Origin of the sequence: Halorussus marinus (assembly GCF_004521895.1) — an archaeon.
GTDB classification, from domain to species: domain Archaea; phylum Halobacteriota; class Halobacteria; order Halobacteriales; family Haladaptataceae; genus Halorussus; species Halorussus marinus.
Window position 1 is genome coordinate 282,564 of sequence record NZ_SBIR01000001.1, and the last position, 107,939, is coordinate 390,502.

A 107,939-nucleotide genomic window follows, 5' to 3' on the forward strand; every position below is an offset into this window, starting at 1 on the left:
TCGGCGTAGTAGGCCATCTCGGTGATCGAGTCGAGGCTGATCCGGCGCTTGCCGTCGGTCGACTCGAGGAACTCGCGGGCGATCTCGAGGATGCCCTCGAGGTCGTCGGGCGACGAGACGTAGTGGACGTTGTCGGTGCTCCGTCGGGAGTAGCCCCGCTCGATGCTCAGGGTGTCGAGGATCTCGGCGCGCTCCTCGTCGACGTCGTAGTGGTCGAGTTTCTGTTTGACCTCCCGGGCGGTCGTGCGGGTCGAGATGACGAGAAAGTGATCGGTGTCGGTCTTGAGAAAGTCGGTGTCGATTCGGTCGGTTTCGCCGGTACTCGGGTGCAGAAGGAGGATCCCCGTGCCACCGGGAATCGATTCGGGGGCGTTTTCGACGGCGAGTCGATAGTCCATACCGACCGATAATACGGGGCGAGGACTTAAGACTGCGGGTGCGCCGCCGGGGAGTTCGCGGTCAGAAGACGCTGTCGGCGGTGGCCGCCCCGACCACGCTGAACACCGCGCCGACGCTGATCGCCTTGAGGGTCGTGGCGACCGTCTCCATCGACGGCCCGGCGTCGTAGGTCGGTTCGAGGAAGGTGCCGGGCGCGCCGAACGACAGCGAGAGGATCGCGACCGACCCGTACGAGACCAGCATGAGCGAGACGAAACGGGTGGGGACGCCCGCGACCTCCGCCTCTCGGTCGGGATCGCGGTCGTCGTCGGCCTTGTAGAGGGCGCCGTAGCCGATCAGAAAGACGATCAGCACCGTCGACAGCGACTGGAGGACCGTCATGTCGCCGGCGAGCGACCAGACCTCCTCGGTGACGACGAACGGCCCCGCGAGCAGGAATCCGCCGACCAGTTGCTGTGCGGAGTCCGCGAGCGCGAACCGCTTTTTCGAGCCGACCATACCGCCAGCGACACACCCCATAAGTAAAAGGGACGCGCTCGGCGGCGTCTCCCGGCCAGCGCGCTCGGCCCGAATCGCCGCCGGCCGTCACTCGGCGGTGGCGGCCGCTTCGAGGTCGTAGCTCACGCCGGTCAGTTCCTCGGAGACCGACCAGAGGCGCTCGGCGCGCCGACGGTCGTACGAGCGGTCGCTCGACTGCTGGACGGTCGGCGCACCCCGCATGTCGAACAGTCCGCCGGGGCCGACGTACTCACCGCCCTCAATCGCCGGGGCGGTCGCGGCGTACAGCATCGGGAGCGCGCCCGCCTCGGCCGGCTGGGCGAACGCCGCGTTCGCGGCCTTCATCGCCACCAACCGGAGCCGCGAGCCCGCCATCTCGGGGCCGCGGCGCTGGAGGTCCGTGTCGGCGTACCCCGGATGACACGCGACGCTCGCGACGTCCGCGCCCGCCCGGTCGAGCCGGCGCTGAAGCTCGTAGGCGAACAGCACGTTCGCGAGCTTGCTCTGGGCGTAGGCGTCCCACTCGTCGTAATCGTCCTCGCCCTGCAGGTCCGCGAAGTCGATCTCGCCGCGCTCGTGGACGCCCGAGCTCTGGGTGACGACGCGGGCCTCGCCGTCGGCCGCCCGCAGGCTATCGAGGAGCAGTCCCGTCAGCGCGAAGTGGCCGAGGTGGTTGACGCCGAACTGAGTCTCGAAGCCGTCTGCGGTCTCGCGTCGAGGGATCGCCATCACGCCCGCGTTGTTACAGAGGACGTCGAGTCCGTCGTGGGTCGCCCCGAACTCATCGGCGAACGACCGGACGGAGTCGAGGTCCGCGAGGTCGAGCGCCGCCACGTCGAGCGACCCCCGGAGGTCGCCGTCCCGGAGTTCGCGTCTCGCCGCCTCGCCGCGGTCGGTGCTCCGACACGCCATGACGACGTCGGCGCCCTTCCGGGCGAAGACGCGGGTCGCCTCGTAGCCGAGCCCGGTGTTCGCGCCGGTGACGACCACGGTTCGGTCGTCCAGTTCCGGAACGTCGTCCGCCGTCCACGCCGAGTCGCTCGTGGTGACCATACGTAGCGTCCCGTCGGCAGACAGTTAGGGCTACTGCCGGCCGGTCGCGTCGGACTCGACCACGTACCCTCGACAGTCGGGACAGAGGACGGGCGCCGCCTCGTCGAACGTCTCGCCACAGAGCGTACAGACGTACCCGCCGCTCGATTCGCCTCGGAACCGCACCCGAAGTCTGTCGAAGATCCCCATTCTCGTCCGACCGAGGACGGCGACCGACATAGCGGTTGGTGACCGTCGCGCGGGTAATCCCGGATTCCGCGACCGGACCGGGCGTAACGGCTCCATAACCCCCGCGCCACCGATCGAGAGAGCCCCGACGCGACCCACGGCTTTTTGCGTTCGGCACCCGAGGCTTCGAGCGATGACCGAAGACGGAGGCGGCCCCCCGACCGACCGCGAGTCGCCGGTGGGCCAGCCGGTAGTCAGGGGCGACGAGAGCGTCACGGGCCAGCGCGCCGACCGGGCCAAGGCGTTCGACCCGGACGAGGAGGCGAGCCTCGCGGAGGCCGCCGACACCGCGCGGCGCTTCGCCCAGAACACCGCGGGCGGCGAGGACAACGTCTTCATGCTCCGGGGCGCGGCCGCCTGCGCCGCGCTGGTCCGGGGTGTCGGTTCGTACAAGGGCGCCGCCGACCGCGCGGGCGGGGAGGTCACGGTCGCGTTCGTCCGGAAGTGGGCCAGAGTCCACGACCTCCCCCGGTCGATCCGGCGGTACGTCGCGATGGGCCACGTCGCACCCACCGCCGCCAAGCACATCGCGCGGGTCGACGGCGAGGATCGGTTCCTGCTCGCGTGGGCCGTGCTCGACGGCGATCTCACGGTCCGGGAGGTCCGGGCGATCGCGAGCGAGATCAACCGCGGGACGCCGGTCGCCGACGCGCTCGCGGACCGCGACGTGACCCTCGGCGAACTCACGCTGGCGCTCCCGGCCGACACCTACCGGGAGCTCCGGCGGGCGGCCGCGCTGAACGACGCGGAGCCGGCCGACGTGGTCGCGAGCGCGCTCGACGAGTACCTCTCCTGAGGCCCGCAGTCTCTACCGTAAGAACTCCCGGGCGGCCGCGACCAGCACGTCGCCGGCGGTCAGCACCTCCGCCCACTCGATGTGTTCGTCGGGGAAGTGGGCCTGCTCGACGGTGCCCGGTCCGAACATCACCGCGGGCACGCCGGCCTCGATGTAGTGGCGGGCGTCCGCGCCGTAGGTCGCGCCCCGGGGCTCGGCGTCCCCGAGCCCGTGGGCGTCCATCGCGCGCTGGACCGCCCGGACGACGGGCTCGTCGGGCGAGATCTCGGAGGGCTCGAACTGGACCGAGAACCGCTCGAACGTCGGCGGGTGTTCGACCAGCCACTCGTCGTCGGCGACGACCGACGCGAGGCGCTCCTCGAACTGGGCTTCGACCTCGCGTACCGTCTCGCCGGGCGCCACGCCCAGTCGCATCTCGGCGGTGAGCTCCGCGGGCACCGAGGAGGCCCAGCTCCCGGCGTCGACGGTGCCGACGACGACCGGCCACGGGACCGGGAAGTCCTCGTAGAGCGGGTGGGTCACCGACTCGCCGCGCTCGGCTTCGAGGTCGGCGAACGCCCGCCGGATCGCCTCGAACTTCGGGAGCACGTCGACGCCCTCCCACCGCGAGGCCGCGTGGGCCGACCGCCCGGTGAGGCAGAGCCGTTTCATCACCGACCCCTCGGAGGCCACGATGGGTCGCAGTTCGGTCGGCTCGGCGATGATCGCGGCGTCGCGCTCGAACGGATAGGGGTTCGAGTGCGCGGCCGCGGCCGCCCCGATACCGCCCTCCTCCTCGCCCACGACGCTCTCGACGACGACCCGGCCGTCGAGGTCGGTCGCCGTCTCGCCGAGATGTTTCGCGACGAACACGCAGGTCGCGAGCCCGGTCTTCATGTCCGCGGCCCCACGCGCGACGAGCCGCTCGTCGCCGTCCGAGCCGCGCCAGACCGGCTCGAAGGGGTCGCTCGACCACGACTCGCGGGCCGCCGGCACCACGTCGACGTGCCCGTTCAACACGAGCGTGGGGCCCGCCTCGGGATCGCCGAGCTCCAGCACGCCGCCGACGCTGGGTCGGTCTTCGACCGGAATCGCGTCGGGATCGTCCGGGAACGACTGGTGGCCGGCCAGCGCCTCGGCGTCGGCGGTCCACTCGTAGGTCTCGAAGCCCAGTTCGTCGAGTCGGTCGCGGACCCACCGCTGGGCGGGCGCTTCGGCCCCGCCGGTCGTGTCGAATCGGAGGAGTCGTTCAGTGAAGGCTCGGAGTTCGGCGTCGCGTTCCTCGGCGAAGTCGCTCATGGGTGGGATAACCAAGGTAGGGGGTGTAAAGCTTCCGGGAAGAGTAAGCTTCTCTTGGTACGAACTATCGCATTGGATAGCACTGCGTGGCTAACGAAAGTAAACGTTTAACCCGTATCGCCCGCAAGCGAGTAATGTGGGCTGGTAGCTCAGTTAGGCAGAGCGTCTGGCTTTTAACCAGACGGTCAGGGGTTCAAATCCCTTCCAGCCCGCTTTTACGACCAACGAACGCGGGTAGCGACGCGACTCGGAGAGTACTGAATCGGCGTCGGAAGCGAAGCCGAATGACCGTGGTTCAGATCCCCCTTGACTCGTCTTCTCGCCCGTCGGAAACGCTACGAGCGAATACGTTCGGCCTCTCGGTCCCTACTCCTCGCCGCCGGCCACCCACTTGTCGGCGTAGGCGGTCCCGCACTCGCAGTACGCGTAGGCGTGGATCACGTCGCCCTCGCCGTAGAGGCCGCCGACGTCCTCGTTTTGCGCCTCGGCGAACGCGAAGATGAACGTCGGGTCGGCGTCGCACTCGGGGCAGTCCCCGCCCGCGAGGTCGCGGTCGACGTCGCCGTCGGTGCCCATCGCTCGCTTGGCGAACCCCATCGCGTCCATGTCGGTCGCGGTCTTGAACACGCTCCGGCCCCGGTCGCCCTCGACGACGAGGACGGTTCCCCGTTCGACGGTCTCGCCGTGGTCGGCCAGTCCGCCGTCGCCCGAGACGAACGAGTCGGCGAGGTAGAGCGCCACGTCCTCGGGGCGCTCGCCCGCTAGGAACTGCTCGCGCTTGCTCATACCTCCCGTAGCGAGGTGAGCGGGAAAAGGCTCGCGTTCTCGGGCGGCGACGGCGCTCGCGAACGTGGGGTCGGCAGGAATGGTGGACGGCGGTCGACGGTCGTCGCGGTCTCGCAGTCCGAGCAAGGCGACGAGAGCCGATAGTGGCGGGTCGACGACCGGACGCCGATGTCACAGACGAGCACTCGATCGTTCGAAGGCGGTACGACAGTCGGCGACGCGCCGACACGTCTTCGTATGCCGGGGAGCGACATAACCGGGACTCTTCGCGCAATATTCTCGACGGACGGGCTGGAAGCTGTTCGTTTGCACAACGATCGGACGATACTCGCCACAAAGAGTGTCGGAGATACAGGAGAATAGCGAACTTCGTGTCCGAACTTCAACTTCGGACGTTCTCGCCGACGGGGTCGCCGAACGTCCCCGAATCGTACACCACGTTCCCGCGGACCATCGTGAGTTCGGGGAACACGCCGGCCATCCCCTCGAAGGGGGTCCACCCGCACTTCGAGTGGAGGTCCTCGCCGCGGATCTCCCGGTTCTCGTCGGGGTCGACGAGCACGAGGTCGGCCATCAGGCCCTCCTCGATGCGTCCTTTCCGAGTGAGCCCCAGCACGTCGGCGGGGTTCGCCGCGGTCAGGTCCCGGACGCGCTCGTAGCTCAGCCGCCCCGCTCGGGCCTGCTCTAACAGGAGCGGGAGCATCGTCTCGACGCCCGGCACGCCGCTCGGCGCGTCCCACACGCCGGCGTCTTTCTCCTCGCGGGTGTGGGGCGCGTGGTCGGTCGCCACGATGTCGACCGTCCCGTCGGCGACGCGCTCGAAGAGTGCCTCCCGGCGGTCCTCGCTCCGGAGCGGCGGGTTCATCCGGCCGAACGCCTCGAGATCGTCGTAGTCGTCTCGCGAGAGCAACAGGTGGTGGGGCGTCACCTCGCAGGTCGCGTCCCGCTCTTTGGCGGCGTCGACGCCCTCGGGCGTGCTGGTGTGGGCGATGTGGATGCGTGCGTCGGCCTCGGCGCCGATCTCGCAGGCGCGCTCGACCGCGGCGGCCTCCGCCTCGGGAGTGCGGTAGGCGCTCCACGCGTCGTAGTCGTCCGCGTCGCGCTCGGTCGCGTCGGCCGAGAACAGGTCGGCGTCCTCGGCGTGGACGGTCACCACGCGGTACTCGTCGGTCGCGCGCTCGACCGCCTCGGCGAACAGCGCCTCGTCGATCCCCATCTCGCCGGTCGAATCCGCCAGAAACACCTCGCCGAGCGCGAGGAGGGGCCGATCGAACAGCGCGTCGGGGTCCCAGTCGGGGGTGACCCCGCCGTTGATGCCGTAGTCGACGTACGACTTCGCGGCGAGGTCGGCCTTCTCGTCGTAGCTCGGGCCGTCGACGGTCGGCGGGTCGGTGTTGGGCTGGTCGACGACGGTCGTCACCCCGCCCGCGGCCGCGGACTTGCTCCCGGTCTCCCACGTCTCCTTGTGGGAGAACCCGGGCTCGCGGAAGTGGACGTGGGCGTCGATCGCGCCCGGCAGGAGGAGCTTCCCGTCGGCGTCGATCACCTCGCCCGCCTCGGTGAGCGTCGAGCCGACGGCGGCGATGCGCCCCGCCGACGTGTCGATTCGGACGTCGCACTCGCGGCCGTCGGCGAGCGTCGCGTTCCGGATAGTGAGCATTCTCGGTCTGAGCATCCCGGGCGAGCGCCCTAAGCTTCCCGATTTGGGCTCCCGACGGACGGTGTCTGTGTCTCTGGTGCCCCGAAGTGCCAGCGTCGTCTGCTCGGCGCCCGACGGCCGGCCGTGCCGGCGAGCGAAGGGGCGGGTCGAACGCCCGGCTCAGGCGCTGGCGGCGTCCTCGCGCTCGCCCACGCGGACCACCTCCGTCTCCCGGTCGCCAACCAGTAACGCCTCGATCGTCCGGGCCACCTCGTCGGGATCGCCGGTGCCGCCGGCGTCGGCGACGCTCCCGACCGAGTCGGGGTCGAAGGGAACGCCGAGCGCGGCGTAGACCGGATCGAGCACGTCAGCGATCTCCTCGCGGTCCCGGACGACGACGACCCCCGAGACCAGCGCGGCGTTCTTCCGGACGCGCTGGGCGATGCCGACGAGCTTGCCCTCACACTGCAGCGAGTAGTCGCCCGCACAGAAGCTCGCCTCGGGCTCGCCGCGCCGCGCCGGGACGCCGAGCTTCCAGAGGGCGCGCTGGATCGCCCGGGTCGCCTCGTCGTAGCGTTCGTCCATCCCGACCCGCATGTCCGCCAGCGGGACCGCCGTCGCGAACGCGACCGTGTTGCCGGTGTAGGCGACCGCCCGGCCGCCGACCGACCGCTCGACCGGATCGAACTCACAACCGCGGGCGACCCGCTTTGCGACGTCGTAGTCGTCGCTCCGCGAGTCGCGGCGACCGAACGCGATCTGGCGGTGGGGTCGCCACGCCCGGACCGCGGGGTCGCCCGACTCGGCGGTGCGTTCGAGCATCGCGGCGGTGGCGTCGCGGTCGGCGACCGGCGAGTCGGCCCGTCCGCGGAGTACGCGCATGGCGGGGGGTTGCATCCGGAGTACCTAAATCCTCCGGGCTTCGAGACACGAACGATGGTCACGCTTCCCGCGGCGACCCTCGAACTGTTCCCGCGGTTCTCGCTGTACAACTCGCCGTACGTCGCCCACGAAGAGGGGTGTGCGATCGACCTCTACCCCCAGTCGGACGACCGACCGGGCGACGACGCTCCGAGCCCGGTCGCGGGCGAGGTCGTCGCCACCCGGACGGTCTCGGCGCCGCCCAAGCCGTACGCGGTCGAGCACGACTACCTCGTGGTGATAGACACCGGCACCCACCTCGCCCGGATCCTCCACGTCGAGCCGGCGGTCGAACCGGGCGAGGCGGTGGCGGTCGGCGACTCGCTCGGCGAGATGGTGCGGTCTGGCTTTTTCGCGCCGTGGGTCGACAACCACGTCCACCTCGGCTTCCGCGAGCGCGACGCGAACCCCCACCGGGCCTCGGGGTCGCTCTCGGTCGACGCGGCGGTCGACCCGGTCGCCGTCGCGTGGGACGGGACCGGTCGGGTCGCCGAGCGCGCCGACACCTACGTGGTCCTCGACGCCCCCGACCACCCCGCGCCGGGCGAGCGGTTCGCGGGGATCGGGGGGTGCGTCGCGGCGAGCGAGGCGGATGGAGGCTCCTCGGGCGGGGACCCCGAGCCCGACGGCGTCCTCGACGGCGGCCTCCCTCACTACGACGGCGGCGGGCTCCTCGGCGACGCCTCGGGTCCCGTCTCGCTCGCGGGCCGGCCCGTGGGCGTCGCCGACGGCCGGACGGTCGCGTGGGACGACGTGACCGTGCTGGCGAACGGGACGCCGATCACGGGCGTCTCGCTGTTCTGCTCGCGCCGGGCGTCGTTCGGCGCGAAGCTGGTGTGTCCCGACGCCGACTTCGAGGTCGGCGAGCGCGTCGCGGTGACCGTGACGCGCGGTCGGTAGCCGGCGCCCGCGTCAGAACGGCCCCGACTCGGTCGTCGGCCGGGTGTACCACAGCGCCCAGAGAATCAACACCCCCTGCAGTGGGAGCCGTCCCCAGCGGACGAGCTCCGAGGGGTCGCCGCCGCCCGGCATCCCCTCGACGACGACACCGTGGGTCGCCATGTAGACGTTCGCCGGAAAGACGGCGACGAGGAGCGCGACGGTTCCCCACGCCGCGAGCCGCCGGGTCCGGGGGATCGCGAGCCCGACCCCGACGGCTATCTCCGCGAGCCCGGAGAGATAGACGAGCGCGAGCGCCGCCGGGAACACCGGCGGCACGATCTGGACGTACAACTCCGGGACGACGAAGTGTAGCACGCCCGCGAGGACGTACGCCGACGCCATCAGGTACAACAGCGGGCGCTTGAGCCGTTGGAGAAGTCGGTTCACCGTCGGCGGTTGCGCTCACAGCGGTGAAACAGTTTCGCTCTCTCGCCGGGGTCGGACACGCTACGTGGCGACCCGGACGCGCTCGAAGCCGTGGTGGGACGGCGGGGGTCTCGCTCGACGACGAATATTATTGAAAAATTTTATGTTGCGTTGCGAACGCCGAGTAACCGTACCATGTCACGGACGGTGAGCGTAGTCTCCGGACTGTACGACGCGGTACTCAGACCGGCGGCGCTCGTCGAGGCGCGCACCGTCCGACAGCGACAGGGGTCGCTGTTGACCCAACTAGGTCAGCTCCGGCGGCTGTTGGTGGTCTACGTGATCAACCTCGCGGCGTACGCCGGACCGTTGACCCTCGCGGGCTTCGGGCGCCAGAACGTTCCCGCGATGCCCGCGTGGTTCGGCGGCTCGCTCGGCGGCGTCGGCGGTCCCGAGACGTGGCAACTCCTGTTCGGGTTCGCCCAGAACTCGCTGTTCCTGCTGGCCGCGACTGGACTCACACTGCTGAGCGTCCACGTCTCGATGGTGGTCACGCTCCAGTCGAACGGCTTCCTCCGGACCGCGTACGCGGTCATCTACTCCACGAGCGCGTACCTCGCCGGTATCTTCACCGTCGTCTGGTACCTCTCGACCGCCGAGGGCGTGGCCGCCGCTCGCACCCTCGTCGTCGATTTCCAGAAGGCGTTCATCTACGCGGTCATCGACTGGTTCGGCGCGGGCCTGGGGCTCCCGGGCGGTCGTCCCGGCGCGCTCGAACTCGGGCAGTTGTCCCCGCACGGCCAGTCGGTGCTCGCGGTCCTCGTCGTCCTCGTCGCGTACTACCTCTACTCGCTGTATCTCGGCGCGCGCCTCAACCACGGGGCCGACCGCATCAAGGGCCTGCTGGTGGTCCTCGCGGTGGTCGCCTCGCCGGTCCTCTACATCTCCGCGTCGATACTCGCGTACACCACGCCGGCCATCCCGACGCTGTAACTCTTCCATTCACGCACAATGAGTGTACAATCATCCGATACGCCCGACGAAGCCGCACCGACCGACGCGGGGAGCGATGCGACGACCTCGACGTCGAACCGAACGACGGTCGAGACGCCGATACGGACTCACCCGACGCTCCGGCCCACGACGATCTGGCTCGTCTCCGTGACGGTTCTGGGCGTCGGACTGATCGCGGCGATCCGGTCGGCCCCCGGAGTCCTCGGCGGTGCGGGGGCCGCGACCGTCGCGATGCGGGCGGTGGCGCTTCTGACCGGGCTTGGGGTCCTGCGCTTCCTCGCTCGGCTCTACGTGCTCAGACAGACCGAGTACGTCGTCGACGAGGACACCATCACTCGCCAGTACGAACTGTTCTTCCGGACGTGGCAGCGCACGGTCCCTGTCTCTAAGGTCCGGAGCCACGAACTCCGCCAGAGCAGGGTCCAGAAGCTGCTGGGGTACGGTACCATCTCGATGAATCAGGGACTCGGCGCGATCGAACTGGAGAACGTCACGAGCCCCCACGCGCTGTACGACAGCGTCAGCACGCTGGTCGAGCGATGAATCGGGACGAGGCCCCCGACCACGACTCGCCCGAGTCCCGTCGTCGCGGCGTCCTCGCGGCGCTCGGCTCGCTGGCGGTGTCGGGCTGTCTCCGGCTGACCGCGACCGGCGACGGGACGACTACCGCGTCCGAGACGCAGGGCGGCACCACGAACGACCGAGTGCCGGACACCGAGATCACCGAGAACCCGGCGACCACCACCGAGACGACCTCCGACTGGGACGTCGAGTTAGCGCCTCAGTGGAGTCGCCACCTCGGCCCGGGCGAACACGTCCTCGACGGCGACACGCTGTACGTCGCCGACCGCGACCAGACCACCGACCTCGGCCTGCTCGCGCTGGACGTCGCGGACGGCTCGCGGCGCTGGACCGTCTCGTCCCCGTACCGGACGCGATCGCTCGCACTGGCCGACGACGGAACCCTCTACGCCGGCGTGGGACAACTCACCGAAACCGACGGGTCGCTGTACGCCGTCGACGCCGAATCGGGGTCGGCCGAGGTCGTCTTCGACGCCGACCAGTCGCCGACGCGGGGCTCGCCGCTGATCGGGTCCGACTTCGTGGTGTTCGGAACGACGTTCCACGAAGACGGCGAGGACAAGCTCTACGGCCTCTCTCGGGACGGCCACGATGTCCGGTGGTCGGCGAGCGTCGAGGACGGCAGCTACACCGGCGGCGTCCTCGCCGACGGCACGGCCTACGTCGGCGGATTCGACTACCGGTTCGGAGCGCTCGATCCCGCGACCGGCCAGTGGGCGTGGCGCGAGGACTGGCAACTCGCCCCCGACACCGACCCGGTTGTCAAGGACGGGTCGTTGTTGTTCGTTGACGCCGACCGTGGGCTCGAACTGCTCGACCCCGCGACCGGCGAGGAGGTGTGGCGTCACGCGGTCGAGCGGGAGACGAACGTCCTCTCGCACGTCTCGGGGCCGGTGTTCGACGGCGACGTCGCCTTCTTCACGGTCGGTCCGAACGTCCACGCGGCCGGAATCGGCGGCGACGAACTGTGGTCGGTCGAACTCCCCAATCCGGTACGGTACTCGCCCGCCGTCGTCGGGGACGTGGTCTGGGTCGCCACGCAGGACACCGACGTTCTCCACGGCCTCGACGTCGAGACCGGCGAGACGGTGTTCCGAACGCAACTCCCCGCCAACACTGAGCGGACCGCGGCCGCGGGCGACCGCCTGTTCGCGTTCCTCGACGACCGCGTGCTGGCGTTCACCGTGACTCGACCGTGAACGCCTCGACGCCCGCGTCGTGTTCGACGTAGAGGCGGTCGCCCGAGCCGGCAAGCCACTGCCCGCGCCCGTCGAGTTGCGTCTCGAACCTCGCCTGCTCGCGGGTCGGCTCGACCGCGAGCAGTCGCTCGTCGACCGTGAGAATCCAGACGTGGCCCGCGTGGAACGCCGGCGGGGTCGTGACGTACGTCTCCTCGCCGCCGGTGTCGAGTACCTTCCGTCCGTTCGAGCCGTCGCGTCCGACCGCGTAGAGGCCGTCCCAGCCGCCGACGTACAGCGTCTCGTCTACCAGCGTCGGCGCCGTATGGATCTTCTCGTTCTCGAACGACCACTGTTCTAGCCCGCTGGCGACGTCGAGCGCCCGGAGACCGCCGTGTGTCGTGAGGTAGGCGACGCCGTCGACCACTAGCGGGCTCCCGGAGACCCCCCAGTCGGTCGTCATACCGACCGAGCCGTCGTCGAGCGAGTAGGTCGCGAAGTTGTTGAGATAGCCGACGAGTACCGTCCCCTCGGTCACCGAGACGCCGCCAACTGCGTCGGTGGCGAACTGGCTTGCGGTCCACCGCTCGTCGAGGCCCCGACGAGCGAGCGCGAACAGCGTCGGCCCCTCGCGCTCGGAAGTGGTGTTGGAGTAGCCCGCGAACACCGTCTCGTCGGTGACCCCGAACAGGTCGACCGTGCGTGCCACCTCGGTCTGGTTCTCGACATCACCGTCCGGACTCAGAGTGGCGACGGTCCCCGACTCCGTCGTCTCTTCGTCTTCGTCTACGCCGCCCGAGACGACGACGCCCTCGTCGGTCGCCGCGACCGAGTGAATCTGGAAGTCGGTCGCTTCGGTCCACAGTTCGTCGCCCGATTCGGGGTCGAGCGCGGTCACGCTATCGCTCCGGCCGACGTAGAGCGCGTCGTCACCGAACGTGGTGGCCGCCGGCCGTTTTCTCCACAGCCACCCCGAATCGAGCGTGAGTGATTCCGGTCCCGACTCGGTCGTCGAGGCGCCTTCCGGCGCGTCGTCGTCGGTAGTCGATCCGGCCGTCGCCGCGCCGTCGGCCGTCTCGGTCCTCGTTTCCTCGGTGGCGGTCAGCCTGAGACAGCCCCCGAGCGCCGACAGTCCGGTCACCGCGAGCAGACGCCTCCGACGCATTTTCGCGGGGGTTTCGGCCGTCAGAAATTATATCTACTGGTTCCCGAAACCCCGGGCCGAGCGGTCGGACCGCCGGAACCAGACGCGGGCGCTACGCGAAACCGATCTCGTCTCTCGTCGTCACCTCGCCGAACAGGAAGTCGGCGTGGTCGACCGCGTACTCCCTGTGGGCCTCCTCGATGTACCCCACCGCGTCCTCGACCAGCACGGGGCGGTAGTCCCGGAGCCCGGCGCTCCCGGCGGTGTGGAGCACGCAGACGTTCGCGAGCGTCCCGCAGATGACCAGATCGTCGATCCCGTGGGCGTCGAGATACCCCTCGAGGTCGGTCCGGTAGAAGGCGTCGTAGGTGTGTTTGTCGACGACGTGGTCGTCCTCGCGCACGTCGAGGTCGTCGTGGAACTCGGCGTCCCAGGTGTCTTCGAGGACGTGTTCGCCCCATCGCTCGAACTCGTCGTAGTAGTGGTTCCCGTCGAACTGCTCGGGCGGGTGGACGTCGCGGGTGTAGACGACCGACGCGCCCGCCTCGCGGGCGGTCGCGACCACCTCGGTCACGGCCGCGAGCGCCTCCTCGCTCGCGGGCGCGTGGAGGCTTCCGTCGGGGTGACAGAAGCCGTTCTGCATGTCGACCACGACCACTGCGGTGGAGTCGGGTTCCAGACGCATACGCGACCCTACGAAAACGGCGGCAAAAAGCGCTTTCCCGGTGTCGGAGGCCCGAGCCTTCCCGAACTTTTTAGCGGAGTAGCCCCATGTGAGAGTTACAACTGATGCGATCAAGCTTGGCAATCGCCGTCGCGCTCATGCTCGTCCTCGCGGGGTGCTCGCAGGCGCCCGGCGGGGCGACGACCACGGCGGCGGACACGACACAGCCCGAGTCCGGGGTGGAGACGACGACCGTCGACACCGAGTCGGCGGTCGTCGCGCCCGACGACCCCGATACCGACGTGCTCGGATGGGAAGACGGACGGTGGTACAACGAGACGATAAACGTCACGCCGTCCGACGGCCTCAACGACACGGAACTCGACGCCGTCGTCTCCCGGTCGATGGCTCGCGTCGAGCGGATCCGCGGGCTCGAGTTCGACGAGCGGGTGCCCGTCGAGATACAGACCCGCGAGGAGTTTCGGGCCGAGCAACGCCGCGGCTCCGGCTCGGAGAAGCGCCGGACGTTCGACAACGCGAAGTTCGAGGCCCTGTTCATGATCAACGAGTCGACCGACTCGCTCGCGATTCAGCGGCGCAACTCGGGCTCGTCGGTCGGCGGCTACTACAGCCCGACCGACGAGGAGATCGTGGTCATCTCCGACAACGTCTCGACGCCCCAACTCGACGAGATCACCCTCTCGCAAGAGCTGTTCCACGCGCTTCAGGACCAGCAGTTCGACATCTCCTCGTACAATCAGTCGACCCGCGAACTCCACAACGCCAACGACGGGCTCATCGAGGGCGACGGCAACTACGTCGACTACCTCTACGAACAGCGGTGTCGCGACGAGTGGGACGGCGACTGCCTGTTCCCGCAGTCCCCGCCCGGTGGCGGCGCCGAACTCGCCAACATCGGTCCGTACCTGCTCCGATTCCAGCCGTACAGCGACGGGCCGGCGTTCGTTCGCGGCGTCCAGCGTCGGGGCGGCTGGACGGCGGTCAACGACCTCTACGAGAACCCGCCCGCGAGCACCGAGCAGGTCATCCACCCCGACAAGTACGGCGACGACGAGCCGGCGGCCTTCGCCATCGAGGACGCGTCCGACGACGACTGGAGTCGACTGAGGCTCGACGGGCGCCCCGACTACGCCAGCGTCGGCGAGGCCGGGCTGTTCTCGATGTTCATGTACCCCGTCTACGCCTCGGAGGGCCAGACACAGATCGTCCCGGCCCAGTCGTTCTTCAACCGAGGAGAAGACGGTGAGATCGACCAGTTCGACCCGTACGACTACAACAGCACCTACTCGGACGGCTGGGACGGCGACAAGCTCGCGGTCTACACCAGCGAGTCCGCCGCCGAGAACGAGACCGGCTACGTCTGGAAGACGGTCTGGGACTCCGGGGACGACGCCGCGGAGTTCGTCGAGGGCTACCGCCAGGTCCTCCGGGCGAACAACGCCACCGCGGTCGACGGCCGCACGAACACCTGGCGCATCGAGGGCGAGTTCGCCGACGCCTTCCACGTCGACCGGGACGGCGAGACGGTCGTCGTCACCAACGCCCCGACCGTGGCGGACCTCGGCGACGTTCGGGAGGGCGCGGCGCCCGAGCAGTGACCCGCGGCTGAGCGGCGCTCGCGACCGACGCGCCGTCTCGCCCGCAAGCGAGACCTTTTTCGCTCCGGCGGCGGTACCCCCGGACATGCACACTGTCCGGAGGCGGTGGCGATGAGCGGCCGGTTCGACGCGATCCCGGAGGCGGCCGTCCGCGACGGGACCGCCACCGACGCGTACTTCCTGCGAACCGAGGAGACGCTCGAACGGGCCGACCGCAATCCGACAGTCGTCGCCGAGATCACGCGCGATCAGTTCCCGACCGGGGAGTTCGACCTGCTCGCGGGCGTGAAAGACGCCGCGCGACTGCTCGAAGACCTCCCGGTCGACGTCGACGCGATCAGGGAGGGACGGCTGTTCGACGGCGGGCCCGTGTTGCGGATCGAGGGCGAGTACCTCGATTTCGCGCGGTACGAGACCTCTTTGCTCGGATTCCTCTCTCACCAGAGCGCCATCGCCACCGCGGCGCTGGAGGCCTGCCGAGCCGCGCCCGACGCGTCGGTCCTGAGCTTCGGCGCGCGCCACGTCCACCCCTCGCTGGCGGGCGTGGTCGAGCGCGGCGCACTGCTCGGGGGCCTCGACGGCTTCTCGCACGTCGCGGCGGGCGAACTGCTCGGCCGGGAGGCCGGCGGCACCATGCCCCACGCGCTGGTCATCGCCTTCGGCGATCAGGAGACCGCGTGGGAGGCGTTCGACGACGCGGTCGCGCCCGAGGTCCCCCGGATCGCGATCGCCGACACCTTCTCCGACGAGAAAGACGAGTCGCTCCGGGCGGCCGCGACTCTCGGGGACGCGCTCGACGGCGTCAGACTCGACACCACCGGCTCGCGGCGCGGGGACTTTCGTCACATCGTCCGGGAGGTCCGGTGGGAGCTCGACGCTCGGGGCCGCGAGGACGTCGACATCTTCGTCAGCGGCGGGCTCGGGCCGACCGAGCTCCGCGAGCTCCGCGATCTGGTCGACGGGTTCGGCGTCGGCGGCTACGTCAGCAACGCCGATCCGCTGGACTTCGCGCTCGACATCGTCGAACTGGACGGCGAGCCCGTCTCGAAGCGCGGGAAGCTCTCGGGAGTCAAGCAGGCGTTCCGGACGCCCGACGGCGGTCATCACGTCGGGCTCGCCGATCGCGCCGATCCCGAGGGCGGCGACCCGTTGCTCGAACCCCTGATCCGGGACGGCGAAATCGTCCGGGAGTTCGACCTCGATGCGGCGACCGAGCGCGCACGCGAGGACGCAGACGCAGTCGGATTCCGCGAACAGGCGTAGCGGTGGAGTCGCGGAGCGGTCGCGGTGCGGTGGAGTCGCGGAGCGGTCGCGGTGCGGTGCCGTTGCTGTCTAGTTAGTCGTTGTACCGCGAGCGAACGCAGTGAGCGAGCGGACCAAGCGAGGACCGGAGGGACGAGCGCCGTGTTTTTGATCGAGCTTTTGCAAGGGCGGCGCGTTTATGCGCCGCCCACAGCAAAAGGTCGTGTTAGACCTCTTCGATCGTGCCTTCGGGCTCGCGCTCGCGGAACACCTGACCGTCGAACAGCGTCACCATCACGTCGTCGTCCTCCCACGCCCCCTTCGGGAGATTGGCCTTTCGGCACGTTCGGTCGAGATACTCGAAGACGCTCCAGTCGTTCTCGCAGGGGAGCATCGGATACATCCACGCCTGCTTGCCCCGCCCTTCGATCGCGACGCCGTGGGTGCCGAGTTCGATGTCCTCGACGGGGTCGTCGGTCAGAGTCGTATCGGTGACGATGCAGACCGAGATCTCGAGATTGGGGAGTTCCGGTGCCTCGACCTCCGAGCCACAGGAGTTGTCGCTGGCGGCGCTGATAGCCGAGTCGACGATGAGGTGGCCGAGCTGGTCAGTTCCCTCGTAGGCGCCGTCACAGCCGCGAAGCCGGCCGCGCCCCCGGGTCGACGCGAGCCGGACGAAGACGCCGGTGCGGGCGTAGAACGCTTCGCGCATGCTACCGGGCTGTTCGCGCTGACCGTTGATGACGTAGGATTCGACGGATTCGCGAGCGAGTTCAACGGCGCGTGTGCCATCCTCGTAGGAAAGGGTGACTGCCTGGGCCTGTGCCATACAGAACACTATATGGCGGGCGATGACTTCAAGTCTTCCCTTCAATACTAAAGACGGTAATGTTCGACTACCTTTTAGGTGGCAACGCTTGACACCGAGTAACGGGACGTTAGACGAGGCCTACCGGTCGTCGCACCGAACTGCTTAAACGGGGTCGGGCGCTACGTTCGAACGGCAGAGGGAGCCGAGTTCCCGCGGCGACGCCGGCGATTCGGGTCGCCGTGAGGAAAGTCCCCCCACCGTCCGGGCGGGCGACCGGGCGCAAGCCCGGAGCGGGAGACCGCTGGCTCTGGAACAGAAACGAGACCACTCCACCCGACCGATGAGGTGCGCGAACCCCGAGGCAACGAGGGGGAGCTAACCCACCGAGGGACGCGATGTCGCGCGAGCCGTGTTGGCTCGTCGGCACGCCGACGGTGGAGAACGGATGGAACGGCGAATCCTCGCCGGTGCAAGTCCGCGCCGCTTGGTAGCCCGGACGCTGGCGCGGACGCTCAGCCGAATACTCGGACGAACAGAAGGGGGCTTACTCCCCTCAGCCGACTTCGAATCGACCAGCGGCGGCGCTGGCTACCCGAACACGACGGCGAGGACGATCAGCGCCGCCGCCACCTCGACTGCCAGCAGCGTCACCGCGGCCCCGATTTTCAGTGCGGTCGTCTCCGTCCCCCGGTCGAAGGTGCTCATCCCGTTTTCGACTCGGACGCCGTCCCCCATAAGTCGGACACAAAGTTGGGAACCGTTTCCGATTCCGGCCGTTACGTAACGCAATGAACGCTCTAGAACGGTTCTACGTCCTCGGAAATCCCTAATTAAATCGGGACGAACACAGTATCGACCCAGTATTAGCAACTGAGTGCGGACGAGTTATTAACAAGTACCACTTTGAGCGTCGAATATAGCAGGAGATTTAATAACGGACGGGCGACTACTTTCGGACGATGACCGACGATGCAGACGGGCGGATCACCCTCTCGGTCCCCGAGATGGACTGTGCTTCCTGTGCGGGGAAAGTCACCGCCAGCGTCGAGCGCCTCGACGGCGTCCGTGCGATCGACGCCGCGCCGACCACCGGGACGGTCACGGTGCGCTACGACGCCGGTCGGACCGACGCCGAAGCCGTTCGCGAGCGCGTGCGTGCGGCGGGGTACGCGGTCGGGTCAGACGCCGGCCGGGAGGGAACGCTCCGGCTCTCGGTCCCCGAGATGGACTGTGCCTCCTGTGCGGGGAAAGTCGGGGACGCGCTCGACCGGGCGGGGGTCGCCCACGAGACGTACCCGGCGACGGGCGAGGTCGTCGTCTCCGGCGACCCCGACCGCGAGGCCGTGGTCGACGCGATCGAGAGCGCGGGCTACGCGGTCGCGGACGCGACCGACGACGCCGCCGGCCCGCAGGTCGCCGACTCGACCGCGGTCTGGACGAGTCCGCGCGGGCTCAAGACGGCGGTCGGGGCGGTGTTACTGATCGCGGGGATGGCGCTCGAGTTTCTCCTCGAGGGCGCGAACCCGCTCCTGTTCGAGGCGGTCGGCCGGGAGTTTCACGCCTCGGCGGTCCTGTTGCTCGGGGCCGCCGGGATCGCCGGCCAGCCGATCGTCCGGGGCGGCTACTACTCCGCGCGGAACCTGAGCCTCGACATCGACCTGCTGATGGGCGTGGGCGTCCTCAGCGCGGTCGCGGTCGGCCTCTACGTAGAGGCCGCCACCTTGGCGGTCCTGTTCAGCGTGGCCGAACTCCTCGAAGCGTACTCGATGGATCGGGCCCGCGATTCGGTCCGGGAGTTGATGGACCTCTCGCCCGACACCGCCACCGTCCGACGCCGGGGCGGCGAGGAGACCGTCCCCGTCGAGGAGGTCGCGGTCGGCGAGACGGTTCTCGTCAGACCCGGCGAGAAGATCCCGGTCGACGGCGAGGTGACCGACGGGACGAGCGCGGTGAATCAGGCCCCGATCACCGGCGAGAGCGTCCCGGTCGACAAGACGCCCGGCGCCGACGTGTACGCCGGCACGGTCAACGAGGAGGGGTACCTCGAGATCGAAGCCACCGCCGAGGCCGACGAGACCACCCTCTCGCGGGTGGTCGAACTGGTCGGCGACGCCCAGCGCGAGCGCACCGACAGCGAGCAGTTCATCGAGCGGTTCGCGCGCTACTACACGCCGATCATCGTCGCCGGGGCGCTCGTGACCGCGTTCGGTCCGCCCGCGTTCGGCGAGCCGTTCCGGCCGTGGTTCGTCCGCGGGCTGACCCTGCTGGTGGTCGCCTGCCCCTGTGCGTTCGTCATCTCGACGCCGGTCTCGGTGGTGTCGGGCGTCACCAGCGCGGCGCGCAACGGCGTGCTCGTGAAGGGCGGCCCGCACCTCGAATCGATGGGCTCGGTCGAGGCGGTCGCGTTCGACAAGACGGGCACTCTCACCGAGGGGAACCTCGCGGTGACCGACGTGGTGGGGCTCAACGGCGCCGACGAGGCCGACGTGCTGGCCCGTGCCCACGACCTCGAACGCCGGAGCGAACACCCCCTGTCGGAAGCGATCGTCGACGAGGCCCACCGTCGGGCGGACCCACACGACGGGGCCGACGGCGACCGGTCGGTCGAGAACTTCGAGAGCCTGACCGGCAAGGGCGTCCGCGCCGACCTCGACGGAGTGACCCACTACGCCGGCAAGCCCGCGCTGTTCGCGGAGCTCGGCTTCGATCTGGAGCACGTCCACCTCTCGACCGACGGCGGTGAGAACCGCCTCGCGTCCCGGACGTCGAAGTGCGAGGACCGCGAGGACTGCCTCGACCTGCTCGCGGACGTCGTCCCGCGATTCCAGCGCGAGGGCAAGACGGTCGTGCTCGTCGGCACCGAAGACGAACTGGAAGGCGTCGTCGCCATCGCCGACGAGGTCCGCGAGGAGGCCGCGACCGCGATCGAGCGCCTCCGAGAGCGCGGGGTGACCTGCGTCATGCTCACCGGCGACAACGAGGGGACGGCCCGCGCGGTCGCCGAGCGCGTCGGCGTCGACGAGTACCGCGCGGAGCTCCTCCCCGAGGAGAAGGTCGCGGCCGTCGAGGAACTCACCGAGAGCCGGGGCGCCACCGCGATGGTCGGCGACGGCGTCAACGACGCGCCCGCGATGGCCGCCGCGACCGTCGGGGTGGCGATGGGGGCGGCCGGCACCGACGCCGCCATCGAGACCGCCGACATCGCCCTGCTCGGCGACGACCTGCTCGCGGTGCCGTACCTCTATCGCCTCTCGCGGGCCGCCACCGGCGTGATCCGCCAGAACATCTGGGCGAGTCTCGCGGTCAAGGCGGTGCTGGCCGCGGGCGCGCCGCTCGGGCTGGTGTCGGTCGCGGCCGCCATCGTGGTCGGCGACATGGGGATGAGTCTGGCGGTGACGGGCAACGCGATGCGGCTCGCGCGCGTCGAACCCGAGGAGTAGCCGCCGGTCGCGCTCGCCGGGAATTGCTTTCTCAGTCGTTCAGCGCCGGGTGGTCGGTTCGGATCTCGTCGATCAGCTCTCGTACGTCCTCGTTGGCCTCGCCGTCGGGCGCGACCGGCCGCCGGCCGTCGAACGTCTCGTGGACCTCCGCGACGCTCTCGGAGAGGGTGTCGAGCCCGTAGCCGCCTTCGAGCACGAACCCGAGCGCGGCGCCGATCTCGTCGGCGAGGTCACGCACGCGTGCGGTCAGCATCCCGTACCCGTCGGTCGAGACCCGCATCCGGGAGATCGGATCGTGGCGGTGGGCGTCGAACCCCGCGCTCACCAACACGAGTCCGGGGTCGAACTCCCGGAGAGCGGGTGCGACCACCTCGTCGACGGCGTCGCGGTACTCGGGGTCGCCGGCACCCGCCGGGAGCGGGACGTTGAGCGTCGTGCCTTCGCCCGCGTCCGTTCCGGATTCGCCGACCTCGCCCGTCCCCGGATACAGTCCCTCTTCGTGGACCGAGGCGTAGAACACGTCGCCGACGTCGTAGAAGATGTCCTGGGTCCCGTTGCCGTGGTGGACGTCCCAGTCGAAGATGGCGACCCGCGAGACGCTCCGCGAGTCGATGACGTGGCGGGCCGCGACCGCCGCGTTGTTGAAAAAGCAAAACCCCATCGCGTCGTCGCCGACCGCGTGGTGGCCCGGCGGCCGGCCGATCGAGAACGGCGTCTCGCGGCCGTCGACGCCGTCGAGCGCCGTCTCGGCAGACCACTGGGCGAGCCCCGCCGACCGGAGCGCGGCCTCCCACGTCGCCTCCACGGCGACGGTGTCGGGGTCCCAGTTGCCGCCGCCGGACTCGCAGAACTCCCGGAACTCCGCGACGTAGTCGGGGTCGTGGACGGCTTCCACCGCGGCGCGGGACGCGGGGTCGGCCTCGACGTACTCGACGCCGTGTTTGCGAGCCAGCAGCTCCCGTATCGCACGCAGACGGTCGGGGGTTTCGGGGTGTCGCCCGCCCGTGTCGTGGGCGAGACACGCCTCGCTGTAGCCGAACTTCATTCGAAGAGCTTGAAGTACGTCTCGATGTCCTCGGCCTTAACAGTTCGCCGGTCGGCGTGACGCGCGAGGGTCGCGGCCGCCGTGGCGACGTTGTCGGCGTAGTCTTCGAGGATGTCCGCCAGCGCGATCCGGGCGTCCATCGCGACCCGGTAGTCGTCGCCGATGTCGAGCCGCGCGATCCGGTCGACGGGCGCGACCGGGAGTTCGAGCTCGTCCTTGTCGACGACCTGCTCGACGCCGAAGTCGCCGCTCATCAGCGTCTTGCGGCCGTCGTCGTTCGCGCGCTCGGCGGCGTCGGCCGCCAGCTCGGCGCCGTGGCGCTGGATGCGTCGGGCCAGTTCCTCGGCGGCGTCGGCGCTGACTCGGAGGTCCCCCGCGTTCCGTCGAATGATAGCATCGACCGGTGCAAACGGCAGCTCGACGCTCATACCCGAATCCGGGTATCTCGCGCCCTTAGTTCTTTCCGTCGCGTCTTTCGAGGTCCCTGCCGGCGTCTCTCGGCCCACCGGCGTGCGCGGTCAGAACACGTCCTCGGCGTCGAGCCGCCCGTCCCGGAGCTCGCCGCGCGCGGTGAGCTTCTGCCCGAGGGTCACGTCGGTGTTCGCGTCGACGCTCACCGTCTCTTCGCCGTCGTCGAGGATGATCGGGTCGCCGGCCTGCACGACGGTGCCGGTGAACTCGACGACCTCGCCGCTCTCCTCGGCGGTCGCCGCCGCGTTCGAGCCGCCGTCCGCCGCCGACTCCGCCCCGTCGCCGTCCGCGAAGTCGTCGAGTCCGGGGCCGTCGCCGCCGGTCGCGCCCGCGTCGGCTGGACTCCCATCGTCACCGGGCTCGGCCTCGCTGAAGACGGTCACGGTCGACTGCCAGCCCGCCGAGCCCTCGATGTCGTCCTCCCAGCCGTCCTGAATCTCGATGTCCGCGAGCTGGACCTCGTCGCCGGGCGCGATCTCTTCGTCTGCTTTCTCGCCCCAGAGCGCGACCCGGAGGTCCCCGGTGTCGTCCTGCACGCGGATGTTACGGACCTGCCCCTCCGAGCCGTCGTCGCGGTCGAAGGTTCGCTTGGGATCGGCCGACCGAACCACGCCCGCGATGTCGACCTCGTCGCCGATCTCGAGGTCGGCGATGTCGGCGGTCTCGGGGACGTACTCGACGTCTTCGTCGATCTGTTCGACGGCGCCCCGGTCGCCGACGTGGAGTTCGAGGCTCCCGTCGCGCTCGCGGACGTAGCCGTCGACGACCTCGACGGAGGTCCCGGCGTCGAGCTCCGCGGCGCGGTCGGCCCGATCGTCCCAGAGGGTGACCCGGACCCGGCCGGTCTCGTCGCCGACCTTCAGGTTCGAGACGCGACCCTCCGAGCCGTCGTCGCGATCGAAGGTCCGGATGGCGTCGGTGTCGAGCACCTTCGCCCGGAGGTTCACGTCCGAGAGCCCGAGCGAGAGGTCCTCGATCCGGTAGGTGTCCTGGACTTGAACGTCGATGTCGGCGTCGTCGTCGGCCTCGGCCTGATTCACGTTGACTTCGACGCCGTTGTACCCCTCCTTGGGTCGGCCCGCGATACGGAGCGTCTCGCCCACTTCGAGTTCGTCCTCGCCGGCGTCGGCCTGCTTGTCCCAGAACGTGATGCGGACCGACCCGGTCTCGTCGGCGACTTCGACGTTCAGCACGCGGCCATCCTCCTGATCGCCGTCGCGCTCGAAGCTTCGAACGTCGCCGATGCCGACGACCTTCGCGACGAACTTCACCTCCTCCATGCCGGGCTCGATGTCCGCGACGCTGTCGACCTCCCCGCCCTCCTCGTCGAGCTCGTGAGCGATGAGCATCGCCGCCGTCTCCTCGTCGGCCAGCCCGCCCATCTGTGCCACCTTCTCCTCGACCGCCTCGCGGAACTCCTCCAGAGAGATATCTGCGTCGAGGTCGGCGTGAACGTCCTCTATCGCGCCCATAATCGTATTAGCGAGCAGGGCTGGCCCGCGCTTAAGCATTGTCCTTGGCGCGGACGCCGCTCCGTCTCGGTCTCGTCGGGCGATTTTTCGGACGGCGGTTTCCGTCGTTCGCGGGCCCGTTCGGGCCCGCCCGCGGTCGGCTCTCGGGGGGTCACGCGCCGAACTGGTCGCCCCTCTCGGTATAAATCTTAGCTCGGGTCGGCGGACGCGACGGCGCTCGTCTCGCCGAGCGCCTCGTGGGTGACCGTCACGCTCGCCGGTAGGCCGCCGTCGAAGGCGAACGACGCCTCGTAGTCGATCTCCGAGACGCAGTCGGCACACGCCTCCGCGTCGTCGCGCCGGACGCTCTCGACGGTCACGGCGAGCGAGTCGGCGTCGGGATCGTAGTCCGCGCCGGCCAGCCGCGCGACGTGACACGCGTCGGCGCCCGGAACGGTCCCGGTGACCTCGACTGTCCCCTCCTCGGCGTCGAAGCCGACGGTCGCGTCGTTCGCCGCCGTTCCGCAGTCGGCGTCGGTCATCTCGAACGACTCCTCGGCCAGCGTCGGCGCGCCCCCGCCTCCACCGCTTCCCTCCTCCGGTACTCCGTATCGGTCGAGACACCCGCCGAGCGACGCGGCGGCGAGGGACGCGCCGGCCCCGGCGAGCAGTTCGCGTCGGTCCATACGGACGACCACGATCTAGTCTTTCATAGTCTTGATGTTTGGAAAAATAGGTCTTTGAGTCTCCCGTGCCTACGTCTCTCACTGGGCGCCCAGACCGTAACCCCTATTAGTTGAACCGGCCAACGTAGAGTTGAGTCCTGATAGGGTAGTGGACTATCCTCTTGGCTTGCGGAGCCAGGGACCGGAGTTCAAATCTCCGTCAGGACGCTCACTACGTTTTCGACCTGACGTGGTTCGCGCTCGCGACGCTCGCGTGAACCCCCGTCGGGACGTTTTCACAGAGTAAGCACGCGAGGGCCTTCTGTGAATCTCACAAATTGCGGAGTGAAAACGTCACCACGGAGATTTGAGCAGACGAGTCGCACGCCCGGAAGCACAACGGAGTGAGCATCCCGGACCGTCTCGGCCAGTTCAAATCTCCGTCAGGACGCTCACTACGTTCTCGACCTGACGTGGTTCGCGCTCGCGACGCTCGCGTGAACCCCCGTCGGGACGTTTTTCGCGCGACGCATCGACGACGAGCACAGCGACTCGTCCGAGTCCCGAAGCCATTTGCTCGCCGACGTCGTACTGCTCGTGCATGGACGACCACCTCCGGGCGGGCATCGCCGTCTACAACGCGGGGGAGCACCACGCCGCCCACGACGCGTGGGAGGACCACTGGCTCGGCCTCGACGCCGGCACCGACGACGAGCGGTTCCTCCACGGACTCATTCAGTTCACCGCCGCGGTCCACCACGCCCACGGCGCGAACTGGGTGGGCGTGCAGGGGCTCGCCGAGAGCGCGGCGGCGTACCTCGCCGACCTCCCGGCCGACTACCGCGGGGTGAACGTCGCCGCGGTCCGGCGGTGCCTCCGAACGCTCGCCGCCGATCCGGAACACGTCGAGCGCGCCGCCCCGCCGCGCTTGCGCGCGGACGGACTGGCCCTGGTGCCCGAGGACCTGGAGTTCGACGCCGCCGCGATCGCGGCCGTGGCCCTCGCCGAGGAGCACGGCTACGACGAGGCCGTCATCGAGCGCGGCGTCGACTACGCCCGCGAGGACCTCGCCGATGGGCAGGCCAATAGCTCGTTCGTCACGTTCGTGATGGACTTCGCGCGCGACGCCGCCAATCGGGGGATCGTCTTTCGGCGACTGCGCCAGCACGTCGCCGAGCGACGCCGCCGCGAGACCGACGTCGAGGGACTGTTCGAGTGACCGATCGACCCCGTCGCGCCGCCGGGTAATCGACCCGTTTCGGTCTACCGACCCCGGTTAGCGCCGGAGCGTCACGTTCGTGCTACCGCAGTCCGGACAACTGGTCATCCGGCCCAGCGACGGCGACTCCACGTTCTCCCAGTCGTCGCCGTCCGACGCCGCTTCGAAGCCGCAGTTCGTGCACCGCGATACCGACTGCTGTCCGTCCGTCTGTGACATACGATCTCGTACGACAAGCACTTCAATAGGTGTTTGGGTCGCCGTCGCACGCCCCGTGGGGCCGCCGTCTCCCCGGAGTGGGCTACTCGTCGACCTCGGCGTCGGCGAACTCCGCGGAGTTGTCCTGCGGGTCGTAGCCGAGCACGTCTTTCGCGCGCTCGATCGAGTAGTACTTCCGGTCGTTGTCCGAGATGCCGTAGACGATCTCGTAATCGTAGTCGGCTTCGAGACATCGGTCGAAGAGATGTGCACAGTCTCGGTGAGAGAGCCACATCGCCTGCCCGCGCTCGTAGTCACGCGGCGGATGGTCCTTGGTGAGATTGCCGATCCGGACGCAGACGACGCTCAGGTCGTGGTGGTCGTGGTAGTAACGCCCGAGCACCTCGCCGCTGGCCTTGCTCACGCCGTAGAGGTTGCTCGGTCGGGGGAGTTCGGTCCCGTCGAGTCGGAACTCGTCGCTGGGGCGGTACATTTCCGGGGTGCGCTCGTCGGTCTCGAACGCGCCGACCGCGTGGTTCGAGGAGGCGAACGCGAACTTCTCGACGCCGGCGTCGACCGCCGCCTTCAGCACCGTCCGGGTGCCGTCGATGTTGTTCGCCAGCACGCTGTCCCACGGCGCCTCGGGGCGGGGATCGCCCGCCAGATGCACGACGGCGCCGACGCCCTCGACCGCCTCGCGGACCGCCTCCTCGTCGGTGATGTCGGCGACGACGAACTCGTGGTCGACGTCGCGGGTCGGCGGGTCCCGATCGAGCAGTCGCCAGTCGTACTTCCCAGACAGCTCCGAGAGGATGGCCTGCCCGACGCGGCCCTCCGCGCCCGTAAGCAGGACTGGGTCGTCCATTCAGGTCGAGAGACGAAGGGCCGCGATAAGTAAGGTACGATTCGGGGCGGTCAGTCTCCGGCCCCGGCTCCTCGGGAGTCACCCGAGCCGCGGGCGGACTTTCCGCCGTGCGAGCATCGTCGCGAACGCGAGCGCGACGAGTCCGACGTAGGCGTACCAGGCCGCGAGCAGTCGGTCGCCCCCGACCAACTGCTGGAGGCCGTTGTACTCGGCCGCGACGCCAAGCGCGGACAGCGCGACCGTCATCCCGCCGTACAACACGAGCGCGAGCAGTTCCGATCCGATCTCGGTGAGGATTCCGTACATTCGCTTCGAGCGATGGGCCTGACGGCTATCGTCTTTTCGCCTCGGTCGAATGTAGCAAGTCTTTTCGGCTTCCTCGCCGGACTTCGTCGCTATGGGACGATACGGCGATCTGGAGTACGAACGGTTGGCCAAACGCGGCTTCCTGCTGAGTCTGGCGCTCCTCGCGGTCGGTGCCGGCGGCGAACTGACCGCCGCGACGATGCACGCCTCGCTCCCGGCGTGGGAACAGACGCTTCTGTTCGACATGGAGGTCGTCGGCACGCTCGGTATCCTGCTGTGTCCGCTGGTGTTCGGCGTGGTGTTGCCCCTAACCGAGTAACGACCGAAGAAACCCCAACCGCGCGGCTCAGGCGAGTCGCGCGAACGCCAGATTCCCGCTGATGTTCTTGATGTAGATCTGGACCACGTCGCCCTCCTGAGTGCCGGGCACGAAGATGGTGTAGTTGCCCTTCTCGGCGACGCCGTCGCCCTTCCGGCCGGTGCCGGTGATCTTGACCTCGTAGGTGGCACCCTCCTCGACGGCGTCCCGGCTCTGGGTCTGGCTCGACGTCGAGCGCTTGGTGACCGGCCGGAACGCCCCGCAGGCGTCACATCGAAGCATCAGGTTGCGGTTCTCGCGGACGAGCCGGGTGTCGGGAAGCCCACACTCCGAGCAGAGGACGAACTCCTCGATGTAGCTCTCGATGGCGGCGTCGAAGTCCCCGCCCGAGAAGGTCCCGTTGTAGCGGGCGCGGCCCTCTTCGAGCTTCCCGTTGGTCCCGAGCTCGCGCTGGAGCGTGCTGTGGACGTGCTCGGGATCGCGGCCGAGCGCGTCGGCGATGTCGCTCAAGTTGGTGAGTCGGGTGAACGCGCCGTCCTTCTGGGCCTCGGCGTCCGGATAGCTGAACCGGTCGGTCTGGCCTTCGAAGTCCGGGGTCGCGTCCATCGCGCGGTCGAGGCTGGCTGTGTAGTCCATACGGTCGAGAGGCGGTCGACACGGATAGGTATTCCGTGTTCCGTGGGCGTCTGGGCCCCGGTCCGTCGACATCCCGGGGCTACGCTCGGTCCGCCGACGAGCCGTCTTCACCGGCGTCGGACGACTCCTCGTCGACGTCGAGCAACTGGAGCGCTTGCCGAACGTGGAAGTCCTTCGGCTCGGCGTCGTCGGCGTCGAGCGCGTCCCGGAGGTGATCGATCGCCTCGTCTCTGGCGTCGCTGTCTTCCATCGCCGACCCAACGCCCCGCTGGCGTAAATACGTTGGCGCGACGGCGGACAGACCAGCCCGCGAAAGGGCAGGAACTTAGCGGTCGGGGCGCCCACTCTCGGCCATGGACCCAACCGACCGCGAGTCGGCCTGCTTCGAGGCGGGCATCAAGTTCGGCGCGCTCTACCACCAGTTCGCCGGGACGCCGGTCAGCCCCCGGAACGCGGCGAGCCTCGGGGCCGCCATCGAGGAGTCGATCGAGAACCAGCCGTTCTGCGAGGCGGTGACCGTCGAGATCCTGACCGACGAGCTCGAGGCCGAACTCGCCGACGCGCCCGCCGAGTACACCGAGCTCACGGGGCGGTTCATGGAGGTCGAGATCGTCGTCGACCGCGAGGGAGTCGGCGTCACCGCGCGGATGGAGATGGACGACGGCTACCCGCGGATGCGAGTCGACTCCGTCTCGGAGTGATCGACTACGACGGGCTGGGCGTCCGGACCGTCGAGAGGTAGGCGGTGATGTCGGTCGTGGTGACGATGCCCACGACGTTGTCCTCGTCGTCGACGACCGGGACGTGCTGGAACCCGTTGTCCACCATCAGGTCGGCGATCTCCCGGACCTCCGCGTTCGCCGTCGTAGTGGTCACGTCGGTCGTCATGTAGGTCGCGACTGTCGCGTCGCTCGCCCACCGCTGTTCGGCGGCGACGTGGACGAAGTCGGTCGCGGTGAGGATGCCTTCGAGGCGGCCGTCGTCGCTCGTGACGATGACCGAGCCGATGCCCTCGTCGAGCATCGTCTCGGCCGCGCGGTGGGCCGGCGTGTCCGGCGATACCGTCTTTACGGGCGAGGACATGAGCCGTCCGACGAAGATATCTTCCATACGGACCGGTTCTGGTCCGCGAAAGATAAGCATTGGCTTCGAGAGAGGTCACGCCGCCGGGCCGCCGTACGCCGGTCCGTCGACGCCGACGCCCCGGTCGACCCTCACCGGGTCGTCGTTTTCGGTTTCGGTCGAGACTCACCCGTCGCGTTGGTGGGTTTCACTTCCGGTTTCGGGCATGGTTTTAAACATGATGGGGCCGAAACCGAACGTATGAGCCAATCGACACTCGACGAGGACGAACTGTTCGGCGAGGCCGCGACCGAGGTCCGCGACGACGTCGAGTCGAGCCTCGCGGACGCGGCGGCCGCGCTCCCCGCGGCCGACGACGTCTGGGAACTCGACGCCGACAACACCCTCGGCGCGCTCAACGCCCTGAGTTCGTCGCTGGACGCCGGCGACGCCGAGGACCACCTCCGGGACGCCAAGAAGTGGTACACGATGGGCGAGCGCGCCGACGCCTTCGAGGACGCCGACGACCTCGAAGCCGAGATCGAGCGTCTGGAGACCGCCATCGACGACGTGGCCGACGCCAAGTCGCAGGTCGGCGAACTCACGAGCACGATCCCGGCGCTGAAGAACGCGCTCGAAGGGCTCGACGACGAGTCCGAGGCCACCGACGCCGACGACGCCGACGAGGACGCCGAACCCGCAGAAGCCTGAGCCCGAGCCTTCGGCCGTTACTTGTGGGGCGGTCGGCTCGCGTCGCGCGACTCGACCGCCTCCAGTAGCGCCGCCAGCGCCGCGCTCGCCAGTTCGAGCAGTTCGTCTCCCCGGTCGGCGTCGCCCGCGGTCGGGTCCCCGACCACGCCGTTGTCGGTGAACTCCGCCGAATCGAACGCGAGATTCGCGTAGCTGACCCACTCGCCCCAGCCGTCGGCGCCGCCCTCGCGGGCGGCCTCGATGCGGTCCTCTCGGACCAACTCGGGCGCGATCGCGCGCAACAGCGCGGTTTCGAGGGGTCCGCCGTGGCCCATCTCGTCGCTGTGATCCCCGACCGCTTCGAACCACGTAAACGGAACGGCGTAGGCGTCGTCCTCGCGAGCGATCGCGCCCGCGACCTCCCGGAGCGCGGAGACGTTGCCGCCGTGGCCGTTGACGAGCACGACCCGGTCCCAGCCGTGGTGGGCGAGGCTCGCGACCGTCTCGCGGACGTAGTTCCGGAAGGTGTCCTCGCTCACCCACAGCGTGCCGGTGAACTGGCGGTGCTCGGCCGCCACTCCGATCGGGATCGCCGGCGCGACGACCACCTCCCCGTCGTAGGCCGTCGCCCCCGCCTCCGCGACCGCCTCTGCGGTGTAGGCGTCGGTCCCGAGCGGGGCGTGGGGGCCGTGCTGTTCGGTACTGCCGACCGGGACCACCGCGAGGTCGGTCGCGGCGGCGTCGGCGTCGGTCCACGTCGCGTCCGAGAGGTGCATGTCCGGACGCAGGGCGACCGCGGACTTGTAGCTCCCGATATGGGGCCACACGGCTTATTCGGACTCGCGGCGTACGCTCGCTATGAGCGAATCAGGCGACGACGACCGCGAACTTGGCATCGACTTCGGCGACGTCGAGGACGACCTCGAAGACGAAGAGTACCCCGTCTCCGCCGACGAACTGCTCGACCGGTACGGCGACCGCGAGATCGGGATGTCCGACGGCACCGAGTCGTTTCGCGAGGTGCTGGTGACCGGCGGCGACGAGGAGTTCGAATCGGCCGACGAGGTGCGACAGGCCGTCCTGAACCGGGTCGGAAGCGAGGCGGTGGGTCGGCAGGGCTACTCGGATCGGGGCGCGGGGAGCGCCCAAGACGAGGGAAGCGACGAGTCGTTCTGACCGGCGCCGGGACTCGACGACCGGGACAAGCGCTAACCCGACCCCGTCCGAACCGCCGGTATGGTTCGTGTCCTCTCAGACTCGGCGGTCGCACAGTGCCTCTCGCTGTCCGAACTGCTCCCCGTGGTCCGCGAGGCGTTCGTCAGGCAGGGCCGCGACGAAGTAGAGCGCCCCGAGCGGCCCCACTTCCCGGTCGGCGCGGGGCCCGACGGCTCCGATCCGGCCGGCACCGGGCTGGTGATGCCCGCGTACGTCCGCGGGGCCGACTACTACGCGACGAAACTGGTCGGGGTCCACGAGGGCAACGCCGAACGGGGCCTGCCGACGGTCAACGCCCAGATCGCGCTGACCGCGGCCGACACGGGTCTGCCGGCCGGCTACCTCGCGGGGACCCGCATCACCAACGCCCGGACGGGGTGTATCGGCGGGCTCGCGGCGGCCGAACTCGCGACCGGCCCGGTGACGCTCGGGCTCCTCGGGGCGGGCACGCAGGCTCGCTGGCAGGCCCGCGCCATCGACGCCGCGACCGATCTCGACGCGGTTCGGGTCTACTCGCCGAGCGACTCGAAACGCGAGTGTGCGGCCGACCTCGGCGACGAACTCGGCGTCCCCGCCGAGCCGGTCGACGCGCCCGAAGCCGCGGTCGCCGGCGCGAACGTCGTGGTGACCGCGACCACCGCCACCGACCCCGTCTTCGACGGCGGGGCGCTCGACCCCGGGACGCTCGTCGTCGCGGTCGGGGCCTACGAGGCGGAGATGCGCGAACTCGACGCCGAGACCTTCGAGCGCGCGAGCCGGCTGTTCGCCGACGTGCCCGCGGAGGTCGCGGAGATCGGCGATGCGCGCGAGGCGGGACTCGACGCCGAGGACTTCGCGCCGCTGTCTGTGGTGTTCGACGGCGATCGGGGCCGCGAGCGCGCGGACGAGATTCTCGTGGTCGAGAGCGTCGGGACTGCGGTGCTGGACGCGGCGGCCGCCGAACACGTCTTCGACGCGGCCGAGACGCGAGACGCGGGCACCGAGGTGCCGCTGTAGCTCACTCCCCGTCGGCGCCGGCGGCGTCCGGCGTCGGCGACTCGGGCGGCGTTTCTTCGTCGTCTCCCTCGCCGATAACCGTCTCTTTCCACGTCCCGCGGGTGAACCACAGCGCGGCCACGATCGCGCCGACGACGTTGCCCAGCGCCATCCCGACCCAGATGCCGGTCGGCCCCCAGTCCGCGACGAACGCGAGGTAGTAGACCGTCGGCACCCGGCCGATCCAGAGCGCGAGCACGGAGAACGCCATCGCGGTCTTGGTGTTGCCGGCGCCCCGGTAGGCCCCGAGCATCACCTGCAGGACCGCCATGAACGTGAACTCGACCGACCGGATCCGGAGGTACTCCGAGCCGTACGCGACGGTCTGGGCGGCCGCGTCGGTGCCGGTCGCCATGAACACCGAGACGATGGGCTCGGGGACGAGCGCGGCGACGACCGCGACCACGAACATCACAGCCGCGCCGGCTTTCGCCGCGAGCCAGACCGCCCGCTCGGCCCGGTCGGTCTTCTTCGCGCCCAGATTCTGGCCGACCATCGTGTTGGTCGCCCGGCCCAGCCCCATCGCCGGCAGAAAGACCAGCGACGCGAGCCGGTTGCCCAGCCCGTAGGCCGAGACCACCGGCGGCGCGAACTGGACCACCATCGCGGTCAGGGTGATCATCGCCAGCGCGCTCATCGACTGTTCGAGCGTCGAGGGGACGCCGATCCGGACGATGTCCCAGATGTAGCCGACGTCGGGCAACAGGTACTCGAGGCGGACGTCGGGACCGGCCCGCGCGACGAACAGGATGTAGAACCCGAGCAGGCTGGCGACGCCCCGCGAGAAGATGGTCGCCAGCGCCGCGCCCTCGATCCCCATCGCCGGGAACGGCCCCCAGCCGAAGATGAGCGCCGGGTCCAACACGACGTTGAGCGCGACGCTCACGACCATCACCCGCATCGGCGTCCGGGTGTTGCCGTAGCCTCGCATCAGCGCCGAGAACACGAAGAAGCCGAACAGGAACGGCAGGCCGAGGAAGAACACCTCCATGTAGTCGGCCGCCAGCGGGATGATCTGGGCGGTCGTCTGGCCTTGGCTCGGGAGGACAGCCAGCATCGGCTCGGTCGCGACGTAGCCGATCGCGCTCAACAGGACCGCGAGGATCGTGACGAACATCAGGATCTGGCCGGCGACTTTGCCCGCCGAACCCTCGCTGTCGGCCCCGGTGTACTGAGCGACCAGAATCGAGCCCGCGGTGGTGAACCCGCCCGCGATCGAGATGAGCAGGAAGATGAGCGGGAACGCGAGGCTGATCGCCCCGACCGCGTCGGCCGACAGCCGCCCCAGCCAGAAGGTGTCGGCGATGTTGTAGGTCACCTGGAGGAGCTGGATGACAACGATCGGCCACGCCAACCGGAACATCGGTCGGACTAACCCGCCTTCGGTTATCGAGTCGTCCGGCGTCGCGGGTTCCATTGTGTTTCGAAACGAAAGGTCGTCGTTTGAACGTTGTGGGTCTCGGCCACAGCGACCGGCGTCGGTCGCCGCGCGAACGGTACGGTCGCAGTACTCACGTCGCTAACAAATCAGTTTCCCATCCGCGGTACTCGTTCCCATTCGCCGCTTTGGGTTCCCGACCCGCGGTGAGTCCCCAGTCCGGTCGGAGACGAGGAAACGAGTCCAGACGACGCGCGCCGTCTCCGCGCGTCGGGATTGTCGACGGGCGGCCGATTAGAGTTCGACGAGAATCTTCACTTCCTCTCGGTCCGAGTCGAGGAGCGCCTCGAAGCCGTCTTCGACGACGCTCTCCAGTTCGATTCGACTGCTGATCAGCGCCTCCGGATCGAGGGCTCCGGAGTCGAACATGTCGAGGACCGCACCGAACTCCTCGTCCGACCGGGGACCGCCCTGGTAGGCGAGCGTCCCGGTGAGCGTCCGCTCGCCCATGACGAACTCGTTGGGCTGGAGTTCCACGCTGTCCTCGAAAATGCTGACGATCGTGACGTTCCCGCCCGAGGCGGTCGACGCGACCGCGTCTTGGACGGTCTGTTCGATCCCCGCGACTTCGAACGCGACGTCGACGCCGCCGTCGGTCCGCTCGGTGATGTACTCGACCGCGTCGGTCTCGATCGGCGAGAGCGCCTCGTCCGCGCCGACCTCGGCCGCGAGCTCGCGCCGCGAGTCCTGGGGTTCGACCGCGTAGATCGTCCCCGCCCCGGCCGCCCGGAGCACCTGAATCACCGTCAGGCCGATCGGGCCCGCGCCGTACACCGCGACCGAATCGCCGGCGTCGAAATCGCTCGTCCGGAGCGCGTGGAAGCCGACGCTGTACGGCTCGACGAGGGCGCCGTACTCGGTGGGGACCGAGCCCGGAAGCGCGACGGCCTTCTCCTCGGGGACGACGACCTCCTCGGAGAGTCCACCGCCCCCGCCGGACAGCCCGACGAACCCGCCCGACTCACAGAGGTGGTACTGGCCCGCCTCACACTGCCGGCACTCGTCGCAGTACACGATCGGATTCACCGCCACCTGATCGCCGACGGAGAGGTCGCTCACGTCGTCGCCGACCTCCGTCACTTCCCCCGCGAACTCGTGGCCCATCGGGATCGGGAGCGTCTCTCCGGTCACCGGATGTGGCTCGCCTTCGTCGGGGATGAAGATCGGACCGGCCGCGTACTCGTGGAGGTCCGAGCCACAGATCCCGCACGCCTCGACGGCGACGCGGACTTCGTCTGTGCCGGGCCCGTCGGGCCGTTCGATGTCTTCGACGCGTACGTCCTCTCGACCGTGGTAAACTGCTGCTCTCATTGCAGGTCCCGTTTGACGGCGTCGACGGATAATAGTTCATATCGGCGAGCAATCAACTTCCGGGGATTCCGTTACTGGGACCGGTCGGCGGTCGGTGGGCGAGACGCGTCCGTGACTCCCAGACTCGACCCCGTCGATCATCACACTTCGAGAATCGAACGGGCGGCATGGGATTTGAACCCATGACCTCTTGGTCCGGAACCAAGCGTTCTGTCCGCTGAACTAGCCGCCCTCACACCCAGATACTCGGTTCGCCGGTATAACGGTTATGAAATGCGCGAGTCGACCGGCGCCGTCCCGCTGGTCGGCAAGTCGACGCGTGATCGCGTTCGCGCCGCTGTGCGAGCGGCGATTCGTCCCGAACGACGAACCGGTCGCTGTCGATGTAGTGTTCCGGAAAAACGCGTGTCGGACCGCCGTCAGGCGGACTACCGCGTAATTAAAGACGCGTCAGGTTCGACGCGCGGGGGCCCTTGTCGGCCTGTTCGATGTCAAACTCTACCTCAGTTCCCTCTTCGAGGTCCGGGCCGCCGATGTCTTCCATGTGGAAGAACACGTCGTCGTCCGCGTCGTCCGTCGAGATGAAACCGTAGCCGCCTGTGTCGTTGAAGAAATCAACGTTGCCTTCTGCCATTGCAAATAGACAAATGCCCGTCGCACGGATAAGGCTTCGCAATCTGTTTTCTCGCTCGTCGATATATTGGTCAAACGTATTCGAAACGACTCCAAAACTGCGTAAATGAATACGGCCAGTCAACTACTCGCCGCATCGTCCCGTCTTTCGTCGGCTTTTCGCGTGAATCCCTCCGTATCCACAGTTCTCGCTTTCGAGATAGGTCGACCGGTCGTCTTTCGGGGTTCGCTCCCGCAACAGCCCATCAGCTCCTCACTACCGCAGAGACAATTCGTCGGCGCCGGCTCCTCGCGTCGCTCGTCGCGTGGCGCCGTCAGAAGTGGGTCTGGGCGGGTTCGAACCGCCGACTTCGGCCTTGTAAAGGCCGCGTCATGACCAACTAGACCACAGACCCCGCACCCGAACACAACCGCTCGCCGGAAATAACGTTTACCTTCTCGCCCGGGCTTCGAAATCACTACCACGGCCGGGGCCCACGCCTCCCGCATGGACGAGATCGAGGCGCTCGCCGAGCAGGACGGGTGGCGGACCGAAGGGTTCGCCGCGCGCGTCCACTACGGCGGCGGCGACGACCGGTACAGTATCGAGTACTACGCGCCAAGCGACTGCGTCGTCTACTGGAAAGTCAAGGGCGACGGCGAGACCGCGGTCCCGGTCGGTCGCGACACCGTCCCCGACCCGCTTCGAGAGCGCATCCGTCGCGATCTGGCCGAGGCGGGCGTCGATCCGGCCGCCGAACAGCGGACGCTGTAGGAGTCGGGACCCCAACCACGTTACCTTTTCTCACACTATCGCCAGCCATAAGACCGCCGTTTCCGTACTGAACGGTCCGATGGGCACCCACTCGGAGCGCGTGTTTCGATTCGAAGGAAACATTTTCAAGAGCCGAACCATTCCGAAGTGACAATGACACTCCCTGACGAGGACGACGACCCCTTCGAGGAACAACGGGAGAACGCGGAGAATCCGATGAAGCGACTGTTCCTCGAATACGGGTCGGACAACAGACTCGCGTTCGCTACCGGGGTGGTCGCGAGCATCTTCGCTCGGGTCCTGAATCTGCTCCCGCCGCTCATTCTCGGCGTCGCCATCGACGCGCTGTTCGCCGACGGCGAGGGGGTCGCGTACGCGGTCGCGCTCTCGAATCAGATCCCGCTCGTCTCCGAGGGGTTCGCGACCCGGATCGCCCCCGCGGCCGCATCCGATCAGTTCTGGTTCTCGGTCGCGATCATCGCGGGCGCGTTCGGGTTCGGCGCGGCGTTCCACTGGGCGCGCAACTGGGGGTGGAACTCGTTCGCCCAGAACATCCAACACTCGGTCCGGACCGACACCTACGACAAGATGCAGCGGCTCAACATGGACTTTTTCGCCGACAAGCAGACCGGCGAGATGATGTCGATCCTCTCGAACGACGTGAACCGGCTCGAGCGGTTCCTCAACGACGGGATGAACTCCGGGTTCCGGCTCGGCGTGATGGTCGTCGCCATCGCGGTCATCCTGTTCAGCATGAACTGGCAGCTCGCGCTGGTCGCGATGGTGCCGGTGCCGCTCATCGCGTTTTTCACCTACAAGTTCGTCGAGATCATCCAGCCCAAGTACGCCGAGGTCCGGTCGACGGTCGGCAAAGTCAACTCCCGGCTCGAGAACAACCTCGGCGGGATTCAGGTCATCAAGACCAGCAACACCGAGTCCTACGAGTCCGACCGCGTCGAGGAGGTCTCGGACGACTACTTCGGCGCCAACTGGGGGGCGATCATCACCCGGATCAAGTTCTTCCCGTCGCTCCAGATCCTCTCGGGGCTCGGGTTCGCGCTGACGTTCATCGTCGGCGGGCTCTGGGTGTTCAACGGGCAGGGACCGTGGCTGTTCACCGGCGAACTCAGCCGCGGCGAGTTCGTCGTGTTCATCCTGCTGACCCAGCGGTTCATCTGGCCGATGGCCCAGTTCGGCTCGATCATCAACATGTACCAGCGCGCGTACGCCTCCAGCGCTCGCATCTTCGGCCTGATGGACGAGCCGAGCCGCATCACTGAGGACCCAGACGCCGAGGAGCTGACCGTCGACGAGGGCGAGGTCGTCTACGACGACGTGACGTTCGGCTACGACGACGACGAGACGATCGTCGAGGACATCTCCTTCGAGGTCGACGGCGGCGAGACGCTCGCGCTGGTCGGTCCCACCGGCGCGGGCAAGTCGACGGTCCTCAAGCTTCTGTTGCGGATGTACGACGTCGACGAGGGAGCCATTCGGATCGACGGCACCGACCTCCGGGACGTAAGCCTGCCGAGCCTCCGGCAGGCCATCGGATACGTCAGCCAGGACACCTTCATGTTCTACGGCACGGTCGCAGAGAACATCGCCTACGGCTCGTTCGGCGCCGACCACGAGGAGATCGTCGAGGCCGCCAAGGCCGCCGAGGCCCACGAGTTCATCACGAACCTCCCCGAGGGCTACGACACCGAGGTCGGCGAGCGCGGGGTCAAGCTCTCGGGCGGCCAGCGCCAGCGCATCTCCATCGCGCGCGCTGTCCTCAAAGACCCCGAGATACTCGTGCTCGACGAGGCGACCAGCGACGTCGACACCGAGACCGAGATGCTCATCCAGCGCAGTCTCGACGACCTCACCGAGGATCGAACCACGTTCTCGATCGCCCACCGGCTCTCGACGATCAAGGACGCCGACCAGATCGCCGTCCTCGAAGGCGGCCGGATCGTCGAGCGGGGCACCCACGACGATCTGCTCGGCGAAGACGGCCTCTACGCCCACCTGTGGGGCGTTCAGGCCGGCGAGATCGACGAGCTCCCCGAGGAGTTCATCGAGCGAGCGGCCCGCCGGACCGCCCGCACCGACGCCACCGACGACTAACCTCGTCGGTAGCGGTTCCCGCTCTTGTCGCGCTTGAACTCGCGTTGGCGGTCTCGCTCGCGGTCCATCCGCCGCTCGTACTCCCGGAGTTCGCGCTCGCGTCCGCCCGCCCGATCCGACGCGTCGTCCTCGCGCGGGCCGCCGTACCGGCGCGTCTCTTTCTCCCGGTCGACGCCCGCCGATCGGGACTGCTCGTCGGCCGTCCGGGCGTCGGCGGGCTCGCGAAGCGGTTGGGTCCGTTTCGGCGGCGACGCGTCTCCTCGGTCGCCGGCTCCCGGCTCGCCGGTCTGCCGTCGGGACGACTCGGCGTCGTCTCGTCGGGACTCCTCGCCGGACTCCGGTCGGTCGCCGCTCCGTCCGCCGCGTCGCTCCGAGTCTACTCGCTCGGAGTCGGACTCGTCGGTCGTCGACGCGTCCGGTTCGTTCGTCGCTCGCGGTCTCTCGGATCGCCGCTCCGGTTCGGGCTCCTGTCGCGGGGTGGACGCTCCGCCGGTCGCGGTCTGGTCGCGATCTCCGGGCTCGCCCGCGCCGGGGTCGCTCCGCTCGCCGGCGGAGCCGCTTTCGACGCGGGGTTCGGTCGCCGGCGCCGCGTTCGTCGGCGGTCGCGATCCGTACCGTCGCGGCGGCCGGTCGGACCGTGGTCGCTCGCGCGAGCCGTACCGGTGGCCGACCGGCGGTCGCGCCGCGGCCCGGCCCCGATCGGTCCGTCGCTCGGCGGGGTCGGTTCGGCGCCGCTCGCGACCGGCGTCCGCCTCGCGGCCGCCGTTCTGATACCGACCGATGGTGGCGTCCGCTCGTTCGCCCGACTCCTCGCCGTCGTCGTCGCGGTTGTCGGTAGCCATGATCCGAGAGAAACTGCGCGAGTCGGCGACTAAACCGAGCCGACCGTTCACATCGTTTTCGCGGGGGGCCGGGATTCAACGCGGCGTTACGCGGTCTCGGTCGGGACCTCGTCGGGCGCGCGGTCGAGGAACTCGACGCCGTAGGTCCCGAGCCACGACAGCACCGTCCGGACCGCCTCGGGATCGGCGACCCGGTAGCCGGCGTCGGTCGCCGGATCGTCGCCGACCTTGATCGCGACGCCGTCGTCGGCCAGCACCGCGAACGCCGCCTCGTCGGTGGTGTCGTCGCCGACGTATATCGGTAGCCACGCGGCGTCCTCGGGGACGAGTTCGTCGCGCAATCGAGCGACCGCCTCGCCCTTGTCCCACTCGACCGCGGGCCGGAGTTCGAGCACCTCCTTGCCGGTCGTGAGTCGAAGGTCCTCGCGGGCGGCCGCAAGCGACTCGACCGTCTCGACGACGGCGGAGACCGCCGCGTCCTCGACCAGTCGGTAGTGGACCGTCGCGGTCACGCCCTTGTTCTCGACGATGACGCCCTCGACGTCGGCGAGCTCGGCGGCGACCTGCTCACAGACCTCCGCGATGGCGGTCTCGGCCGCCTCGGCGGCGGGGTGGACGACGTACTCGTCGGTGTGGAGCTCGAGGCCGTGATTCCCGGCGTACGAGGCGCTCGGGATCGCCACCCGTTCGCGTACGTCGGCCAGTTCGCGGCCGCTGACGACCGCGACTTCCACGTCCGGGCGGTCGGCCAGCGCCGCGACGACCTCGCGGGTCGCGTCGGGCAACGTCGCCGCCTCCGGGCGCCCCTCGATGGCCGCGAGCGTCCCGTCGAAGTCGAGAGCGACCAGCAGGCCGTCGCGGTCGACCAGCCCCTCGACCAGCGCGTAGAGGTGCTCGCTGATCGCCGGCGGGGTCTCGGGGGCGTCGGTCGCTTCGTCGGTCATCTGGTCGGTTCGGCCGGGGCCGACCGCCGGCCGCGCTCGATCGCGGCCGCGGTCTCGAAGGTCGATTCGAGCCACGCGTAGACGTCCTCGGCGTGGACCACCCGCTGGAGGTCGGCGATCCGAACGCGCCGCGCCCGCTCGCTCATCCCGAGGGCCTCCTCGATGGCGTCGGCGACGCTCTCGGGGTCGTGGGGGTGGACCAGAATCGACCCCTCTCCGAGTTGCTCGCTCGCGCCCGCGAGTTCGCTCAACACCAGCACGCCGGGGTCGGCGGTCTGGGCCGCGACGAACTCCTTCGCGACGAGGTTCATCCCGTCCCGGACCGGGGTGACGAGCGCGAGGTCGGCCTCCCGGTAGAGCGCCGCGAGCCCGGCCTCGGGAAGGTGTTCGGTCACCGCGACCACCGGCGTCCAGTCGTCGGTCCCGAATCGGTCGTTGACCCGATCGATGGCGTCGCCGACACGGCTCTGGAGGCGCTGGTAGTCGCCGATGTCGCCGCGGCTCTCGATGCTCTTCTGGAGGTATGTGAACTCCTCGCGCCACTCGGGGTGCTCGGCCCAGAACAGTTCGAGCGCGTCGAGGCGTTGCTCGATGCCTTTCGTGTAGTCGAGGCGCTCGACCCCGAGCGCGAACCGGTGGTCCCCGACGAGGCCGTGTTTCTCGCTGAACGACGCCCAGAAGTCGTCGCCGGCCTCGGTCTCCGAGAGTTCGGCCTGCCGGGCGGCGTCGATGCCAAGCGGGAACGACCGCACGAACGTCCGCCGGCCCCGGTGGGCGATGCTCCGATTGGCCCGGTCGACGCGGGCGTCGGTCGCGGCGTCGACGCAGTCGAGGAAGTTCCGGCAGTACTCGTCGGTGTGGAAGCCGATCAGGTCGTTGGCAAGCAGGCCGTCGAGCAACTGTTCGTACTGCGGGCAGGCGTGGAACACGTCCCACGACGGCCACGGGATGTGCCAGAAGTGCGCGAGAAAGGCGTCGGGCCGGGCGTCCCGGACCCGCCGGGGCGCGAGCGCGAGGTGGTAGTCCTGAAACCACACTACGGGGTCGCTGTCGGTCGCGCCGAGCACCGCGTCGGCGAAGTCGTCGTTTGTCTCGCGGTAGGCCCGCCAGTACGACGGCTCGGGCGTCATCTTCGCGGTGTCGAGGTGACACAGCGGCCACAGCACCTGATTGCTGTACCCCCGGTAGTAGCCGTCGACCTGCTCGTCGGTGAGCCACACCCGCCGCAGGTCGTAGCTGGGGTCCTCGGGCGGGACGGCGACGACGCCGTCGGGGCCGACCGTCTCGCGGTCGGCGTCGCCGTCGCCCCACGCGACCCACGTTCCCTCGACGGCTTGCATCACCGGGTCGAGCGCCGCGGTCAGCCCGCCGGCCGGCCTGTCGACGACGACCTCCCCGTCCTCGCGGTGGTGACTGTACGGTTCGCGGTTCGATACGACGACGAGCTCGCGGTCCTCACAAAGCGTCGCGACGGTCTCGACTGCGGCCTCTGCTATCGCCCCTGTCGTGTCTGAACTCATGGAGTTTGATCCCTCGCGGCGGAGCGACCCGCCGTCGACGAGTGTACTGCAAACGCTTGCTCGGACGGCGGTATAACGTAGTCGTCCGTTCAAAACCGTTCCAAAACTGAAACGATCGGGCCGCGGGGTTACGGGGGGTCTAAGCGAGGGTAACCCCGGCTTATCGGGGAGAAACGAGCGCGTTCGGCGGCGTGATGACCTGCGGACACCGTACGACGGGCGGGGGGGTAGACGGCCCGGGATCGCTCGGTCTCAGTCCCCGGAGGCCGCGACGTACAGGTCGTAGAGCTCCGATACCGCGAGCAGGACGCCGGGAACGACGATCAGGGCCACGATCCCGGGCCCCGACTGAGCGAACGAGATCACCCGACCGACGAACGGGATGTGGAACATGACTCGGCCCTCGACGTTCGAGGCCGGGACCAGCGCTCGGTCGGCCTCCTCGTTGGCGTCGCCTTTGGTCTTGAAGTGGCGCTCGCCGCCCTGTTCGGTCACCGACACGACCCGGTGGGTCACCAGATTCACGTCCGCGAGTTCGTGGTCCGCGGGCGGCTCGTAGGTGATGACGTCGCCCTCCTCGATCGCGTCGGTCGCGACCCCGTCGACCACGACCACGTCGCCGGCGTGGATCGCCGGCGACATACTGCTCGAGAGGACGACGTGGCTCGCGTCCGCGCCCACGACCTGCGGGACGGCGACGACGACGAACGGGACGACGATCGCGAGCAAGACGACGAATCCAAGCGTTCGGAGGGCGCTTGCGGTGTTTATCGAGGCGACGCGCTGGCGTAGCGATTGTTCTCGGCTCATGTCTCGGTCTCAGTCGTAGTGGTAGTCTCGGTCGTCGTTCGGTTCGCGGTAGTCGATTGCGGGGTTTCGGTCGCGGTGGTCGTTTCGCTCTCGGTCGTCGTGGTGGTGGTCGTTTCGTTCTCGGTCGTGGTGGTGGTCGTTTCGCTCTCGGTCGTGGTGGTCTCGTTCGCGACTGTTGTGGGAGTGGTCGTTTCGTTCGGAGTGGCGTCGGTCGTCGTCGCCGTCTCCGTGACGGTCGTCTCGTTCGTGGCGGTAGTCGTCGGTGCAGTAGTCGTCTCGGCGGTCTCGCGAACTGTCTCGTTTCCGGACTCGTCGGGGGCCGTAGTGGGGGTGGGAGTGTCTTCTGTTTCGGCAACCGAACTCGAACCGAACGCTGTTGCGCTACTCGCGTCGTCGTCGCTGTTCGACTCCTCTGCCCGACACTCGCTCACGGTCAGCGTCGCTACCTTCTTGCCGTTCACGGTCCACGACGGCTTTTTCCCTGCCTTCTTCTCGCCGAGCCAACCAATCCCCCGTCCGGCCGTGAGTTCGTACTCGCCGGCGGGCAGAGTCGCCCTCGTCTTCACTTTGTGGTGGACCGTTCCCACCCAAATCACACGATCGTCTACCCTCTCGATTTGGACGATGACGTTTCCTTTTCCTTCGTTCTCTAGGGTCACCGTGTGACAGGACGTCGTCGCGACGACGTTCCGTCCGGGCGGGTCCGGCGTGGTCGTCGGTTCGAAATCGGCGGTGATCGAGACCGTCGTCGACTCCTGATCGGAGAGCAGTCCGTAGGTGTACGCGCCGCTCGTGAACGCGCAGACGACGATCACGATGCCCGCCAGCGCCGCGGCCCGCGAGAGGTCGGTGTCGTTCCACGCCATTATGCGGTCCCCCCGGTCATGTCTCTCGGACGTGTGATAATATCATTTTTCCCGACTAAATCGGTCGGGGCTGTCGGCGCCCCCGCGTCCTGCAGTGCGCTCGCGTCGTCGACGACGGTTGCGTTGAAATCGAAGCTGACCGAATCGCTCTGGATCTCGTTGCCGACGTCGGCGTCGACGCGCCACTCGGCGACGAGGTCGACCGTCTCCCCGGCGTCGAGACGGGTCCGGGCGCTCAACTGCTCGGGCGACTGGCTCCCGAGCGCGACGTACGACGAGTCGTCGCCCGCGAGATACGCGACGGTTTCGCCCGACTCGTCTTCGAGGCTGATTCGCACGTCGAGCGCGGCGGCCAGCTCGCCGCTCGACGGCGAGTCGTCGACGGCGCGCTCGGGTTCGGTCAGCCCGTTCTCGCGCTCCGCGATCGCCGCGATCGACGCACGGAGCACGCCCTCGTCGTCGCCGTCGTTGGTGATCGCCAGCCGACCCTCCCCGGAGTACCCGGGAGCCACGCCGGCCACGTCGAGGACCGCCGGAGCCGCCTCGCCGTCGCCGAGTCGGACCGACGGCTCGCCGTCCGACCCGCCGAACGCGTAGACCGTCGGGGCCTCCTCGTTGATCACCCGGACGGCGTAGCCGTCGACGGTCGAGACGCGATCGAGTTCGCTACCGTTCGCGTCGAACAACACGCCGGTGACGGAGACGAACCCCTCCCGGGAGACGTTCGCGCCGTCCTCGTCGACGTCGAATTCGCTCGCCCGGTCGCCCTCGGCGTAGACCAGTTCGGTCCCGCCCAGCGCCGCTTCGACGGCGAGACTCGACCCGTTCGGCTCGACCTCAACGCGCCGGGATTCGCGCCACTCCGAGTCTGGCGTCCAGGTCTGGACGACCAGCGCAACTCGGGTGACGCTCGCGCCCGCGGTCCAGTCGAGCGCGCCGGTGAGGTTCCCCGCGACGCGCTCGACCGCGCCGTCGTCGTTGCGCACCGTCGGCGGGTCCGACGCCGAGAGCGCGAGCGTCGCGTTCGGCGCGACGGGGTCGGGCGCCGTGGTCGTCTCCGGGGTGGTCGTCGTCGCCGTCTCGGGATCGAGCGCGGCCTCGTCGGCATCGCTCGCGTCGGTCGTCGCGGTCGACTCGGTCGCGGTGGTCGTCGCGGTCGGCTGAGTGGTCACGGTCGGGTCGGGCGGCGCCGGCGTGGTGGTCGGGGTCGTGGTCTGCTCGTCGGCGCCGTCGGTGAGCGTCCCGACGAACCCGAACCCGGCGCCAGCGACGACGACCCCGGTGATGAGTAACACGAGCGCCGTCTGCCGGACGCCCATCTTCGTCAGGCGAGCGAGGAGTTCACGGAGCACCGCGATCACCCGCGTTAACGGAACTCGACCCGATCACGTCGAATAGAACCCGGTTAGATGAAGCGTCATCGAATCCTCCTCTAAAAGTCGCTCGGTCACGGGGAAGCCCCCGAGACACGAGCCGAGAGCGAGCGCTATAATAGAATGCAGATGGCATGTTAGTTATCTATTGTTTGTTGGCTACCATTTAGATATTGGTGTTTTATAATATGTGTAAATTACGGTTCGATTATGTCTGGTTCAGGGGTGGCTCACTCGCGAACGTACCCCGTTGGAATCGGGATACCGTTTTGGGTCATGGCGTCAGGGTTCGAGGTCGATGCTGAACGTCCCGCTCGACGATAGGTCGAGGACGATATCGTCGAGGTACATATCGAGGTCACTGTCGCCGCTCGCTGTCTGCAACGAAAGCGCCAGGACCGTCTCGTCGTGATAACTGTTTTCGGGATGCTCGTCGCCGGACGAGCCGGGGAAGGCGTCGTCCCAGTCGTAGTCGCCGCCTTGCAGGTCGCTCAGAGTCGGTTGATCACTCGCCGCCGGCTTCGGGACGGACGGGACGTGGTCGTAGAAGCGCAACTGGTGCTGTGCGCTGCTTGACGTTCCGAACTCGTTCCATTCGCCCGTTACGAAGTTCGGACTCCCCCCGTCGGCGTCCGCTGGTAGCGCCTGCAACCGACTATCGTACCACGAGGCGTCCTCGCCGTCGTCCTCGGGTTTCGTGTAGATGGTCAGGTAGATGTCCGACCCGCTGTCGTCGGCCCCGCCGAGGCCTTCGGGACTCTTGAGCCAGTACGTGATGTCGTTTATATCGTCGACCGTGAATTTCGGGAGGTCGTGAAAGCTGGAGAACTCACTCCCGAAGTAAAGCGTGCGCTTCGTCGCTTGACTCCCCGCGTACCACGATCCTTCGCCGGTGTGTGCCTCGTTGGTCGTGGGCTGCCAGGGCTGGTTGCTCGCCCAGCTCGAATCGCCGGTAATGGCGACGGACGAACCGCTCGGCTCCTGGAGCAGTTCGAACGTGATATCGAACTCGACGCTGTCGCCCTGTACGGCGTTGCCGGCATCGCTGGGGAGGCTGCTCTCGAAGATGAAATCCACTTCGTTGTCGTTTCCGATAGCCTCGTTCGGATTGTACTCGATTCCGGTGACGCCACTGACGTTGTTCCGCGGGTCTTTGTTCGTCGAATCGAGCACGACTGTCTCGATGTTCCCGTCCTGATCCGTATCGAAGCCCGCGCGCACGTCGAGCGCGTGTGCTCCCCCGGCGGCGTGTGCACGGCCGAGTTCTCCGGTGGATTCCCCGTCTTCGCCGGGCGCACCCTGTTCCGGTTCGAGAACGCCGTTCTCGTGGTTCGTGAGCGCGCCGAGGTCGAAATTCAGGTGGCCGGGGAGGCTCCCGGAGTTCTTGAGCGTAGTCGACCCGCTGTCGCTCTCGCCCGGTGCGACGCTGACCTCGACTGTCGTCGTCGCCGACCCGTCGTTGCCGTCGGCGGTGAGATTCAGCGTCCCGGCACTGACCGTATTTCCACTGCTACTCTCTGTATCGCTGAAGTACGCAAACGTTCCCGCGCCTGTGCCCGCGGCCGCGGCGCCGACGGTGCCGAGACCGAGGAGCGCTTTCCGTCGGGTGAGTTCGATATTTTTGTCTGACATTGTTTGCTCAACCCCGTTAGGGGAAATACCCACCAGCGGAATCGAACCGCCGTCAGCACCAGCGTGGGGTGGTCGAAGACCGAGGGGCAACCCCTCGGCACTCTGGGCTACGAGTTCTGGTTCGACCCTTGGTGTAGGGAGAAGGCGACTTCGGTCTGGACGATGTCGCCCTGATACTGGTTCGGGGTGCTTTCGTGCAGACTGACCTCGATTCGCATCCCTGTGTTGTCCTCGTCGGCGCTGTTGGTCGGTGTCCCACCTGCTGGCGGCGGCGCAAACCCGTCCAGCGCATCGTCGTTCGCCGACGCGGCGAGGTCGGCGAGATCGATGAACGAGTTTCCGTTCGTGTCTTGGATGTAGTGGTCGTCACCCGGGGAGGCCTTCGCCTCCCCATCGTTGACGAGCGTAATCATCGACACCGGGCTACCTCCGGAGTCGTACTCCTCGATATACGCTAACTTTTCAACGTAGACGTACTCCGCCATCCCCTCGGCGCCATCGACTGGGTCGCTCTCGGGAGCACCGCCGTCACCTACGACAGTTTCGTCAGTGCTGGGATCGCCGTCGCCGTCTTCCAGTTCCGTGTTCCGGAAGTCGATCTCGACGTGATCACCGTCGACGCTTCCGGTATTGTGGAGTTGTGCGAAGAACCCCGAAGAGTAGGCCCCGCTTTTGGCCTTTCCGCCGGGTGCCGCACCGGTGAAGCTGTACCGGACGGTCGACCCGCCGTTCTGAAGATCGAGGTTCATCGTCCCGGCCTGTACGCTGTTTCCGTCGCTTGACTCCGTGTCGCTGAAGTACGCCCACGTCCCGGCACCCGCGCCACCCGCCGCCACTCCCGTCGTGGCTAGACCACCGAGTAGACGACGGCGGGTGAGTTCGAACCGACTTTTGTCGTCACTCATCTGAGGTCACCTAATTAGTTGCTGGGCTGTTCCAGAGTGAATTTAACGTCTGCTTCGACGCTGTCACTCTGGATTTTATTATCGACTCCCGATGGGATCTTATAATCGACTTCCAGAGTTCCAACGTCGTTCTCGGCGAGTTGACCAAGGGTTTTGGAATGTCCTTGGCTGATCTTGCTCGCCTTTACCATATTCGACTGACTGGTCCCGCTTCCGTACAGGTCAGTCGTGCTTCCGTTCGGACCCTTGTACCTGACGTATACCTTCAGATTCTCATCGAGTTCACCGTCGGAGCCGGGACTGTCGACCGTCCCGTTTGGATCGTCAGATGCTTCAGCCTCGTTAACGCCGTTCTCGTTACTTTCGAAACGGGTGACTTTCATCTTCAGGTCACCGGTGATGGAACCGGTATTCTTCAGCTTCTGGGTCCCGCTACCAGCATCTCCGGGAGCCGCACCGGACACCTGCAGGAGGTTCCAGTCACTGGACCCGTCATTCGTCAGGTTCAGCGTCCCCGCAGACACGCTGTTGTTATTGCTCGACTCCGTGTCACTGAACAGCGCCATCGTCCCCGCGCCCGTGGCTGCGGACGCAGCGCCGACGGTGAGAACGCCTCCGAGTACTTTACGCCGCGACAGGTCGAATCCGCTGTTGTCGTCGTCGGTCATAGTTTGCTCACGACGGGTGTCCCGTCGTCACTCACAGCTTATACGACAACCATTCCATATATTGGCCCGTTGACGGGAGTTCAGGGCGGGCCTGTAACCGTGCAAACAGTGTCAGAAAAACCGTCTTGGTCCGCATACAGGTCGTTCAAAGACTGTTTGATACGGCCGCCGTCTCCCGATTCGGTGCTCGGATCCGTTTCGGATCACGCTCTCGTTGAAACGTAGGATAAGCTTATGTGACGGTACGTTCAAATTATAAATATGTCAGCGGGTGCGAAATCGACACCGGCCTCCCAGCCGTCCGGGACCGAGGCCGACTCGGGGGAGCCGTCGCGCGAGGAGATATTCGAGATCGTGAGCAACCAGCGTCGCCGACACGTCGTCCACTACCTGCGCCAGCGGGACCGCCCCGTCGAGCTCCGGGAGCTGTCGACCCAGCTCTCGGCGTGGGAGAACGAGGAGGCGCCCGCGGAGGTCACCCACGACGAGCGCCGGCGGGTGTACACCGCGCTCCGCCAGACTCACCTCCCGAAGATGGACGAGGCCAACGTCGTCGAGTACGACGCCGACCGGAGCGTCATCGAGTCCAGCGACGGGATCGAGGACGTCGAACTCTACCTCGACGTGGTGCCCGACGCCGAGATCCCGCGCAGCGAGTACTACCTCGGGCTCGGGGCGGTGTGTGCGGCGCTCCTGACGGTCGCGTGGGTCGACATCGTCCCGTTCAACGCGCTCCCGGACATGGCGTGGGCGGGCCTGTGCATCGCGTCGGTGATCGTCTCGGCCGCGGTCGACACCTACTACGAGCGCAAGCGCCGGCTCGGTAGTGCCGGGTCGCCGCCCGACGTCCCGGAGATCGAGTCGGCCGACGAGACCGAATCGCGGTCATGAGCCAGCAGTTACCGCCGGATCACCCGCTCTCGCTCGCCGCCGCCCCGACGACCCAGCGGGAGTTCGTCTGGCTGTGGATCGTCGCGACGACCGGCTACGGCGTCGGCGACGTGGTCACGACGATTGCGCTCGTGAACTACCACCCCGCGGTCACCGAGGGGAACCCGCTGCTCGCGCGCACGATGGAAGCGCTCGGGCTCGGCGGGCTCGTGGCCGCGAAGCTGGTGGTGTTCGGGCTCTGTTTCGGGCTCAGCTACTACGCGATCCGGGTGTGGCGCGACCGGGTCATGTACTACTTCGCGCCCCTCGTCTTGCTGGTGTTCGGGGTGTTTTTCACCGTCTACAACGTCCGGCTGATGCTCGGCTGACGCGCCGATCGGCGACCGAGCCGAACGGACGCGAGCCCCGCCGACCGAGGGGCGATCACGTCCGCCGGGGCGTCCGTCCGCTCGGAGCCCAGCGACACTATCCGGTCGTCGTCTCGGCGCCGACGGTCGTCTCGTCGCCGTCCGCCCCGCGAACGACGACCTCCTCGATGGTGTCTTGGTCCCACATGAAGTGGACGAACGGCTGAGTCTCGCCGCTCGGGAGCTCGAACGCGGTCGGGACCGGACTCGTCTGAGGGCCCTCCGGCGTCCCCTTGATCGGCGGCATGAACAGGTGCGTGTGATGGGGCCGGCCGAGGTAGCGCTCGTCTTCGGCCAGCGGGAGCTCCTCGTCGAGCGCCAGCGCGTAGCTGTCCGCCTTCCGGACGTTCTCGGATGTCATGAAGTGCATGACTCGTCTCTCGTCGACGACCTCGCCGTTGATCCGGAGCGCCCCCAGCCCCCACAGCGCCGCGTAATTGAACATACGTGGCATTAACGGCGTGCCCGTTCCGGTGATCCCGTGGAGCCACGTTCCGGTCACCACGCCGCCTCCCGTCTCCCACGGCGGGAACGGCGGCTTGATGACGTGGTCGAGCACGGCCTCGTACTCGTTTCCGGCCGGGTCCCCAAAGCGGGCGGTCACCGCGGCGGTGTCGCGGGTGTCGCCGGGCCCGCCCGGGGTGTCCCACGGCTGGCGGTCACTGTAGGTCAGGTCGAGTTCGCCCTCGGTGGGTTCGGCCGAGTCGCTGTACCCGGTCAGGACGTCGGCGATCGTGTACGCCGATTCGTCCTCGTTCGTGCGTCGCTGTTCGAGCGGGAGCCCCACCTGAAACGTCTGTTCCTCCAGGACCGCCTTCACCGGTCCCTCCGCGACGTCGACCCAGTGGCGGCCGGTCATCCGGGGGTTGTCGGGCGTCCCGAAGACGTACTCGCTCAACGCTCGCCGCCCGGGGAGCACCCAGTGGGCGGTGTTGCCCGGCGCCTGCGTGACCCGGACGTCGATGCCCGGCCACCCCGTCTCCCCGTCGGCGTCCTGTTCGAACCGGATCGGCACGTCGCCGAGGCCGTCGACGCCGAGTGCGCCGACGCCCGCGAGCGCGCCCAGTTGCAGAAACTCCCGTCTGTCGTGTGTCATTCTCTCTCCACCGAAGGTATCCACCACTCCGCCCCGAATAAGGGCTTGGCGGTTGTGCGCCCGACCCGCGAAACCGCCCCTAGAACTCGTCCAGCCCGACGTTCTCGCCCTGATACGAGCCGTCGTAGGTGCCGTCGTGGTCGGCTTCGGCGAGCACCAACTGGGCGATGCGCGCGCCGGTCTCGATCTCGATGTCGCGGTGGACTTCGAGCAGTCCCTCGCCTTTCCCCTCGTAGCCGGCGTCCCAGACCGCGGTGTTCAGCATACAGGAGTTGCGAAGGAGCGACGACCGCGGGTAGATGTAACCGACGTGACCCTCGGGGATCCGGACGGTCTCGGCGTACTGAACGACGTACCCGCCGGGCGTCAGGTAGTAGCTCTCGGGGGCGTCGTCTGCGACCTGCTCGGTTTCGAGTCGCTGTCGGGCCCCGATCTCCTTGCCCTCCCGGCCGATCCGGCCGGGTTCGCGCTGCTCGTACACCGCCGCCAGCGTGAGGTCGACGCCGTTTGGCTGGACCTGTTCGGCCGTCGTCTCCGAGACGTGTTCGGCCACGTAGGAACCGCTCTCGAACATACGCGAGTGGAATTCTCGGCGGCGTATATCGGTGCCGGAGTCCGATCGGTGTGTCAGAGGCCGACGGTTCGCGTAACAATTACCGGCCGACGTGCGGATTTACGACTGTCCGAATGAACAGAAACACGCGGGATTTATACCCGAGGAGAGTCGATATTCGTGCGTTATGGGACAAACGCTAACGGAGAAAATACTCGAAGACCACCTCGTCGACGGTGAACTCGAAACCGGCGAGGAGATCGGAATCGAGATCGACCAGGTACTGACACAGGACACCACGGGCACCCTCGTGTGGCTCCAGTTCGAGGCGCTCGGCCTCGAAGAGGTCCAGACGGAACTGGCGGCCCAGTACTGTGACCACCAGACCTACCAGTTCGACTTCAAGAACACCGACGACCACCGGTTCCTCCGGTCGGCGGCCGGAACCTACGGCGCGCACTTCTCGCGACCGGGCAACGGCATCTGTCACAACGTCCACAAGGAGAACTTCGCCGCACCCGGCAAGACGATGCTCGGGTCCGACTCCCACACCCCGACGCCCGGCGGCCTCGGCGAGCTCGCGATCGGCTCGGGCGGCCTCGACGTGACCGTCGCGATGGGCGGGGGCCCCTACTACATCGAGATGCCCGAGGTCGTCAACGTCCGACTCGAAGGCGAGCTCCCCGAGTGGGCGACCGCCAAGGACGTCATCCTCGAGATGCTCCGGCGCCTCAGCGTGAAGGGCGGCGTCGGCAAGATCTTCGAGTACACGGGCCCGGGCGTCGAGAGCCTCTCGGTCCCCGAGCGGACGACCATCACCAACATGGGCACCGAGCTCGGCGCCACCTCGTCGATCTTCCCGACCGACGAGAACACCAAAGACTACCTCGAACGGCTCGGCCGCGGCGAGGACTACGTCGAGGTCGGCCCCGACGAGGACGCCGAGTACGACGACGAGATCGTTCTCGACCTGAGCGACCTCGAACCGCTCATCGCCAAGCCGTCGATGCCCGACAACGTCGTGCCGGTCAGCGAGGTCGCGGGCACCGAGGTCGACCAGACCATCATCGGCTCGTGTACCAACGGCGCCTACGAGGACATCCTCCCGGCCGCCAAGATGCTGGAGGGCCGCGAGATCAACCGGACGACCGAGATGATCGTCGCGCCCGGTAGCAAGCAGGCCTCCGAGATGCTCGCCCGTCAGGGCTGGGTCGCCGAGATGATGGCGGCCGGCGTCAACTTCTCCGAGGCCACCTGCGGGGCGTGTATCGGCATCGGTCACGTCCCGGCCAGCGACTCCGTCTCGCTCCGGACGTTCAACCGCAACTTCGAGGGTCGCTCGGGCATCGAGGACGACAACGTCTACCTCTGTTCGCCGGAGGTCGCCACCGCGGCGGCCATCAAGGGCGAGATCGTCGACCCGCGGGACCTCGCCGACGAACTCGGCGACCTCGAGGACCCCGGCTTCGAGCTCCCCGACGAGTATCTCGGTAGCAACGTCGACCTCATCAGCCCCGACGAGGCGCCCGACGACGAGCTCATCAAGGGCCCGAACATCGGCGACGTCCCGCTCAAAGACGAGCTCGACGCCCACCTCGAAGGCGAGGCCCTCCTGAAGATGGAGGACAACATCACGACCGACCACATCATCCCGGCGACCTCCGACATCCTGAAGTTCCGGTCGAACATCCCGAAGCTCTCGGAGTTCACCCTCTCGCGGGTCGACGACACGTTCGCCGACCGCGCGCTGGAGGCCGACGGCGGCTTCCTCGTCGCCGGCGAGAACTACGGACAGGGTAGCTCTCGCGAGCACGCGGCGCTGTGCCCGATGTACCTCGGCGTGGAGGGCGTGCTGGCCCAGAGCTTCGCCCGGATCCACAAGGCGAACCTCTTCAACTTCGGCCTCATCCCGCTCACCATCGACGAGGAGACCTACGCGAAGATCGAGCAGGGCGACGACGTCGAGATCGTCGACGACGTGGCCGAGGCGGTCCGCTCCGGTCAGGAGGAGTTCACCGTCCGCATCAACGACGACTGGGAGGCGACGGCTCACCTCGACGCCTCCGAGCGCGAACGCGAGATTCTCGCCGACGGCGGCAAGCTCTCGCACACGAAAAAGCAGGCCGAGTCCGGCGGCGACTCGCCCGCGCCCGCGGACGACTGAGTCGATAGCCACACTGCGTTTTTTTCTTTCGTCGCGCTCGGAGCGACCGGTGTCGCGAGCGCCGCCGCTCGGAGACCGCAGTTGGAGCGCTTCAGACCCTCGAATAGCGACGCCGGCGAAACGTTTTTATCGCTGGACGGTGAATTATTACACGAAAGAGTAAAAAGAATATAAATCGGTGTCTTTTTCTATCATTTCCGCGTAGCTACTGTTCCCGCGCTCGAACCCGCCGACGCGGACGCTCAGAACCGCGACTCGAAGCGAGCGCTCGACGACGCGGCCCGACCCCGAACCGACCTGTAAACCGCGACACCGAACCCATATATGCCAGACCAACCCACGCCGGACGCCGCCGACGTACCGATAGACTCCGACCCCGACGCGCTCCGCGCCCGCGAGGGCGTCGACGTCCGCGAGGAGACCAGAGTCCACGACGACCGCGACCACTGCGCGGCCGACGGCGAGGGCCGGGTCGCGGTCGGAGTCACCGACGAGGCGGGGGCCGTCCTCGCGATCGTGCTGGACGACGGCTCGCGCGCGATGCTACCGAACGGGACGGCCGAGCCCGGCGACGACTGGGCCGCCGCCGGCCGCGAGCGCGTCGAGCACCTGACCGACCTCCGGGTCGAGATCGACGGCCCCGAGCGCGTGCGGCGGGTCGAACACGTCGTCGAGGGGAGCCCAGACCCCCACGCCACGAGCTACGAGGTCGTCTTCGCGGCCTCGCCCGCCGACCCCCCGGACGAGCGCCGAGTCTCGGACGGCTGTGACTGGCGCGCCGAGTGGCTCGACGAACTCCCGGACGCCGTCGAGGACGGTCCCGCCGCCGAGGACGTTCGGCTGTTCGCGGACTGAGCCGGCCCTTTTTGAAACCTGTTTTATCGCTTTGCCCGTTCGCGAGTCCGTCTCCGGGGCGACGGTGAACGTTGCTGGCCCGCGAGCGACGAGCGAAGTCGTTCGAAAGGCATCGCCTTTCGTGATGACGAGAGAGCTTCGGTCTCTCGGACCACGAGGAGCGAGCTGGCCAAGCGAGGACCGGAGGGACGAGCGCAGGCTTTTCATCAACGTTTTGCAAGCGAGCGCCGCTCGGGGCGCGAGCGCAGCAAAAGGTTGTGGGGGAGAGTTCGGGAGCTTGCACCTCCGGCCGGAGAGTGCGTTCGATTCTACCGTTCGGCCTCACTAAAAAATTACGAGTGTCCACCGGGCATGACACTCTTAAGGGTCGGGCGCAAACCACCGGACGTGACAACCGCTGGCGTGGGTGACGAAACCGACGTGCAGGTCCGCCAGGCCGTGCAGGCAGACCTGCTCGCGGTGTTGCGAATCGAGCGCAAGTCGTTCCCCCAGCCGTGGCCGTTCTCGGCGTTCGAGCGCTACCTCGGCGAACCCGGCTTTCTGGTGGCGGTCGACGACGCCCGGGACGACGAGAGCGTCGTGGGGTTCGTGGTCGCCGACCTCGTGCCGAACCACGGCCGGCCGCTCGGCCACGTCAAGGACATCGCGGTCCACCCCGACTGTCGCGGGCGGGGGCTCGGCAGGACGTTGCTCGCCCGCGCGCTCGCCGTCCTGGGCGAGCACGGCGCGCACACGGTGAAACTCGAAGTCCGGGAGAGCAACGACGTCGCCCGGTCGCTGTACGAGGAGTTCGGCTTCGAACACCTCCGGAGGTTGCCGCGGTACTACGACGACGGCGAGGACGCGCTGATTCTGGTCGTCGAGGTCGACGAGTAGCGTTCGCGAGCGTGGCGCTTTTGCGGGCCCGGAACGTACCCCGGCCCATGGGACACGCCTGCCCGGTCTGCGAGACGCCCCATCCCGACCCCGAGCACCTCGCCAACCACCTCGCGTTCACCGCGATGCTCGGCGACGAGGCCCACGAGGCGTGGCTCGACGAGCACGCTCCGGGGTGGCACGAGCAGGGCGAGGACGAACTCGCCGAACGCGTCGCCGAGTACGGCGGCGAGGTCGGCTTCCCGCAGGTCTTCGACGACACGACCCACGACCACGATCACGGCGACGAACCCCGCGCGGGCGACCTCTTCGAGGACGAACTCGAACGCGCCAACGGCCGCGGCCGCGGATCGGCGGCCGGCGGCGCCGGCGCGGGCGCGCTCGACGGCGAGGCCCAACAGATCCTCCGGGAGGCCCAGGAGATGACCGAACAGTTGCTCGACGAGGGCGACGAGAGCGACGGTGGGAGCGTCGAGGACGACGGCGCGGACGAAAGCGAGTAGTTCCCCGGGTCCGAACGCCCGCGCATGGAGACTCACGGGTTTCTCGCACCCGAGACCGAAGCCGCGGCCCGCGACCGCTACGAGGCGGTCGGGCCGGCGGCCCAGACCGTCGTCAAGGAGACCGCCAAGGCGATGGCGTTCGACCGCGAGGAGTACGACGAGCGCGTGACCGGCGAGGTGATCGAGACCGCCCGCGACGCGCTGTTCGCGTCGCTGCTGGCGGTCCACACCGGCGACCGCGAGGAGTACGAGTCGTGGCTCGCCGACCGCGACCGAGAGGTGACCGAGCGGGGAAGCGAACACGTCTCGCAGGTCGCGTGGCACGACGCCCTCGGCGAGACGGTCGTCGCCGCCACCTACGAGACCGAGACCGACGCGGCGGTGGCGACCCTCCGGCGACAGGCCTACGGGAGCGTCTATCGGGAGCGACTGGTGGCTCCGGAGTAACGCTTTTTTTCCGGCAGGACGGAGTATCGAGTATGACCGAAATAGCAGTGCGGAAACTCGGCGTGCTGGGCGTGCTCGGCGTGTTGGGCGTCTGGACGGGCGAGCCTGCGCTGTTCGGTCTGTTCGCGCTGTTCGCGCTGTTCGGGTCCGACCGGACGATCGAACTCCCGACCGCCGGGAGCTAAGGCTCCGGTCCGCTCGGCGCCTCCCGCACCTCGTCGGTGCAGGCGGCGTACTCGTCGCGGGGGGCGTTGCACTGCCCGTCGCACGGGTGGTCGACCAGCGCCCTGAGCCGGTCGATCGCCTCGGGCGACAGCTCCTGTCCGAACGCGCGCGGGTCGTCGTCGAGCGCCGCCGGATCGAGCCCGAGGTCGTCTTCGAGGAAGTTCTCGGCCACACACCGCCGCCAGAGGAACTCCCGTGCGGTCGCCTCGCCAGCGTCGGTGAGCGCGACCCCCTCGTACTTCTCGTAGTCGGCGAGCCCGCGCTCGTCGAGCCCGCGGAGCATCTCCGTGACGCTCGCGGCGCTCACGTCGAGTTCCGCGGCGAGCTCGCCGGTGCCCGCCCGACGGTCCGACCGCGCGGTGAGCAGGTGGACGTGGCTCAGGTACCGCCCCACGCTCTCGGAGACGTCGCTCATCGTTTTCTGACTCGCCGCGAACGATAATAAGCCTACTCCCGACGGTGTGGGGCCGGCGCCCGACGGCCGGCGATGGTCATGCTTTACCCGGCGGGAGCCGACCGACCTCACATGGGAGACGACTGGCGCGTCATCGAGTCGGTCGCGGAGTACGAGACCGGCTGGTACACCGGCGGCTACGATCTGGTCGAACAGCCCGACGGCTCGACGAAGCAGTACTACTGGGCCGAACTGCCGCCCGCGGTGGTCGTCCTCGCGGTGACCGACGACCGCGTCGTCTTCGTCGAGCAGTACCGGCCGACGATCGCCGAGACGTGTCTGGAGTGTCCGGCCGGCATCGTCGAGGACGGCGAGTCGTACACGACCGCCGGCGCCCGGGAACTCCGCGAGGAGACCGGCTTCGACCCCGCGGGCGTCAGCCTGCTGGAGGACTTTTACTGTTCGACGGGCGTCCTCCGCCACGAGCGGGGAATCGTCTTCGCGGAGGGACTGGCGCCGGTCGAGCAGGACCTCGACGACAACGAGTTCCTCTCGGTCCGATCGATACCGGTCGCGGAGGCGCTCGACGCCGCCCGCGAGGCCCCCGCCAACGACGCCACCATCGAGGCGCTGTTGCTCGCCGAGGCCGAGGGACTCCTCTGAGTCGGGGGCGGGGCCGAGGCGCGCTCGGGGCTACGTCTCGACCCGGACGCTCGGGTCGTACCCCAGCGCGTTCGCGAGCAACCTCGTCCCGAGGTGCGAGACCGAGTACTCGTTGAGCCCGAACGGGTGGAGGAAGTCCTGGGTCGCCGGCGGGAGGAGTCCGCCGACGACGTGGACAGCGCCCTCGCCCGCGCCCGCGATCGACCCCGCCGCGACCCCGGGCTCTATCTGAGTGTACTCGCCGGCGGTAGTCGCCGCGACCGTGCCCCCGGCGTCGGTGAACGCCTCGGGGTCGACCAGCGTCATCGGCGCGTCGTCGCCGATGCTGTACCCCAGCGGGACGAACTTCCCGATCTCTCTGGCGTTGGGGGCGGTCCCCGCGAGCAACGGGTGGTCGTCGTTGCGGTCCCCGAGGAAGGCGGTGAACAGCGTCTCGTCTCTGATGTCGTCGGGCCCGACCTCCGCGACGGGATCGGCGTCCATCGCGCCGAGCAGATGGACGCCCCGGTCGGTGAGCACGAGCGTCCCGCCGGCCTCGACGTACCGATCGAGTTCGGCGACGTACGTCTCGTCGTCGCGCCCGTCGGCGTGGATCGCGACGAGGTTCTCGACCGCCGGGGCGTCGCCGTCGACGAGCCCGCCGCTCGCGACTTCGTCGACGGTGACAGCTCGCGTACTCCCGCCGCCGCCGAGCGACGCCTCGAGGTCCTCGAAGAACGCGAACGGGCTCACCTCGTAGGACCGCTGGTCGAACCCGAGCACGTCGCTGGGGTTCGGGCTCTCGCTCTCGGCGCGGAGCACGCCGACCTCGACGTCGAACTCCAGGAGCTCCCCGCCGTCGTGTTCGAGGACTACCGACCACTCGCCCGCGGCCGGCGACGCGACGACTAGCTCCTCGGGCCGGTCGGCGCCCTCGGCGAGCCCCCGGCCGGCGATACGGTCGCCCGTCGGCCCGTCGAGCCGGACGCTCACGCCCGGAAGCGCGGGCACGGTGACCGCGAGCTGGGCGGCGTCCTCGGTGGCCGCCACCGGTACTCGCTCGGTTCCGCCGCCGTCGAGGGTGACGCCCACTCGCTCGGTCTCGTAGCGGGTCTCGCCGCCGTCGCCGTACGGGAGGTCCTCCGAGCGGCGCGTGAGCGAGTCGGTCTCCACGTACGCGGTCGACGCCCCGCCGGTCTCGACGCTCGCGCTCACGTCGCCCGCGGCGTGCTCGGCGACCGCCCGGATCACGGTCGCGTTCCCGACGACCCACGCGTCGACGAGGTCGGGGACGAACTCGCCGACCGAGTAGACGGTCTCGGTGGCGAACGTCTTGACGTCGCCGAGACCGCCGTTCTCGCGCGACGCCGACAGCCAGCTTATCGTGTCCCCGCTGGTCGAGTAGCCGAGAATGTCGAACAGCGTCCCGTACTGGTAGGTGTCTTCGGGCGTCGGCGGCGACTCGCCGTCGTCGCTCACCCGGTCGTTGAACCGTTCGAACACCGACTGGAGTTCGTCGCTGGCGATCAGTTGGCCGAGCGCCGACTCCTCGAGCGCCTCGTCGACGGACCGCTGGAGCGCGTACAGGTCCGCGAGGTCCTCGAAGTCGTAGTCGCCGTTCAGCGGGAAGCCTTCGAGGAACGACTCGGAGCTGTAAAACCCGTGGAGGTCGAGGCCGTACTCCAGATTCTCGTAGTCGCGGGTCCGGAAGTACTCCGCGATGTCGAGTTCGCCCGGCACCGACTCCGCGATCTCGGGCGGGACGTCCCGGTCGACGCCCGAGCGGTCGTCGTCGAGGTCCGCCCCGTGCGGTTCGGCGGGGACGTGGCCCGGGTCGATGTACCCCGGCGTGGGGTACGATCGGTTCGGATCGGCGCCGGTCGGGAGGAGCGTCCTGTACTCGTTGGTCCGGACGACCTGCTCGGGGGTGACCTCCTCGCCGCTGTAGTAGTAGGTGTGGTTCGCCACCCACCCCGAGGGGTTCGCGATCAGGAACACGAGCGCGATGTCGTCGAGCAGGCGTTCGACCCTCGGCTCGTCGCCTTCGAGCAGGTCTTCGAGGAACCGGAACATCGCCTCGGGCCCCTGTCGCTCGCTGCTGTCCTGATTGAACACCAGCACCTTCTCCTTCTGTTCGAAGCGCTCGGCGTCGTTCACGTCGTTGGTGATCTCGGCGAGCCAGATGTCCTGGGGCTCGGTCTCCCGGGTGACGAAGTTGTACCAGCCGGCGGTCTGACCGATCGTCCGGAGAGCGAGCCGATCGGGGTGTCGGGCTTCGAGGTGCTGGATCCCCTGTACCATCTCCTCGAAGGAGATGAAGCCGACGCTGTCGTTGGCGGGCGGAAAGACCCCCTCCGAGTAGTCGCCGAGCCGCCAGAACGGGTTCGCGCCCGGCGAGAAAAGCAGGCGCTCGACGGCGTCGAGTTCGACCAACTCCTTGACCTGCTCGGGCGTCGGGCGGGCGTACGCGGCGGTCGTCGGGTCCCGGGTCGTTCGCACGTCGAAGTCGAACGACTCGATCCGGTCGAGCCCGGACGCGTCGGCCACCTCGAGTAGCGTCTGTATCCGGTCGCCGGTCGGCGTGTGGTTGGCGACGAACCGGTACGTGTCGGTCATCTTCTCCGATTCGACCTGCGCGGTCGCGGCCCCCGGGAGCGCGAGCGTCCCGGCCGTCGCGGTCGTCAGTCGAAGGAACGTCCGCCTGTCGACGCGCGCGTCCGCGAACGTCCCGTCGGTCGGATCGTCGTTTCGTGTCATCTCGTTGTCCTCCCTTCGAGACACGCTGTGCGACGGTCCAAACGATAACAATTCGCATCCGTTCCCCGACACCTCTCCGGGGAACTATCACCGGCGGGCCGCGATCCGGGCCCGGATCGCCTCGACGTACGTCTCGCGGTCGTAGCCGAGTCGGGGGAGCCAGACGTTCTGGTAGGAGGGGTGGACCAGCGGGAGGACGGCGGCGTCGAAGTCCTCGGATTCGACCGGATCGAGCACCCCGTCGAGAAACGACTCCGGGGCGTCGTCGCCGAGCACCGACAGGGTCGCGTGCTTGCCGGTGGTCGCGATCACGGCGGGGTCGATCCGCTCGATCTCTGTTCGGAGGTGGGTCCGGCAGTTCGCGCGCTCGTCGGCGGTCGGCTCGCGGTTCGACCCGTCCTCGCCCTCCGGAAAACACTTCACCGCGTTCGTGACGTACAGCTCCTCGGGACCGAGGCCGGCGTCGGCGAACAGTTCCCGGACCGTCCGCCCGGAGTGACGGGAGGTGTAGGCCTTCCCGGTCCAGTTGCCGCCCCGCCACCGGTCGGCGTCCGAGTCGCCGTCTCTCGGCGAGGCGCCACTCGAGTGATCGGTCGAGCGCGGCTCGACGCCTGCCGCCGGCGCCTCGCCGACCACCACCACTGCGGCGTCGAGCGAGCCGTTGCCCCACGCGATCCGCTCGCGCGACTCGACCAGCGCCGGACACCGCGAACACCCGGGTTCGAGGACGTGCTTCGAGTCGGGAACTGGGCCACGAGCGACGTTCGCGCTCGGCGGTTCTGAACGCTTCGCTCCGAACGCGAGCCGAGTTCACGCGCCCGCCGAACCTATTTGGGGTCGCGCGACCGTCTCGAGTACGTGACTCTCGACGTTCGCGTCGCGGTCCCCGACGACGCGCCGGCGGTCCGGCGGGTCGCCCGCGCCTCGTGGCTGGCCGCGTACGACGATGTCGTCGCCGAGGAGAGGATCGAGGCCGCGATCGCAGACTGGTACGACGTCGCCGACCTCCGGGCGTCGATCGGGCGGGCCGACGCCCGAATGCTGATCGCCGAGCGCGGCGACGAGGTCGTCGGCTTCGGGCAGGCGCTGGTCGCCGAGCCGACCGACGAGGCGGGAGCCGAACTCGCGCGCCTCTACGTCCACCCCGACCGCTGGAACGAGGGGATCGGGTCGACGCTCCTCGACCGACTCGAAGACTGGCTTCGCGAGCGCGGCGCCGACGCCGTGCGGCTGGCGGTGCTGGCGGACAACGACGCGGCCAACGCCTTCTACGAGAGCCGTGGCTACCGGCGCGTCGACTCGCGCGAGATGGACCTGAAGGGCGAGACCGTCGACGACTACGTCCGAGAGAAAGGCCTCTAGTCTTCGACGACCTCGATGCCGCGGTTGTTGACCGCCGCGGGGTCGAGCCCGACCTCTTCGAGAAACTGCTTGTACTCGCGCTCGCAGGCCTCGGCGTCGGCCTGCTTGTCGCTGGCGCGGTCACAGAGCGCCACCAGATCCTCGGGCACGTCGTTGGTGTAGACGATCCAGTGGTTGATGAGGTCGCTGAGCCGCCGGATCGGGCTGGTGAAGTGGCCGTAGATCTCGAAGTTCAGCGCGTGGTGGCCGCCGAACGGGTCGTTCATGTACTTCGCGCGGGGCATCACCTTCATCACCGCCCACTGGATCTTGTCGAGCTGGCGCTTCGGGGCGTCTTCGAGGGTCGCGTTGACCGCCTTTCGGGGCTCGTCCCACGCCTCGCCCGGGATCGAGACGCCGTCGAGCTCCTGGATCTCTTGGAGGGCTTCGCCCCACTCGTCGGGGCTCGGCTGAGGGTGGACCCGGTACATCGCCTCGACGCCGCGGTCCCACATCAGCTTGTGGGTCACCGCCTTGTTGGCCTTCAGCATGCACTCCTCGATGATGGTGTGGGCGCGGTCCCGCCGAGGGTTCAACACGAGGCTCCCCTCCTCCTTGCGGAGTTCGTGCATCCGGTCGGCGAGCTCCCAGACCAGCTCGCACTTCTCGGCGAGGTCGACCTCGGTGTCTTCGAGGAGGTCGTCGGCGGTCTCGGGCTCGTCGAGCAGTCGCTCGGCCTCGGTGTAGGTGAGCCGGGCGTCGCTCTCGATGACCGACTTGTAGATCTCGATGCTCTCGTAGCCGAGGTTCTCCTTGTCGAGGTGCATCTCGACGGTGTGGGCGAGTCGGTCCTCGTTGGCCACCAGCGAGCAGACCGTCTCGGCCAGCACCGGCGGGAGCATGTGGATGGTGTAGGCGGGCAGGTAGACGGTGTTGGCCCGCTCGACGGCCTCCTCCCACATGTTCGACTCGGGGTCGACGTAGTGGGTCACGTCCGCGATGTGGACCCACAGGACGTACTCGTCGTCGCGCTCCTCGACCGACAGCGCGTCGTCGAAGTCCTGGGCGTCGATCGGGTCGGTCGTCCAGGTGGTCATGTCCCGGAGGTCGCGGCGCTCGTCGACCTCGTCTCGTATCTCCTGTTGGATGTCCTCGGTTCGCTTTTCGGCCTCGGTGAGCACCGACTGGGGGAACTCGTCGCGGATCTCGAACTTCTCGAACAGCTCCTCGCGGTGGGCTTCGAGTCTGTCGGCCAGTTCCGGAGAGATCTCGACCGGGCCCTGTCCCTCGGGGGTGCCGGCCTCGGCCTGGGCGTCGCTTGTCATACCGAACGGTTACGGGGACGAGTAGTTAGGCGTGTCGGAGCGTACGCCCGTTTCGGCGAGCGCTCTCGCCCGAGCCGGGGGTCTCGGCGCCGTGCCCCTCGGGTCGGGCCGCGCTATCGCTCGTGGTCGAGCGGCCCGTATCGCTCCTCGACCGCCCGCGCGTAGCGGTCGAGAAACTCGATCTCGCTCAGCTCGCCGGCGTCGATCTCCACCAACAGCTCCTCGAGTTCGTCTCGGGGCTGGTGACAGAGGCCGGTGTGACACTCCTTGCAGAGATGTTCGAACGTCTTTCCCTTCCGGTCCCACCGGTCGCCCTCCTTGTCGTACTCGCGGGCGGCCGACCGGGTGACGGTCTCGCCGCAGGCGATGCAGTCGACCGAGTCGTTCCCCCGGCTACTCCGGGTGCCCCACATACTACCGACCACGCGCCGCCGTTACTTGCGGTTTTCGGTCAGCGATTCGACGAGATCCCGCGAGCGTAACGAGAGCTTACCGGGCGCCGACCCGTCCGAGCGCCCTGCGACGCCGTCCCACCGCGGGGCTTATTCGGATCCGCCCACAACCTCGATCCGATGGACGCCGAAATCTCTCCCGACGAACTCGCCGACCTCCTCGACGCCGACGCGGACGTCTGCATCGTCGACATCCGGCCCGCGGCGCAGTTCGACCGCGGTCACATCCCGGACAGCGAGAACGTCCCGTTTCACGCGCTCGCCGACGAGATCGAGCGCCTCGACGGCGAGGAACGCATCGTTACCGTCTGTCCGCATGGCAAATCGAGCGTGCAGGCCGCACGGCTCATCGCCTCCTACGAGGGCGTGTCCGACGCCGCCCGAGTCGAGAGCCTCGCCGGCGGTCTCGACGCGTGGGGCGGCGACCTCGAAGCCGCCGAGCCGTCCCCGACCGACGAAGGACCCGAGAGCCCGTTCTGACGGCCGAAGGCGAAAAATATCCGTAGTGGCGCCACTGCGCCCCGCTCCGCACAGCCTACCGCGCGGGGTCAGGCGACGTTGAACCCCTTATCGCGCAGGAAATCCTCGACGCGTCCGGTGTGGTTGCCCTGGAGCTCGATCTGGTCGTCCTCGACAGTCCCGCCGCAGGCGAACTTGGACTTCAGGTCCGACGAGAGGCTGTCCAAATCGACGTCCTTCGGGTCGAATCCTTCGATTATCGTTACCTCTTTTCCGTAGCGTCGCTCGTCGATGCGGATGTTGATCTGCTGGGACTCTTTGGCGACGTCCTCGCAGACGCAGAGCTCTTGAGGCAGCCCGCACGTCGAGCACACTTCCGACATTACATTTTAGGGATTGACTGTCGGGGTACAAAACAGTGTCGCTACCTGCGCCTTTCGGCGGCGTCGAGCGCCGGGCTCGGGGCCTCCTCGCCGGTCGTTACCGCCCGAGCCCGCGCCGCTCGCGCACCAACTCGTCGACGAGCGCCACCGCCTGATCCGCGAGCAGTCGGTCGGACTCGCCGGCGTACCGGACCCGCTCGTAGATCTCGCCCACGCGCTCGGCCCGGCGGTCGATCCCCCGGATCGCGTCGAGGTACTCCCGCGGGGTTTCGCCCGGCCGGCGCTCGCGGAACCGATCCGCGAGGAGGTGTTCGAGCCGGGCGAACGCCCGCTCGACGTCGGTGTCGGGGTCGCGTCGGGGCTGCCAGTAGAGCCACGCCGTCCGCCTGAGGCGGGCGAGCGCGCCCGTCCGGCGGGCGGCCGCGAGCAGGCCAACGACCACCAGCCCGCCGAGCGCCGCCTCCTCGGGCGACGGCGGCCGGATCGGCACGCCGCCGGCGCCGTCCTCGGCTTCGGTGGTGGCGACTCCGATCTCCGGCGCCGAGTCGGTCCGCCCCACCTCCCGATCGGGCGCGAGCTGGGGTCGCTGGCCCGGTCCCGACTCCGCGACGGCGGTCAGGTTCTCGCTCCCGGTCCCGTCGTCGGTCGTCTCTGTTCCGGTCTCGTCCTCGGGCTGGGTCGTCGTCGGGGTCCACGTCCCGTTCTGGCTGTCGTCGGTGTCGACGTTCGAGACGTTGCGCTCGCGGGCCTGCTGGACGCGCTGGCTCTCGGTGTCCGCGCGGGGCCCGCCGGGCGTCGGGTCGAACTTCACCCAGCCGATCTCGGGGAAGTACACCTCGACCCACGCGTGGGAGTCGAGCCCGCGGACGACCCACTCGTTCTCGGCGACCCGCTGGCCCGGCGTGTACCCCACCGCGAACCGGGCGGGCACGTCCTGCGAGCGGAGCATCGCGACCATCGCGGTCGCGTAGTAGGTGCAGTAGCCCCGCTCCATGTCGAAGATGAAGCTCTCGGCGACGTTGCCGTCGGGCCGATCGACGTCGAGCGAGTACGCCTTGTTGGCTTCGAGCCAGTTCTCGATCGCGACCGCGGTCGCGTACGGCGTCTCGGCGCCCGCCGCGATCTCGTCGGTGCGCTCGCGGATCCGGTCGGCGCTGCTCGCCGGGAGCTGGCGGTACCGCTCGGCGATTTCCTCGGGGTAGTCGGTCCCGGCGGTCCGAAGCTCCGACTCGCTCGGGTCCGGGACCTCGCTGAGGACCGTGTACTGTTCGCCCTCGCGGAGCGCGCCGATCGGATCGAACGACCCCTCGGAGGTGACACGCGCGTTGTCGGCCCCCGTCCGGAGCCGGACCGGCCGCCACGCCGCGGGCATCGCGCCGAGCCGATCGGCCTCTACTGTCACCGTCTGATCGAGGGTCCGACTCGGGCCGGGCGGGGCCGACTGGGCCCGGTAATCGGTCGCCTCGCCGGTCCGAATCCAGCCGTCGCCGTCGTAGCGGTCGTACGCGCCGACCCGCCAGTACCCCCGCCGTTCGGCCTCGACCGAGAACCTGACGGTCGGCGAGAGCTCGATGGAGCCGACGATGTTGGTCCGCTCGTCGTTGTTGACCACGCTCCCCTCGACGGTCTGGGGACCGGCCGAGCCGCCGGGCAGGATCGGGCTCGCGGTGCCGCCCGGGACGACGCTGATCGCCGACGACACCACCACCATCGCCACCAGCGCGATGGCGATGGCGTCGACCTGCGCGGCGGTCCCGCCCCGGCGGGCCAGCGTGCCGAACCCGAGCGCGCTCGCGGCCGCGAGCGACCCGGCCAGCGTGACGAAGCTCCCGGCGTCGCCCGTCAGGACGAAAAAAGTGAGCGCGACGCCGCCGGCGGCGACCGCGAGCGCGTAGCGTCGCCGGAGCACGAGATACCACGGCCCGAACGACAGCGCCGGGGCGACCCCGAGCGCCCACGCGCCGACCTCCGTCATCCGCAGGACCGACAGCCCGGTCAGCAGGGCGACGTTGTCCGCGAGTATCTGGCCCGTCGAGGTCGCCACGAGGTACGGGCTCGGCACCGACAGGTAGTAGCCGCCAAGCCCCGCGCCGAGCAGACCCACGACCAGCGCGGCGGCGTAACTGACCGGGAGGTGGCGGGCGGCGAGCGTCGCGGCGACCAGCGTCGCGACGACCAGCGCGGTCAACGCGGCGGTCCCGCCCACGATGTCGGTGACGTGGTAGAGCACGCTCAGATACGACGCCATCAGAACGCCCGTCGAGCCGACCGCGAGCCAGTGGTACGGGACCGCGACGTCGCCGAGCTCGAGTTCGCGACCCACCGCGGCGTCGGCGCTCACCGGCGCTCACCTCCGTCGGCGACCGCGGCCCGCCCCGACCGCTCGGAACCCGGGGACACCGCGGGCTCGGCCGGCGGGCCCGCCAGCCGCGCGAACTCGACGCTCCGGCCGGCCGCGGCGACTCGGACCGCCTCGCCCTCGAACCCCTCGACGGCGACGTCCGGGTTGCCCCGACGCGAGTCGACGACGGTGCCGGCCGAGAGCCGGGCCAGCGCCGCGTACACCGCGATCCGGTGGGCGGGGCCCGTTCCGGGCTCGATCCGGTCGCTGGGGAGGGTGAGTCCGACCGCCACGCCGGCGTCGAGCAGGTAGCCCGCGACGCTCGCGGCGGCCTCGGCCGTCTCGTCGGCCCGGCCGGGGTCGGCCTCCGCGAGGAGTTCGATCCGCCCGCGCCGGTCGTCGGCCTCGTACTCCATCACGACGAGGTCGTCGGTCCGCTTGGCGCTCGTCTTCCAGTGGACGTCCCGGAGCGAGTCGCCCCGTTCGTACTCCCGGAGCTGGTCGAACCGGTCGCGGCCGTCGATCCCGAGGGTCCTGTCGAGCGCCGCGAGCTCGTTGGCGTCGGTCAGTCGCCGCCGCCGCGGGAACACCGTCACGTCCCGGCGGATCGAGTACCGGTGGGTCGCGGTCCAGAGGCCGAACACGTCCTCGACGCGGAGCTCGACCGGCCCGACGGCGCCGACGCCGCGCTCGCTCAGTTCGAGCCCGAACGCGATCGGCTCGTCGGTGACGGTCGTCTCGACCGAGTCGCCCGCGAGGGCGAGCGGGCCCCGCGCGGTGAGCTCGACCGCTCCCGCGAGGGGCGTCTCGGTGTCGAACGCCACCGCGACCTCGGCGGCGTCGCCCGCGAAGCCGTACTCGGGCGCCTCGACTCGGAGGTCGGGCCGGGGCGTGCGCCGGAGCTGAACGTATCCGGCGGCGAGCGCGACCGCCGCGGGCGCGACGACGCCGTTCAGCGAGCGCGCGCCGAACCAGCCCGCCATCGCGACCGCGACCGCGGCGACGGCCGCGACCGCCCAGCCGCGTCTCGTCAGCATCTCAGCTCACCGGCACGTTGTCGAGCGCCTCGGCTATCAGCGCCGCACCGCTCGCGCCGCCGGTCTCGGCTCCGGTGCGGACGCGGTGGCGCAGGACGGCCTCGGCCTCGGCCTGCACGTCGTCGGGAACCACGTAGTCGCGGCCGTCCAGCACCGCCCGGGCCTGTCCGGCCCGGAGGAGCGCGATCGACCCGCGGGGGCTGACCCCGAGGTCGGCCCGCTCGCGGGTGTAGTTCGCGAGCCGGGTGACGTACTCCCGGACGGCCGCCTCGGCGGTCACCCCCGCGACGGTCTCGCGAGCGCGACGGACTTCCTCGCCGGTCGCGACCGGGTCGAGCCCCTCGATCGGGTGGCGACCGGTGACTCGCCGGAGCACCTCCGACTCGTCTTCGGGCGAGGGGTAGCCGAGCGTGAGCTGTTTCATGAACCGGTCGATCTCGGCGATGGGAAGCTCGTAGGTCCGGTCGCCGCCGACGTCGTTCTGGGTGGCGATGACGGTGAACGGCTGGTCGAGCCGGTAGGTCTCGCCGTCGACGGTGACCTGGGACTCCTCCATGGCTTCGAGCAGCGCCGACTGGGTCTTCGGGGGCGCGCGGTTGATCTCGTCGGCGAGCACGACGTTGCCGAACACCGGTCCCGGCCGGAACTCGAACTCCCGGCTTCGCTCGTCGAAGACGTTCACGCCGGTCACGTCGGTCGGCATCAGATCGGGGGTGAACTGGACCCGCTTGAACTCGCAGTCGATCGAGCGTGCGAGCGACCGCGCCAGCATCGTCTTGCCGACGCCCGGCACGTCGTCTAACAGGAGATGGCCCCGGGCGAGAATAGCTGTCACGATGTGTTCGGTCACGTCGTGGTGGCCGACGATGACCTCCTCGACGTTCTCGACGATGCGTCCGGCGAGCGACGCGGCCTCGTCGACCGGCAACGGGGTCGGCGAGTCGTCGCCTCGTCGGGATGGGGGTGTCGGATTCGGGTTGGCGTCCGTCATGGGTTTGTGGGCGCGGGAAGGGGAGACGGGAATCGCATCGGTCGCCCCGGCGTGGGCCTGACACCCACACCTTACTTCCCCAGCTTTGAAACCTTTGTCCCGAGAGGCGGGCTTCGCCGGTTCGAGACGGCCCGAGGGCTCCGATTTCGCCCGCGTTACCACTCCTTGCAGTCGCCACACACCAGCGCGCCGTCGTCGCGCCACCGGCGCTCGACCGACTCGCCACAGTCGGCACACTCGCCGCCCCGGGGCGACCAGGCGTAGGTCGACCGCGCGGGCTCGACGCTCGGGGCGTCCGCGGCGGCGCTCGACTCGCCGTCGCTCGCGTCCGATCCCGCGTCGTCTTCGCCCGACGCGGCGAAGGCGTCGAGCGATGCGTCTTCGGTCACGTCCCGGGCTACGCCCGCCGGCGTGGTAAGCGTAGCGAAGCCGTCGGGCGCGCTCGCGGCGAGTCGCCGCGAGAGGCGGTCGCGTAGTGTCGTCCAGTCGGCCGACCCGTCTCGCGCGAACGGAGCAAACAAGTACCCCCGCCACACACGTTCGCACATGGTCAACCTCGTGCAGAACGTCCTGGACATGATCAGCCTGTTCACCGACGTGGCGCTCAACACGCCGGTCACGGCGCTGTTGCTGTTGGTCGGGTTCGTGTTCGTCGCCGGGTCGTCGCTGATGCTGGCGTACCTCGTCGCGGGCGCGGTCGTCGACCTCCTCACTCCCGAGTCGCTCGGTCGCAGGCCGCCCCAGCAAGGCTGATCGCGTCCGCCGGATCGGGACCGAGCGGCGACCCCGCGACGAAGCTGTCGGCGTAGGTCAACACCTCGGCGATCCTGTCTGCGACCCCGTCGACGGTCCCGGCGATGCAGAAGGCGTCGATCATCGCGGGGGTCACCGCCTCGAACGCCGCCGAGAACTCGCCTGCCGCCACTTTCTCGCCGATCGCCTCCGCGCGCTCGGCGTCGATGTCGTGACGCTCCAACACCGGCGGGGCCGCCCCGCCGACGATGAACGCGACCGGCGGCCGGGCGGCCTCGCGGGCGTCGTCGTCGTCTTCGGCGACGCTCACGCTGGCGTAGGCCGCGAAGTCGAACGCGCCGCGGTCGTCGGGCCGGTCGTCGAGGCCGGCCGCGACCTGCTCGTCGGCCCACGCGAAGTCCTTCGGGTGGGCGGCGTTGACCAGCACGCCGTCGGCGTGCTTGGCCGCCATCCGGATCATGTGTGGCCCCTGTGCGCCGACGTAGGCGGGGACGCGCCCGACGGCGTCCGGATAGTTCAGCGCGGCGTCGGTCGCCTCAAAGGTCCCGTCGTGGTCGACGCGCTCGCCGGCCCAGAGCTTCTGGGAGACCTTCATCGCTTCGAGCACGCGCCGGAGCGGCCGCTCGCGGTCGTAGCCGAGGTTCCGGAGGGTCGAGCGGTCGCCCGCGCCGAGTCCACAGACCGCCCGGCCGTCGCTGGCCTCGTCGAGGGTGGCGATCCGCGAGGCGAGGGTCACCGGGTGGGTCTCGTAGGGGTTGGCGACGCCCGGGCCCACCCGGACCTCGTCGGTGGCGGCCGCGATCCGGTCGAGCACGACGAACGGATCGCGGTTGTTGTAGTGACAGCTCGCGAACACGGTGTCGAACCCCTCGCGCTCGGCGGTCCGGCCGAGTTCGACGAGCTCCGAGATCGGGTGTTCGGGCGTGATCTCAATGCCCCGCAAACTCCCACCCCCTGAGCGCCTGGCGCACGAAGTCCCCGTCGACGTCGCGGTAGAGGTTCTCGCTCCCGCCGTGGTCGCCGAACTCCCAGTCGCGGACCACCGCGACCGGGAGGCCGTCGTCGCCCTCGCCGGTGACGAGGTTCGCGGCCGAGGCGAGTTCGTCGACGACCGACTCGACCGTGACCGCGAGTTCGTGGCCGTCGCGGTCGGTCTCCCCGCGCCAGTCCCGGGAGGCCGGCACGCCGTCCCACCCGATCGCGACCCCGCGCTGGCCGTGGCGGAACGGCCGCCCGCAGGTGTCGGTCACCACGACGCCGGGGTCTGCCCGGAGGGACTCCCGGATGCGGGCGGCGCTCTCGCTTGGGCGCTCGGGCAACAACAGCAGGTCGGCGTCGCCGCCGACGTTCGACCGGTCGATCCCGGCGTTGACCCCGATGTGGCCGAACTTCGTGGCGGTGAGCAGAAACGGCGCCTCCATCAGGAGCTCGGTGCTCTCTTCGAGGACGGCCTGTGCGAACCGGGGGTCTTTCTCGTCGCCGGAGATCGACGCGAGTCGGTCGGCGATCTCCCGGGCTCTGGGGCCGGCCGGAAAGTCCTCGAGGTCGGCGAGCCGCCCCTCCGCCTTCGAGACCACCGTGCTCGCCACTACCAGTACGTCGTCGTCCCGGAGGTCGGTCCGCTCCTCGACGAGGGCCGCGAGGTCGTCGCCCGGCCGGACCTCGGGCAGGCCCGGCACTGCGAACACGTCCATGACCGGACGTTGGGCCGTCGGCGATAAAAACCCGCCCGAAACGGGCAAGGCCTACCCCTCCCACGCCCTCGACCGGATTCGAGCCGTCCGCGACGCCGACGGCCGGGGCTCGTCGCGGACACCCAACGGTTCAAACCTCTCGGGGCCGAACGCCCGCGCATGGACGAGACCAGCGTCGTCACCTGCTTTCTCCGGAACCGCGGGGAAGTCCTCCTTCTCAAGCGCTCGGCCGAGGTCGGCTCGTACGCGGGATTGTGGGGCGGCGTCGCGGGCCACATCGAGGGCGAGTCCGACGATAGCGCGGACGCCGCGGCCCGCGAGGAGATCGCCGAGGAGACCGGGCTCCTCGACGCCTGCGAGCTCGCGCGGAGGGGCGTCACCTTCGAGTTCACCGACGAGGACATCGACACCCGGTGGGTCGTCCACCCGTACCTCTTCGACTGCGAGCGCCGCGACGTCGACCCCAACTGGGAGACGGCCGAGACCGAGTGGGCCCACCCCACCGAGATCCTGCGGCGCGAGACGGTCCCACAGCTCTGGACGTCGTACTCGCGGGTCGCTCCGACCGTCGATGCGGTCGCCGAGGACGCCGAACGCGGCTCGGCGATCCTCTCGGTCCGCGCGCTCGAAGTCCTGCGCGACCGTGCGGGGTCGTTCGCCGCGCGCGACTCGACGGACCTCGAAGCCGGCGGCTGGCCCGCGCTGGCCGCCATCGCCGAGCGACTGTGCGAGGCCCGACCGAGCATGGCGGCGGTCCCGAACCGCGTCGACCGCGCGATGGCGGCCGCGGCCGACGACCGGACGCCGGCGGCGCTCGAGGCGGCGGCCCGCGAGGGGATCGCCCGGGCGTTTCGGGTCGACGAGGACGCCGCCGCCCGCGCCGCCGAGGAGATTCGGGACGGGACGGCGCTCACCCTCTCTCGGTCGGGCACCGTCCGGGCGGCGCTCCCCGCGGCCGACCGCGTGTTCGTCGCCGAGTCGCGTCCCGCCCGCGAGGGGGTCGGCGTCGCGGAGGCGCTGGCCGGCGACGCCGAGGTCACCCTCCACACCGACGCCGCGGTCGCGTACGTGCTGGCGACCGAGTCGGTCGACGCCCTCGTGGTCGGAGCGGACGCGGTGTTGCCCGACGGGACGGTCGTCAACAAGACCGGCACGCGCGCGGCGGCGCTCGCGGCCGACCGGGAGGACGTTCCGGTGTACGCGGTCGCCTCGACCGACAAGGTCCGCACCGACGACGCCGTCCGGCTCGAGGACGGCGATCCGACCGCGGTCTACGACGGCGCCGTCGACGTCTCGGCGCTGAATCCGACGTTCGACGCGACGCCCGCCGACCTCGTCTCGGCGATTCTCACCGAGCGGGGCGCGCTGGCGCCAGCCGAGGTGTCGGCCGTCGCCGAGGAGCTCCGGGCGCTGTCGGCGTGGCGCGAGTGAGTTCGCGGGCGACGTCGACCGGGTCGCTCACCCGCTCCAGCCCCCGCCGACGTCGCCGCCGACGCGGTCGCGCCACGCGTCGAAGCGGTCCTCGCACTCGGGCGCCTCCGCGACGTGTGCGAGGAAGCCGGCGCCGGGCGACGCGAGCGCGTCGCCGCAGAACGGACAGCGGTTCGGGTCGTCCCAGGTTTCGCTCGTTGCCATAGCCGACACGGGGGCGACCAGACGTATGAATCCTTTCGACAAACACTATATTGAAATTCATGTGATTATATTACCCTAATATCCTTCGTCGAGATTATCGCATTCCGGATAGATCATCAGTTATGCTCCACAGTCTCCGAAAACGTCGGGAAACGATCGTTACAGTCGTCTCTATACGCCCTTATATTCTACAGCCAGAATTATAACAACCTTCTTATCCGCCGGCGCGCTGGACTCGCCTAATGGCAACGACCCATCCGACCACCGCCGAAACGTACCGCTGTCCCGAATGTCGCGGCGTCCTCTCGTTCGACGCCGGCTCGTGGGGCTGTACCGACTGTAGCTACGTCCCGCCCCACAGCGCCGACTGACCGACCGCTCTTTTCGACTCAATCGTCGCCGTTCGCGGCCGCCGGCCCCGCCCCGGGCGCGGCGGTGTCGCCGTACAGCGTCCGGGCCGCGAGCGCGCCGGCGACCCCGACGAGGCCGACGCACGCCAGATACTCGACCGTGAACCCGAACGCGGTCGCGAACGGGAGCGCTACCAGCGGGCCCAGCGTCGACCCGAGGTCGCCGAACACGTTGTAGACGCCCCCGAGCTTGCCGACGTCGTCGTCGGGGCTGATGTCGCCGAGATACGCGAGCAACGGCGGGTTCGTCCCGCCGACGCCGATCCCGATGAGCGCGACCCCGATCAGCGTCGATTCGAGCGTCTGGACCAGCGCGAGCACCGCGAACCCGGCGGCGAAGACGGCGAGCGCGGGGAGGCTGAGCGCCGCCCGGTTCGAGAGCCGGTCGGAGTAGCGCCCGACCACGAGCGTGGTCAGGCTCGATCCCAGCACGCTGACCGCCATCACGAGCCCGCTCGCGCCGACGCCCGACAGCGATCCGATGCCGATGCCGTACTCCTCGGCGTACAGCACGACGGTCGACAGCAACACCCCCGCGAACAGGAACCGGACGACGAAGTTGATCGCCCCGACGGTGAAGATGCGGCTGTCTGCGCCCACCAGCGCCGGGAGGTCTCGGAGACTGCTCGTGGCTGACACGTCGGCGTTGACGTCCGGGAGCACGAGCGCCGCGACGACCGCGGCGAACATGGCCGCGACGCCCGCGGTCAGGAACGCCTCGGTGTAGCCGAACGCGTCGGTGACCAGTCCCCCGACGACGAGCCCCGCCGGGAAGCCGAGGCTCTGGCCGCCCCGCATGTAGCCGACCCACTTGCCGCGGTTCTCGGGGGTCGTGATGTGGGTGATGGTGCTGAACGCCCCGACGAAGACGAACGCCGACCCGAGCCCCCACGTCGCCCGCGAGACGAGGAAGATGGTGGCGCTGTCGAGCGGGATCGGGCCGGGATTGAGCCCGAGCACGTAGCCGAACGGGACCAGCCCCTGGACGAAGAAGCCGAGGATCATCGGGCGTCTGGTCCCCATCCTGTCGAGAATCTGGCCCGCGGGGGTGTTGAACAGCAGTCGCGTGAACCGGTTGATCGAGAGGATGACGCCCACGAGGAACGGCGAGATGCCGATGATCGGACCGAGCGACGGGATTGTCGGGAACGCGACCCCGCCGCCGAGCCCGCCGAGGAACACGCCCGCGATGAGGCTCCCGACGACGTACGGGACGCTCGGGTCTTCGGCGCCGAACAGCCGGCTCATTCGGCCTCCCGGAGCCACGGAATCCAGTCGTGGACGACGAAGTCCCGCACGTCCTCGGCCACGTCGGCGTCCAGCGTGACCTGGTGGAGCCGCGCGCCGTTGATGGTCGCCAACAGCCACGTCGCGGTCCGGTCGGGGTCCACCGATCGGAACGTCCCGCGCTCGACGCCGTCCTCGATCACCGTCCGCACGGTGTCGGCGACGAAGCGGTAGTTGGTGGTGAGCTGTTCGCGGAAGGCGTCGTTGCGCGAGGCCTGAGCCCGAATCTCCAGCAGTGCGGTGTGAAACTCCCAGTGATCGGTCCCAGACCGGCCTTGGTGGGCGCCGAGCAACAGCGCGTCGACCAGCGCCACGAGGCGCTCCTCGGGGTCGTCGCCGGTCTCGGCCTCGACGGCGTCGAGGAACCGATCGAGCAGGAAGTCGAGGAACGCGACCAGCAGGTCCTCTTTGGTGTCGTAGTGGTAGTGCAACACGGCTTTGGTCTTGTCGAACTCGTCGGCGATGTCCTGCATCGTGAGGTCGGCGTACCCGTGCTCGCAGACCGCATCGTAGGTGGCCTCCATGATCGCGGTCCGTGTGTCGGGGGGCGCTCGGTCGTCGTCGCTCATACTGACTAGTTAGTTAACCCATCGTAGAAAGGTGTTCGCGTTCGCGCTCGCGGTCTGCGCGGTCGCTCCGCCGTCCGGTCGCCGGCCCACCGGTCCCGGCGCTCGCGTGCGCGGCGATCGGCCGTCTCTTCGGAGGGGCGTCGAGTCGCAAACGCGGTGAAAACGAGGCGGTCGGTACGCGAGCGGACGAACGCGGTCGTTCGAGGCGACGGCCGCGCTCGTCCGTCGGCCGACTCGTGGCGGGTTCACCTCGGTGGCGCTTCCGAACCGGGCCGCGCGATGACGGTCGCGGCCCGGACCACCGAGCGGCGGATGGTTCCGTCGGTTGCCGTGAGTCCGGTTCGATCAGACGGGACGCCGGACGGGTTCCGAACCGTGTGGCGGGTCACCTCCGTACCCAATCCGTTCGGCGCGTCCCTACAAAACCGTTTCTTCAAACACGGTAGTACACTCGGTGTTTGCTAGCAGTGTATGAACAATACAAGGAGAGACGAGCCCGATCGTCCAGCAATCGCTCGAAAGGCACCCGTATCGTAGTCCGAGGGGTCGCGCCGGGGCGTCGGGAGTCGGACGGGGGCGTCCGGCGCCGTCGGGGCCGCCGCGCGGGACAGCGGCTCGCACTGCGTGAGCCTTTTCACGTCGAGCGTTCTACTCGCTGTCGGCGGCAGTGACGAGGGTTACCCCCACCGAGCCCCTTGTGACGAGGCCTTTTCATCCGAGCCGCCTTCCGTGACCCGAAGCTTGAATCCCCGGTGGGGTCGATGAGTCGGTATGCACATCGAGCGACTCGGCGTCCACGACTCCGTCAGCGCGGTCTTCCCGCCCGAGCGACTCCGCGAGGAACTCTCCGGGGCGGTCGCCGACGTCCGGATCGTCGCCGACGCCGACGGGATCGCGGACTGCGACGCGGTTGTCACGTTCGCCCACACCGACGCTTTCCTCGACGCCGATCTCGAGTGGGTCCACTCGATTCAGGCCGGCGTCGATCGGTTCCCGTTCGACGCCTTCGAGGCGGCGGGCGTCGCGCTGACCAACAGCACGGGGATCCACGACGCCAGCGTCGGGGAGTTCGCCGTCGGGCTCATGCTGTCGTTCGCGCGCCGGCTCCACGCCTACGTCCGCGCCCAGCGCGATCAGGAGTGGGCCCACCCCGCGTGGGACGAGCCGTTCACGCTCGCCGGCGAGCACCTCTGTGTGGTCGGGCTCGGCACCCTCGGGCGGGGGATCGCCGAGCGCGCCGACGCCCTCGGTATGCGGGTCACGGGGGTCCGGCGATCGGGCGAGCCGACGCCCCACACCGAGGCCGTCTCCGCGCCCGAGGACCTCCGGGAGGCGATCGCCGACGCGACGTTCGTCGCGCTCGCGGTGCCCCTGACAGACGAGACCGAGGGACTGATCGGCCGCGAGGAGCTGGCGGCGATGCGCGAGGACGCCTACCTCCTCAACGTCGCCCGTGGACCGGTCGTCGTCGAGGACGAACTGATCGACGCGCTCCGGGACGGCGAGATCGCGGGCGCGGGCCTCGACGTGTTCGAGACCGAGCCCCTGCCCGAGGAGTCGCCGCTCTGGGACTTCGAGGAGGTCGTCGTCACGCCCCACCGGGCGGCCGCCACGCGGGACTACTCCCGGGACATCGCCGATCTGGTTGGCGAGAACCTCGAACGGGCCGCGGCCGGCCGGGAGCTGACGAACCGCGTCGTCTGACCGCCAGCGCCGACGCCCTCACTCCTCGGGGTCGCGGGTCGCGAGCAGTCCGGTCGCCATCAGCCGCCGCGTGATGATCACCAGCCCGTTCTTGAACCCCCGACCGAAGATGGCCTTCTCCTCGCGGCTCTCCTCCTCGAACGAGCTCAGCAGGATCGTGCTCTGGTCGACCAGCAACATCCGACCGATCGCCACTCCGCTCTCGGCGTCGGCGTGGAGCCACTCCAGCTCCGAACGGAAGATTTCGGCGTCGGGGACGCGCTCGGCCAGTTCCTCCCGCAGTGATTCGGTCACCGTCCCGATGAGGACGTCGACGCCGCGGGCGGCGGCGTCGGCCAGCGCCTCGACCGTCTCGTCGGTCGCGAGCGACTCCTCGCTGGCGATGAACACGACCTCGTTTTCGGCGTCTTCGAGCAACTGGAGGGTCCGGCTCGTGATCCCGCCGGTCCCCGACAGCGACCACACCTCGTGGGTCACCGGCTCGTCGCTGATCTCGGCCGGCTCGATCGTCTCCAACGCGTCTTGGAGTTCGTCGACGCGGGACTGGTACTGGCGACGGAGCGTCTGGGCGGCCTCCTCGAGGCTCACGGCCCGGTACTGGCGCGGGTTCGTGTGCTGTATCTCGACGAGTCCCTGCGCTTCTAGGACCCGTATCGCGTCGTAGACTCGGGTCCAGGGCACGTCGGTGATGTCGCTGATCTCTTTTGCCGTCGCCTTCTCCATCCGCGTCAGGGCGACGAAACACTTCGCTTCGTACTCTTTGAGGCCGAGTTGCTGGAGCAGTCCAGCGGCCTCCGCTTGTCTATCGGTTTCAGCCATAGTGTCCCAACCACCGGGGCTGTCCCGGAGATAGCGGATGTATACTCCCGTGACGTTTAGTCTTGTTCTTCTTTCGGGTTTTCGGCGGCTGGAACGGAGCGGACGGCCGATATCGGTCGTCCGACTCGTGTGACGGGCGTCGGAACTCGCCGAGAATAGATTAACTCAGTTAATCACACAAACTACATAGGTTCGCGGGCTGAATCGGTAATCAGCGCGCGGGTAGCAGTGTCCCAACCACCGCGTACCGCGCGCTACCTGCCACTCCGTGGCAGGTTTCTGCGGAGCGGCCTGAGCCCTGCCTGCGACGTCCGAGCGACCGCTACCACCGAGCGACGGCCTACGGGCGCGCCGGTCCGGTGGCGAGGACCCGTACGCCACATCTGTGTGAGTAATCGAGTAACAGTGCGAACGACGGTGTAGAGCGTGTTACGACGTCGATACAGGACTCGAGGTCGACGAAGCACGTTTGTGTACGAACGCGGAGTAAAACCACCTATTTGGGTCAGGGACTCCTCCGCGGACGAACGAGCAGTGATTCACCGCTCGGAGGGCGCACATGAGTAACGGCTCCGACCGCACAGAACGCGAACTGAGAGCGCTTGCCAGCCGGGAGCGGCGCGCGGTGCTCGAACACTTCGTCGCGACCGAGACGGCGGTCGCGGACATCGAAGTACTGTGCTGTAAGGTCGCCAGTGCGCGGGCCGACGGCGGCGGGGAGTCGCCGTCGACCGATCCTGCCAGAGTCGAACTCCACCACGTCCACCTGCCGACGCTGGCCGACTGCGATCTGGTCGAGTACGACTCCCGGTCGGGAACGGTGCGATACAAGGCCGACGAGGCGGTCGAGGAACTGCTGGCGGCGCTGGCGACGTTCGAGGCCGAACGGTGACACGATCGCGGGATAGAGCCGGCCGTCCGGGTCGGGCGAGCGACCGGCGCGCTCAGGAAAAGAACTTCAGCAGGTCGTCGCGCTTGTGCTCGTGGAGCTGGGTCTTCACGGCCTCGTTCAGCGCGTCGACGTTTCCGCGCTTCGCCGAGATGGGCGCGATCGTGTCCCGCCACTGCTTCCACGGCGGGTGGAGCCCGAGCCGGTCACAGAGCTCGTTCAGCCGCTCGTCGTCGTCGTCGACCTTGTCCATCTTGTTGACCGCGACGACGACCGGGATCCCGACGTCCCGGAGGAAGTAGAACATCTCGACGTCGTAAGGCACCTCCTCGCCGCCCGAGTGGCGGTCGATGATGTCGACGGCGCTCTTGGCGTCGACCACGAGCACCCCGACCAGAATCTCGTCGGCGTTGTCCTCGACGTACCGGACGATGTCGGTCTTGATCTCCTCGCGGCGCTCCTCGGAGACCCCCGACATGAACCCGAACCCCGGGAGGTCGGTGAGCACGAAGTCCTCGCTGGCCCAGTCGTAGTGGTTCGGCGAGCGGGTCACCCCCGGCTTGCCGCCCGTGTCGAAGCTGTGACCGGTCAGCTCGCGCATCAGTGTCGACTTGCCGACGTTCGACCGCCCGACGAAGACCACCTCGGCTCCCCGGTCCGGTCGGCTCTCGAACATACCTTCGCTTCGGGTCGGCGAGGTTTAACGGGCGCGGTTCCCGCGGAAGGCGTCCCCGATCGGACGGTCCTCGCGGACGCTGAGCCGGCGCCCGTGAACGGACGTTCCGGCCGCGAACGGTCGGCCGAGCCCCGTTCGATCGCTTTCCGGGCTTATTTATCGACGCCGTGCCACCTGTGGGTATGCGGCTCGTACAGGTCTCGATCCCCGCCGGCAAGCGCGATACGGTCATCGAGGTCCTCGACGACGAAGGCGTCGACTACATGCTGACCGACGAGACCAGCGGCCGGGAGTACACCGACATCGCGTACTTCCCCCTGCCGACCAAGGCGGTCCAGCCGATCCTCGACGAGCTCCGGGACGCGGGACTCGGCGACGACGCCCACGCGGTCATCATCGACGCCGAGACCGACACGTCTCGTCGTTACGAGCAGCTCGAAGCGAAGTTCGACGAGCAGAACGACGAGACCGAACGCATCGCCCGCGAGGAGATGCGGACGACGGCCCACGAAATGTCCCCGGAGTTCACCACGTTCGTCGCGATGACGATCATCAGCGCGGTGGTCGCGGCCGCCGGCCTCCTGCTCGATTCGCCGGCGGTCGTGGTGGGGTCGATGGTGATCGCGCCGCTCATCGGCCCGGCGATGGAGACCAGCGTCGGGACGGTGCTGGGCGACCGCGAGCTGTTCCGGGGCGGGCTGAAGCTCCAGATCATCGGCGGCGTCCTCACCATCGCGAGCGCGAGCGCCTTCGCGCTCGCGGTCAAGGTGGGGTTTCTGGTTCCGCCGGGAACCGACGTCACCGCCATCTCCCAGATCAGCGGCCGGCTCACCCCCGATTTCCTCTCGCTGGTGGTCGCGCTCGGGGCGGGCGCCGCGGGCGCGCTCAGCATCGCGTCGGGCGTCTCGGTCGCGCTTGTCGGGGTCATGATCGCCGCGGCGCTGGTGCCGCCGGCCGCCGCGGTCGGCATCTCGCTCGCGTGGGGTCACCCGATGGCCGCGATCAGCTCGGCGGTCCTCGTGCTCGTGAACATCCTCTCGATCAACCTCTCGGGGCTGGTCGTGCTCTGGTACATGGGCTACCGGCCGAAAAACTGGTTCGAGCTCGACGAGACCCGGTCGGCGCTTGCCAAGCGCGCCGGGGTCCTCCTCGCGGCCATCCTCGTGCTCTCGGTGTTCCTCGGGGGCGTGACCTACACCACCGTCCAGTCGGCCGGGTTCCAGCAGGACGCCCGCGAAGACGTCGCGGCGGTCCTCAACGACACCGAGGGCGCCCAGTTGCTCGACGTCGCGTTCGAGACCGCCGGGACGCCCCCGTTCACCAGCCACCAGCGCGTGGTGGTCACGGTCGGCCGGCCCGCGGACGCCGCGTATCCGGGACTCGCCGACCGGCTCAGCCGGCGGATCAACGAGAGCGCACGAACCCCCGTCGAGGTGCAGGTCCGCTACGTCGAGACCGACACCGCCGGCGCGTAGCGCCCGGCGGTCCGACACGAGCCTATTTGGGCGGCGGTGTCGTACCCGTTGGAGATGTTCAGGGGAGCACTCACGGCGGTGGGGGTCGCCGCGCTCGTGGCGGTCGCCGGGTTCGCCGGCGCCGTCGGCCCCGCCGCGACGAACGCACAGCAAGCAGACGGCCCGACCATCGACGTCGCGGCTTCGGGGCAGGCGCAGGCCGACCCCGATCGGGCCATCCTGCGGGTCGCGGTCGTCGCGACCGGCGACGACGCGAACGCGGTCCGCGAGCGCCTCGGGGCCAACGCCTCGCGGCTCCGGGCCGCGCTGGCGGAGAACGGCGTTCCGGACGATCGCGTTCGGACGGTCGCGTACACCGTCGACCGGCGATACGACCGCGAGACGACGACCGACCGGCCGCGGGGCTTCGAGGGGGTCCACGCCTTCGAGGTGACGCTCGCGAACGTCTCGCGGGCCGGCGAGATCGTCGACGTCGCGGTCACGAACGGCGCCGACCGGGTCGATAGCGTCGAACTCACGCTCTCTCCCGACCGGCGTCGGGCGGTCCGGGCCGGCGCGCTACGGGACGCGATGGCCAACGCCCGGAGCGACGCCGAGGTGCTCGCCGAGAGCGCGGGTCTCTCGATCGCGGGCGTCCACACCGTCTCGACCGGCGACGCGAGCGTTCAGCCGTTCCGGACGGAGGCCTTCGACGCCGACGCGGGCGGCGAGGCCGCGACCGACATCGACGCCGGGCCGGTGACCGTCTCCGCGCAGGTGGCGGTGACTTACAACGGGACCGACGCGTGATCGCCGAAACATCTTCCAAAATTGACTTTACCGGCCGGTGATCACCTCGGGGTATGGTCGGTCCCCCATCCGCGACGTCCGATCTCCGCCCGTGGCATCGCCTCCTCGAGCACTACACGCCCGACGGGAGGCTCGGTCGCCTCCTGCTGGCGGCGCTCGCGGGAGGGGTCGGCGCCGCGTCGCTGTTGCTGGCGATCTGGTCCGCGGCGGCGTCGGTCGTTCTCTGGCCGCTCGTCGCGCTCGCGGCGACTGCGGCCGGACTCGGCGGCGTGGCGCTCGCGCTGATCGTCCTCTGGCCGGTCTACCTCTCGCTGATCGGCAACGTCGAGTCGGCGAGCGCGTACGCCGAGACGGGCGGGGCGGCGCCGTCGAGTGTCGCCGAACCGTCCGACCCCGACGACGCGGTCGCGCTGTTGAAGCGCCGGTACGCGGCCGGCGAGATCTCGGAGACTGAGTTCGAGAGCCGCCTCGACGACCTGCTCGGGGTCGACGCCGCGCTCGCGGCCTCCCGGTCGGCCGAGCGCCGCGACGCCGAACGTCCCGACCGCGACGCCGAGCGCAACTGAACGGTCGCGTCGAACGCTCGCGCCGGCCTGAACGCTTTTGCGGCGCTACGGCGTTGATTCCCTGTGCGCCTGATACACGTCCTGGTCTCGGACGAGCAGCGCGACCCGGTGTTGAGCGCGCTCGACGACAGGAACGTCACCTACGTCGTCCTCGACGCCGAGGACGGCGGGGAGGGCGACCTGCTCGTCGAGTTCCCGCTTCCGAACGACGGCACGGGCGACGTGATGGACGCCCTCGGGGAGGCCGGTCTCGACGAGACGGCCTACACCGTGGTCGGCACGGCCGAGACCGCGACCACCGCGACCATGGCGGCGCTGGAGGACCGGTACTCCGGGGACTTCGACCCGCTCACCCGGCAGGCGCTCCGGTCGAAGGCGAAGGACATGTCCCACGACCTCCGGTCGTTCGTCTGGATGATCCTCCTGAGCGCGATCATCGCCACCGCCGGGCTGTTGGTCAACTCCCCGGCGGTCGTGGTGGGGTCGATGGTGATCGCGCCGATGGTCGGGCCCGTGCTCACCGCGAGCGTCGGGACGGTCACGGGCGACCGGGAGATGCTCGCCGACAGCGTCCGGCTTCAGGTGATCGGGCTCGTGGTCGCGGTGGTCACCGCGACCGCGTTCAGCTACGTTCTCAGGACGTTCAGTTTCGTGCCGATGCTGGAGATCAGCGCAATCGGCCAGATCAGCTCCCGGGTCGCGCCCAGTCTCCTCACGGTCGCGGTCGGCCTCGCCTCGGGGAGCGCCGCGGCGTTCGGGCTCACCACCAAGGGACCGACCTCGCTCATCGGCGTGATGATCGCGGCGGCGCTCATCCCCGCGGCGGGGACCGCCGGCATCGCGGTCGTCTGGGGGTATCCGACGATCGCGGTCGGGTCGCTGTTGTTGCTCGCGGTCTCGCTGGTCGCGATCAACGTCTCGTCGCTCGCCACGCTCTGGTATCTGGGCTATCGCCCCCGGCGGTCGGACTCCGGGCTGTTGACGTTCGAGAACGGCCGCCGGATCGCGACGTTCGCGGTCGGGGCGGTCGCGATCGCGCTCGTCGTCGGCGCCGCCGTGGTCGGGACCTACCAGCAGGTCGGCTACGAGCGTGCGATCAATCAGGAGATCGAGTCGGTGCTCGACGATCCCGAGTACGCCAACCTCACGCTGGTCCAGACCAGCATCGAGTACGGGTTCGTCGGCGAGCTGTTCGGCCCCGAGACCGTCACCGTCACGATCAGTCGGACCGCCGACGGGGAGTTCCCCGACCTCGCCGACCGCCTCCAGCGCCGGATCGTCGACCGGACGGGCCAGCGGCCCGCGCTCCGGGTCACCTTCGTGGACTACGAGGTCGCCGAGGCGTCGCCGGGGTGACCGGCGGCGCTCACTCCTCGAACGGGAGTTCGGGCTCGTAGCCGACCGCCTCGACCGCGGCGTCGAGCGTCTCCTCGACGTTGTCGCCGGTCTCGACGCTCATGTAGGCGTCGGCCTCCACGCCCGTCGAGAGGTCGGACTTGTTGCAGACGGTGAGCACGGGGACGTCGCCGAACTGCTCGGCCAGCGCGTCCCGGAGTTCGAGCTGGGCGTCGAGGGGGTAGCCGCAGTAGCCGCTTGCGTCCACCACGAACAGGACGGCGTCGGCGAGGTGTTCGAGCGCCGAGACCGCCTGATTCTCGATGTCGTTGCGCTCGTCGGCCGGCCGGTCGAGCAGGCCCGGCGTGTCGACGATCTGGTACCGGATGCGATCGCGGTCGAAGTGGCCGACGTGGACGCCCTTGGTCGTGAACGGGTACTCCGCGATCTCGTTGCGGGCGTTGGTGACGTCGTTGACGAACGAGGACTTGCCCACGTTGGGGTAGCCCGCGACCACGACGGTCGGCTCGTCGGGGTCGATCTCGGGGAGGTCCCGGAGGGCGTTGCGCGCCTCGCCTACCCGTTCGAGGTCCGCCTCGACCTCCTCGACGACCGATGCGAGCCGGGCGAACCCCTGCTTGCGGAGCTTGCGGTCGGTTTCGAGGTCGCCGGTGAGCCGGCCCTGATACTCCCGGCCGATCTCTTTGGTCTTGTGGCTGGCCCACTGGACCTCCGAGAGGCTCTGGCGGAGTTCGTTCACGTCGACGATCGCGTCGGCGAGTTCGTAGTAGAACGGATCGACCTCGCGGAAATCGGGCCACTCGGTCGCGACGTTGCCCAGATTGTCGCTCAGGACGTTCGACGCCGTCTGGAGCATCGACTGCTGGGCCTGAGTGCCGCTCTTGGCCCGTCCCGCACGCGCCGCCCGCGAGAACGCCTGGTCGATGAGTTCCTCCGACGTGGGCGTCGTCGGAAGGGATTCGAAAATCATGGACGTACGTAGCTCTCGCGGGCTTAAAAGGGCGTTCATACCGACGGCCGGCGCGCGATCACCCATCCCTAAGTACCACGGACTACTACCACAAGCTAATGAGCGACACCTCGACTCAGTTCACCCGACGACCGGCCCCGGTCTCGAAGCCAGCCGTCCTCACCGTCGCGGGGAGCGACTCGGGCGGCGGCGCCGGGATTCAGGCGGACCTGAAGACGATCGAGGCCCACGGCGGGTTCGGCGCGAGCGCGGTCACGGCGGTCACGGCCCAGCACACCCGCGGCGTCGAGTCGACCCACGTCCTGCCCGCCCGAGAGGTCGGGGCCCAGTTCGACGCGGTCGCCGCGGACCTCGACGTGCGGGCCGCCAAGACCGGCATGCTCGCCACGGCCGAGAACGTCCGGACGGTGGCCGACCGGGCGGCGACCGCCGACTTCCCGGTCGTCGTCGACCCCGTGATGGTGGCGGCCTCGGGCGACCGCCTGCTCGATCCCGACGCCGAGGACGCCTACGAGGGTCTCCTCGCCGAGGCCGCGCTGGTGACGCCCAACGCCGAGGAGGCCCGAGTCCTCACCGGCATCGCGGTCGAGGACGCCGACTCCGCCGCCGCGGCGGGCGAGGCGCTCGTCGAGATGGGTGCGGACGCGGCGCTCCTCACGGGCGGGCACGTCTCGGGCGAGACGGTTCGGGACACGCTGGTCACGCCCGACCGGACCCGCACCGTCGACCACCCGCGGGTCGAGACCGACGCGACCCACGGCTCGGGGTGTGCGCTCTCGGCCGCGATCGCCGCCCGACTCGCGCTCGGCGACGACCTCCCCGCCGCGGTCGAGGCCGGCGTCGAGTTCGTCGCGCGCGCGGTCCGTTACAACCTCGACGTCGGCGAGGGGCCGGGTGCGGTCCATCACACGGTCGGACTCCGGAACCGCGCCGCCCGCGAACCCGCCGCGGAGGCCGTCAGCGAGGTCGTCGGGCGACTCGTCGAGGCGGACGTCTCGGCGGTCGTTCCCGAAGTGGGGACGAACGTCGTCGGCGCGACCCCCTACGCCGAATCGGTCGGCGAGACCGCGGCCGTCGAGGGCCGGATCACCCGGACGCTCTCGGGCGTTCGGCCCACCCGCGGGGTGCGGTTCGGCGCGTCGAGCCACGTCGCGCGATTCCTGCTGGCCGCCCGGGAGTTCGACCCCGAACTCCGATTTGCCGCCAACTGCCGGTTCGACGCCGACGTGGAGGCCGCGCTCGACGCCCTCGGCTGGCCGGTCGCCGAGTACGACCGCGACGCCGAGCCCGACGCCGTGAAAGAACGGGAGGGGTCGACGATGCAGTGGGGCGCGCGTCGGGCCTTCGAGGCGGCCGCGGGCACGCCGGTCGCGGTCGTGGACCGCGGCGAGGTCGGCAAGGAGGCGATGACGAAACTGGTCGCGTCCGATCCCGCCACGCTGGCCGACCGCGTCGTGGGGCTCGCCGAGGCGGTCGCGGGCGAGTAGCCGTCCGCGATCACTCGCCGGCGTCGGCCGCGTTCGCCACGATCTGTCCGGCGTGGACGAAGTCGCGGTCGCGCTCGACCGGGTCGCTCTCGGGGGTGCGGGTCGCGACGTCGGCGAACCGGACCGGCAGTCCCATCCCGACGAAGAAGTTCGGGCGGTCCTGAACGTGGAAGTGGAGGTGGGGCTCGGTCGTGTTCCCCGAGTTGCCACACCGGCCGATCCGGTCGCCGCGCTCGACCCGGTCGCCGGCCGAGACCGCCACGCTCCCCCGTTTCAGGTGGGCCAGAACGCTGTACTCGCCGTCGGCGTGACGGATCGTCACGTAGTTGCCCCGGATGTCGCGCTGGCGCGGGTCGAGCCAGCCGTCGGTGCGGTGGTAGTCGCGGTGGCCGTCGCTGGCCGCGACCACCTCGCCGTCGGCGGGCGCGACGATCGGCTCGCCGAAACAGTAGTGGGCCTCGGGGCCCGACCGGTCGCCCGCGTGGGTGCGCCCCGACTCGTCGGTGATCACCAAGTCGTGGGCGTACCGCTGGGTCAAGATGCCCCACGAGTGGGAGTAGCGCCGGTCGGGACTGCCGTTGACCACCGTCCACTCGCCCTCGAACGGGAGCCGGTAGTCGACCGGGCTGTCGTGGCTGTCGGGATCGGGTAACCGACCGCGGTACCGCACGAGGATGGGGACGTGGCCCGCCAGTTGCAACAGGCTGGTCACAAACACCGCCGGCTGGAACTGGAGCAGGAACATCCCGAGATACGCCCGGACGGTCGCGGCCCGGCCGCCGGTGTCGATCCAGTCGGTCGGCGCCGGCTGGTCGTCGTCGCCGGTCGTGGCCGAAGCGACGCCTTTGACGTACGGCCACAGCCCGAACAGGAAAAACAGCATGAAGTCTTCGAGGTGTTCGAAGCGCTCGAACGCGATCGCGGGCAGTCCGATGAACCCCAGCACCGAGAGCACCGTCGGATCGGGGATTCGGCCCAACAGCCGGTCGAGTCGCTCTCGTTTGGGCTTGCGCTCGGACGCGGCGGGGTGACGCGACTCCGTCATCGTCTACTCCGATCGCCGGGATCGGGCTTCAGTGTTTGGCGAACCGTTCTTCTATTGGATTTCTGTCACTCTCGCTCGACGGACTCGACGTCGGTCGCGGTCACCCGCCCGCGGTCGTCGAGGGTGGCGCGGAGCGTCTCGTCGCCGACTCCGACCGACATCCGGAGCGTCTCGTCGCCGTCGACCCGTTCGACTGGCGCATCGGCCCGCGCGAACTCCAGTTCCCACCAGTAGCCGTCGCGTATCGACCTGCCGTGGCGGCGGTAGAGCGCCTCGACCTCGGGGTGGCCGACCAGACAGCACCCCGCCGGCACGTCGAGGGTGCTCCCGCACGCTTCACACCGGGCGCGAAAGCGATACGGCTGGCCCGCGCCGTCGGTCGGTTCGAGGCGGGTCTCGACGCTCGCGTAGCAGTCCGGGCAGGTGCCCGCCCGGATGGTCTCGACCGTCTGGTAGAGGTCGAGGGTCGCGGTCCGAACCAGCTCCCGGAGGGTGGCGCCGCTGGCGGCGTTCGGCGGCAGGCTCCAGACGAACAGCCGGTGGTCGTTCGCACACCGGACCGAGAGCACCCCGTCGTCGTAGCGTCCGACCGCCCCCGCCCCGCAGAGCTCGCAGTCGCTGTCGAGGTCGGTCGGTCCGAGGGTCGCTCGCTCGGTGTACGTGCCGGCGACGATGGCGGTCGCCACCTCGCTACCGGCGTACGTCAGCCGATAGCTTCCGTCGTCGGTCTGCTCGACGAACGGCCCGCGGAGCTTTTCGAGGTGGTACCGAAATCGACCGGAGTCCCTGACGCCGACCCGCTTTCGGAGCTCCGAGAACGCCAGCCCCGGCTCGTCGGGGTCGCTCCGGCGGTCGTCGGCGAGCGTTTCGAGCACCGCCACCCGGATCGGGTCGCCGAGCGCGGCGAACGCGGTCGCGGGCTCGATGGCCTCCTCGTCGGCGCTCATCGTGAATCGGTGCGTGGTACACCGGCCATCCGGAGAACCGTTACGGTCGACGAAGCATCACGTCGCCGACCCCAGCACCCTTCGGGCGCCGGCCCGAAGGTCGAGTATGGCAGACTCGACCGACGACGAACTCGCCGAACTCGCGGCGGACCTCCACGCCGCCCTCGAAGCGACGGCCGAACTCCCGGTCGAGGCGTCGGCGAGCCGGTGGCTCGGCGAGGCCGAAGCGGTCGCCGGCGACGCCGCGCGCGCCGCCCGCGAGGCCGACGCGGCGTCCGGAGCGGATCCGGACGGCCCCGAGGCGGTCGTCGAAGCGCGCGTCGAACAGGTCCGGATGCTCCTCTCGAACGTCGACGCGACCGGGAGCGAGGCGGCCGACCAGCGGGTCGGGACCGCCCGGGAGCTGGCCGCGGAGATCGACTCGCGGCTCTAGGCCGCCATCTCGCGGCAGGTCCGGGCACACTCCTCCAGAACGTCCGCGCAGGTCTGGCAGTGATCGTGGTCGTGCTGGCGACACTCCTCGGCGCACTCCTCGCAGGCGTCCGCGCAGGTCTCGGCGAGGTCCTCGCTATACTCGGAGTTGCGCGCCATGAACCGGGCGTGCATGCTGGCGACGTCCGCCACGTCCCGGCACAGCCGGATACACCGGGACATGTCCATCTCCTCGTCGAGACACTCGTCGGCGCACCACTCGCAGGCCTGGGTCGCCTCGAAGCAGTTGTCGATACACTCGTCCATCTCGTCGCTCACGTCGAGTTCTGACAGTGCCATCGCGGTCTCAGGCTCACGGCAGTGACCGTCTTAGGGTCTGTGGCTAGCGGATCGGACGCTGTGGGGCCGTTAGCCCCACGCAGTCGAAAGACGCCCGGCGCTCGCTTTTGGTTCCGAGACCGAACGGCCGATTCACCGAACGATCGAAGGCACAAACCGGAAAAAGGGGGACCGCCAAGGAACGGACATGGCGAACGAGATCACCGTCGAAGGGATGAGCTGTGGCGGCTGTGAGGAGACCGTCGAGGACGCGCTCGCGGACCTGCCGGGCGTTCGCGCCGCCGAGGCCGACAACGAGACCGACACCGTCGTCGTGGAGGGCGACGCCAGCGACTCGGACCTCGCGGCCGCAGTCGAGGACGCCGGCTACGAGCCAAAGCTCTGAGCCGCCCCGGCGCGTCCGCTATCGGTCACCGACACGCCGCGTGCGATCCGTGCCGAGGCGTCGACACGAGGTGGGGCGTCGGCGTCCCGTCGATGACTCGCTGTCGTATCAACACATCAATACTTATATTCGTGGGAGCCGGTCGTTCAATCACATGACCGACAACCCGAACGACTGCGGCGTCGGCATTCGCGGCGTCGCGATGGGGATCGACTCGGTGGTCTGGTTCGGACTCCTGTTCGCGGCGATCTATCCGATCGCCGCGCTCACCGGCGACATCGAGACCACCGCGACAGGGACCGACGCCGATCTCACGGGGACTCCCGCCACCGCGGCCTTCCTGCTGTGGCTCGGGCTCGGCGTCGGCTACCACACGCTGTTCGAGTGGCGCTCGGGCAAGACCCTCGGCAAGTACCTCGTCGGCATCCGGGCGGTCGACGACGACGGCTCGCCCCTGACGCTCCGGTCGGCGGCGGTGCGCAACGTCTCGCGGCTCGTCGACGTGTTGCCGCTCTTCTACGTCGTCGGGATCGTCGCGGCGCTCCTCTCGGACCGCTACAAGCGGGTGGGCGACCGACTCGCCGACACGGTGGTGGTCCGGACGTGACGGGAGTCGGTTCGCGGCGTGCCGAGACACCAACTGATAACTACGCCGGTGCTAAACTGCCGGTATGACCAGTGAACTGGCCGCGAGGTGGTCCGCGTGAGCGACGAGAAACGGGGCGGAGACTACGTCTACGAGGCGCTTTTGGACGCCGGCGTCGATCTGCTGGTCGGCATCCCGGGGACCCAGACGCTCCCGCTCGACCGGACGGTCGTCGAGCGCGACGAGATGGAGTACCTGATGGCCCGCCACGAGACCGCCGTCCCCCACATCGCGTGGGGCTACTACGAGTCGGGCGGCGGCGTCGCCGCCACGCTCACGGTCCCGGGTCCGGGCGACACGAACGCGATGCACGGCCTGAAGAACGCCTCGGAGGACTGCGTGCCGATCCTCCACGTCTCGGCCGACGTCAACCCCGAGGACCGCGGGAAGGGCCCGATCCACGAGATCGAGGCCGACACCTTCGACAACGCGGTGAAAGCGAACGTCGCCGTCGAGTCGGCGCTCGAACTCCCCGCGAAGCTGGCCGGCGGCATCGAGACCGCGCTTGAACCCCCGACCGGCCCCGTCCGGCTCGGGGTGCCGAGCCGCATCCTCGACGAGACGGTCGACGCGCCGGCCGCGACGGTCTCGCCCGAGCGGACGACGTGGGACGCCGCCGACGACGCCGCGGCCGCCGCCGACCTGCTCGCCGACGCCGACCGACCCGTGGTGTATCTCGGCGGCGGCGCCCGCCGGTCGCCGGGCGCCACCGAGGCGGTCCGCGGGCTGGTCGAGGACCTCGACGCCCCCGTGGTCGCCTCCTACAAGGGGAAGGGCGTCTTCCCGGAGGACGACGACCGCTTCCTCGGCGTGACCGGCTCGCACCTGCCCGCGGGCGCCGAGCGCGTCCTCGATCGCGCGGACGTCGTGCTCGCGCTCGGGACCGACTTCGACGGCGTGACGACCGCCCACTGGTCGCTCCCGATGGGCGAGCAACTGATTCACGTCACCCTCGACACGTCGGCGGTCGGCGCCTCCTACGAGCCTGAGGTGGCCGTCCTCTCGGACGTCGCCGACGCGGTCGACTCGATCCGCGAGGGCCTCGACGGCGCGGGCGCCGGCGGCTGGGACGGCGGCGCGGTCGGGTCCGCGGTCCGTTCGGAGTACCGCGAGACCCTCGACGCCGCGGGGCTGTTCGAGGACGGCGCGCCGCTCAACACGCCCGGCGTGATCGACGCCGTCCGCGAGTCGACGCCCCGCGAGGCGCCGGTCGCGGTCGACGTCGGCGGCTTCCGGCTGTGGGCGATGCAGGCGTTCACGGCCTACGACCCCGAGCGGTACGTCGCCGCGGGCTCGTGGGCCGGGATGGGCGTCGGCCTGCCGGCCGCTATCGGCGCGGCGTTCGCCAACCCCGACGAGCCGGTGGTCTGTCTCACCGGCGACGGCGGGCTGATGATGTGTATCCACGAGCTCCACACCGCCGCCGAGTACGACCTCGACGTGACGGTCGTGGTCTCGAACAACGCCGACTACGGCGTCATCAGCAAGTCGCCGAAGATCGAACAGTACACCGAGGGCCACCAGTTCACCTGGGGGTCGCCCGACTTCGCGACCGTCGCCGAGGGGTTCGGCTGTCGGGGCACCCGCGCGGAGTCGCTCGGCGAACTCCGCGAGGCCGGCGACGACGCGGTCGGCCGCGACGGGCCGGACCTGATCGACGTGCCGATCGAGACCGACGAGCAGTCCGCGGCCGAGGCGGCCGACTACGAGTCGACGATCGACCTGCCGTAAGCCGCGGCTCCGACCGCCGACCCGCGTTCGGTCGCCGGCCGGTCGCGCGGCCCGACCGAACCCGCACGGTTTTAGTCGGCCTCGGCCCTGTGACCGAGTATGATTTCGAGCGCTCTCGTCAGTCCAGCGGGAGGTGGGTCCCGTGTCCGACCCTGACCCAGACACCATCGTCGGCGAGTTCTTCGCGCTGAAACGCGAGACCGACGCCGACTTCCTCGTGATGCAGGTCGGGGACTTCTACGAGTTCTTCGGCGAGGACGCCGAGACCGTCGCCGACCTCCTCGATCTCAAGGTGTCTCAGAAGTCCGCCCACGGCTCGGACTACCCGATGGCGGGCGTCCCGGTCGACAAGCTCACGCCCCACCTCAAGGCGCTGGTCGAGCGTGGCTACCGGGTGGCGGTCGCCGACCAGCGCGAGACCGCCGACGGCCACGAGCGGGCGATCACGCGTGTCGTGACCCCGGGCACGCTCCTCGAAACCTCCGACGCCGACGCCCAGTATCTCGTCGCGGTCGCCCGGACCGACGCCGGCTACGGGCTGGCGTTCGCGGACGTGACGACCGGACGATTCCTCGTGACCGCGGTCGGGGACGGGGACGCCGACGACGCGGCCGACCGCGTGTTCGCCGAACTCTACCGGTTCGACCCCGTCGAGATCCTCCCCGGGCCGTCGGTCCGCAACGACGACGCCTTCCTCGATCGGGTCCGCGAGCGCACCGACGCGACCGTCTCGGTCCACCGGGCCGAGGCGTTCGCGCCCGGCCGGGCGACCCACCTGACGACCGAACAGTTCGGGCCGGAGGCCCTCGACAGCCTCGGCCTCGACGGCGGGCGCGACGACACCCCCGAGGTGCAGGCGGCGGGCGCGTTGCTCTCGTACGTCGAGGAGACCGGCACCGGCGTCGCGTCGTCGATGACCCGGCTCCGGCGCTACCGGGGCGACGACCACGTCGAACTCGATGCGACCACCCAGCGCAACCTCGAACTCACCGAGACCATGTCCGGAAGTACCGGCGGTACTTCGACACAGGGCGGCCGCGAGGGGTCGCTGTTCGCGACCATCGACCACACCGTCACGAGCCCGGGCAAGCGCCTGCTCGCGGAGTGGCTCAAGCGCCCCCGACAGGACCGCTCGACCCTCCGGACGCGCGCCGACGGCGTGGCGGCGTTCGCCGACGCCGCGCTGGCGCGCGAGGGCGTCCGAGAGTCGCTCGGCGACGCCTACGACCTCGAACGCCTCGCGAGCAAGGCCGCCTCGGGGAGCGCCGACGCCCGCGACCTCCTGCGGGTCCGCGAGACCCTCGCGCTCGTCCCGACGGTCGCCGACGCGATCGAGTCCGACCCCACACTCTCGGCGTCGCCGCTGGCCGACATCGCCGCCCGCCCCGACCGGGAGGCGGCCGCCGACCTGCGCGAGCGACTCGACGCGCTGGTCGACGACCCGCCGGCCACGATCACCGAGGGCGGGCTGTTCCGGCGAGGCCACGACGACGACCTCGACGACCTCATCGACCGCCACGAGGCGGTCGAGGAGTGGCTCGACACGCTGGCCGACCGCGAGAAGCGCGAGACCGGCATCACCCACCTCCGGGTCGACCGCAACAAGACCGACGGCTACTACATCCAGGTGGGCAACTCCGAGACCGACGCGGTGCCCGACCGCTACGACCGGCTCAAGAGCCTGAAGAACTCCGAGCGCTACACCACCGACGCGCTCGACGAGCGCGAGCGCGAGATCCTCCGGCTCGAAGAGCGCCGCGGGGACCTGGAGTACGAGCTGTTCGAGACGCTCCGGGAGGCGGTCGCGGCCCGCGCGGACCTGCTCCAGTCGGTCGGGCGCGCGCTCGCCGAACTCGACGCGCTGGCGTCGCTTTCGGTCCACGCCGTCGAGAACGACTGGGTCCGCCCCGAGCTCTGCGAGTCGGGCGGGATCGACGTCGAGGCCGGGCGCCACCCCGTCGTCGAGCGCACCACCGAGTTCGTCCCCAACGACGCGCACCTCGGCGGCGACCGGCGGTTTCTCGTGGTGACCGGCCCGAACATGTCGGGGAAGTCGACGTACATGCGGCAGGTCGCGCTCGTCGTGCTCCTCGCTCAGATCGGGAGCTTCGTGCCGGCCGCCGCGGCCGAGATCGAACCGGTCGACGGCATCTACACTCGGGTCGGCGCGCTCGACGAACTCGCGCAGGGCCGGTCGACGTTCATGGTCGAGATGCAAGAGCTGTCGAACATCCTCCACTCGGCCACCGAGGACTCGCTGGTGATCTTAGACGAGGTGGGCCGGGGCACCGCGACCTACGACGGCATCTCGATCGCGTGGGCCGCGACCGAGTACCTCCACAACGAGGTGCGCGCCAAGACCCTCTTTGCGACCCACTACCACGAGCTCACGACGCTCGCCGATCAGCTCGATCGGGTCCAGAACGTCCACGTCGCGGTCGACGGCGAGCCGCCCTCGTCCGACGGGGCGGCGTCGGGCTCGGCCGACGAGGGCGACGGCGACGTGACCTTCCTCCGGACCGTCGAGGACGGCCCGACTGACCGGTCGTACGGGATCCACGTCGCCGGACTCGCGGGTGTGCCCGACCCCGTGGTCGAGCGCTCGCGGGACGTGCTCGAGAAGCTCCGGGCCGAGGAGGCCATCGAGACCAAAGGCGGGGGGGCAGACGCCACCAAGCAGGTCGTCTTCGACGTCGGGTCGGGGCAGTTACAGACCCGCGACGACGGGGACGATGCGCCCGCGACCGAGGCCTCGGACGAGGACCCGGCCGGCGACCGGCTCGACGAGGAGACGCGGGCGGTCCTCGACGAGCTGTCGGGCGTGGACCTGACCGGGACCTCGCCGGTCGAGCTCATGAACCGGGTCCAGGCGTGGAAGGAGCGACTCGACGAGTGAGCGCGGCTCGCGGGCGACACTCGACGGGCGCGACCGAGCCGCGACGCCGCCGCCCGGCGCCTCGCTCACTCGCCGGACTCGCCGACCGCGTCGAGGTCGTACGCGCCGGGGTACTCGGGGGCTTTCTCGCCGGCCTTGCCGCTCCACTCCGCGACATCGAGTCGGTAGACGGCGGTCCGGTCGATCGACGCCTCGGTCATCTCCTCGTAGTCCTCTCCGGGGGTCAGGTGGGGCGCGAACTTCGCCATGAACCGTTCGAGGACCGCCCGCTTTGCCGCCGGGTCCGAGACCAGTCCGACGGTGCCGTACGCGACGACGCTGGTGTACTCGACCGTGAAGTTGACCGGCTCGTCGGCCGGGATGAATCGCCCCGTCTCGCTGGTCGTAAAGCAGGCCGCCACGTCCTCGCCGTCCGCGACGATGCCGTGGGCGCGGCCGTCCCGCGCCCCGTGGAAGAAGATCGCGCCCGCCGTCTCGTCGTAGACGAACAGCTGGGTCACGAGGTGCGGTTCGCCGTCGTCGACCAGTCCGAGGACGCCGGATCGCTGGTCGTCGAGAAAGGCGGCGATCTCCTCGTCGTCGTCGACGGCCTTCCCCTGATACCGAATCGCGTCCGAGACGTTCTCTGGCGTGCGCTCGTCCATGCCACCGAGTAGCGCGACCGGATATCTAAACGTTCTGGTGGATTCGGCCCGTCGGGGCTACTCCGGGAAGATCCGCTGGGGGAGGTACGCCGAAACGACCCAGTTTGGCTTGTCGACGACCTCGTTGATCTTGAGGTCGACGATCGCCGAGCACAGCAGGTACGCCTCCGCGCCGGTCAGCTCGCGGTTCTCGCGGAGGTGATCGATCATGGCGCCGACCGCCTCCTTGGTCGCGTCCATCAGGTCGTCGCTGATGCCGGTCGTACCGTACGCCGGCTCGCCGGCGCCGTGGGCCGAGTAGGGACCGGTCGTCTCGAAGGTCGGCCGATCGACCGACCGGTCGGACCCGAGCCGGAGTCGGGCGGTCACCGTCATCGGCGCCTCGATGCCCGTGACACAGACCTCGCCGTCGCCCTGCGCGCCGTGGCAGTCGCCGACGCTGAACAGCGCGCCCGCGACCTCGACCGGCAGGTAGAGCGTCGAACCCGCGGTCAGGTGCTTCACGTCGAGGTTCCCGCCGACCCGGCGGGGCGGCGTGGTGCTGTGCGAGCCGTCCTCGCCGGGCGCGACTCCGAGGTTTCCCGGGAAGGGGTCGAGGGGAACCTCGATCCCGTTCGCGAAGCGGCCCACGGCGCCGTCGAGGTCCCAGACGTGGAGGCCGGCGTCCGGGAACTCCTCGGAGAGCAGTCCCCACTCCTCCGCGCCGGGGTAGAAGTACGAGTAGCCGATCCCCTCGTGTTCGAGGTCGAGCAGGTCGACCGCGAGCGTGTCGTCCGGCCGTGCGCCCTCGACCGCGACCGGGCCGGTCAGCGGGTGGCCGCCCCCGACGTCGACCATCTCGACCACGTCCGCGACGGTCGAGTCCTCGTCGAGGTAGCCGTCGGTGGCGTCCCGACAGTCGAACTCCACGACCGCCCCCGGTTCGACCGTCCGCACGGGGTCGTGGTCGTTGTCCCACGTCTGATGGACGTTGTCGTCGCTGGCGTCGATTCGGTAGTCCGGCGTGGCTGACATGGCGATGCACGTCACTCCGTGGCACAGCGGCTTAAACGTGGAGAACGCGGAACCGTGGATTGATAGTCGCCACCTCCGTGGTTGGGCGCATGACGGACGGTACCGACGGCTCGCGTCGGCGCGACGCGGCCGATCCGCGACACGGGAGGGCGAGGCCGTGAGCGACCGCATCGCGAAGCTCGACGACGCGACGATCCGGAAGATCGCGGCCGGCGAAGTGGTCGAGCGCCCCGCCTCGGTGGTGAAAGAGCTGGTCGAGAACAGCCTCGACGCCGACGCCGACCGCATCGACGTGACCGTCGAGGCCGGCGGCACCGACCGGGTCGTCGTCAGCGACGACGGCGTCGGGATGAGCGAGACCGACCTCCGGACCGCGGTCGAAGAACACACCACGAGCAAGATCAGCGACGCCGAGGACCTCGACTCGGGCGTGACGACGCTGGGGTTCCGCGGCGAGGCGCTCCACACCATCGGGGCGGTCGCCAGAGTGACCATCACCTCTAAGCCCCGGGGCGGCGACCGCGCGACCGAGCTCCGACTGGAGGACGGCGAGGTCGAGTCGGTCGGTCCCGCGGGTCGGCCCGAGGGCACCACCGTCGAGGTCGCGGACCTCTTCTACAACACGCCCGCCCGCCGGAAGTACCTCAAGACCGAGACCACGGAGTTCTCCCACGTCAACACGGTCGTGACGCGCTACGCGCTTGCGAACCCCGACGTGGCCGTCTCGCTGACCCACGACGACCGCGAGGTGTTCGCCACCTCGGGCCGCGGGGACCTCCAGTCGGCGCTCCTGTCGGTGTACGGCCGGGAGGTCGCCACGTCGATGATTCGGGTCGAGGGCGAGGCGGCCGGCGACGGCGTGTCGGTCTCGGGCTACGTCAGCGACCCCGAGACTACCCGGAGCACCCGCGAGTACCTCTCGACCTACGTCAACGGCCGGTACGTGAGTTCGGCGACCGTCCGGGACGCCGTGCTCTCGGCGTACGGCGGCCAGCTCTCGGCCGAACGGTACCCCTTCGCGGTCCTGTTCGTCGAGGTCCCGCCGGGCGAGGTCGACGTCAACGTCCATCCCAGAAAAATGGAGTGTCGCTGGGAGCACGAGCAGGCGGTCCGGGACGCGGTCGAGGCCGCGGTCGAATCGGCGCTACTCGACGCCGGCCTCGTCCGGTCGTCGGCGCCCCGCGGGGCGAGCGCCCCCGAGGAGGCGAGCGTCGATCCCGAACCGGACGCCGGCGAGCAGGCCGAACTGACCGAGCGGGGGGTCGCCGCCGACCGCGAGCAGTCGACGCTCGACGGGTCCGACCGGTCGGACGGGTCGGCCCGCGGGACCGCCGACGGGCCGGCCCAAGCGGCCCGCGGGACCGCCGAAGCGACGGCCGACACCGCCGAGGAGACCGCGACGGCCGCCACCGAGGAGCGTTCGCGCGCGTCCGCGGAGTCGCCCGTTGAGTCCGGGACAGGGTCGTCCGCGAATGACCCCGCAGGCCGGCCCGCGGCCTCCCAATCGAGTGTGGAGGGGGCCGAATCGGGCGCGAGCGGTTCGGTGGACGGTCCCGGCTCGTCGGCGGACGCTTCGACCGCGCCGACTCGCGGCGCCGGGGGCGACGCCGCCCGCCGCGACCGCCCGGACGACGCCGACGGGTCGTCCGACGACGCCGTCGGTTCGACCACCGCCGAACCGGACGCGACCGGCGACCGGAAGTTCGCCGGCTCGACCGACGCGGCGACACTCGACGGCGCGTCGCCCGACGATCCCGAGTTCGAGACCCTGCCGCGGATGCGGGTGCTCGGCCAACTCCACGACACTTACGTCGTCGCCGAGACGTCCGACGGGCTGGTGCTCGTCGATCAGCACGCCGCCGACGAGCGCATCAACTACGAGCGGCTCGTCGCCGAGTTCGAGGACGACGCGACCACCCAGATGCTGGCCGAACCGGTCGAGCTCGAACTCACCGCGGGCGAGGCCGCGGTGTTCGACGACCACCGCGAGGCGCTCGAACGGCTCGGGTTCCGGGCCGAGCGCGCGGACGGCGAGCGCACCGTCCGCGTCCGGACCGCGCCGACCGTCCTCGACGCCACGCTGGAGCCCGCGCTCCTCCGGGACGCGCTGGGGGAGTTCGTCTCGACCGACGCCGCCGACCGCGGCGACACCGTCGAGGCGGTCGCCGACGACTTGCTGGCGGATCTGGCGTGTTACCCGTCGATCACCGGAAACACGTCGCTCCGCGAGGGATCTGTCGTCGAACTGCTCTCGGCGCTCGACGACTGCGAGAACCCTTACGCCTGCCCGCACGGCCGGCCCGTGCTCATCGAGTTTTCGGAGGCGGAGATCGAAGACCGGTTCGAGCGCGACTACCCCGGCCACGCGGGCCGGCGCGCGGAGTAGTCCGGCGCCGCTACGCGCTCTCGGACGCCGCCGCGATGGCCTGATCGAGGTCCGCGACGATGTCCTCGACGTCTTCGATGCCTACCGACAGCCGGACGAGGTCGGGCGTGGTGCCGCTCGCGAGCTGTTCTTCCTCGGTGAGCTGTTGGTGGGTTGTGCTCGCGGGGTGGATGATCAGGGTCTTGGCGTCGCCGACGTTCGCGAGCAGGCTCGCGAGTTCGGTCTCCTCGGTGACCGCGCGACCGGCCTCGTAGCCGCCCTCCAGCCCGAAGGTGATCATGCCGCCGTAGCCGCCCTCCAGGTACTCGCTGGCGTTGTCGTGGGTCTCGTGGCTCTCCAGCCCGGGGTAGTTGACCCACGCCACGTCGTCGTGGTCTTCGAGGTACTCCGCGACCGCCAGTGCGTTCTCGGAGTGGCGCTCGACTCTGAGCGGTAGGCTCTCCATCTTCTGGAGGGTGACCCACGCGTCGAACGGCGACTGCTGATTGCCGAGGTCGCGCAGACCGCGGGCGCGGGCGGTGTAGGCGAACGCGGCGTCGCCGAACCGCTCGCGGAAGTTCACGCCGTGGTAGGCCGGGTTCTCCTCGGCGATCTCGGGGTAGTCGGCCTCTTCCCACGGGAAGTTCCCGCCGTCGACGAGCGCCCCGCCGACCGTCGAGCCGCTACCGTGGATCCACTTGGTGGTCGAGTGCCAGACGATGTCGGCGCCGTGTTCGATCGGGTTGCAGAGGTACGGCGTCGCGAACGTGTTGTCGACCACCAGCGGCACGTCGTGGTCGTGGGCGATGTCGGCGACCCGCTCGATGTCGGGCGTGACCAGCGCGGGGTTGCCGACGGTTTCGAGGTGGACGTACGCGGTGTCCTCGTCGATGGCCTCGTCGTAGGCGTCGTAGTCGAGGGTGTCGACGAACTTCGCCTCGATCCCCCGCCGGGGCGCGGTGTGGGTGAAGTAGGTGTAGGTGCCGCCGTACAGCGACGAGGCGGTGACGACGTTGTCGCCCTGCTCGGCGAGCACGAAGGTGGCGAGGTTGAGCGCGCCCATTCCGCTCGCGGTCGCCAGCCCCGCGACCCCGCCTTCGAGGGTGGCGAGTCGCTCCTCTAAGGTCGCGTTCGTGGGGTTCATGATGCGGCTGTAGATGTTGCCCGGCTCTTCGAGCGCGAACAGCGACGCGGCGTGCTCGGCGTCGTCGAAGACGTACGAGGTGGTCTGGTAGATCGGCGGCGCGCGCGCGCCGGTCGCCGAGTCGGGCTCTTGGCCGGCGTGGACGCTCTCGGTGTGGAAACTGCGGTCGTCGGAGTCGGTCATGACGGTCGGAGACACGCACGCCGACCGCTTATGTCGGCGGGTGTCAGCAAGTACTGCGGTTCGGACGCGGTATCGGCAATTGTCACCGCCGATCGGCTCGGACGACGGGACCCCGATCGCGACGCCGGCGACCGAGTCCGTTATGGCCCGCGGCCACGACGCCCGACACATGACCGACCTCGTGACGTTCGGAGAGACGATGCTTCGACTCTCGCCCCCGCGGGGCGAGCGCCTCGAAACCGCGACCGACCTCGAATTCCGGGCCGCCGGCGCCGAGAGCAACGTCGCGGTCGCGGCGAGCCGGCTCGATGCGGACGCCGTCTGGACCTCGAAGCTCCCCGACTCGCCGCTCGGCCGGCGCGTGGTCGCGGGCCTGCGGCGCCACGGCGTCGAAACCGACGTCGTCTGGAGCGACGAGGGCCGACAGGGGACCTACTACCTCGAACACGCCGGCACGCCCCGCGGGACGAACGTCGTCTACGACCGCGAGGGCGCGGCGGTCACCACCGCCGAGTTCGCGGAGTTGCCGGTTTCGCGGGTCGAAGACGCCGAGTACGTCTACACCAGCGGCATCACGCCCGCCCTCTCGGAGACGCTCGAAGCGACCACGGCCGAGTTGCTCGCGGCCGCGAGCGACGCCGGCGCGACCACCGCGTTCGACGTGAACTACCGGGGGAAGCTCTGGTCGCCGGCGGCGGCCCGCGAGAGCCTCGAAGCGCTGTTCCCCGACGTCGACGTGCTCGTGACCGCCGAGCGCGACGCCCGGGAGGTGCTCGCCAGGACGGGCGACGCCGGAGCGATCGCGGCCGGGCTCGCCGAGGAGTTCGGCTTCGAGACGGTCGTCGTCACCCGCGGGGAGGACGGCGCGCTCGCTCGCCACGACGGCGCGGTCCACGAGCAGGCCGCCTTCGAGACCGACACCCTCGACCCCATCGGGACCGGCGACGCCTTCGTCGGGGCGTTCCTCGCCCGCCGGCTCGCGGGCGACGGCGTGGCGACCGCCATGGAGTACGGCGCGGCGACCGCCGCGCTCAAGCGCACCATCCCCGGCGACGTGGCGGTCGTGACGCGCGAGGAGGTCGAGCGCGTGCTCGCGGAGGGAGGCGAGGAGATCAAGCGGTAGCTCCTCGCGGTGATCCGGAACGCGGTCCCGCGGTTCGGGCCGGCCGCAGACCCGCGTCCGCCCGGAGGCCAGAAAGCGTATAAGGTGACGATCGCTCACGCCCGATCGGAATGACACGACTCGCGATCGCCCTGCTGGTCCTCGTCGCCGCGGCGACCGCCGCGCCGATCGCGGCCGGCCAATCGTCGACCCGAACGTACGCCGGCACGCACGTCTCGTTCGACACCGCCGACGGCGCGGTGATCGACTACGCGGTCGACGGCGAACCGATGCTCGACGCCGTGCGCGTCGAGTCACGTCGCGACGTCGAGGACGGCGCGCTCGTCGACGCCGGCGCGTCGCTGTCGGCGGTGACCCGGATCGACGGGGCGGCGCTCGACCTCGAAGCCGACGCCGGGACCGGGGCTCGTCTCGCGGTCGGGAACGGCGCGACGGTGACCGCCCACGACGGCGGCCACGGCGTCCTCCTCGTCGAGTCGGGCGACCGGTCCGACTACGTGGTCGCGGACCTCCCGGCGGGCGCGACCGCCTCGGCCGAGAGCGACTCGCGGGTCGCGGTCACCACCGCCGACGGCACGAACGCCACCGTCCTCGTCGTCGGCGAGGGCACCCTCACGGTCAACGACGACGGCGGCGTGACCGCCCGCCTCGGCGAGGACGGCCGGCTCGCGTTCCGATCGTACCCGGCCGGCACGGACGCCGGCGACGACCGACAGGAGCGACTCATCGCCGACGGGCGGGCCGCCGCCGAGACCTACGTCGCGTCGGCCGGCGCCGACCCCGCGATCGGTGCCGTGACCTACGATCGGAACACCACCGTCGAGGCCGCCGACGCGACCGACAGCGCGGTGACCGTCACGGTGACTCGGACGCCCGACGGGGGGACGGTGTTGCTCACCGGCCTTCCCGGACGGGCGCCGGACGCGACCGACGACCTGACCGTGACGGTGGACGGCGAGGCCGCCGCCGAGGCCGCCGCGTACACCCAACTGGAGAGCGCGCTCGGGAGCGAGCAGTCCCGGTACATGGTCGAGAGCGGCGCCGAGGCGTCGGCCGGCGCCGACGTGGTGGTCGCGGTCAATCGCTTCTCGGCGCGGACGGTCACGGTGGCGTCGGACGACGCGGCCGACGGCGTCGCGACGGCCGGAGCCGACGCCGCGAACGGGGAGCCGTCGACCGGGACCGCCACCGACGGCACGGACGCCGACGCCACCGCGCCCGGCGGCGACGGCGGCGTCCCCGGGTTCACCGCGACGACCGCGGCCGTCGCGCTCGCGGGGGCCGCGCTCGTCGCCCGGCGCCGATAGCTCGGGGTCGGCGCCGGTCGGAGCGCCGCGGGCCGAACCACTAAATCCGCGGGCCGACGTTGTTCGATACATGACTACTCGCGTCGTCGTCGTCGGCGCCTACGGGAGCGCCGGGGTCGCGGTCGCACAGGAACTGGTCGAGGCGGACGATCTGGAGCTCACGCTCGTCGACGACGGCGAGCCCGGCGGCGGGCTCTGCATCCTCCGGGGATGCATGCCTTCGAAGGAGGTGCTGTCGGCGGCCGAACACCGGTTTCAGGCGCGCCACGACCACCGGACCGAGGGGGTCCCGACGGTCGACCTCGACGCGGTCGTCGAGACCAAAGACGAACACATCGGCAACTTCGCGGCCCACCGGCGGGCCGCGGTCCACGCGCTCGCCGAGCGCGACGGCGTCGAGTTCCTCGACGAGACCGCCGCGTTCGTCGACGACCACACGGTGGCGGTCGGCGACCGGGAGATCGAGGCCGACTACGTGGTGATCGCGACGGGCTCTACGCTCAACGTGCCCGACCTGCCCGGCCTCGACGACGTCGAGTACGCGACCAGCGCCGATGTGCTCGACGCGACCTCGTTTCCCGACTCGGGGGTCGTGATGGGCTTCGGTTACGTCGGACTCGAACTCGCGCCGTACCTCTCGGAGGCCGCCGAGATGGACCTCACCGTGATCGAACACGACGACGCGCCCCTCGACGAGGCCGACGATCGCTTCGGGGCGGAACTGCTCGACATCTACCGCGACGCGTTCGGAATCGAGGTGCTGACCAACGCCACCGAGCGATCGGTCGAGCCGACCGACGACGGCGGGGTGCGACTCCGCGTCGAACGCCAGACCGACGCCGGGACCGAGGCCGAGGCGGTCGAGGCCGACCGGCTGTTCCTGTTCACCGGTCGTCGTCCCGCGCTCGACGGCCTCGGCCTCGAACAGACCGCGCTCGACCCCGGCGCGGGGTGGGTCGACGCGACCATGCAGGCCCGCGACGACGACCGGGTGTTCGTGGTCGGGGACGCCAACGGCCGCGAGCCCATCCTCCACGTCGCCAAAGAGCAGGGGTTCCGCGCCGCCGAGAACATCCTCGCCCACCGCGAGGGTCGGGAACCGGAGCCGTACCGCAACGTCCACCACCACGTCGTGTTCTCGGGCGCGGGCGTCTACCCGTTCGCCCGCGTCGGCGTCTCGGAGGCGGCCGCCGCGGCCGGGGAGTGTGACTACGTGGCGGTCACCCGCGAGGCAAGCGACGACGGCGTGTTCAAGACCAAGGCGGTCCCGGAGGGGTTCGCGAAGCTCGTGGTCGACGCCGACGACGGCACCGTCTTGGGGTATCAGGGGCTCCACTACCACGCCGACGCGATGGCCAAGACGATGCAGATTCTCGTCGAAAACGAGGTCGACGTCCGGGAGGTGCCCGACCGGGCCTACCATCCCACGACCCCGGAGATACTCGACGGCCTGTTCCGGGACGCGACCCAGCGGCTGGACTAATCGACGTACTCCTCGGGGTTCTTCCCGAACGCTTCGCGGTGGGCCTCGCTACAGAACGCGTAGCTCTCCCCGTCGTACTCGGCGGTCGCGGGCGCGTAGCTCTCCTCGCGGTAGTCGGTCTCCTCTGGCGCGGTCACGTCGACGTCCATGCCGCAGACCGGACACGTTGGCATCGTCGCGCGTACGACCGTGGCCGGCGAGTAGTTTGTGGCCCGGCGGGTCGGAGACGCGTCCGCGATCTCGCCGGGGGAGCCCCAATGTATTCCCGTTCGCCCGACGAAGGTCCCGCCATGGCGCTCGTCGAAATCAACCTCAGCAAGCCCGCGCTCGTCGAAGAGATCCCGGAGCCAGCCACCGAAACCGCCCGCGACCGAGCCGGCTCGTCCGACGGGTCGGGCTCGGCCCCGGCCGATCGGTCCGAGGACGGCGGGTCCTCGGGCGGGAAGCTCAAGCTCGTCGGCCTGCTCGCGGCGGTCGCCGCGGTCGGGGTCGCGGTCGTCAAACTCAAAGGTCGGGGCACCGACGCCGATCGGTCTGCAGAGTACGACCACGGCTCCGAGCCCGAGATCGGCGGCGACGAATCGGGCGGTCGGATGCGCAAGCTTGCGGGCGTCGTCGGTCTCGTGGCCGCGGTCGCGAGCACCCTCCTCATCGCGCGCAAGCGTCGGAACTGACCCGTTTCTGGCGGCGCTCGGCACAAAAACTTAAATGTGATGTGCGAGTTAGCCGAAACTACCCGATCACTATGTCGACGAATCCCGGAGCCTACGACCTGCGCGACCTGCGGTGCCTCGCGGACCCGAACCGGGAGACGCCCGACGCGTTCGCCGACGCCGACCTCCCCGCCTCGCCCGACGAGGTGCTCAGACACACCCAGCGCGACGAACTGGTCCGGCTCCAGAGCCAGTTCTCGGCGGTCGGAGCGCTCCCGGACAAGCCATATCTCGCGGGGCTCCCCGACCGGTACGGCGCGGAGGTCGTCGTCTTCGAGTGGCTCGATTTCCTCATCAACAAGGCCGGCTTCGAGAACACCGGCAACGCGCTCGACTACTACGAGGAGGTCGGCTGGATCACCGACGAGACCCGAAGCGAACTCCGTGAGTACATGCGCGGGTTCTCGGAGGTCCAGAGCTTCGATCCCGACCGGCCCGGCCCGGCGGACCTCGACGTCGACGACCACGTCATGAGTCTGGTGTACATCGCGCGCCTCTCGTCGGTGCGCTGAGCGCCCGCGCGACGCGACCGCCTCGCGCGCCGACTCGTCCGGCCGGACCGCCCGGTCGGCGGCAGAAGAGCAAAGTACCATGACACCGTATACCACGGTATGGGCGTGTGGGGCTGGATCGTCCTGTACGTGCTGGTGTTCTCGTTGCTCCAGTTGTTCGTCTACCGCTACCTCCGGCGCGACGGCGACGCGAACGCCGACCACGCGCTGTTCCGCGCGACGCCGCCAAACGCCGAGTCGGCCGGCGTCGACGAGCCCGCGGAGTTCGACGACCTCCCCCGGAACGACGACCCCTCGGTCGTGGTCTGTCCGGGCTGTGGCGCCGAAAACGAGGCGGGCTACACCTACTGCTGGAACTGCGTGAACCCGATCACCGCGCGGTGACCCGGCGAAGCGCGGACTTTTGGTCTCCGAGCCCGGACCGGCGGGTATGCCCCGCGCCGTCGCCATCAACGTCGGAGCCAACACGAACGCGCCCGGGAGACGCGGGCCCATCTACCCCGACGGCTCGTTCGAGTTCGTCCCGATCCCCGAGTCCGAACCCGTCCGCGAGTCGGCTTCGGTGCCGACCTACGCCGATCTGGATCTCGACGCCGACGTCCCCGAGGACGCCCTCGACGAGCCGGTCCACCTCGACCCGGAGTTCGCCGAGTACCCCGAGTGTGAGGCCTACACCTACGGCGACCCCCACGGCGTGAAGGCCCGGCCGCTGTCGGAGCTGTCGGCCGGCGACTACGTCTTCTTCTACGCCACTCTGACCGCACGGGGCGACCCCGACCGCGGGTGGATCGCGCCCGACTGGGGGGCGTACCTCGTCGGGCAGTTCCGGCTGGCTCGGGACCCCGTTTCGGGCGAGGCGTACGCCGACCTGCCGGCCGACGACCGGGCGGCGTTCGCGACCAACGCCCACTGCAAGCGCGCCGAGTTCGACGCCGCGGTGTTGCTGGCCGGCGAACAGGCGGCGTCGGGCCTCTACGAGACGGCGGTCCCGCTGAGCTCGGCGCGGGCCGGCGCCGAGGCGAATCGGATCGTGACCGAACTGTCGAGCGACTCCGGGAAGGGGCCGTGGTGGCGCCGCCCGATGCGGTTCGGACCCGCCGAGACCGCGGACGTGCTGGCGCTGATCGAGGACGGCTACGAGCCTCCGGCGTGACCCGACGGGTAGCCGCCGGGATGACCACGTCAAGACGGTCGCTCACTGTGTCTCCCGTCCTTCGACTTCCGGTGGCGATTTCACTGGAAACCCGGAAAACCGTCGGGAGAAGCCTTGAGGAGTGCGCCGGCCGGGAATTGAACCCGGGCTATGAGCTTGGGAAGCTCATGTCGATCTCCACCAATTTCTGGCGTAAGTAGCGGCAATATTTGCTACCTTTGCCTTTTCCCGTTGATTACGATGGTGAATCGTCCAAGTGTCATAATAAAGGTTTTCCTTAGTATTGCCAAGGATTTTCAGAGTATGTATTCTAACTACTGTAGTAGGAAAATTGAAATTCTGTTTGATGAACTAACGCTATACGTGATATACTAACGATCTGTCTTAGAGGGAAAGATTTGAATAGGCATGTCTAATCGTATACGATATGGCTCTGGAAGTTAGCAATGACACGTTCTACCTCGTCCAGTTACCTAATGGAAAAACAATACACAGCGACGAGGATGAGGCAATCGACTACCTGCAGAACAAATCTAATAACGTTGATCCAGAATCAGAGGACGTCAGCGTTGTGAAGGTGTCTGTAGATAGTGGCGATTGGACGATTGCGGAGATGTCTTGGCAAACGATTGCTCTCCGCTTGATGGGGGAGAATTAACATGGAAGTTCGACAGATCGATCCCAAAGAATTAGAGATTGATCCGCTGAATGAACGAAATAGTAACGTCGGGCCCCACAACGGAAACGATTCGCTGGAAGAGAGTATTCGAGAACAAGGAGTAATTCAGCCCCCAGTAGCACGACCAGATAATGGATCCTACAAAGTAATTGTGGGGCAACGTCGGACTTTGGCAGCCCAATCTGTTGGATTGGAGGAAATGCCAGTTATAGTTGTAGACTGGGACGATGCAGAGGCGTTAGAAGCTACTATAACTGAAAACGTTGATGCATTTCGGAAATCCGTCTCGAAGTCCGACCGAGCGGCTGCGATCAGTCGCCTAATGGAGCTAAATAATTGGTCGGTAACGGAAGCTGCTGACGAGTTGGGGATTAATAGAGGTACGTTCCGTGATTGGCTTGAACGGACTCACGACGAGTGGGAAGATACTGTAGTTCATGTTGATTCGAATGATGATTCTGAAGAAGAACAAAATGCAAATGTCGAAACTCATTCATCTAATTCAAAGCAGATAAGCGAAGAAGACGTTGAACAGATTTCTGATACCGATTTGAGGTTGATTCGGAACCTTACTGACTCTCCAGAGGAGCGTCAACAGGCTGTAGAAAAAGTGGTACAATCAGGAGCGACTCAAAGCGAAATCCGAGAAGCAAAGAAGCGAACAGAGCGTGGGGAAGGTTCCTTCGATGAAGTGATTGAGAAGGTGAGTCAGGATTCTGAAGAAAAGAGCGGTCAAATACAGGTTAGAACAGAGGTCACCTTTACTGGTGATTACGCAGAAGGGCTACAACGAGCGGCAAAGGACTACGGAACGTCTGAAGAAGAACTCATTAGAAAAGCTATTAACGAATACCTGTCTGACCAAGGTTATCTCTGATATAAAAACATCTTCTAACGACAACTTTTAATTCCTACTAATTCCTATTTTGAGATGAGTGAAATAGTTCATGAGTTCAGATCTTCCTACACGGGCATTAGAGAGTATTGTTACTGACAAGTTCTATAAGGAGCAATCAGATGTTGGAACTCGTCGTTACGTCCCTTACAGTTTCACCCAAGGTCTTCGAAAGGCCATGGGACATCTGAACGCCGATAATATTCAGGAGCTTGATGCAAACCGTTCTTTCAATACTGGTCGAGACAACTTGGCGGTCCTCTCCAATTCTACTGTATCCGAGATTTTCAATGGCGAGGAAGTAAGCCGAAAACAATTCGAACTGTCCTTTGACAGAGGAGAGCACGGGAGTTTCCCGTGGTCTGATGTACGATCTAATCTTGGTCAGTCAACGATCTATGATTTACCTGTTCGCCGAATAGTTGTTCGGTTTAGTAACGAAGAGTTTGAGAAGGAATGGAAGGAAACCATAGAGTCTGCAATCAATATTGACGACTTCCCGACCTCTTGGATTGAACCTCCTTTCTTTGCTGTGCTTGAATCAACAGATCCCGGAGATAGCGATGCACGAGAAAACGTCAAAAATCTCCATGAGGAATTCTATTTCAAGCCGAAGTTTAGATCCGATGAAGATTTCGATGGAATGGACTGGTCTATCCAAACGCTTGACTTGCAAAGTGTCTGGTCCTATCAAGGATTTGTAAACCGCCCTGAGCCTATTCTTACAACACGTGCTGGTGACCGGCAATATGAATGGACTCCGAGAAGGATGGAAAAATTCCTCATGAATTTCTTCCATCCAGAGGAAGACTACACGGGAGTAATTCGTAATAGTGAGTTTGCTGGTTTATGGCGTCGTATCTACTCAAGAGATGTCACTTCCACTAAAGAGTTTGCGTGGGAGGAAGACGAAGAGTGGGTTCAGACTGAATAATCCTACTTATGGAGCAAGCGTCGAAGTCTGAGGATGGTTCTGGGTACAAACATCATGACTTCCAAGTAGAACAGGTTAATCCACAAGATGTTGTTATTGACGAAGTAAATGAACGAACAACCAATACTGGTCCTCGAACAGCAAAGGGAGACCTGGAAAAATCAATCGCTGAAAATGGTATTGAAAACCCCCCTCAAGTTCGCCCAAAGGAAGATGGAGACGGTTACAAGGTTTTTGCCGGTCAACGCCGTGTCCAAGCGGCGCAAGCAGTAGGCTTGGACGAAATTCCGGTGATCGTTAAGGATTTAAATGACACGGAAGCATTAGCAGCATCTGTTAATGAAAATAACGAGCATCTAAAAAAGGATGTTCCTCGAAAGGACCGAGCAAAGGCAGTTAAAAAGCTGGAAGAGGACTGGGAACGCGAAAGAATCGCTGAGTATTTTGGAGTAGGACCTCAGACCGTGAGAAACTACTTAGAACCGACTCGTAACTTCTGGGAAGATACAATTTTTGATCCTGAGGTCGAGACTGAGATTGATACAGAATATATTGCTGATGATGTT

117 protein-coding genes, 4 tRNA genes and 1 other RNA gene (2 of these 122 cut by a window edge) are annotated in these 107,939 nt (G+C 68.7%); 57 read left to right on the forward strand and 65 right to left on the reverse strand.

The window, feature by feature from the left end:
* From EPL04_RS01305 to EPL04_RS18535, 4 genes are all read right to left on the reverse strand, one after another.
* Positions 1-398 carry the 5' portion of a DUF7090 family protein gene (locus EPL04_RS01305; protein ID WP_134668695.1) on the reverse strand. Its footprint begins 190 nt before the window's first position, so only the first 398 of its 588 coding nucleotides appear in the window; its start codon is at positions 396-398; its stop codon lies off the left edge, out of view.
* Between the two features lie 61 nt (positions 399-459).
* Entirely contained in the window at positions 460-897 is a 438-nt protein-coding gene (locus EPL04_RS01310) for a DUF2391 family protein (protein ID WP_134668697.1), read from the reverse strand.
* Positions 898-984: 87 nt separating this feature from the next.
* Positions 985-1,950 carry an oxidoreductase gene (locus EPL04_RS01315; protein ID WP_134668699.1) on the reverse strand — a complete coding sequence of 322 codons (966 nt, stop codon included), beginning with the start codon at positions 1,948-1,950 and terminating at the stop codon, positions 985-987.
* A 30-nt stretch (positions 1,951-1,980) separates the two neighbouring features.
* Positions 1,981-2,139 (reverse strand): hypothetical protein, encoded by a 159-nt coding sequence (locus EPL04_RS18535; RefSeq protein ID WP_167599386.1) that lies wholly within the window; start codon positions 2,137-2,139, stop codon positions 1,981-1,983.
* A 172-nt stretch (positions 2,140-2,311) separates the two neighbouring features.
* Between EPL04_RS18535 and EPL04_RS01320 the strand changes: the two genes are divergently transcribed.
* Positions 2,312-2,974, forward strand: coding sequence for a DUF7119 family protein (locus EPL04_RS01320; protein ID WP_134668700.1), 663 nt, complete (start codon positions 2,312-2,314; stop codon positions 2,972-2,974).
* Between the two features lie 12 nt (positions 2,975-2,986).
* On the opposite strand, the gene EPL04_RS01325 is transcribed toward EPL04_RS01320, so the two are convergent.
* On the reverse strand, positions 2,987-4,252 hold the full coding sequence (locus EPL04_RS01325; RefSeq protein ID WP_134668702.1) for a M20/M25/M40 family metallo-hydrolase: 1,266 nt from the start codon (positions 4,250-4,252) through the stop codon (positions 2,987-2,989).
* A 138-nt stretch (positions 4,253-4,390) separates the two neighbouring features.
* Between EPL04_RS01325 and EPL04_RS01330 the strand changes: the two genes are divergently transcribed.
* Positions 4,391-4,464: transfer RNA gene (locus EPL04_RS01330), tRNA-Lys, on the forward strand.
* Between the two features lie 154 nt (positions 4,465-4,618).
* Here the strand turns inward: EPL04_RS01330 and EPL04_RS01335 are convergent.
* From EPL04_RS01335 to EPL04_RS01345, 3 genes are all read right to left on the reverse strand, one after another.
* Positions 4,619-5,038 carry a DUF5807 family protein gene (locus EPL04_RS01335; RefSeq protein WP_134668704.1) on the reverse strand — a complete coding sequence of 140 codons (420 nt, stop codon included), beginning with the start codon at positions 5,036-5,038 and terminating at the stop codon, positions 4,619-4,621.
* Positions 5,039-5,420: 382 nt separating this feature from the next.
* Complete coding sequence (locus tag EPL04_RS01340) at positions 5,421-6,698, reverse strand: dihydroorotase (protein ID WP_134669010.1); 1,278 nt, start codon at positions 6,696-6,698, stop codon at positions 5,421-5,423.
* A 159-nt stretch (positions 6,699-6,857) separates the two neighbouring features.
* Positions 6,858-7,559: a lipoate--protein ligase family protein gene (locus EPL04_RS01345; protein ID WP_134668705.1), complete on the reverse strand. Its 702-nt coding sequence runs from the start codon at positions 7,557-7,559 to the stop codon at positions 6,858-6,860.
* Between the two features lie 54 nt (positions 7,560-7,613).
* On the opposite strand from EPL04_RS01345, the gene EPL04_RS01350 reads away from it, so the two are divergent.
* The gene (locus EPL04_RS01350) at positions 7,614-8,498 is read left to right on the forward strand and encodes a hypothetical protein (protein WP_134668707.1); all 885 of its coding nucleotides are present in this window, start codon (positions 7,614-7,616) and stop codon (positions 8,496-8,498) included.
* A 12-nt stretch (positions 8,499-8,510) separates the two neighbouring features.
* Here EPL04_RS01350 and EPL04_RS01355 read toward each other — a convergent pair whose 3' ends face one another.
* Entirely contained in the window at positions 8,511-8,882 is a 372-nt protein-coding gene (locus EPL04_RS01355) for a DoxX family protein (RefSeq protein WP_134669012.1), read from the reverse strand.
* A gap of 219 nt (positions 8,883-9,101) precedes the next feature.
* Here EPL04_RS01355 and EPL04_RS01360 point away from each other — a divergent pair, with 219 nt between their 5' ends.
* From EPL04_RS01360 to EPL04_RS01370, 3 genes are read left to right on the forward strand one after another with little or no spacing between them, the layout of a single operon-like run.
* Positions 9,102-9,899, forward strand: coding sequence for a hypothetical protein (locus EPL04_RS01360; RefSeq protein WP_134668709.1), 798 nt, complete (start codon positions 9,102-9,104; stop codon positions 9,897-9,899).
* Between the two features lie 18 nt (positions 9,900-9,917).
* Positions 9,918-10,463: a PH domain-containing protein gene (locus EPL04_RS01365; protein ID WP_134668711.1), complete on the forward strand. Its 546-nt coding sequence runs from the start codon at positions 9,918-9,920 to the stop codon at positions 10,461-10,463.
* On the forward strand, positions 10,460-11,701 hold the full coding sequence (locus tag EPL04_RS01370) for a PQQ-like beta-propeller repeat protein (protein WP_134668713.1): 1,242 nt from the start codon (positions 10,460-10,462) through the stop codon (positions 11,699-11,701). The genes EPL04_RS01365 and EPL04_RS01370 overlap by 4 nt, the downstream gene beginning before the upstream one ends.
* Here EPL04_RS01370 and EPL04_RS01375 read toward each other — a convergent pair.
* Positions 11,682-12,845 carry an outer membrane protein assembly factor BamB family protein gene (locus EPL04_RS01375; RefSeq protein ID WP_134668714.1) on the reverse strand — a complete coding sequence of 388 codons (1,164 nt, stop codon included), beginning with the start codon at positions 12,843-12,845 and terminating at the stop codon, positions 11,682-11,684. The genes EPL04_RS01370 and EPL04_RS01375 overlap by 20 nt on opposite strands.
* A 91-nt stretch (positions 12,846-12,936) precedes the next feature.
* Positions 12,937-13,509, reverse strand: coding sequence for a cysteine hydrolase family protein (locus tag EPL04_RS01380; RefSeq protein ID WP_134668716.1), 573 nt, complete (start codon positions 13,507-13,509; stop codon positions 12,937-12,939).
* A 104-nt stretch (positions 13,510-13,613) separates the two neighbouring features.
* Between EPL04_RS01380 and EPL04_RS01385 the strand changes: the two genes are divergently transcribed.
* Both EPL04_RS01385 and EPL04_RS01390 read left to right on the forward strand, forming a co-directional pair.
* On the forward strand, positions 13,614-15,107 hold the full coding sequence (locus EPL04_RS01385; RefSeq protein WP_134668717.1) for an Hvo_1808 family surface protein: 1,494 nt from the start codon (positions 13,614-13,616) through the stop codon (positions 15,105-15,107).
* Between the two features lie 111 nt (positions 15,108-15,218).
* A complete protein-coding gene (locus tag EPL04_RS01390) occupies positions 15,219-16,370 on the forward strand; it encodes a nicotinate phosphoribosyltransferase (RefSeq protein ID WP_134668719.1) in 1,152 nt (383 codons plus the stop codon).
* A 205-nt stretch (positions 16,371-16,575) separates the two neighbouring features.
* Here EPL04_RS01390 and EPL04_RS01395 read toward each other — a convergent pair whose 3' ends face one another.
* Positions 16,576-17,178 carry a TIGR00296 family protein gene (locus tag EPL04_RS01395; protein WP_134668721.1) on the reverse strand — a complete coding sequence of 201 codons (603 nt, stop codon included), beginning with the start codon at positions 17,176-17,178 and terminating at the stop codon, positions 16,576-16,578.
* 173 nt (positions 17,179-17,351) lie between these two features.
* Here EPL04_RS01395 and rnpB point away from each other — a divergent pair.
* An RNA gene (gene rnpB / locus EPL04_RS01400) (RNase P RNA component) lies at positions 17,352-17,719 on the forward strand.
* 400 nt (positions 17,720-18,119) lie between these two features.
* Complete coding sequence (locus EPL04_RS01405; RefSeq protein ID WP_134668723.1) at positions 18,120-20,600, forward strand: heavy metal translocating P-type ATPase; 2,481 nt, start codon at positions 18,120-18,122, stop codon at positions 20,598-20,600.
* Positions 20,601-20,631: 31 nt separating this feature from the next.
* On the opposite strand, the gene EPL04_RS01410 is transcribed toward EPL04_RS01405, so the two are convergent.
* The 4 genes from EPL04_RS01410 to EPL04_RS01425 all read right to left on the reverse strand — a co-directional run bounded on the left by EPL04_RS01410 (position 20,632) and on the right by EPL04_RS01425 (position 24,253).
* Entirely contained in the window at positions 20,632-21,645 is a 1,014-nt protein-coding gene (locus tag EPL04_RS01410) for a histone deacetylase family protein (RefSeq protein ID WP_134668725.1), read from the reverse strand.
* Positions 21,642-22,073, reverse strand: a complete 432-nt coding sequence (locus tag EPL04_RS19285) for a histone (protein ID WP_134668727.1) — start codon at positions 22,071-22,073, stop codon at positions 21,642-21,644. Before EPL04_RS19285 ends, EPL04_RS01410 begins: the two co-directional genes overlap by 4 nt.
* Before the next feature lie 90 nt (positions 22,074-22,163).
* Entirely contained in the window at positions 22,164-23,588 is a 1,425-nt protein-coding gene (locus EPL04_RS01420) for a single-stranded DNA binding protein (protein WP_134668729.1), read from the reverse strand.
* A 188-nt stretch (positions 23,589-23,776) separates the two neighbouring features.
* Complete coding sequence (locus EPL04_RS01425; protein ID WP_134668730.1) at positions 23,777-24,253, reverse strand: hypothetical protein; 477 nt, start codon at positions 24,251-24,253, stop codon at positions 23,777-23,779.
* A 134-nt stretch (positions 24,254-24,387) separates the two neighbouring features.
* Between EPL04_RS01425 and EPL04_RS01430 the strand changes: the two genes are divergently transcribed.
* Positions 24,388-24,460 (forward strand) — tRNA-Arg (locus EPL04_RS01430).
* Between the two features lie 204 nt (positions 24,461-24,664).
* Here EPL04_RS01430 and EPL04_RS18540 read toward each other — a convergent pair.
* Positions 24,665-24,835, reverse strand: coding sequence for a hypothetical protein (locus EPL04_RS18540; RefSeq protein ID WP_167599387.1), 171 nt, complete (start codon positions 24,833-24,835; stop codon positions 24,665-24,667).
* Between EPL04_RS18540 and EPL04_RS01435 the strand changes: the two genes are divergently transcribed.
* Positions 24,834-25,451, forward strand: coding sequence for a DUF309 domain-containing protein (locus EPL04_RS01435; RefSeq protein WP_134668732.1), 618 nt, complete (start codon positions 24,834-24,836; stop codon positions 25,449-25,451). The two genes, EPL04_RS18540 and EPL04_RS01435, sit on opposite strands and share 2 nt — an antisense overlap.
* Before the next feature lie 57 nt (positions 25,452-25,508).
* Here EPL04_RS01435 and EPL04_RS18545 read toward each other — a convergent pair whose 3' ends face one another.
* The 3 genes from EPL04_RS18545 to EPL04_RS01445 all read right to left on the reverse strand — a co-directional run bounded on the left by EPL04_RS18545 (position 25,509) and on the right by EPL04_RS01445 (position 26,820).
* Complete coding sequence (locus EPL04_RS18545; protein ID WP_167599388.1) at positions 25,509-25,670, reverse strand: hypothetical protein; 162 nt, start codon at positions 25,668-25,670, stop codon at positions 25,509-25,511.
* 82 nt (positions 25,671-25,752) lie between these two features.
* Complete coding sequence (gene azf / locus EPL04_RS01440; protein ID WP_134668734.1) at positions 25,753-26,514, reverse strand: NAD-dependent glucose-6-phosphate dehydrogenase Azf; 762 nt, start codon at positions 26,512-26,514, stop codon at positions 25,753-25,755.
* Between the two features lie 78 nt (positions 26,515-26,592).
* The gene (locus tag EPL04_RS01445; RefSeq protein ID WP_134668736.1) at positions 26,593-26,820 is read right to left on the reverse strand and encodes a hypothetical protein; all 228 of its coding nucleotides are present in this window, start codon (positions 26,818-26,820) and stop codon (positions 26,593-26,595) included.
* Positions 26,821-26,911: 91 nt separating this feature from the next.
* Between EPL04_RS01445 and EPL04_RS01450 the strand changes: the two genes are divergently transcribed.
* Positions 26,912-27,139, forward strand: a complete 228-nt coding sequence (locus EPL04_RS01450; protein WP_134668737.1) for a DUF7860 family protein — start codon at positions 26,912-26,914, stop codon at positions 27,137-27,139.
* A gap of 27 nt (positions 27,140-27,166) precedes the next feature.
* Here EPL04_RS01450 and EPL04_RS01455 read toward each other — a convergent pair whose 3' ends face one another.
* A complete protein-coding gene (locus tag EPL04_RS01455; protein ID WP_134668739.1) occupies positions 27,167-27,775 on the reverse strand; it encodes a translation initiation factor IF-2 subunit beta in 609 nt (202 codons plus the stop codon).
* A 79-nt stretch (positions 27,776-27,854) separates the two neighbouring features.
* The gene (locus tag EPL04_RS18550; protein WP_167599389.1) at positions 27,855-28,025 is read right to left on the reverse strand and encodes a hypothetical protein; all 171 of its coding nucleotides are present in this window, start codon (positions 28,023-28,025) and stop codon (positions 27,855-27,857) included.
* A 103-nt stretch (positions 28,026-28,128) separates the two neighbouring features.
* Here EPL04_RS18550 and EPL04_RS01460 point away from each other — a divergent pair, with 103 nt between their 5' ends.
* Positions 28,129-28,476 (forward strand): dihydroneopterin aldolase family protein, encoded by a 348-nt coding sequence (locus EPL04_RS01460; protein WP_134668741.1) that lies wholly within the window; start codon positions 28,129-28,131, stop codon positions 28,474-28,476.
* 4 nt (positions 28,477-28,480) lie between these two features.
* Here EPL04_RS01460 and EPL04_RS01465 read toward each other — a convergent pair whose 3' ends face one another.
* Entirely contained in the window at positions 28,481-28,885 is a 405-nt protein-coding gene (locus EPL04_RS01465) for a CBS domain-containing protein (protein ID WP_134668743.1), read from the reverse strand.
* A gap of 213 nt (positions 28,886-29,098) precedes the next feature.
* Here EPL04_RS01465 and EPL04_RS01470 point away from each other — a divergent pair, with 213 nt between their 5' ends.
* Positions 29,099-29,548, forward strand: coding sequence for a DUF5790 family protein (locus tag EPL04_RS01470; protein ID WP_134668744.1), 450 nt, complete (start codon positions 29,099-29,101; stop codon positions 29,546-29,548).
* A 17-nt stretch (positions 29,549-29,565) separates the two neighbouring features.
* Here EPL04_RS01470 and EPL04_RS01475 read toward each other — a convergent pair whose 3' ends face one another.
* On the reverse strand, positions 29,566-30,303 hold the full coding sequence (locus EPL04_RS01475; RefSeq protein WP_134668746.1) for a creatininase family protein: 738 nt from the start codon (positions 30,301-30,303) through the stop codon (positions 29,566-29,568).
* Positions 30,304-30,385: 82 nt separating this feature from the next.
* Between EPL04_RS01475 and EPL04_RS01480 the strand changes: the two genes are divergently transcribed.
* Positions 30,386-30,703 (forward strand): DUF5789 family protein, encoded by a 318-nt coding sequence (locus EPL04_RS01480; RefSeq protein WP_134668748.1) that lies wholly within the window; start codon positions 30,386-30,388, stop codon positions 30,701-30,703.
* A 60-nt stretch (positions 30,704-30,763) separates the two neighbouring features.
* Positions 30,764-31,738: an ornithine cyclodeaminase family protein gene (locus tag EPL04_RS01485; protein ID WP_134668750.1), complete on the forward strand. Its 975-nt coding sequence runs from the start codon at positions 30,764-30,766 to the stop codon at positions 31,736-31,738.
* A gap of 1 nt (position 31,739) precedes the next feature.
* Here the strand turns inward: EPL04_RS01485 and EPL04_RS01490 are convergent, their stop codons facing one another.
* The 5 genes from EPL04_RS01490 to EPL04_RS01510 form a co-directional block, all read right to left on the reverse strand.
* Positions 31,740-33,194 carry an MATE family efflux transporter gene (locus EPL04_RS01490; RefSeq protein ID WP_303645956.1) on the reverse strand — a complete coding sequence of 485 codons (1,455 nt, stop codon included), beginning with the start codon at positions 33,192-33,194 and terminating at the stop codon, positions 31,740-31,742.
* A 255-nt stretch (positions 33,195-33,449) separates the two neighbouring features.
* A complete protein-coding gene (locus EPL04_RS01495) occupies positions 33,450-34,526 on the reverse strand; it encodes a 2,3-butanediol dehydrogenase (protein WP_134668751.1) in 1,077 nt (358 codons plus the stop codon).
* 159 nt (positions 34,527-34,685) lie between these two features.
* Positions 34,686-34,758: transfer RNA gene (locus EPL04_RS01500), tRNA-Arg, on the reverse strand.
* Positions 34,759-34,965: 207 nt separating this feature from the next.
* Positions 34,966-35,160 (reverse strand): cold-shock protein, encoded by a 195-nt coding sequence (locus EPL04_RS01505; protein WP_134668753.1) that lies wholly within the window; start codon positions 35,158-35,160, stop codon positions 34,966-34,968.
* Positions 35,161-35,480: 320 nt separating this feature from the next.
* Positions 35,481-35,554, reverse strand: a tRNA-Val gene (locus tag EPL04_RS01510).
* Positions 35,555-35,646: 92 nt separating this feature from the next.
* Between EPL04_RS01510 and EPL04_RS01515 the strand changes: the two genes are divergently transcribed.
* Both EPL04_RS01515 and EPL04_RS01520 read left to right on the forward strand, forming a co-directional pair.
* Positions 35,647-35,913: a DUF7538 family protein gene (locus tag EPL04_RS01515; protein WP_134668755.1), complete on the forward strand. Its 267-nt coding sequence runs from the start codon at positions 35,647-35,649 to the stop codon at positions 35,911-35,913.
* A 153-nt stretch (positions 35,914-36,066) separates the two neighbouring features.
* Positions 36,067-38,025: an ABC transporter ATP-binding protein gene (locus EPL04_RS01520; RefSeq protein ID WP_134668757.1), complete on the forward strand. Its 1,959-nt coding sequence runs from the start codon at positions 36,067-36,069 to the stop codon at positions 38,023-38,025.
* On the opposite strand, the gene EPL04_RS01525 is transcribed toward EPL04_RS01520, so the two are convergent.
* From EPL04_RS01525 to EPL04_RS01565, 9 genes are all read right to left on the reverse strand, one after another.
* A complete protein-coding gene (locus tag EPL04_RS01525; protein WP_134668758.1) occupies positions 38,022-38,867 on the reverse strand; it encodes a hypothetical protein in 846 nt (281 codons plus the stop codon). The two genes, EPL04_RS01520 and EPL04_RS01525, sit on opposite strands and share 4 nt — an antisense overlap.
* A gap of 86 nt (positions 38,868-38,953) precedes the next feature.
* Positions 38,954-39,811, reverse strand: coding sequence for a trehalose-phosphatase (gene otsB / locus EPL04_RS01530; protein ID WP_134668760.1), 858 nt, complete (start codon positions 39,809-39,811; stop codon positions 38,954-38,956).
* A complete protein-coding gene (locus EPL04_RS01535; RefSeq protein WP_134668761.1) occupies positions 39,808-41,331 on the reverse strand; it encodes an alpha,alpha-trehalose-phosphate synthase (UDP-forming) in 1,524 nt (507 codons plus the stop codon). Before EPL04_RS01535 ends, otsB begins: the two co-directional genes overlap by 4 nt.
* Before the next feature lie 252 nt (positions 41,332-41,583).
* Positions 41,584-42,141, reverse strand: coding sequence for a signal peptidase I (locus EPL04_RS01540; protein WP_134668763.1), 558 nt, complete (start codon positions 42,139-42,141; stop codon positions 41,584-41,586).
* Positions 42,138-43,007 (reverse strand): hypothetical protein, encoded by an 870-nt coding sequence (locus tag EPL04_RS18555; protein WP_167599390.1) that lies wholly within the window; start codon positions 43,005-43,007, stop codon positions 42,138-42,140. Before EPL04_RS18555 ends, EPL04_RS01540 begins: the two co-directional genes overlap by 4 nt.
* The gene (locus EPL04_RS01550) at positions 43,007-44,359 is read right to left on the reverse strand and encodes a hypothetical protein (protein WP_134668764.1); all 1,353 of its coding nucleotides are present in this window, start codon (positions 44,357-44,359) and stop codon (positions 43,007-43,009) included. The genes EPL04_RS18555 and EPL04_RS01550 overlap by 1 nt, the downstream gene beginning before the upstream one ends.
* Positions 44,360-44,662: 303 nt before the next feature.
* Positions 44,663-46,102: a TasA family protein gene (locus EPL04_RS01555; RefSeq protein ID WP_209019537.1), complete on the reverse strand. Its 1,440-nt coding sequence runs from the start codon at positions 46,100-46,102 to the stop codon at positions 44,663-44,665.
* 17 nt (positions 46,103-46,119) lie between these two features.
* Entirely contained in the window at positions 46,120-46,917 is a 798-nt protein-coding gene (locus tag EPL04_RS01560; protein WP_134668766.1) for a TasA family protein, read from the reverse strand.
* A 14-nt stretch (positions 46,918-46,931) separates the two neighbouring features.
* Positions 46,932-47,585, reverse strand: coding sequence for a TasA family protein (locus EPL04_RS01565; protein ID WP_134668768.1), 654 nt, complete (start codon positions 47,583-47,585; stop codon positions 46,932-46,934).
* Positions 47,586-47,846: 261 nt separating this feature from the next.
* On the opposite strand from EPL04_RS01565, the gene EPL04_RS01570 reads away from it, so the two are divergent.
* A complete protein-coding gene (locus tag EPL04_RS01570) occupies positions 47,847-48,476 on the forward strand; it encodes a DUF7344 domain-containing protein (RefSeq protein WP_134668770.1) in 630 nt (209 codons plus the stop codon).
* Entirely contained in the window at positions 48,473-48,844 is a 372-nt protein-coding gene (locus tag EPL04_RS01575) for a hypothetical protein (RefSeq protein WP_134668771.1), read from the forward strand. The genes EPL04_RS01570 and EPL04_RS01575 overlap by 4 nt, the downstream gene beginning before the upstream one ends.
* Before the next feature lie 97 nt (positions 48,845-48,941).
* Here the strand turns inward: EPL04_RS01575 and EPL04_RS01580 are convergent, their stop codons facing one another.
* Both EPL04_RS01580 and EPL04_RS01585 read right to left on the reverse strand, forming a co-directional pair.
* Positions 48,942-49,979 carry a hypothetical protein gene (locus EPL04_RS01580; protein WP_134668773.1) on the reverse strand — a complete coding sequence of 346 codons (1,038 nt, stop codon included), beginning with the start codon at positions 49,977-49,979 and terminating at the stop codon, positions 48,942-48,944.
* 79 nt (positions 49,980-50,058) lie between these two features.
* Positions 50,059-50,553, reverse strand: coding sequence for a deoxyuridine 5'-triphosphate nucleotidohydrolase (locus EPL04_RS01585; protein ID WP_134668775.1), 495 nt, complete (start codon positions 50,551-50,553; stop codon positions 50,059-50,061).
* 166 nt (positions 50,554-50,719) lie between these two features.
* Between EPL04_RS01585 and EPL04_RS01590 the strand changes: the two genes are divergently transcribed.
* From EPL04_RS01590 to EPL04_RS18560, 6 genes are all read left to right on the forward strand, one after another.
* Entirely contained in the window at positions 50,720-52,696 is a 1,977-nt protein-coding gene (locus tag EPL04_RS01590; RefSeq protein ID WP_134668776.1) for an aconitate hydratase, read from the forward strand.
* A gap of 324 nt (positions 52,697-53,020) precedes the next feature.
* On the forward strand, positions 53,021-53,551 hold the full coding sequence (locus EPL04_RS01595; RefSeq protein WP_134668778.1) for a hypothetical protein: 531 nt from the start codon (positions 53,021-53,023) through the stop codon (positions 53,549-53,551).
* Positions 53,552-53,938: 387 nt separating this feature from the next.
* Positions 53,939-54,427 carry a ribosomal protein S18-alanine N-acetyltransferase gene (rimI, locus tag EPL04_RS01600; protein WP_244605545.1) on the forward strand — a complete coding sequence of 163 codons (489 nt, stop codon included), beginning with the start codon at positions 53,939-53,941 and terminating at the stop codon, positions 54,425-54,427.
* A 47-nt stretch (positions 54,428-54,474) separates the two neighbouring features.
* Positions 54,475-54,930: a DUF5810 domain-containing protein gene (locus EPL04_RS01605; protein WP_134668782.1), complete on the forward strand. Its 456-nt coding sequence runs from the start codon at positions 54,475-54,477 to the stop codon at positions 54,928-54,930.
* A gap of 24 nt (positions 54,931-54,954) precedes the next feature.
* Positions 54,955-55,377: a DUF5809 family protein gene (locus tag EPL04_RS01610; protein WP_134668784.1), complete on the forward strand. Its 423-nt coding sequence runs from the start codon at positions 54,955-54,957 to the stop codon at positions 55,375-55,377.
* Between the two features lie 32 nt (positions 55,378-55,409).
* Positions 55,410-55,562, forward strand: a complete 153-nt coding sequence (locus EPL04_RS18560; RefSeq protein WP_167599391.1) for a hypothetical protein — start codon at positions 55,410-55,412, stop codon at positions 55,560-55,562.
* Here the strand turns inward: EPL04_RS18560 and EPL04_RS01615 are convergent.
* Positions 55,559-56,017: a metal-dependent transcriptional regulator gene (locus EPL04_RS01615; protein WP_134668786.1), complete on the reverse strand. Its 459-nt coding sequence runs from the start codon at positions 56,015-56,017 to the stop codon at positions 55,559-55,561. The two genes, EPL04_RS18560 and EPL04_RS01615, sit on opposite strands and share 4 nt — an antisense overlap.
* A gap of 111 nt (positions 56,018-56,128) precedes the next feature.
* Here EPL04_RS01615 and EPL04_RS01620 point away from each other — a divergent pair, with 111 nt between their 5' ends.
* Positions 56,129-56,659: an NUDIX hydrolase gene (locus EPL04_RS01620; protein ID WP_134668788.1), complete on the forward strand. Its 531-nt coding sequence runs from the start codon at positions 56,129-56,131 to the stop codon at positions 56,657-56,659.
* A gap of 30 nt (positions 56,660-56,689) precedes the next feature.
* Here EPL04_RS01620 and EPL04_RS01625 read toward each other — a convergent pair whose 3' ends face one another.
* Both EPL04_RS01625 and EPL04_RS01630 read right to left on the reverse strand, forming a co-directional pair.
* On the reverse strand, positions 56,690-59,395 hold the full coding sequence (locus EPL04_RS01625; protein ID WP_134668789.1) for a M14 family zinc carboxypeptidase: 2,706 nt from the start codon (positions 59,393-59,395) through the stop codon (positions 56,690-56,692).
* Between the two features lie 87 nt (positions 59,396-59,482).
* Positions 59,483-60,091 (reverse strand): uracil-DNA glycosylase, encoded by a 609-nt coding sequence (locus EPL04_RS01630; protein ID WP_134668791.1) that lies wholly within the window; start codon positions 60,089-60,091, stop codon positions 59,483-59,485.
* Positions 60,092-60,253: 162 nt separating this feature from the next.
* Between EPL04_RS01630 and EPL04_RS01635 the strand changes: the two genes are divergently transcribed.
* Entirely contained in the window at positions 60,254-60,757 is a 504-nt protein-coding gene (locus EPL04_RS01635) for a GNAT family N-acetyltransferase (RefSeq protein WP_134668793.1), read from the forward strand.
* Here the strand turns inward: EPL04_RS01635 and EPL04_RS01640 are convergent.
* Positions 60,754-62,061 carry a ribonuclease catalytic domain-containing protein gene (locus tag EPL04_RS01640; RefSeq protein ID WP_134668795.1) on the reverse strand — a complete coding sequence of 436 codons (1,308 nt, stop codon included), beginning with the start codon at positions 62,059-62,061 and terminating at the stop codon, positions 60,754-60,756. The two genes, EPL04_RS01635 and EPL04_RS01640, sit on opposite strands and share 4 nt — an antisense overlap.
* 113 nt (positions 62,062-62,174) lie before the next feature.
* Positions 62,175-62,474, reverse strand: coding sequence for a DUF7562 family protein (locus EPL04_RS01645; RefSeq protein WP_134668797.1), 300 nt, complete (start codon positions 62,472-62,474; stop codon positions 62,175-62,177).
* Between the two features lie 159 nt (positions 62,475-62,633).
* Here EPL04_RS01645 and EPL04_RS01650 point away from each other — a divergent pair, with 159 nt between their 5' ends.
* A complete protein-coding gene (locus tag EPL04_RS01650) occupies positions 62,634-62,993 on the forward strand; it encodes a rhodanese-like domain-containing protein (RefSeq protein ID WP_134668799.1) in 360 nt (119 codons plus the stop codon).
* A 68-nt stretch (positions 62,994-63,061) separates the two neighbouring features.
* Here EPL04_RS01650 and yciH read toward each other — a convergent pair whose 3' ends face one another.
* The 5 genes from yciH to EPL04_RS01675 all read right to left on the reverse strand — a co-directional run bounded on the left by yciH (position 63,062) and on the right by EPL04_RS01675 (position 68,113).
* Positions 63,062-63,355: a stress response translation initiation inhibitor YciH gene (yciH, locus tag EPL04_RS01655; RefSeq protein ID WP_134668801.1), complete on the reverse strand. Its 294-nt coding sequence runs from the start codon at positions 63,353-63,355 to the stop codon at positions 63,062-63,064.
* Positions 63,356-63,452: 97 nt separating this feature from the next.
* Entirely contained in the window at positions 63,453-65,696 is a 2,244-nt protein-coding gene (locus EPL04_RS01660) for a transglutaminase TgpA family protein (protein ID WP_245154511.1), read from the reverse strand.
* On the reverse strand, positions 65,693-66,733 hold the full coding sequence (locus EPL04_RS01665) for a DUF58 domain-containing protein (RefSeq protein ID WP_134668803.1): 1,041 nt from the start codon (positions 66,731-66,733) through the stop codon (positions 65,693-65,695). The genes EPL04_RS01660 and EPL04_RS01665 overlap by 4 nt, the downstream gene beginning before the upstream one ends.
* A gap of 1 nt (position 66,734) precedes the next feature.
* Positions 66,735-67,724 (reverse strand): AAA family ATPase, encoded by a 990-nt coding sequence (locus EPL04_RS01670; RefSeq protein ID WP_134668805.1) that lies wholly within the window; start codon positions 67,722-67,724, stop codon positions 66,735-66,737.
* A gap of 155 nt (positions 67,725-67,879) precedes the next feature.
* A complete protein-coding gene (locus EPL04_RS01675) occupies positions 67,880-68,113 on the reverse strand; it encodes a DUF7573 domain-containing protein (RefSeq protein WP_134668807.1) in 234 nt (77 codons plus the stop codon).
* Between the two features lie 157 nt (positions 68,114-68,270).
* On the opposite strand from EPL04_RS01675, the gene EPL04_RS01680 reads away from it, so the two are divergent.
* Positions 68,271-68,477 carry a hypothetical protein gene (locus EPL04_RS01680; protein ID WP_134668809.1) on the forward strand — a complete coding sequence of 69 codons (207 nt, stop codon included), beginning with the start codon at positions 68,271-68,273 and terminating at the stop codon, positions 68,475-68,477.
* Here EPL04_RS01680 and EPL04_RS01685 read toward each other — a convergent pair.
* Together EPL04_RS01685 and EPL04_RS01690 are read right to left on the reverse strand one after the other, a co-directional pair.
* Complete coding sequence (locus EPL04_RS01685) at positions 68,434-69,420, reverse strand: 5,10-methylenetetrahydromethanopterin reductase (RefSeq protein WP_134668811.1); 987 nt, start codon at positions 69,418-69,420, stop codon at positions 68,434-68,436. The genes EPL04_RS01680 and EPL04_RS01685 overlap by 44 nt on opposite strands.
* A complete protein-coding gene (locus tag EPL04_RS01690; RefSeq protein ID WP_134668813.1) occupies positions 69,407-70,171 on the reverse strand; it encodes a coenzyme F420-0:L-glutamate ligase in 765 nt (254 codons plus the stop codon). Before EPL04_RS01690 ends, EPL04_RS01685 begins: the two co-directional genes overlap by 14 nt.
* 159 nt (positions 70,172-70,330) lie before the next feature.
* On the opposite strand from EPL04_RS01690, the gene EPL04_RS01695 reads away from it, so the two are divergent.
* Entirely contained in the window at positions 70,331-71,602 is a 1,272-nt protein-coding gene (locus EPL04_RS01695; protein WP_134668815.1) for an NUDIX domain-containing protein, read from the forward strand.
* A 27-nt stretch (positions 71,603-71,629) separates the two neighbouring features.
* Here the strand turns inward: EPL04_RS01695 and EPL04_RS18565 are convergent, their stop codons facing one another.
* Positions 71,630-71,806 (reverse strand): DUF7501 family protein, encoded by a 177-nt coding sequence (locus EPL04_RS18565; RefSeq protein ID WP_167599392.1) that lies wholly within the window; start codon positions 71,804-71,806, stop codon positions 71,630-71,632.
* A 242-nt stretch (positions 71,807-72,048) separates the two neighbouring features.
* On the opposite strand from EPL04_RS18565, the gene EPL04_RS19290 reads away from it, so the two are divergent.
* On the forward strand, positions 72,049-72,177 hold the full coding sequence (locus tag EPL04_RS19290) for a hypothetical protein (RefSeq protein ID WP_280633717.1): 129 nt from the start codon (positions 72,049-72,051) through the stop codon (positions 72,175-72,177).
* Positions 72,178-72,195: 18 nt separating this feature from the next.
* Here the strand turns inward: EPL04_RS19290 and EPL04_RS01700 are convergent, their stop codons facing one another.
* Both EPL04_RS01700 and EPL04_RS01705 read right to left on the reverse strand, forming a co-directional pair.
* Positions 72,196-73,464 carry an MFS transporter gene (locus EPL04_RS01700; protein ID WP_134668817.1) on the reverse strand — a complete coding sequence of 423 codons (1,269 nt, stop codon included), beginning with the start codon at positions 73,462-73,464 and terminating at the stop codon, positions 72,196-72,198.
* A complete protein-coding gene (locus EPL04_RS01705) occupies positions 73,461-74,072 on the reverse strand; it encodes a TetR/AcrR family transcriptional regulator (RefSeq protein WP_134668819.1) in 612 nt (203 codons plus the stop codon). The genes EPL04_RS01700 and EPL04_RS01705 overlap by 4 nt, the downstream gene beginning before the upstream one ends.
* A gap of 771 nt (positions 74,073-74,843) precedes the next feature.
* On the opposite strand from EPL04_RS01705, the gene ddh reads away from it, so the two are divergent.
* Positions 74,844-75,776, forward strand: coding sequence for a D-2-hydroxyacid dehydrogenase (ddh, locus tag EPL04_RS01710; RefSeq protein ID WP_134668821.1), 933 nt, complete (start codon positions 74,844-74,846; stop codon positions 75,774-75,776).
* A gap of 18 nt (positions 75,777-75,794) precedes the next feature.
* Here ddh and EPL04_RS01715 read toward each other — a convergent pair whose 3' ends face one another.
* Positions 75,795-76,595: a TrmB family transcriptional regulator gene (locus tag EPL04_RS01715; protein WP_134668823.1), complete on the reverse strand. Its 801-nt coding sequence runs from the start codon at positions 76,593-76,595 to the stop codon at positions 75,795-75,797.
* 559 nt (positions 76,596-77,154) lie between these two features.
* Between EPL04_RS01715 and EPL04_RS01720 the strand changes: the two genes are divergently transcribed.
* Positions 77,155-77,487, forward strand: coding sequence for a DUF7344 domain-containing protein (locus EPL04_RS01720; RefSeq protein ID WP_134668824.1), 333 nt, complete (start codon positions 77,155-77,157; stop codon positions 77,485-77,487).
* A 52-nt stretch (positions 77,488-77,539) separates the two neighbouring features.
* Here EPL04_RS01720 and engB read toward each other — a convergent pair whose 3' ends face one another.
* Complete coding sequence (engB, locus tag EPL04_RS01725; RefSeq protein ID WP_134668826.1) at positions 77,540-78,160, reverse strand: GTP-binding protein EngB; 621 nt, start codon at positions 78,158-78,160, stop codon at positions 77,540-77,542.
* Positions 78,161-78,342: 182 nt separating this feature from the next.
* On the opposite strand from engB, the gene EPL04_RS01730 reads away from it, so the two are divergent.
* From EPL04_RS01730 to EPL04_RS01745, 4 genes are all read left to right on the forward strand, one after another.
* Positions 78,343-79,635, forward strand: coding sequence for a TIGR00341 family protein (locus EPL04_RS01730; RefSeq protein WP_134668828.1), 1,293 nt, complete (start codon positions 78,343-78,345; stop codon positions 79,633-79,635).
* Between the two features lie 54 nt (positions 79,636-79,689).
* A complete protein-coding gene (locus EPL04_RS01735) occupies positions 79,690-80,424 on the forward strand; it encodes an SIMPL domain-containing protein (RefSeq protein WP_134668830.1) in 735 nt (244 codons plus the stop codon).
* A 53-nt stretch (positions 80,425-80,477) separates the two neighbouring features.
* Positions 80,478-80,990 (forward strand): SHOCT domain-containing protein, encoded by a 513-nt coding sequence (locus EPL04_RS01740; RefSeq protein WP_134668832.1) that lies wholly within the window; start codon positions 80,478-80,480, stop codon positions 80,988-80,990.
* A gap of 63 nt (positions 80,991-81,053) precedes the next feature.
* Positions 81,054-82,346 carry a TIGR00341 family protein gene (locus tag EPL04_RS01745; protein WP_134668834.1) on the forward strand — a complete coding sequence of 431 codons (1,293 nt, stop codon included), beginning with the start codon at positions 81,054-81,056 and terminating at the stop codon, positions 82,344-82,346.
* A gap of 10 nt (positions 82,347-82,356) precedes the next feature.
* Here the strand turns inward: EPL04_RS01745 and EPL04_RS01750 are convergent, their stop codons facing one another.
* On the reverse strand, positions 82,357-83,316 hold the full coding sequence (locus tag EPL04_RS01750; RefSeq protein ID WP_134668836.1) for an NOG1 family protein: 960 nt from the start codon (positions 83,314-83,316) through the stop codon (positions 82,357-82,359).
* 98 nt (positions 83,317-83,414) lie between these two features.
* On the opposite strand from EPL04_RS01750, the gene thiD reads away from it, so the two are divergent.
* A complete protein-coding gene (gene thiD, locus EPL04_RS01755; protein ID WP_134668838.1) occupies positions 83,415-84,803 on the forward strand; it encodes a bifunctional hydroxymethylpyrimidine kinase/phosphomethylpyrimidine kinase in 1,389 nt (462 codons plus the stop codon).
* Positions 84,804-84,813: 10 nt separating this feature from the next.
* Here the strand turns inward: thiD and EPL04_RS01760 are convergent, their stop codons facing one another.
* Positions 84,814-85,848: a M23 family metallopeptidase gene (locus EPL04_RS01760; RefSeq protein WP_134668839.1), complete on the reverse strand. Its 1,035-nt coding sequence runs from the start codon at positions 85,846-85,848 to the stop codon at positions 84,814-84,816.
* Between the two features lie 65 nt (positions 85,849-85,913).
* Positions 85,914-86,795 carry an ArsR/SmtB family transcription factor gene (locus EPL04_RS01765; protein ID WP_134668841.1) on the reverse strand — a complete coding sequence of 294 codons (882 nt, stop codon included), beginning with the start codon at positions 86,793-86,795 and terminating at the stop codon, positions 85,914-85,916.
* A gap of 106 nt (positions 86,796-86,901) precedes the next feature.
* Between EPL04_RS01765 and EPL04_RS01770 the strand changes: the two genes are divergently transcribed.
* Entirely contained in the window at positions 86,902-87,228 is a 327-nt protein-coding gene (locus EPL04_RS01770) for a hypothetical protein (RefSeq protein ID WP_134668843.1), read from the forward strand.
* Here EPL04_RS01770 and EPL04_RS01775 read toward each other — a convergent pair.
* A complete protein-coding gene (locus tag EPL04_RS01775; RefSeq protein ID WP_134668845.1) occupies positions 87,225-87,566 on the reverse strand; it encodes a four-helix bundle copper-binding protein in 342 nt (113 codons plus the stop codon). The genes EPL04_RS01770 and EPL04_RS01775 overlap by 4 nt on opposite strands.
* A 187-nt stretch (positions 87,567-87,753) precedes the next feature.
* Here EPL04_RS01775 and EPL04_RS01780 point away from each other — a divergent pair, with 187 nt between their 5' ends.
* The 4 genes from EPL04_RS01780 (at position 87,754) to mutS (ending at position 93,224) form a co-directional block, all read left to right on the forward strand.
* Positions 87,754-87,951, forward strand: a complete 198-nt coding sequence (locus EPL04_RS01780; RefSeq protein ID WP_134668846.1) for a heavy-metal-associated domain-containing protein — start codon at positions 87,754-87,756, stop codon at positions 87,949-87,951.
* A 154-nt stretch (positions 87,952-88,105) separates the two neighbouring features.
* Positions 88,106-88,558, forward strand: coding sequence for an RDD family protein (locus tag EPL04_RS01785; RefSeq protein ID WP_134668848.1), 453 nt, complete (start codon positions 88,106-88,108; stop codon positions 88,556-88,558).
* Between the two features lie 96 nt (positions 88,559-88,654).
* Complete coding sequence (locus EPL04_RS01790) at positions 88,655-90,328, forward strand: thiamine pyrophosphate-binding protein (RefSeq protein ID WP_209019538.1); 1,674 nt, start codon at positions 88,655-88,657, stop codon at positions 90,326-90,328.
* Positions 90,329-90,470: 142 nt separating this feature from the next.
* The gene (mutS, locus tag EPL04_RS01795) at positions 90,471-93,224 is read left to right on the forward strand and encodes a DNA mismatch repair protein MutS (RefSeq protein ID WP_134668852.1); all 2,754 of its coding nucleotides are present in this window, start codon (positions 90,471-90,473) and stop codon (positions 93,222-93,224) included.
* A gap of 65 nt (positions 93,225-93,289) precedes the next feature.
* Here the strand turns inward: mutS and EPL04_RS01800 are convergent, their stop codons facing one another.
* Together EPL04_RS01800 and EPL04_RS01805 are read right to left on the reverse strand one after the other, a co-directional pair.
* A complete protein-coding gene (locus tag EPL04_RS01800) occupies positions 93,290-93,868 on the reverse strand; it encodes a pyridoxamine 5'-phosphate oxidase family protein (RefSeq protein ID WP_134668854.1) in 579 nt (192 codons plus the stop codon).
* 57 nt (positions 93,869-93,925) lie between these two features.
* Positions 93,926-94,882, reverse strand: a complete 957-nt coding sequence (locus EPL04_RS01805) for an acetamidase/formamidase family protein (RefSeq protein WP_134668855.1) — start codon at positions 94,880-94,882, stop codon at positions 93,926-93,928.
* Between the two features lie 157 nt (positions 94,883-95,039).
* Here EPL04_RS01805 and mutL point away from each other — a divergent pair, with 157 nt between their 5' ends.
* The gene (gene mutL, locus EPL04_RS01810; RefSeq protein WP_209019539.1) at positions 95,040-97,268 is read left to right on the forward strand and encodes a DNA mismatch repair endonuclease MutL; all 2,229 of its coding nucleotides are present in this window, start codon (positions 95,040-95,042) and stop codon (positions 97,266-97,268) included.
* A 10-nt stretch (positions 97,269-97,278) separates the two neighbouring features.
* Here mutL and EPL04_RS01815 read toward each other — a convergent pair whose 3' ends face one another.
* Positions 97,279-98,574 carry an O-acetylhomoserine aminocarboxypropyltransferase/cysteine synthase family protein gene (locus tag EPL04_RS01815; RefSeq protein WP_134668857.1) on the reverse strand — a complete coding sequence of 432 codons (1,296 nt, stop codon included), beginning with the start codon at positions 98,572-98,574 and terminating at the stop codon, positions 97,279-97,281.
* 169 nt (positions 98,575-98,743) lie between these two features.
* On the opposite strand from EPL04_RS01815, the gene kdgK1 reads away from it, so the two are divergent.
* The 3 genes from kdgK1 (at position 98,744) to EPL04_RS01830 (ending at position 102,487) form a co-directional block, all read left to right on the forward strand.
* Positions 98,744-99,697, forward strand: coding sequence for a bifunctional 2-dehydro-3-deoxygluconokinase/2-dehydro-3-deoxygalactonokinase (kdgK1, locus tag EPL04_RS01820; protein WP_134668859.1), 954 nt, complete (start codon positions 98,744-98,746; stop codon positions 99,695-99,697).
* Between the two features lie 110 nt (positions 99,698-99,807).
* On the forward strand, positions 99,808-101,004 hold the full coding sequence (locus EPL04_RS01825; RefSeq protein ID WP_134668861.1) for a PGF-CTERM sorting domain-containing protein: 1,197 nt from the start codon (positions 99,808-99,810) through the stop codon (positions 101,002-101,004).
* Positions 101,005-101,074: 70 nt separating this feature from the next.
* Positions 101,075-102,487 carry a dihydrolipoyl dehydrogenase family protein gene (locus EPL04_RS01830; RefSeq protein WP_134668863.1) on the forward strand — a complete coding sequence of 471 codons (1,413 nt, stop codon included), beginning with the start codon at positions 101,075-101,077 and terminating at the stop codon, positions 102,485-102,487.
* Here the strand turns inward: EPL04_RS01830 and EPL04_RS01835 are convergent.
* Entirely contained in the window at positions 102,484-102,660 is a 177-nt protein-coding gene (locus EPL04_RS01835; RefSeq protein WP_134668865.1) for a YHS domain-containing protein, read from the reverse strand. The genes EPL04_RS01830 and EPL04_RS01835 overlap by 4 nt on opposite strands.
* A gap of 117 nt (positions 102,661-102,777) precedes the next feature.
* Between EPL04_RS01835 and EPL04_RS01840 the strand changes: the two genes are divergently transcribed.
* The 8 genes from EPL04_RS01840 to EPL04_RS01880 form a co-directional block, all read left to right on the forward strand.
* Positions 102,778-103,161 (forward strand): hypothetical protein, encoded by a 384-nt coding sequence (locus EPL04_RS01840; protein ID WP_134668867.1) that lies wholly within the window; start codon positions 102,778-102,780, stop codon positions 103,159-103,161.
* Between the two features lie 71 nt (positions 103,162-103,232).
* On the forward strand, positions 103,233-103,712 hold the full coding sequence (locus tag EPL04_RS01845) for a FlaD/FlaE family flagellar protein (protein ID WP_134668869.1): 480 nt from the start codon (positions 103,233-103,235) through the stop codon (positions 103,710-103,712).
* Positions 103,713-103,811: 99 nt separating this feature from the next.
* Positions 103,812-104,096 (forward strand): DUF7577 domain-containing protein, encoded by a 285-nt coding sequence (locus EPL04_RS01850; protein ID WP_134668871.1) that lies wholly within the window; start codon positions 103,812-103,814, stop codon positions 104,094-104,096.
* A gap of 46 nt (positions 104,097-104,142) precedes the next feature.
* A complete protein-coding gene (locus EPL04_RS01855; RefSeq protein WP_134668872.1) occupies positions 104,143-104,865 on the forward strand; it encodes an Nmad3 family putative nucleotide modification protein in 723 nt (240 codons plus the stop codon).
* Positions 104,866-105,292: 427 nt separating this feature from the next.
* Positions 105,293-105,523: a hypothetical protein gene (locus tag EPL04_RS01865; RefSeq protein ID WP_134668874.1), complete on the forward strand. Its 231-nt coding sequence runs from the start codon at positions 105,293-105,295 to the stop codon at positions 105,521-105,523.
* Position 105,524: 1 nt separating this feature from the next.
* A complete protein-coding gene (locus tag EPL04_RS01870; RefSeq protein ID WP_134668875.1) occupies positions 105,525-106,421 on the forward strand; it encodes a ParB/RepB/Spo0J family partition protein in 897 nt (298 codons plus the stop codon).
* A gap of 70 nt (positions 106,422-106,491) precedes the next feature.
* Positions 106,492-107,373 carry a hypothetical protein gene (locus EPL04_RS01875; RefSeq protein WP_134668877.1) on the forward strand — a complete coding sequence of 294 codons (882 nt, stop codon included), beginning with the start codon at positions 106,492-106,494 and terminating at the stop codon, positions 107,371-107,373.
* Between the two features lie 8 nt (positions 107,374-107,381).
* On the forward strand, positions 107,382-107,939 hold the 5' portion of the coding sequence (locus EPL04_RS01880) for a ParB/RepB/Spo0J family partition protein (RefSeq protein ID WP_134668879.1). It continues 330 nt past the right edge of the window; the window shows 558 of its 888 coding nt (coding positions 1-558); the start codon lies at positions 107,382-107,384; the stop codon falls past the right edge of the window.

What these genes read in the sequence shown, in the direction of transcription:
- EPL04_RS01310 (WP_134668697.1), bottom strand. Translation starts at nt 897, where the DNA reads ATGGTCGGCTCGAAAAAGCGGTTCGCGCTCGCGGACTCCGCACAGCAA.
- EPL04_RS01315 (WP_134668699.1), bottom strand. Translation starts at nt 1,950, where the DNA reads ATGGTCACCACGAGCGACTCGGCGTGGACGGCGGACGACGTTCCGGAA.
- EPL04_RS18535 (WP_167599386.1), bottom strand. Translation starts at nt 2,139, where the DNA reads ATGGGGATCTTCGACAGACTTCGGGTGCGGTTCCGAGGCGAATCGAGC.
- EPL04_RS01320 (WP_134668700.1), top strand. Translation starts at nt 2,312, where the DNA reads ATGACCGAAGACGGAGGCGGCCCCCCGACCGACCGCGAGTCGCCGGTG.
- EPL04_RS01325 (WP_134668702.1), bottom strand. Translation starts at nt 4,252, where the DNA reads ATGAGCGACTTCGCCGAGGAACGCGACGCCGAACTCCGAGCCTTCACT.
- EPL04_RS01335 (WP_134668704.1), bottom strand. Translation starts at nt 5,038, where the DNA reads ATGAGCAAGCGCGAGCAGTTCCTAGCGGGCGAGCGCCCCGAGGACGTG.
- EPL04_RS01340 (WP_134669010.1), bottom strand. Translation starts at nt 6,698, where the DNA reads ATGCTCACTATCCGGAACGCGACGCTCGCCGACGGCCGCGAGTGCGAC.
- EPL04_RS01345 (WP_134668705.1), bottom strand. Translation starts at nt 7,559, where the DNA reads ATGCGCGTACTCCGCGGACGGGCCGACTCGCCGGTCGCCGACCGCGAC.
- EPL04_RS01350 (WP_134668707.1), top strand. Translation starts at nt 7,614, where the DNA reads ATGGTCACGCTTCCCGCGGCGACCCTCGAACTGTTCCCGCGGTTCTCG.
- EPL04_RS01355 (WP_134669012.1), bottom strand. Translation starts at nt 8,882, where the DNA reads ATGGCGTCGGCGTACGTCCTCGCGGGCGTGCTACACTTCGTCGTCCCG.
- EPL04_RS01360 (WP_134668709.1), top strand. Translation starts at nt 9,102, where the DNA reads ATGTCACGGACGGTGAGCGTAGTCTCCGGACTGTACGACGCGGTACTC.
- EPL04_RS01365 (WP_134668711.1), top strand. Translation starts at nt 9,918, where the DNA reads ATGAGTGTACAATCATCCGATACGCCCGACGAAGCCGCACCGACCGAC.
- EPL04_RS01370 (WP_134668713.1), top strand. Translation starts at nt 10,460, where the DNA reads ATGAATCGGGACGAGGCCCCCGACCACGACTCGCCCGAGTCCCGTCGT.
- EPL04_RS01375 (WP_134668714.1), bottom strand. Translation starts at nt 12,845, where the DNA reads ATGCGTCGGAGGCGTCTGCTCGCGGTGACCGGACTGTCGGCGCTCGGG.
- EPL04_RS01380 (WP_134668716.1), bottom strand. Translation starts at nt 13,509, where the DNA reads ATGCGTCTGGAACCCGACTCCACCGCAGTGGTCGTGGTCGACATGCAG.
- EPL04_RS01385 (WP_134668717.1), top strand. Translation starts at nt 13,614, where the DNA reads ATGCGATCAAGCTTGGCAATCGCCGTCGCGCTCATGCTCGTCCTCGCG.
- EPL04_RS01390 (WP_134668719.1), top strand. Translation starts at nt 15,219, where the DNA reads ATGAGCGGCCGGTTCGACGCGATCCCGGAGGCGGCCGTCCGCGACGGG.
- EPL04_RS01395 (WP_134668721.1), bottom strand. Translation starts at nt 17,178, where the DNA reads ATGGCACAGGCCCAGGCAGTCACCCTTTCCTACGAGGATGGCACACGC.
- EPL04_RS01405 (WP_134668723.1), top strand. Translation starts at nt 18,120, where the DNA reads ATGACCGACGATGCAGACGGGCGGATCACCCTCTCGGTCCCCGAGATG.
- EPL04_RS01410 (WP_134668725.1), bottom strand. Translation starts at nt 21,645, where the DNA reads ATGAAGTTCGGCTACAGCGAGGCGTGTCTCGCCCACGACACGGGCGGG.
- EPL04_RS19285 (WP_134668727.1), bottom strand. Translation starts at nt 22,073, where the DNA reads ATGAGCGTCGAGCTGCCGTTTGCACCGGTCGATGCTATCATTCGACGG.
- EPL04_RS01420 (WP_134668729.1), bottom strand. Translation starts at nt 23,588, where the DNA reads ATGGGCGCGATAGAGGACGTTCACGCCGACCTCGACGCAGATATCTCT.
- EPL04_RS01425 (WP_134668730.1), bottom strand. Translation starts at nt 24,253, where the DNA reads ATGGACCGACGCGAACTGCTCGCCGGGGCCGGCGCGTCCCTCGCCGCC.
- EPL04_RS01435 (WP_134668732.1), top strand. Translation starts at nt 24,834, where the DNA reads ATGGACGACCACCTCCGGGCGGGCATCGCCGTCTACAACGCGGGGGAG.
- EPL04_RS18540 (WP_167599387.1), bottom strand. Translation starts at nt 24,835, where the DNA reads ATGCACGAGCAGTACGACGTCGGCGAGCAAATGGCTTCGGGACTCGGA.
- EPL04_RS18545 (WP_167599388.1), bottom strand. Translation starts at nt 25,670, where the DNA reads ATGTCACAGACGGACGGACAGCAGTCGGTATCGCGGTGCACGAACTGC.
- azf (WP_134668734.1), bottom strand. Translation starts at nt 26,514, where the DNA reads ATGGACGACCCAGTCCTGCTTACGGGCGCGGAGGGCCGCGTCGGGCAG.
- EPL04_RS01445 (WP_134668736.1), bottom strand. Translation starts at nt 26,820, where the DNA reads ATGTACGGAATCCTCACCGAGATCGGATCGGAACTGCTCGCGCTCGTG.
- EPL04_RS01450 (WP_134668737.1), top strand. Translation starts at nt 26,912, where the DNA reads ATGGGACGATACGGCGATCTGGAGTACGAACGGTTGGCCAAACGCGGC.
- EPL04_RS01455 (WP_134668739.1), bottom strand. Translation starts at nt 27,775, where the DNA reads ATGGACTACACAGCCAGCCTCGACCGCGCGATGGACGCGACCCCGGAC.
- EPL04_RS18550 (WP_167599389.1), bottom strand. Translation starts at nt 28,025, where the DNA reads ATGGAAGACAGCGACGCCAGAGACGAGGCGATCGATCACCTCCGGGAC.
- EPL04_RS01460 (WP_134668741.1), top strand. Translation starts at nt 28,129, where the DNA reads ATGGACCCAACCGACCGCGAGTCGGCCTGCTTCGAGGCGGGCATCAAG.
- EPL04_RS01465 (WP_134668743.1), bottom strand. Translation starts at nt 28,885, where the DNA reads ATGGAAGATATCTTCGTCGGACGGCTCATGTCCTCGCCCGTAAAGACG.
- EPL04_RS01470 (WP_134668744.1), top strand. Translation starts at nt 29,099, where the DNA reads ATGAGCCAATCGACACTCGACGAGGACGAACTGTTCGGCGAGGCCGCG.
- EPL04_RS01475 (WP_134668746.1), bottom strand. Translation starts at nt 30,303, where the DNA reads ATGCACCTCTCGGACGCGACGTGGACCGACGCCGACGCCGCCGCGACC.
- EPL04_RS01480 (WP_134668748.1), top strand. Translation starts at nt 30,386, where the DNA reads ATGAGCGAATCAGGCGACGACGACCGCGAACTTGGCATCGACTTCGGC.
- EPL04_RS01485 (WP_134668750.1), top strand. Translation starts at nt 30,764, where the DNA reads ATGGTTCGTGTCCTCTCAGACTCGGCGGTCGCACAGTGCCTCTCGCTG.
- EPL04_RS01490 (WP_303645956.1), bottom strand. Translation starts at nt 33,194, where the DNA reads ATGGAACCCGCGACGCCGGACGACTCGATAACCGAAGGCGGGTTAGTC.
- EPL04_RS01495 (WP_134668751.1), bottom strand. Translation starts at nt 34,526, where the DNA reads ATGAGAGCAGCAGTTTACCACGGTCGAGAGGACGTACGCGTCGAAGAC.
- EPL04_RS01505 (WP_134668753.1), bottom strand. Translation starts at nt 35,160, where the DNA reads ATGGCAGAAGGCAACGTTGATTTCTTCAACGACACAGGCGGCTACGGT.
- EPL04_RS01515 (WP_134668755.1), top strand. Translation starts at nt 35,647, where the DNA reads ATGGACGAGATCGAGGCGCTCGCCGAGCAGGACGGGTGGCGGACCGAA.
- EPL04_RS01520 (WP_134668757.1), top strand. Translation starts at nt 36,067, where the DNA reads ATGACACTCCCTGACGAGGACGACGACCCCTTCGAGGAACAACGGGAG.
- EPL04_RS01525 (WP_134668758.1), bottom strand. Translation starts at nt 38,867, where the DNA reads ATGGCTACCGACAACCGCGACGACGACGGCGAGGAGTCGGGCGAACGA.
- otsB (WP_134668760.1), bottom strand. Translation starts at nt 39,811, where the DNA reads ATGACCGACGAAGCGACCGACGCCCCCGAGACCCCGCCGGCGATCAGC.
- EPL04_RS01535 (WP_134668761.1), bottom strand. Translation starts at nt 41,331, where the DNA reads ATGAGTTCAGACACGACAGGGGCGATAGCAGAGGCCGCAGTCGAGACC.
- EPL04_RS01540 (WP_134668763.1), bottom strand. Translation starts at nt 42,141, where the DNA reads ATGAGCCGAGAACAATCGCTACGCCAGCGCGTCGCCTCGATAAACACC.
- EPL04_RS18555 (WP_167599390.1), bottom strand. Translation starts at nt 43,007, where the DNA reads ATGGCGTGGAACGACACCGACCTCTCGCGGGCCGCGGCGCTGGCGGGC.
- EPL04_RS01560 (WP_134668766.1), bottom strand. Translation starts at nt 46,917, where the DNA reads ATGAGTGACGACAAAAGTCGGTTCGAACTCACCCGCCGTCGTCTACTC.
- EPL04_RS01565 (WP_134668768.1), bottom strand. Translation starts at nt 47,585, where the DNA reads ATGACCGACGACGACAACAGCGGATTCGACCTGTCGCGGCGTAAAGTA.
- EPL04_RS01570 (WP_134668770.1), top strand. Translation starts at nt 47,847, where the DNA reads ATGTCAGCGGGTGCGAAATCGACACCGGCCTCCCAGCCGTCCGGGACC.
- EPL04_RS01575 (WP_134668771.1), top strand. Translation starts at nt 48,473, where the DNA reads ATGAGCCAGCAGTTACCGCCGGATCACCCGCTCTCGCTCGCCGCCGCC.
- EPL04_RS01580 (WP_134668773.1), bottom strand. Translation starts at nt 49,979, where the DNA reads ATGACACACGACAGACGGGAGTTTCTGCAACTGGGCGCGCTCGCGGGC.
- EPL04_RS01585 (WP_134668775.1), bottom strand. Translation starts at nt 50,553, where the DNA reads ATGTTCGAGAGCGGTTCCTACGTGGCCGAACACGTCTCGGAGACGACG.
- EPL04_RS01590 (WP_134668776.1), top strand. Translation starts at nt 50,720, where the DNA reads ATGGGACAAACGCTAACGGAGAAAATACTCGAAGACCACCTCGTCGAC.
- EPL04_RS01595 (WP_134668778.1), top strand. Translation starts at nt 53,021, where the DNA reads ATGCCAGACCAACCCACGCCGGACGCCGCCGACGTACCGATAGACTCC.
- EPL04_RS01605 (WP_134668782.1), top strand. Translation starts at nt 54,475, where the DNA reads ATGGGACACGCCTGCCCGGTCTGCGAGACGCCCCATCCCGACCCCGAG.
- EPL04_RS01610 (WP_134668784.1), top strand. Translation starts at nt 54,955, where the DNA reads ATGGAGACTCACGGGTTTCTCGCACCCGAGACCGAAGCCGCGGCCCGC.
- EPL04_RS18560 (WP_167599391.1), top strand. Translation starts at nt 55,410, where the DNA reads ATGACCGAAATAGCAGTGCGGAAACTCGGCGTGCTGGGCGTGCTCGGC.
- EPL04_RS01615 (WP_134668786.1), bottom strand. Translation starts at nt 56,017, where the DNA reads ATGAGCGACGTCTCCGAGAGCGTGGGGCGGTACCTGAGCCACGTCCAC.
- EPL04_RS01620 (WP_134668788.1), top strand. Translation starts at nt 56,129, where the DNA reads ATGGGAGACGACTGGCGCGTCATCGAGTCGGTCGCGGAGTACGAGACC.
- EPL04_RS01625 (WP_134668789.1), bottom strand. Translation starts at nt 59,395, where the DNA reads ATGACACGAAACGACGATCCGACCGACGGGACGTTCGCGGACGCGCGC.
- EPL04_RS01640 (WP_134668795.1), bottom strand. Translation starts at nt 62,061, where the DNA reads ATGACAAGCGACGCCCAGGCCGAGGCCGGCACCCCCGAGGGACAGGGC.
- EPL04_RS01645 (WP_134668797.1), bottom strand. Translation starts at nt 62,474, where the DNA reads ATGTGGGGCACCCGGAGTAGCCGGGGGAACGACTCGGTCGACTGCATC.
- EPL04_RS01650 (WP_134668799.1), top strand. Translation starts at nt 62,634, where the DNA reads ATGGACGCCGAAATCTCTCCCGACGAACTCGCCGACCTCCTCGACGCC.
- yciH (WP_134668801.1), bottom strand. Translation starts at nt 63,355, where the DNA reads ATGTCGGAAGTGTGCTCGACGTGCGGGCTGCCTCAAGAGCTCTGCGTC.
- EPL04_RS01665 (WP_134668803.1), bottom strand. Translation starts at nt 66,733, where the DNA reads ATGCTGACGAGACGCGGCTGGGCGGTCGCGGCCGTCGCCGCGGTCGCG.
- EPL04_RS01670 (WP_134668805.1), bottom strand. Translation starts at nt 67,724, where the DNA reads ATGACGGACGCCAACCCGAATCCGACACCCCCATCCCGACGAGGCGAC.
- EPL04_RS01680 (WP_134668809.1), top strand. Translation starts at nt 68,271, where the DNA reads ATGGTCAACCTCGTGCAGAACGTCCTGGACATGATCAGCCTGTTCACC.
- EPL04_RS01690 (WP_134668813.1), bottom strand. Translation starts at nt 70,171, where the DNA reads ATGGACGTGTTCGCAGTGCCGGGCCTGCCCGAGGTCCGGCCGGGCGAC.
- EPL04_RS01695 (WP_134668815.1), top strand. Translation starts at nt 70,331, where the DNA reads ATGGACGAGACCAGCGTCGTCACCTGCTTTCTCCGGAACCGCGGGGAA.
- EPL04_RS18565 (WP_167599392.1), bottom strand. Translation starts at nt 71,806, where the DNA reads ATGGCAACGAGCGAAACCTGGGACGACCCGAACCGCTGTCCGTTCTGC.
- EPL04_RS19290 (WP_280633717.1), top strand. Translation starts at nt 72,049, where the DNA reads ATGGCAACGACCCATCCGACCACCGCCGAAACGTACCGCTGTCCCGAA.
- EPL04_RS01700 (WP_134668817.1), bottom strand. Translation starts at nt 73,464, where the DNA reads ATGAGCCGGCTGTTCGGCGCCGAAGACCCGAGCGTCCCGTACGTCGTC.
- EPL04_RS01705 (WP_134668819.1), bottom strand. Translation starts at nt 74,072, where the DNA reads ATGAGCGACGACGACCGAGCGCCCCCCGACACACGGACCGCGATCATG.
- ddh (WP_134668821.1), top strand. Translation starts at nt 74,844, where the DNA reads ATGCACATCGAGCGACTCGGCGTCCACGACTCCGTCAGCGCGGTCTTC.
- EPL04_RS01715 (WP_134668823.1), bottom strand. Translation starts at nt 76,595, where the DNA reads ATGGCTGAAACCGATAGACAAGCGGAGGCCGCTGGACTGCTCCAGCAA.
- EPL04_RS01720 (WP_134668824.1), top strand. Translation starts at nt 77,155, where the DNA reads ATGAGTAACGGCTCCGACCGCACAGAACGCGAACTGAGAGCGCTTGCC.
- engB (WP_134668826.1), bottom strand. Translation starts at nt 78,160, where the DNA reads ATGTTCGAGAGCCGACCGGACCGGGGAGCCGAGGTGGTCTTCGTCGGG.
- EPL04_RS01730 (WP_134668828.1), top strand. Translation starts at nt 78,343, where the DNA reads ATGCGGCTCGTACAGGTCTCGATCCCCGCCGGCAAGCGCGATACGGTC.
- EPL04_RS01735 (WP_134668830.1), top strand. Translation starts at nt 79,690, where the DNA reads ATGTTCAGGGGAGCACTCACGGCGGTGGGGGTCGCCGCGCTCGTGGCG.
- EPL04_RS01740 (WP_134668832.1), top strand. Translation starts at nt 80,478, where the DNA reads ATGGTCGGTCCCCCATCCGCGACGTCCGATCTCCGCCCGTGGCATCGC.
- EPL04_RS01750 (WP_134668836.1), bottom strand. Translation starts at nt 83,316, where the DNA reads ATGATTTTCGAATCCCTTCCGACGACGCCCACGTCGGAGGAACTCATC.
- thiD (WP_134668838.1), top strand. Translation starts at nt 83,415, where the DNA reads ATGAGCGACACCTCGACTCAGTTCACCCGACGACCGGCCCCGGTCTCG.
- EPL04_RS01760 (WP_134668839.1), bottom strand. Translation starts at nt 85,848, where the DNA reads ATGACGGAGTCGCGTCACCCCGCCGCGTCCGAGCGCAAGCCCAAACGA.
- EPL04_RS01765 (WP_134668841.1), bottom strand. Translation starts at nt 86,795, where the DNA reads ATGAGCGCCGACGAGGAGGCCATCGAGCCCGCGACCGCGTTCGCCGCG.
- EPL04_RS01770 (WP_134668843.1), top strand. Translation starts at nt 86,902, where the DNA reads ATGGCAGACTCGACCGACGACGAACTCGCCGAACTCGCGGCGGACCTC.
- EPL04_RS01775 (WP_134668845.1), bottom strand. Translation starts at nt 87,566, where the DNA reads ATGGCACTGTCAGAACTCGACGTGAGCGACGAGATGGACGAGTGTATC.
- EPL04_RS01780 (WP_134668846.1), top strand. Translation starts at nt 87,754, where the DNA reads ATGGCGAACGAGATCACCGTCGAAGGGATGAGCTGTGGCGGCTGTGAG.
- EPL04_RS01785 (WP_134668848.1), top strand. Translation starts at nt 88,106, where the DNA reads ATGACCGACAACCCGAACGACTGCGGCGTCGGCATTCGCGGCGTCGCG.
- EPL04_RS01800 (WP_134668854.1), bottom strand. Translation starts at nt 93,868, where the DNA reads ATGGACGAGCGCACGCCAGAGAACGTCTCGGACGCGATTCGGTATCAG.
- EPL04_RS01805 (WP_134668855.1), bottom strand. Translation starts at nt 94,882, where the DNA reads ATGTCAGCCACGCCGGACTACCGAATCGACGCCAGCGACGACAACGTC.
- EPL04_RS01815 (WP_134668857.1), bottom strand. Translation starts at nt 98,574, where the DNA reads ATGACCGACTCCGACGACCGCAGTTTCCACACCGAGAGCGTCCACGCC.
- kdgK1 (WP_134668859.1), top strand. Translation starts at nt 98,744, where the DNA reads ATGACCGACCTCGTGACGTTCGGAGAGACGATGCTTCGACTCTCGCCC.
- EPL04_RS01825 (WP_134668861.1), top strand. Translation starts at nt 99,808, where the DNA reads ATGACACGACTCGCGATCGCCCTGCTGGTCCTCGTCGCCGCGGCGACC.
- EPL04_RS01830 (WP_134668863.1), top strand. Translation starts at nt 101,075, where the DNA reads ATGACTACTCGCGTCGTCGTCGTCGGCGCCTACGGGAGCGCCGGGGTC.
- EPL04_RS01835 (WP_134668865.1), bottom strand. Translation starts at nt 102,660, where the DNA reads ATGCCAACGTGTCCGGTCTGCGGCATGGACGTCGACGTGACCGCGCCA.
- EPL04_RS01840 (WP_134668867.1), top strand. Translation starts at nt 102,778, where the DNA reads ATGGCGCTCGTCGAAATCAACCTCAGCAAGCCCGCGCTCGTCGAAGAG.
- EPL04_RS01845 (WP_134668869.1), top strand. Translation starts at nt 103,233, where the DNA reads ATGTCGACGAATCCCGGAGCCTACGACCTGCGCGACCTGCGGTGCCTC.
- EPL04_RS01850 (WP_134668871.1), top strand. Translation starts at nt 103,812, where the DNA reads ATGGGCGTGTGGGGCTGGATCGTCCTGTACGTGCTGGTGTTCTCGTTG.
- EPL04_RS01855 (WP_134668872.1), top strand. Translation starts at nt 104,143, where the DNA reads ATGCCCCGCGCCGTCGCCATCAACGTCGGAGCCAACACGAACGCGCCC.
- EPL04_RS01865 (WP_134668874.1), top strand. Translation starts at nt 105,293, where the DNA reads ATGGCTCTGGAAGTTAGCAATGACACGTTCTACCTCGTCCAGTTACCT.
- EPL04_RS01870 (WP_134668875.1), top strand. Translation starts at nt 105,525, where the DNA reads ATGGAAGTTCGACAGATCGATCCCAAAGAATTAGAGATTGATCCGCTG.
- EPL04_RS01875 (WP_134668877.1), top strand. Translation starts at nt 106,492, where the DNA reads ATGAGTTCAGATCTTCCTACACGGGCATTAGAGAGTATTGTTACTGAC.